Below are 111,892 nucleotides of genomic sequence, written 5' to 3'. Positions count from 1 at the left end.
GCCACAAGGTCTTTACCGCAGAGGACGGAGAAAAGGTGCTTATCGGTTACTTCGAAGATTTCGAGGCGATCGAGGAATGGGATGTCCACCCCGAGCACAAATACGCCAAAGACCGCGGCAAGAACGGTGTCTTTTTGGAGTATGATGTGGTTGTTGCCGAGGTCGTTGAGCATCACGCGATGAACTTCACCGGCGCATGAAAATGCAGCCGCCACCTCCGTCAGAACCACTTTCGCCAGCGGAACAAGACCAGCATCCCTGCGACCAGAGCCAAACAGATCACCATCAGTATGGTGAAACCATTTGCATGCCCTTCGAAGGGAACCCCCATGAGGTTCACACCGAACGCGCTGACAATAAACCCAAGCGGAAGGAACAGCGTCGCCACGACCGAGAAAACAAAGGAGCTGCGCGTCAGTTGCCTGTCTTGAATGCGGGCAACTTGATCGTTGAGGATCTCAACGCGGTCCCGCAGGTTTTGCAGGGTTTCAAGATACCGCAAAAGCTGATCAAGCCCATCATCGATCCGCGTGCGTTCTCTCTCGCTCAAAAGGGAGTGCTTGCAGCGCGACAAGTGTTCCAGCACGGGTTTTTGTGGCCCGAGGTGGCGCAAGAAGCCGCTGATACGCGATTGGGTTTGTGCCATGTTGGGGCAGGCAGCCTCGGTCTGATGAGTGCCCACAAGCCCTTCGATCCTGTTGACCGCGTCTTCCAATTCCTCGATGTGGTCATCGACCTCGTCAAGGTGTTCTTCGATAAGATCAGCCAGAAACTCACCCGGTGTGGTTGGGCCTGCGCCTGCGGACAACCTCTGATGAAGGGCCAGGATCGGGTCAACATCGGCCTCGCGTGTGGTAATGACGCGCGTCTTGTCGATCCAGATCCTGATCGACACCATATCTTCAGGGCGGGCCATGTCTTGACCGACATGCATGGCCTTCAAAAGCACCATGATCCCGTCATCAAGAACGCGCACGCGCGAACGTGTATCCTCTTCGATCATCGCATCGACAACCAGGTCGTCGAGCATGGCCACCTCCATGAGATAGGCGCTGGTCTCTCGATGCTTGATACACATATGGAGCCATTCCCCGCCCCCGTTCAGTGCGTGCAGGTGAAGAAACCCCGGCGATGTTTTGACGTCTGTCATGCCTCAGTGCGCTCCTGTATCCGGGGTCAATCCATAGGCGGCGGCAAACTCATGATGCGACGCCCGTGGCCCCGCCAAGACCATGGTCGAACCTTCAGGCAACGGCGTTCCGTCCCACGGCTTTATCTCGGCGTTGAAGGCGCTTTGCACACCGATGAGGGTCAGGTCGCCGGGCCACTTCGCATTGTTCGAAGGAGGTGCCTTCGCCAAACTATGCTGGGCAATCACCATGTCCGCATCCAACTGATACAAAACCGTGAACGGAACATGCGCCATGTATTTGACGAGCCACGCATGTGCCATGCCGCAAATGAACTTATCGACGACAGAGGAAAAGAGCACGTAGCGCACAAAGATAATTGCTGTGGTGATCGCCGCAAGCTGAAACAACAACCCGCTGGCCGTTTCCTTGATCCCGAAGGCCCCAACCACAACAGTAGCCACCACCGAGGCCAAACCGACGGAACCGGTAATCATCAAGATCACAAGGATACGTCTGCGCTCGGGTGTTTGGAGGATCAGTTCGGATTCAGACGTGGTGAACCCCGTGCCGCTAAGTGCCGACATGGCCTGAACTCTGGCAACGTCGCGTGAAATGCCGGTGTGTTCCAAAAAGACGGCCGCAACCCGCACGATCGTGGACGAGATCGCGAACAGGATAACGATGGAAAGCGCTGCGCCCAAATCTTTTTCCCCCGCTTGAGCGGGATCAGAAGCCCCGCAAAATCACCAACTTAACAACTCCAACTATCGTAAAGGAAAACCCATGATCGACAAGAACCACCTGCGCAACACGATGCTGGCCCTGACAGAGGCCGAACTTGAGCAAGCACATAAAACCTATGAGCGATTTCTCAGCGCCGCGCGGCTGGATCGCACGGAACCGATTGAAAATGACGAACAGGGCCAAGCAGAAACCGCCGCCGACCTTGCAGAAGCGTTCGACGACCGCGAGCATCAAGTGGAAGCCAAAATCTCGGCTTTGAACGCGCTTGATTTCGGACCGAAAACCGAAGTGGCGCCGGGCGCAGCAGTGCGGATCGGGGATCGCTATCTGGTCATTGGCGTCTCGACAGGAGAGTTTTCATGTCAGGGGCAGAAATTTATCGGTGTCTCACAAGCGGCGCCAATCTACGAGGCCCTGGAAGGCAAGAGAGCCGGTGAATTCTGCGAGTTTCGCGGCCGTAAGCTGAAGGTCACTGAGGTCTACTGACAATCGGGAGCTGACGATGAGTACTCTTCGCCCAGATGGACGCCCGCGCATTCCGCCCAATCAGGTGGTAACTCAGAAATTCCCGGTAATGACGGCCGGTACGCCCAAGACGGCCGACAAGGAAACATGGTCGCTAACCCTCGACGGTGACGTCGAACAGGCGATCACACTGGACTGGGAGGGCTTTCAGGCCCTCCCACAGCGCGAATTCAGCGCCGATCTGCACTGCGTGACCAGATGGTCCAAACTGGGCACACTTTGGCGCGGGGTGGCAGTTTCTGTACTGGCCGATCTCGTTCGCCCAGTAGCTGATCCGGTTTATGTTCAGGCGCGTGCGGACGGCAACTACACCGCGAACCTGCGTTTGGTCGATATGTTAGGTGACAAAGCCTTTGTGGCCACAGAGTTCGACGGTAAACCGCTGAGCGTCGAACATGGTGGCCCGGCACGACTGGTGGTGCCGGACCTATATCTGTGGAAAAGCGCCAAGTGGCTTCGTGGCCTCCATTTCAGTCCCTACGACTACAAGGGCTTTTGGGAAAAGCTGGGGTATCACAACTACGGTGATCCCTGGAAAGAACAAAGGTACAGAGGATGAGTGCTGGCGAGCCGGCGATAGCACAGGAAATACGGCCCTGCCGTATGTGCGCAGCAGATTTCGCAGCCACTGCCACAAGGCACGAACCCCGGCCAGTCGTCTGGCTGCGGCAACGCGCACGGATTCTGATTGTTGGGCAGGCGCCTGGCTTGCGCGTGCACGAATCCGGCATCCCCTTCGATGACCGCTCGGGCGACCGGTTGCGTGAGTGGTTGGGGGTTACGCGCGATGAATTCTATGATCGCGACCGGATCAGTATCCTACCCATGGCATTTTGCTTTCCCGGCTATCATGTGAATGGCAGCGACCTGCCGCCACCACCACGCTGCGCGGCAACGTGGCGAAGCCGGGCGCTGGACGCGCTCAATCAGGTAAGGCTCACTATCTTGATCGGGGGTTACGCCCATGGTTGGCACCTGGGCGCAGACGCACGCAAGGCGGGCGTAACAGCCACTGTTGCTGACTGGCGCCATTGGGCGCCGGTAGTCGTGCCGCTGCCGCACCCTTCCTGGCGCAACAACGCGTTTCTGCGCCGCAATCCCTGGTTCGGGACAGAACTCCTTCCGGCACTCCGTCTGCGTGTCCGCGAGGTCATGGATCAGACAGACTGACAAAAGGGGACGCCAAATGGTCAAGGCAATCTGGAACGGCAAAGTCATCGCAGAAAGCGACGCTACCATTGTTGTCGAAGGCAATCACTACTTTCCGATCGAAAGTGTACGGGCGGAGTATCTATCGCAAAGCACGCACGAAACGGTTTGCCCCTGGAAAGGGACCGCATCGTACTACTCACTAGAGGTGGACGGAAAGACTAACCCTGATGCCGCTTGGTATTACGCATTTCCCAAGTCGGCGGCAGCGCAAATAAGGGGCATGGTCGCCTTTTGGCGCGGCGTACAGGTGAGCTGAGCCGGACCGGCCCAAATATGCATTGGAAATCAAGAAAGGACATAACGATGGAACTGGGATTTATCGGTCTCGGACGAATGGGCGGCAACATGGTCCGGCGACTGTCGAAGGCCGGGCATCAATGTCACGTTCACAGTGCAAACCAGACGACGAGGGAAGCGTTGGCAAAAGAAGTCGGCACAGTCAGCTATGCCGACATCGGGTCTTTGGTCGCAGCTTTAGCTGCGCCCCGTGTAGTCTGGCTGATGGTTCCCGCCGGTGAAGTAACCGAGCAGGTGTTGACCGAGCTGGGCCAACTTTGCACATCAGGCGACATCATCATCGATGGAGGCAACAGCCATTTCAAAGAGAGCGTCGCGCGCGCCCAGGTGCTGGCCGCTAAAGGCATCCATATGGTTGATTGCGGATAAGATCGGGGTTTCGTGCAGCGCGTCGCATAAGGGCGACAACCACGAATTCGCCATCGTACATCTCAAAGCAGTTATCCAACTCCCTGCTGTCCTCGTGACGCAGGAAGGCTTGTTCGGCATAATTGACGCGATTGCGGAAGGCCGCCATGCGGCTTTTCATGCTGGGCATGATTGTGTCTCCTGTGACAATGCGCAGCCTATAGCTGCCCTTAAACATTAGCTTTTTTGGCTATATCAGGCAATTAAAATCGCAGCCTGCCAGCGTATTTTTGTGTTGTTCCGGCGCCTCACTAAAATATGTAATCTCGTTTTTTTAATATGTTGCGTTAACCTCATGCTTATCACACCCCTTGCAAAGGATTCGTATCTATGGACCGCGAAAAGCTAAAGGATGCGCTGACCAACTTTGCCCATTCATGTAACTGCACGCTCGGTCAGATGATCTTCATGACGACCGGCATGACCATGCTCGTAGGTTCAGTCCTTGGGAGCCCCGTTCTTTATATAACTGCACTGGTAACAGGATCTGGATTAGCATGGACATTTAAGGGAGATTTGAGGCGATAGTTGTGCCAAGCGTCAGGAGGGCAAGTATGGATTTGCGAAAGCGATTGAGGTCAGTAAATGAGCCTCGATTGATAGAGCGTCCGCTTTCGGTCGAAAGAAGCGTAATACCTTTTCGTCAGAAAAGGCTTAAAATGTCGCTTGCTGCTGCATTGTATGTGATAGTCTGCTGCTCGGTGATATTGTTGTTCGTATAGAAAAGCCCTGCCGAAGCAGGGCTTTTCTTTGCTCTCGCGTCCGGTTTTGGAGATCCGGACCAGAACTTTGGCAGGTTTATCAGGGGCCACTCTGCCAATTACGCCCGGTGCTTTCGCACCCTATGAAGCATGCATCCCATCCTTCAGCTTCAAACTTTATTCCCGATCGCTCATCCGTCAACCTTAGTGAACAGGCTTCGAGCGAAACAGTTCGTGAGTTTTTACGTGCGCGATGTGGCGCGCCTGCATGACATTGCGCCAGCTGAGTTCTTCATAGATCGCTTCCCAAGTGTCGGGGCAGGGCTCTTCGATGCCCACTTCCTTCCAGACGCTTTCATAGTGCTCCTTCAGAGCATCATTCAGATCTTCTTCGTGCAGAAACAGCTCCGTATGAGGGTTGTTCTCGTCGCAGGTGGTGATCGTTTTCAGTTGCATGGCTCTTATCCTGTGAGGGTTGAGGGGCTATCGGGATTGGAAATTCAGGGTTGGTGGGCTGGCATAACGAATGCCAGCCTGTTTCGTCTCAGAGGCCGTCTGCTGCCTCAGTAGGCGTTGCTCTGGTATGACGGGCCGTTGCCGCCATTGCCCTGCTGATAGCCTCCCTGAGGGCCACTATTGCGTTGCTGCTGGCTGCCCTGATGGTGCTGGGCTTGGCGCTGTTGCTGGCCGCCGCGGGCGTTCTGGCCGCCACCCTGCCCAAAGTCGCCGTTATAGCCTGTGTCCCCGCCGTTGCTGCCATAGGAGCCGCCAGAGGCCCCGCCGCCGGTCTGATTGCCATTCTGCGACCCTTTGCTGCCGAGCATTTCGAGGGCGCTGCGGAATGAACGGACAGTTACTTCGGTGGAATAACGATCTGCGCCGGACTGATCCTGCCACTTGCGGTTTTCGAGCTGGCCCTCGACGTAGACCAGTTCGCCCTTCCGCATGTACTGCTCAGCGATCTTCTGCAGAGCTTCGTTATAGACCGCGACGCTGTGCCATTCGGTGCGTTCGCGCGGCTCGCCGGTGTTCTTGTCGCGCCACGTTTCAGACGTGGCCACGCGCAGGTTCACGACCTTGCTGCCATCCTGGAATGTCCGCGTTTCGGGGTCTTTCCCGAGGTAGCCAATCAGCTGAACTTTGTTGAGAGAACCAGCCATAATTCTTCCTCCGCAATCAGGTGTGTTGTGATGGGGCCTTGTCCTCGGGCGGGTAGGCTCCTGTGCCGTCCGACGTTGCTCCTGTGCTGTCGGTCCCGATGCTTATGAATGTATCGCGTCTGCTTCGTGCGTCAATAAAAAAATGCAGCAAAATCAACTATTTAGCGCGTGGAATTTCCTCCATTTAGGCTAAAGAGGTGCGTGGATTTTCCTTTGGATCCTCTCTCCTAGAGGATTATCCAAACACTCCCTTTAACTCCTTTGAAACGCTGCCTTATTCAAGCCGAGATTGGAGGCCAAGATGCCTAGAGATGACGATACTTTCTCTATTACACGTTTCCAGTCTGACGTTGCCCCTAATTTTATCAATCTGATAAAGAATCCGTTGGTTAGTGATCCGCTACCCAACTATGAACCACCAACAATATGTATCCGATAACGTTGAATTCCCTTGAACTCCAGACCTGCCCGGCCGACTCCGACACCATAGCGGATCGCTCTTTCGGTCTCGAAAATGTGGTAGAGGTAGAACTGGTGAGGTATCACAAGGATCATTCCCGCCGCATACTGTTCGCGCACGCGAACTTCTTTCGGCTGGAACTGCTCAGGCAGAACGAACGGGTCTTCGGTGTGCGCGCGCAAGATGCTTGGTGTCGTCAAAAAAGCTGCTGTGGTGCAGCCGATGGCAGATCGTCTGGTAAACATATGGCCTCCGGGAACCGACTGAGAAAGGTGCTGTATCCGTCAGGACCAGCTTCGCGGCGGAGGTAATTTTGGTGAATAGGTTAGGCTGCGCTTTCGTTCCGGCACTAGAATAAAGGCTGACCCATTACTTTTCGTGCGATGAAAGCAATGCAACGGCATCATTTCGGCGATCCAGTGGCAAACGCCATGAATGCTGGTCTCTGTGCATCCAGCACCAGAACATCCGTGTTCAAAGGCGGCATAATTCTGCGATAAATCTTCCGAATAGTATTCTGACGCAGCGCCAGGAGAACTGACGCACACGGAGAATAGCCAGGCGATGAGCAAGAGCATTCGCATAGAACGATCATATGCCCCCAATGCTAAAACCCCGGTTAGTCAAAATAACGTGACCGGACGCCATTTCCTGCGTGGATAGGAAAAACCGAACAGGCTGAGCCGACCCGCTCGTCGGTCATGTCACGCTGCCGGATAGCTTGTATAAACTTCCAGGCTGCCATCCCGGCCAACCAGCAGGACGTCATAGGCGTCTCGACTGTCCTCTGATCCCATGCCGGGAGAGCCGTAGGGCATGCCGGGTACTGCAAGGCCGACTGCGTCGGGACGCTCGTCGAGCAGCTTGCGGATGTCTGCAGCAGGGACATGCCCTTCGAGCGCGTAGCCATTAACGGTGCCCGTGTGGCAGGAGAACGCCTTTGCTGGAATGCCCTGATCCATTTTGAAGCGGATCAGCAACGTTCCCATCGATACCTCATCTGTAACAGTGAACCCCTGTTCGCGCAGGTAGTCCACCCATGCATCGCAACATTCGCAGCCACGCCCTTTTACAACATGGATTGGCGGTTCTTCCTCTGCCCTTGCGGCAGGGGCTAGGGCGAAGGCTGCCGATGCAAGCATGAGTTCACGGCGACCGATAGAATACCTTTTCATCCACGTTCCTCGTCAGTGGTTGGCATGAAGCCGGTTTCGCTGCGCCAGGTGGCGAGTGCATCAAGGTCAGCAGCGGTAGCAATCTCTTGCTCCGGCAGGGCGTCCTGGTCTTTCGGGTCGACCGGTCGGCCATCGACACGAACTTCGTAGTGGAGGTTCGGGCCGCTCACGAGTCCTGTCGCGCCGACCGCGCCGATCTCGTCTCCCGCCTTGACCCGTGACCCCACGCGAACGTCTTCGGCGATCTCTGAAAGATGCGCATATCGCGTCACGACCCCACCGCCGTGATCAATGTCGATCGTGGTGCCATAGCCGCGGATCGAGCCCGCAAAGATCACCCGACCGGCGCCGGTCGCCGAGACTTCGGTGCCCACGGGTGCCGCGTAATCGATCCCGGTATGCATGCGCACCCCACCCAACACGGGATGGTTCCGGCGGCCGAAGACAGACGATAGGCGTGCACCGAGGATGGGTGCCGCGGAACGTTGAACGGCTTCGCCATCTTCAAAGACGATGACCGGGCCGGCGGCTTCGGTCGCAACGAGTTCGAGGACGCGATCTTTAAGCTCCAACCGCGCGTACCTCAGGCGCGGCTCGCCCGCGATGCTGCCATCGGGAAGCTGGTCTTCCTGCCAGACCAGCGCGAAGGTCTCTCCGCCCTTCAGGTCGCGCCTGAAATCGACCTGGCCCGCAAGAAGTGCGGTTAGGTCAACCGCAAAGCGTTCTGGCGCATTTTGGGCCGTCAAGGCGTCGTAAAGGGTTCCGTCGAGGGTCAAAGTCTCCCGCCGGTCCGTCTCACGAACCGGTGGGTCGATGCGCTGTGCGGCTACTGGCCCATAGAAGCGAAGAGCGATCTCCACACCATCTTCCACGAAGAGTGACAGGCGTGTCAGCGATGCTGGATCACCGGACGCTGCCGTCCATTCGATCCGGTGACCGGGTCGCAGGTCGGTCAGGTCATATACGCCCGAGAGTGCCAAGGCGGCTTCTGCCCGGATCGTCGCGGGGATTCCTGCGTGACCAAGGACGCTGTCCAATGTGTCACCGGGTTCGATTGTGGCTTCGAATGCTACAGGCGAATGCGCCGTCGGAGGATCGGCCGCAGCCTGGAGCGGAGCGAGAGATGCGACAGCAAGGATCATGAACGCGGCGCGGATCATCTGGCAGAATGACCTTTCAACTGAGGGTTCGGCGGATTTTGGGAACGGCGAAGCGCCGGTCTTCATGGAAGTCGATGATGCTGGCAAAGCGCCCATCGGGGTGGAACAGGAACACACCGGCGGTGTGGTCCATCGTATAGTCGCCGCCATCCTTGTCGACGCGGCGATAGGTTACCCGGAAATCTGCGGCGGCCTGCGCGACCTTGTCGGCGGGACCCGTCAACCCGATGATACGCGGGTCGAAATTGCTGACGTAATCCGCAAGGACGTCGGGCGTGTCTCGTTCCGGATCGACCGAAATCAGCGCCACGATCAAGCGGTCCGCGTCGGCTCCCAGTTCTTCGAGCCAGAGCGATATGTCGCTTAGTGTGGTCGGGCAGACGTCCGGGCACCAGGTGAAGCCGAAGAACACCATGACCGGGCGACGGGCCCAGTCTGTGGGTCGGACGGACTGACCCCGGTGGTCGGTCAATGCCCAGGACATCTCGCCGATTGGCAAGGGCAGGACCTCGCTGAGAGCTGGCCTGTTGCGCGTGCGATAGGCTCCGACGCCCAGCATGAAGGCGACGGCTCCGATGGCACCTCCAGCGCCGAGGATTATTGCCCTGCGTCGGCGCAATCCGGACCCTCCGCGCGCAACGAAAGGACATCGACATTCATCGTGACCTCTCCGGCCTTTTCAAAGATGAGGGTGACCGGAAAGCTGTCCCCTTCCTTCAGGGCTGTCGTCAGCCCCATCAGCATGCCGTGGTATCCGCCAGGCGAAAGCTGCACGCTCTGGCCGGCCGGCACAGGGATGGACATCGCATGCGGCATTGATGCGATGCCGTCCTGAACGACAGTCTCGTGCAGCATCGGCATACCGGCTGCAGGCGTTGCAATGCCGATCAGCGCATCGTCCGCAGATCCAGCGTTGGTGATCCCCACATAGAAAACGCCGGGTCGCCCCGCGCCAATCGTCGCCTTGGACCAGGCGTGCTCAACGGTCAGATCACCGATGGTCACGGTCTCGCAGGCCATGGCGGCAGGCGCGGACACGATCAGAGATGCGGCAAGGAGGAAGTGTTTCATGGGTCAAAGTCTCGATTGAAGGTCGGAGAGGATTTCGGCCGCAGGTGTGCCGTAGGTGAATTGACGCAGCCACGCGCCATCCGGGCCGATCAGATAGAGGCCGGGGCTGTGCGCCATCGTGTAGCCGTCCGGCGAAGAGGTGTCGTCCTCACGCTCGTAGAAAATCTTGAAGCTTGCGGCCGCAGACTGTGTTTCCGCCTCACTTCCAGCCAGACCGATGATCGCTGGGTGGAACGCCTTGGTGTAGTCAGACAGCCCAAGCCGTCTATCCCGTTCGGGATCGATCGAGATGAAGATCGGCTGCACCGATCCTGCCTCGGATCCAAGGTCATCCATGACCTGTGCAACTTCGGAGAGTGTCGTGGGGCAGACATCCGGGCAGCTTGTGAAGCCGAAGAACACCAACAGGAACTTTCCGCGGAATTCGTCCGTCGTACGGATACGACCTTCGCTGTCTGCAAGTGCGAAGGTGGGCGTGAAAGCAGATGCTGCAGCTGCGCTGTCCTCCGTTGCAGGCCACCACCGCGCCGCCGCAAAAGCGACGACCGCCGCAGTCGCGGCGACCCAAAGGATGATCTGAAGAGAACGAAGACGCATGAACAGTCCAGGCGATGAGAACAGCGTGCGGTCTAGAACCTCGAGCAACTAGAGGTTCAACCGACAAAAAGGTGAGGAGTGCAGCACCGGCGAGGTTTCGCCGATCAGGCAGCCCCAAGAAACCGGGCGAGGGCAATGCCAAGGAGGGTGCCAAACAGCCCGAAAGCGATGGCGAAGCCTGCGCCATATTGCAGGCGGTCCAGCGTCTTTCCGCCGCGCTGTCGGGCGACATAGTAGCCACACAGGAATCCGACGATCCCAAAAATTGGTCCGATCATGTACGTTGTCCTTTCAGGATAGTCTTTTTCCGCCAACCCCAGAAGGCGAAAACCCCCCAAGAGACAAGTATAAGAAGAAGCACGGACCAGTCGCCAAGACGGGCGTACGGGGTCGGTGGCAGGGATCTCGGTAAGCGCACGTCGATTACGCCAGAAGTCTCGATGTCCAGCATCGCTAGTGTCTCGCCGTAGGCATCGACCACCGCCGAGATTCCCGTATTTGCGGCCCGCACGAGAGGTAGCCCCTCTTCGATGGCCCGCATCCGGGCTGATGCAAGATGTTGTTTTGGACCAATGGAAGCACCGAACCAAGCGTCGTTGGTTGCATTGAATATCCAGTCCGGTCGAATGGCATCATCGACCACATGCCCGGGAAAGATGATCTCGTAGCAGATCGCGATGCCAGCGTAAGGATGAGGGCCGATTGCGATGGTGCGGGGTCCCGGACCGGGCGAAAAATCCCCGAGGGATTCGACGAGACGCTGGAATGGCAAAACACTGCGCCACGGCACGTATTCACCGAAGGGAACAAGGTGATGCTTGGCGTAGCGCGTCAGGACAGAGCCGTCAGGCGCCACGGCGAGCACAGAGTTTCGGTACACCGTTCCGGTGGGTGTAACTTCCCGCTCGGGACTGCCCGCCAACAAGACCGTGGTATCTGGCAAAAGCCAGCCAAGCATGACGCGGGCCCCGGTGTCTTCGGCAAAAAACCCCGGCCAAGCTGTTTCGGGCCAAAGCAGGATATCGTAGTCGCCCGGGCGCGCAGAAAGAGCCAGAAGCTGCAGGATGTTGGCTTTCCGGGATCCTTCATCCCACTTGGCGCTTTGCGCAATGTTCGGTTGCACGACGCGGATTTGAGCGCCGCGCTCCGACGGGGGATCGGACAAGGTCAGGCGCGCAAAACCGAAACCAACGACGGTGACTGCAATCGCGGCGGCGCTGGCCAACTTGATGACCTGCAATCTGCGGTCGTGCGCGCGGAAAGCCAGCCCTGCCAGTGCTGAACAAAGCACCAAGAGGAACCCCAGCCCATAGCTGCCGACCAGGGAGGCCATCTGCGCGAAAGGCAACCAATCGGCGAGCGTGTAGGCAGCAAGGTTCCAAGGAAACCCCGTCAGAACATGCCCCCGCAGCCATTCAAGGCCGGTCCAGCCTGTCGCAAGCGAAAGCGAGAGCGGCAATCCGGCGCGCGCCATGCGGGCGGCAAGGGCACAGGCAAAAGCCGGAAACACTGCCAGCAGAGCTGCAAGGCCGAACACGGCTGGCAAAGCCAACCATCCGAACCGATCTGCCTCGACCTGAAAACTTTCGGTGATCAAGAAAAGCCCGGGCACGAACTGGCCTAAGCCAAACAGATATCCGATTCGAAACGCGACAGGCCACGGCGTGCCATGCAACATAATTGCCAGCACAGCGAAGGCGATCAGCGCAAAGGGCAGGATCGAATACGGCGGCAAGGCCAGGACAAGTATGACGCCAGCGGCCAGGGCCTTGCCCAAACTGGGCAGACCTTGAAGCAGTTTTCTGCCGGAAAAGGGATGAGCGTCTGAAGTGATCAATCCTGCGAAAGCCCCCGTCTTGAGTGGCGAGGGCTAATTGCTCTAGCTACTTGAGATGCAAGGCATGCGTTGCCGGATCACGGCAATGTCAGAGTGTCGAGACCTGTTGGTCGACTTCCATGGGCCCATCAGAAACCTCGCAAGAAGAACGGCGCAGTGATTGTAGCGCTTTCGGCCCAAACCGTGCTCTGTTGACGGCTCTTTGATTTGTCCCGGAGGCAAGAGGACGATACTGCCCATTCCGAAACGTAGGTGAAGGAGTGATCCATGGCCGAGGAACGGATCGGGCGACGGGCTTTGATGGGCGGAGCAGTCGGGATGGCGGGTCTTGCGGCCCTACCAGCCTTGGCGCAGGACGGCACGACCGAGTTTCAGGCTCCTGTATCCGGCAGCGTGCGGAACAACGTGTCCAGCTTCCGGATGCCTCAATGGCAAGACTACTTTGAGAATACTAGGGGCGGTGCGATTCTGGCGGACACCAAGTCACGCGCACTGCATTATTGGTCAGAGGATCAGTCGGTCTACCGGCTCTATCCGTCTTCAGTCCCTCTGTCCGAGGAACTGACACGGCTTGGGCGCACCGAAATTGTCCGCAAAGCCGTGAACCCGCCGTGGCGTCCGACCGCGTCCATGCTCGAGCGCAACCCGGATTGGCCGAAGATGGTCGAAGGCGGATCCAAGGACAACCCGCTTGGTGTCCGCGGAATGTATCTTTCATGGCCTGCCTATTTGATCCACGGCACCCATGATACCCGCAAGATCGGTCGCAGATCATCGAATGGCTGCATCGGTCTCTACAATGAGCATGTCATTGAACTCTATGATTTGGCGCAGGTTGGCACTCAGGTGCTGCTGATCTGATTTCGCTGCAGGGCCACACCCTTGGACTTCAAGCAGGACGCCGTGACTGGTTTCACCTTCCGTATCCGAATGGAAGTGGCTGAGGTCAGCTCAGCAGAACGGTCGATAGCAGGTTCACGTTCAGCACGATGATGACGGCGGCGATCAGCCAGCAAAGGCCGGTCAGCCAACGGGGGGCTACCAGTTCGCCCATCTTGGCGCGGCTGGCGGTGAACATCACCAAGGGAACGATGGCAAAGGGAAGCTGGAACGACAGCACCACCTGGCTCAGGATCAAAAGCTCCCCCACGCCTCCGCTGCCGTAGAGCAGGATCACGAAGATCGCCGGGATGATGGCAAGGCCTCGGGTGATCAGCCGCCGCGCCCAAGGGGCGATGCGCAGGTTGATGAAACCTTCCATCACGATCTGTCCGGCCATGGTGGCGGTGACAGTAGAGTTCAGCCCCGCGCAGAGGAGTGCCACACCGAACAGGACCGGCGCGAGCGACGAGCCGAGCAAGGGCTCCAGCAACAGATGCGCCTTGTCAATTTCGGCTACATCGTTTTGCCCCACGGTGTAGAAGGCAGCAGCGGACAGGATCAGGATCGATGCATTGATCGTCAGCGCGAACATCAGTGCGATGGTGCTGTCCCAAGTCGCCAACCTCAGCGCCTCGCGCTTCGAGGGCAGATCAAGCCCGAAGGCGCGAGTCTGCACGATCCCCGAATGCAGGTATAGGTTATGCGGCATTACCGTCGCCCCGATAATGCCAAGAGCGAGGTAGAGCATCGTCGGGTTGTTGAAAATCTCGCGGCTTGGGGCAAAGCCTGCGATGACCTCGCCCCAGACTGGGTCGGCCTGAGCAATCAACACGACAAAACAGGCCGCGATCAGCGCCATCAGCGAGATGATCAGCGCCTCGATCCAGCGGAACCCCTTGTTCTGCAGCCACAGGATCAGGAACACGTCGGCGGCTGTGATGAAGATGCCGATCTCGAGCGGGATGCCGAAGAGCAGGTTGAGGCCGATGGCCGTGCCGATCACCTCGGCCAGGTCTGTGGCGATGATGGCCAGTTCGGCAAAGATCCAGAGCGGGACGGACATCCATTTCGGGAAAGCATCGCGGCAGGCCTGCGCCAGATCGCGGCCCGAGGCGACAGCCAGCCGCGCGCAGAGAGACTGCAGGAGGATCGCCATGATGTTCGACAGAAGCGCGACGAACAAGAGCGTGTAACCGAATGCCGCCCCACCAGCGAGCGAGGTCGCCCAGTTGCCGGGGTCCATGTAGCCCACCGCCACCAGATAGCCGGGGCCGATGAAGGCGAGGAACCGGCGGAACCGGCTGGTGCCACCGTTGCCGACCGCGATGGTGCGGAAGACTTCAGAAAGGGAGGGAGTCTCGCTTTCCTGCCGCCAGGCATTGGTCGTCATGGCTCTTGGCACTCCCGGCTTGATCACGCCCGACAAGTCGCGGCGCATAAAGTTAGACAAGGCTAACAATCTGCGCCGCTCCTTTACTTGTCAATCCATCCCGTGCGACACTGAACGGATGACAGAGTTCGATCCTGCACCCCAAGCCACCTCGGATGACCGGCCTGCGGATCTGCGCGCCGGGGCGTTTCAGTGTGTGCGCGAAGCCCGGCGTAATGAATTGGCCGAGGACTATGTCGAACTGATCGCCGAGTTGATCCACGAACAGGGCGAGGCGCGCCCGGTGGACATCGCCGCCCGGCTTGGCGTGAAAGTGCCGACTGTAAGCAAGACCCTCGACCGTTTGGCGCGGGAGGGGCTGATCACCCGCGCGAAGTATCGGTCGGTCTTTCTGACAGAGGCGGGCCGCGCGCTGGCCAAGGAATGTCGGCGGCGGCACGAGATCGTTCTGCGCTTCCTGCTGAGCCTGGGTCTTGATCTCGAGACGGCGGAACGCGATGCCGAAGGCATCGAGCACCATGTCAGCGAACGGACACTGGCCCTATTTTCTGCCTTCGCCAACAGATCCTGAGCGCAGGCTGGAGCAACGATGTCCTTCGTGATCGACAACATGACCTGCGCGCTTTGCCCCGTGACGGTCAAGAGCGCGATGGAGGGTGTCACAGGTGTCCGCTCTGTCGAGATCGATTTTGAGGCGCGCACCGCCAAGGTCGTCTTCGACACCGCAGCGACCAGTGCACACGCCATTGCAACTGCGTCGACTGATGCGGGCTACCCGGCGCGCGTTACGGGGTGATCAACGTGGCCGGTCAACCCATTCTCCATTCGACACTGACTTGCCCGGACTGCGGGCACCGCTCATTGGAACAAATGCCAGTAGACGCTTGCCAGTTCGTTCACGTCTGCGCCAACTGCAGTGCCAGACTTCGACCGAAAACGGGCGATTGCTGCGTCTTTTGTTCATATGGCGACGTGGCATGCCCGCCAGTTCAGGCGGACCATTCATGTTGCGGAGGATAGTCAGGCAAGCGTCTGCACTAGTCTTGCGGCCCGACGAAAGAGAGACGAGGCGTCAGCTATTCTCGACCGCGAACCGCACATCGGCAATCAGGCTGTCGGCGCTGAAGTTCTCCAGCCGCTTGCCGTTCAGGAAGAAAGTCGGCGTCTGGCGAATGGCCAAGGCTTCGACATCGGCTGCATCCTGGTTCAGGATGCCCGTGATCCCCGGAAAGAACTGGTCGGTTTCCGCCTTCTCCAGATCGAGACCTGCGGCTCCGGCGATTTCCCAGGCGACATCCATCTCGGGCGAGCCATGAACGGCCCAGCCGGGCTGTTGTTCCAGAAGCGCGTCCAGCACCGGCTCGAACTTGTCCTGCATCCGGGCGGCCTCGAGTATCCGCACCGCCTCGTCCGAGCCTTCGTGAAAGACGGTGTAGCGCAGCACGACGCGGACCTGTGTGGGAAACTGCCGCCGGATTTCCTGCACCACGGGGTGGTATGCACGGCAGGCCTCGCAGGAGGGATCGAAGAATTCAACCAGTGTGACGGGGGCATCGGCGGGGCCGAACCTAGGGGAGTAGTCACGGACCAAGAGGACCTGATCCTCGGTTGGCGTGGCGGCGGTCGCCGCTTCTGCCTCGGCGTCGCGGCGCTGCTTCTGCACGAAGGCGCCACCCGCGAAGGCAGCAACACCAAGTGCGGAGGCTCCAAGGATAAGGGTGCGGCGGTTCATGTGCGGTGTCCTTTCGGCAGGATGAGACAGGCAAGGATCGCCGCAAAGGCGACCGTTGAGAGATAGGGGATCGGCAGGCCAAGGATCATCTGCGCCTCACCGGTGCAGGAGGGGCCATTTTCAGTGCATGGCACGATCGGTGCGGGCAAAAACCCTGCGTAAAGCCCCGAATGCCAGGCCGCCAGCGCCAGCCCGGAGAGGGCCAACGGCAAGCCATAGGCGCGCGCCATGCCGTCGCCCTGCCAGAGCGACAGGCCAAGGATCGGCACCAAGGGGAACATGGCGATGCGCTGATACCAACAGAGCGTGCAGGGCATCTGGCCCAGCACCTCACCGATGAAGAGCGCACCAAGCGTGGCCGCCAGAGCGATCAAGAAGGCCGCAGTCAAGGTAAGGTCGTCGCGCGACATGGATTGCGGATCAGCTTTGGTCAAGAACCGGCTCCTTGCGGCGGCGAAGGTGAAGCGAGGCGAGAAGGATCAGGACCGCGCCCAAGGTGATGCAGATATCGGCAACGTTGAACGTAGGCCAGTGCCAGTCACGCCAATAGAAATCAAGGAAATCAGTCACGGCACCCTGCCGAAGCCGGTCGATGATGTTGCCAAGCGCCCCGCCCACGACCAATGCAAAGCCTGCCCTTTCTAAAGCATGTTGCGCCCGGAATGCCATGACGGCGAAGGCGATGGTCAGCGCGCCCGTCAGCCCCGCCATCAGGAGGGGCTTACCCGCCATGAACCCGCCCATCATGCCAAAGCTCGCGCCGGTATTGAACCCGAGGGAAAAGTTGAAACCCGGCAGGACCGGGACCGCAGTCCCCTGCGATAGCAGCGACAGCGCCGCCGCCTTGGTCAATTGGTCTGCCAACACTGCGGCAGCGATCAGGGAAATAAGCATCGCCTTGGTCATTGAACAGTCTTGCCCTTCATGCCGATCCAGCGGGGAACCGATGCGGTGTATTGGTCGTAGTCCGGCCCGATTGACGCGCGTAGGGCAGCCTCCTCTGACCGGACTTGCGTGCTGGCCGACCAGAGGAACATGAGCGGGGCCAGGATCGTCGGGATTGCTGGAACCGCCATGGCAACACCCGTCAGCAGCGCCGCCTGTCCCACAAAGGTTGGGTTGCGGCTGAAGCGGTAAAGCCCGCCCGAGACCAGATCGCCCGTCTCGCCGCCCACCACGCCGACGCGCCAGGATGATCCCATCGACATCTGCGCGGCAAAGGCCACCATCGCGCCGAGCCCTGCGACAAAGACCCCGATCAGACCAAGGAGGACGCCGCGCCCCTCGGTCCAAAGCGGATCGATCTTGTGCAGCATAGGCACGGCGAGCCAAAGAAGCGGCCCAAAGAACGCCAGGGCAAAGGCCACGCGGAACCCCATGGCGGCCAGCCGGTCGCGCCCGGTGGCACGCGCAAAGAGCCAGACTGGACGCCCCGCCGCTTGTGCGGCCAGCGCGCTGCCCCAGAAAAACAGCGCCAGATAGCCGAATAGAAGGGCCAGCGTGGCCCAGCCGAAGCCTGAGATCATTGCCTTACGCCTCCCGTTCCGGATTGAACCGCAGCAGGCGCAGCGCGTTCAGCGTCACCAGCACGGTTGCACCGGTATCGGCCAGAATTGCGATCCAGAGGCCGGTCAGGCCGAAGACCGAGGTCACCAGGAACACCGCCTTCAGGCCAAGCGCGATGGTAACGTTCTGGCGGATATTGGCCATTGCCGCGCGCGACAGCCGGATCGTGGCTGGAATGTCGGTGACACGGTCGCGCAGGATCGCCGCATCGGCGGTTTCCAGCGCCACATCGGTGCCCGATCCCATCGCCACGCCGACACTCGCCTGTTTCAGCGCGGGGGCGTCGTTGATACCGTCGCCGATCATCATGACGCCGCCTTTGGAGCCGATCTCGCGGATGTAGGCAAGCTTGTCCTCGGGCATCATGTCGGCTTCGAACTTCAGCCCGAGGCTTCCGGCGATGGCGGCAGCCGTTCGCGGGTTGTCCCCGGTCAGGATCACCGATGTCACCCCCATCGCCGTCAACTGGCGCACCGCGTCTTTGGCATCCGCCCGCGGCTCGTCCCGCATGGCGATCAGGCCAAGCAGGTTTTTTTCGCGGAACACGGCGACCGCGGTCTTACCATCCTCTTCGAAAATCGTCGCCTGCCGCAGACCAAGGCCATCGAGCCCGCCATGCTCCATCGCGTATCGCGGAGAGGCTACCCATGCGGGCACGCCGCCCACGGTCGCGACAACCCCTTTGCCCATCAGCGCCTTGGCATCCTGCGATGGCAGCGCGGTCACGCCTGCGTCTTTGGCCTTGTTCAGGATGGCGATGGCGAGCGGGTGGCTCGACCCCATTTCGACCCCTGCCGCAACGGCCAGAAGCTCGGCTTCCGTGGTGGCCCCGAACAGCACAAGATCCGTCACTTGCGGGCGGCCATGCGTCAGAGTCCCGGTCTTGTCGAAGGTCACGACATCGACCTTCGCCGCAGCCTCGATCACGGCGCCACCCTTCATCAAGAGCCCGCGCCGCGCCCCGGTGGACATGGCCGAAGCGATGGAGGCGGGGACTGAGATGACCAGCGCGCAAGGGCAGCCGATCAGGAGCAAGGCAAGGCCGCGATAAACCCAAGTGTCCCAAGGCTGACCGAACGCCAGCGGCGGCACCAACACCACCAAAGCCGCTACGGCGACAATGGCGGGCATATACCAGCGGCTGAACCGATCGATGAAACGTTCGGTCGGCGCGCGGGCCTCTTCGGCCTCTTCGACAAGGCGGATGATGCGGGCGATGGTGTTGTCTTCCGCGCCCTTGGTGACCTTTACCCGGAGCGCGGCCTCGGTGTTGATTGCGCCAGCAAAGACCGCATCCCCCGGCCCGCGCGTCTTGGGCACGCTTTCGCCGGTAACCGGGCTTTCGTCCACGCCCGAGGAGCCATCCACGATCTCGCCATCGGCTGGAATCCGGTCGCCGGGGCGAACAAGCACGGTCTGGCCGATGGTCAGGCTTGCGGCGGGCACCTCACGGGTGGTGTCGCCGGTGACCAGTTGTGCGGTCTTCGGGACAAGGTTCGCCAAGGCCCGGATCCCGTCGCGCGCCTTACCCGCCGCGACGCCCTCCAGCACCTCGCCCACGGCGAACAGGAAGACGACCAGCGCCGCCTCTTCCGCAGCGTCGATGAACAGCGCGCCGATGGCGGCTATGGTCATCAGGCTTTCGATGGTGAAGGGCTGCCCCATGCGCAAAGCCGCAAAGGCACGCTGCGCCACCGGGGCCACGCCGATCAGACAGGCCGCGACGAAGGCCCATTTGCCGATCTCGGGCGCCAGATACTCGATGATCCAAGCCGCACCCAACAGAAGCGCTGTGAAGATTACCAGCTTGCCCTTGGCCGTCTGATACCAGCGCTTGCCGCGGTCGGCGGGGTCGTCGTGGACATGGCCGGGGCTGCCGTGACCGCTTTCGTCGCGCTTTGCGGCGGCCGCCTTCGGGCCGTGGTCGTGCCCGGCGTGATCGTGGCCCTCATGTGCCGCATGGTCATGGTCGTGCCCGTCATGGGTGCCGGGCAGCACAAAATCCTTCTTCGCACCGGCAGCGCGCGGCGCAATCTCATAGCCAAGCGCACGGACGGTCTTTTCGATCTTGTCCCGCCCGGTCTGCGCCTCATCCAGCGTCAGCCGCAGGCGTTCTGTCATGATCCCGACCTCGACGCCGCTCACCCCCGGCAGGCGCGCCACCGCATCCTTGATCTTGGTCGCGCAGGAACCGCAGTCCATGCCCGTTACCGTCCAGTCACAGGATGTTTCGCGTACAGCTTCTGACATCGTCATTCCTCCTGCCGCTGAGCGGGCAGTTGCTTTTATCGAATCAGCAACCTAATGTCTCTAGCAACTATAGCTTCAAGGGGAATCTGATGCTGACCATCGGAAAACTGGGCGAGGCCGCTGGGGTGAAGGTTCCGACGATCCGCTACTACGAGCAGATCGGCCTCCTGCCCGAAGCTGAACGCAGTTCGGGCAACCAGAGACTCTATGGCCGCAAGGCGATGGAGCGTCTGGCGTTCATCCGGCATGCGCGCGATCTTGGCTTCACGCTAGAAGCGATCCGAGATCTTTTGAGCCTGTCGGATAAGCCGGATCAGTCCTGCGCCGCCGCAGATGCCATCGCAAGGTCGCAACTGGTCGAAGTCGAAAGCCGCCTTGCGCGCCTGACCGCGCTGAAAGCCGAACTCGAGCGCATGGTCCTGCAATGTGCAGGCGGCAAGATTGCCGATTGCCGCGTGATCGAAGTGCTGGGTGACCATTCGCTTTGCGCGACCGATCACTCTCGTCCGGAAACTACTGTACATGATCATAAATCGCTGGACGTCTGAAACGCACCACGTAAGAGTGGAAGCTTATATGGCCCGCCGCGAAGCCTATAGAGCCGATTACGCTGCACGCCTGAGCGCGGCAGCCGCTGCTGATCCTACCACGGTTGAGAACCGTAGGGCCCATGCGCAGCAGGCCTTTCTGAATACCGGCAAGTATCTGACCAACACCGGCCGAGAGCTGACACCGAGCGAAAGGAAGCAGCTCGGGCTGCCTTCCAATAAGTAAGGGCGCTTTCGCGCCCTGGTTTTCAGTTCAATTCGGCTTCTACTGCGCTTCGCAGCTTGGCGTGCTCGGCCACCCCAAAGTCCGAAACTTCCGTGCTGTAGTTGTAGTGGGCGTCCTTATCCAAATCAGCGAATGACCAGCCCATCAGATCGCAGAGGTGCCGAATGTCCGCAAGGCAGTCCATGATACCGGTCTTGGCCGTGTCGTCGTCGTATTCGGGGTAGATCGTGCGCAACGCGCGGGCGGCGCGGCGGGCGTTATCGTCAAGGCCACGGGTCTCAACCATGATTTCCTCGACCACATCATGCCACGCCTGGGGCTTCCGAGGCGCAATAGTCAGTCCGTTCGCTGCATTCAGGTGTCGGTCGATCTTCATACCATCCTCCTCTTTACCAACGTCCTCTGCCTGCTCCGGCACGTCAGGCAGGTCTTCCCACAAATCCCGCCCATCCCCGCTTTCGGGGCCTATCCAAGTGCTGACAGGCGACATGTCTTTGCCGCACAGGGGGCATTCGTCGTCGCAGCAGCATGATCATGCCTCTGACCAGCTTTCCGGCTCGTGGCCATTGTCGCACTCATAGGTATTCAGCCAAACGCAAGGGATGCCTGAGCTATCCAGACTGAGATGGGAAAACTCCGGATGGGCTGCAAGGTCACTGCGGGTGTTGAAAGGGGTTGTCATATCTGGCTCCTGTGCCGTGTCTGACGCCCTATAGGCGTGCTGCAACAACTTATCATTCCGTTGAATGAAATCAACGGAAAAAATACATAGAAATCAATAATCTAACTGGAGAATGGTCCTGATTTTAATCGAGTGTAAGCCAAAGGCTTCTGCTCATTTTACCCCGAAACGCGGACCAGGCGGCGCTCAACAGCGATGGCAATCATGTGCAGAGAGTTCGTGGCATTCATTGCGATCCGTGCGCGTTCGATGCGCTTACGAACACCTGCCCTCGACAGTCCGAGTATCTGTGCGATTTCTTCCTGCGTATAGCCATCGGCCAGCAACTGCACGACCTCAATCTCCGTACTGCCCATGCCTCTGGTGTCTCGGTATCCTGCAATGGCTTCGGCAAGAAGATCGGACAGTTCCTGAAGCTCAACATCCGTTAGTTCGCGGTCATGCCGGGCGACGGAGAGATAGCACCTTCCTTTGTAACCATAGGTGGACCGAGCCGTTGCAACGCCCCCGTAGTTCATGCCGAACTCTCTGGCCATTTCGAAGACACGGTTGGTGTAAGGGCTGTTTACAAGCTCACCAAGGTTGATCTCTGACCATCTGGTCGCGCCTTCACCCAACAGTCCCCAGTGAAAGACCGGATCACGCAGAACAAAAACGTTCAATTTGTAGTATTCTAGCCAAGTAGGATTGTAAGTTGAGTAGATCAGATCGGCGTCCGGAACTTGGATATTTATTGTAATTGTATAGCCGTGGGAACCGAGTTTTCTGACCCTGCGATCCCATAAGTCAAAGTTTGGAAAGCGTTTTTCGACCGCTCTCTCAGTCATTGTGAAATTCATCGTGCCCGCCGTGTATACTTTTCATACTTTCGTATAGATAATGGTTTGTCGTCATTTGGCTACCTTTGTTGGATTTTCTTCATTTTTTCTTGAGGCGAGTGTATCCCGAAGTCCGTCTAACACACTGATACGGAGGGACTTATGCCGCTGGATTGTAGTGACCCTGGGACCTTGGCCAGATTGGGTCTTAAATCCCTTGGGCAATTCCTTTGTGCACGGGATCTGACGTGCAAGTTTCTTGAAACGGCGGTTTTCGTGCCAGAAGCCCCTGAGTCAGAGGATCTTGCAGGAGTCTGCTACGTAGCTGTGGAAGCTGCCAGAAAAGGCACCAAGGATTTTGCTGTCACGGCCATGATGGTAGAAATGCGGTATTCCGGACCCTCCCCAGAGTCGATCGCTTCGATTATCCACCATGAGGCTGAGTGCCCGGAGCATGTGGACTGTCCTCTCGATATTCTGGGTTTGCTCTCCCCCACCGACTGCAAGCAAACGCTGAAATGGCGCAGGAACTGCCTGAAGGGTGTTTTCGCACAAGCGTTGCTCGACTACTCCCTGAATCCGCCGCATCAGCCAGCCTGATGCTTAGAACTGGAGGTGCATCGGCGTGTTTCTTCGACCACCCATGCCGTGAGGTTTCGGAACTGAGGCATCCCCTTCGCAAGTCGGAGCAGATCGTATTTCTGTTCTGCGTCTGACTTCTTCAACTTTTGGGTCAGAAACGCATCAATCTGCTGGACAGCACGGCTTTGTGGATCATTGGTGAGGTGTCTCATACCCGACAGAACCGCGCCTGCTGAGGGGGCATGTCGGGCCAGTCTGAGCGCCATGCTCAGATCGCGGCACGAGCAGACTTGGTTCACCCATGAGGACAATGCCGCTTCGTGTCGGCGCTGTTCATTGTACAGAAACATGGCGTGGTGATTGTTCATAGCTGGCTCCTGTGCCTGTCAGGTCAGCCTCTAGCTGACGCTATAATGATATGATTCTGCGATTAAAAAATCAACAAAAAACAATCATATCAACAACTTATTGAATGATCTTAAACTAATAAGCCGAGGGGTTATCCCTCGGCTTTGTCGTGATTTCAGGCCATGTTCAGGCATCTTCCTCCGGCATCCACGCGGCAATCGCTTCCTCTTGGTCTGCACTCAGATTCAGTGCCGCACGGTAAGCAGCATCAGTGAAAAGCCGTTCCATGGTTTCGGCTTTCCCGCCCTTCTTCTGGTTGGAGAAGGCTGAAAACTCCTTTGTGGCCATACCGTAGCCGGTAAGAAGCGCAAACTGCTCGTCAATGTAGCTGGCGGGCATCCTGCCCCAGAAAGCCGCTTTCGTGGGGGTCCAGATCGAGCGCGTGTCAACGTCCATTGCCTTCGTAATGCTGTCGTAGAACTCCGTGCCGATGCGACCGCCTGACAGCCCGAAATTGGTGTGGATCGTGCGGACTGCTCCGGCCACCAGCGCCTCAATGATTTCGCTTTCAGGCTTTTGGCAGAACTCTGCAAAGGTAAGTTTCAGATCGTCTGCCATGAAGGGCCGCTGCCTGTCGCCTACCAAAACAGGATTGACCGCAAGACCTTCGGCATCGCTCGGTACATTCTTTGGAGGCTCAATACGCATCCCCAACAACCCCTGACCGCCTGCTGCACCTGAGAGGCTGAAAGCTATGATCGACACTGCCAGTTTGGGGTTAGCGCACAGCGCGGACTGAAAAGCGTGGAGCTTGATCGCTTTTAGATCATCCTTCACCGCTGCCGAGAACTGCGACTTGGGTTTTGCCTTTGCCTCGGTAGCCGCGCTGAGGTGTCTGATAAAGCCTGCTTCAAGCGCCTGCTCTGCATCTTGGGGCCGGACATACGGCCCGTCTAAGCTGAGGTTGCCTTGCCAATCTACCAAAGCCACAACGCCTGCCAGCGCCCTTTCAGCGGGGCTGTAGATGCGCTGCCGCCGCAGGGCGATCAGGGCATCAAGCTCTGCTTCTTCTGCTTCTGAGCGGTCTTCCGTTTCCCGCAGTTCCTCAAGGCGGCTCCCCTGTTCGTCTGAAAGCTCAACCTGAGTGCCCATGATCTGCGTGTAGCCGTTTTCCCAGCTGCGGAAGCTGCTTTCCTCGCAGACTTCCACCCATGCCCACTCGCTCTCCTGCTCCTTCGCCGCAGCTTCGAGCTTTGCGGCAAAGAGTTCGCCCAGCAGCACGGCATCGTTGAGGTAGATTTCTTCGCCAAAGAGATCCTTTGTGATCTTTCCGCCCGCTGCCTCATAGGCATCGATGCCTACAAATCGAGCCTTACGGTTCGTATGTGTGACGCTTTCATCAGCCAACCAGCGTCGGATCGTTTCCGCGCTCGTTCGGTGATTTATGGCATGTTGCAGTGCGTCTGCGATCTTCGTTTCATCGTCGCTGATGGTGAAGGCTTCAGCTTGCGATAGGTTGATCTTTGTCTCGCGCAAAGCCTCAAGGACCAGCGGATGCAATGAGGCAAGTTTGAGGCGGCGGTAGACGTGCTGCTCGGTGACTGCGAAGGCGCTGGCAATCTCCGTGACGCTGGCACCTTTCTCGCGCATCCGGCCATAAGCCGTGATCTCCTGATGGGGTGACATGTCCTCTCGGGCCACGTTTTCAGCAACCCCCCAAAGGAGCGCGGTTTCCTCGTCCGGCGCGATCATAACCGGAACTTGGCCGAGGTCCGCCCGCTGGCGCACCGCGATCTGCAATGCAGCAAGCCTGCGGCCACCGAACACAATAGCCACTTTCCCTTCCTCGTCTTTCACGCCGCCGAGGTTCTGCATCAGGCCGCAAGATACGAGGCTTTCAGCCAGAAGCTCGATGCTCTCCGCGTCGTGGTTCTGGCGCGGGTTGAGCGGTGAGAGGTAGAGTTTGGAGAGATCGATGATCTCAGAGGTTGCGGGAAAATCGAAGGAAGGAAAAGCGACTACCGTGTTCATTTTCAGCTCCTGTGCTGTTGCGGCGGCCTATAGCTGCCATGCACTCAGATTAGCTTTTCTACGCCCCCCGATCAATAAAAAAAGACCCAACAACCGCGCTAAATCACTGTTTTTATTAAATAAAATCTCCTTTTGCTCGACCTATCAAAAGGAACCTCCATAAATTTAAAAATGGGAAAAATTCTATCGTTGAAAGAAGCGGGGGCGCGTTGTCAGAGCGTTTGAAAAAACCCTGTGGCACCAAGGACTTTGTTTTCCCGCGCGTCTAATCTGGATTTCAAGCACTAGTGTCAGGACAGCTCATGACCCGTAACATCTGCCTCTCCTATCTCACCTGCGTTGGTCTGATAGCCTCCACCTTCTCGGTTGCGGACGCAGCGGATGCGGTGCGCTATGACTGTGAGCGTCTGGGCAAAACGATAGGGTCTCCTGTTACGGAAATGACAGCGGCGGCGGACGAAGGGTGGCAACATGCCCCTGATGAAGCTCGCCTGATCTGCACATGGTTCACTCAGCCCGCCGCCAAAGTGGTTGAAGGTCAGCCTTTGGTCACTGAGGAGTGGTCTGACGTTGGAGCGCTGACTGCTCAGGTGGTCGTATCTGATGAACCTCTCACACACGACGCGGCGGCAATGATGAACCTCGCGCATGAGCTACCGCCGGAGCTTGCTGGTCAGTTCGAGGGGGCATGGATCATGTCGCTGAAAAAACCCGTATTTTCGGAACTTTTGGGCATGATGCCCCCGGAAGTCACTTACAATGATCTTGCTGTAAGCGTTGCCTATGCCAATGGCTTTGCTTCGCCTGAAAACACCGGAACTTCCCTAACTGTTGGTTGGTCTGTCGAAACGGCTTTGAAAATACTGAAAGAAGTAGCCGCCTTACGATAATCCATTTGTAATATTGCAAGGGAATGAAAGTCGCCTGCCTTTTAGGTGACAGACCAGAAGTGGAAGTCAAAATATCTGGAGATCTGTCGAATAGGATTATTCATTTGAAAGCTAAGATGGATGAAGAAGGTTTACGAGAATACTATGGGCAATTCCTATCTGGCGGCTCGTCTTTAAGCCACTCTGTTAAAGATATGGAGTATTGGGAGGCCTTGCTTTTTGAACTTTACAAGACCCATAAAAGGGAAGTTGCTATATTTGCCTAAGGCATTTTGCGGCAGGTTATCATCCTGCCGCTAATTCAGCCTCTCTCGAAGAAACCATAGTGCGGACGATTAACCCCTACAGAAATCGTGTCCGGGCCGAACCGCATATTGATCTGGTCCAGAGCGGCCGACACGATCTCAGCCTTTGTTCGTTCTGCAGGCTTCAGTGGCCTGAGCAAGTCACCTGTACGGTCCTCGATCATGCCTACCTTGCTCAGGTTGACGCTGATGCTGGCAAGCTTCCGGCCGCGCACAAATGGCCACGCGAGCCGCCAGAGAGCCTTATGGTGGGTGAGCATGTCATGCGTTGCCTGACTTGCCTCGCAGCGGATGGATCTTCCCCAAGATGAGCCATCCAAAAACCTCATGGAGAGGCTGAATTCAGAGGCTACACGGCCATCTCCCCTGAGCCGTCCTGTCGCCTTCTCCACCAGCCAACGCCCCACCAGATAGGCCTCTTTGGGTGCCCTGAAGTCTGGGGAAAGCACCTTTGAGCTGCCATAGCCGCCGCGCTCAGTTTTAGGAAGCTCCACTTGTTCGCCCTGGAGGGCGCGCACAAAGCGTTCTCCTTCGATCGAGCCCCAGACAGCGCGGGCATGGCGCGGGTCCATATGGTAGAGCTGGGAAATTGAAGTAATGCCTGACGCTGCAAGCTTGCGCATCGTGCCTGTCGATATGCCCGGAAGATCATCGGGCTTAAGATGAGCAACCGCATCAGGCATATTGCGCGCCCAGAGGTGCTTGCAGCCATCAGGCTTTTCCAATTTCCCGGCAATCTTAGCGAGGAGGTGGTTGCTCCCCAGGCCCGCGGAGAACCTAAGGCTTGCGCCGATTTGTCCATAGACGGCCTCTTTAAGGCGCTGCACAAGCGCATAGGCCTCATTCACATTCTCTGTCGGCGCCGGCAGGCGTAACTGGAACTCATCAACACTTCTCACGCGCTCCAGTTCGCAGATCTCATCCAGGACCGAGGCAATGCGGAGGTTCATCCGAACGTAAAGTTTGTGGCGCGAAGGAAGCAGGATGATGTCTGGGCAGAGGCGTTTGGCGTCGCTGACCAAAGTGCCTGTCTTGATGCCATAGGCTTTTGCTTCGTAGCTCGCTGCGACCAGCGCACCGGCAGTGGACCCCTCAACGGCCGTGATACCAACAGGCCGTCCTCTCAGTTCGGGGTTAAAGTGCTGTTCTACAGAGCTAAAGAACGAGTTCATGTCTATGTAGAGCGTGGTGAGTGGGCGGTTCATCTTGCAGAACTCTTTTAGTTTCCTTGAAACTGTTCTATCTTTGTTCTGGTGTTTGTTGAAGAGGGCTTAGATGCGCCGGGATGATGTATTCAAGAATGTGGCCTTCGGCGGTGCATGGTCCGAACGGATTGTAGGTGTCGAGCGCCGGCAGGCGGCATTAAAACGCCTGAAGAAAGCCCTCAGTGAAACAGCTGAAGTAGATTTGCGGGAGGATCAGGAGCTCGCTGAGGCTGTCGTTATCGCAACGCGAGGGACGCCAAAGGCTGCAATGCTGCAGGATGCATGGCAGAAAGCTCTTACTAAGGAAATAGCGGCCCACCGATATACGGAATTGGGCCGCATTTACAGACTCATTGAAGCTGCGGTTGGTACAGCTGCTAAATTCTGAGTTAATGCTCGCCACGCATAGTGTACATGAGCCAGCCGCCGATAATGAGGGCTGCAATGAACAGCAGGGGAAGTCTTGTCATAATTGCAGCGTTCATTATGAGGCCGCTCATAATCAGAATGAGCGCCAATGGAGATAAATTCACACGCGCCGATGCCCTGCGTATCATGTTGTGAATGTAATTCACTGCGTACCTCATTTAGATAAGAAGTTTACGACCACAGGACAATGATCCGAAGGCCAGCTCTCGTAAGGTCCTGAGAATGAGTATTCATACTCGTCCTCTACAGAATAAAGTTCCCGGTGATGCTTGTTTGTCAGAATGTAATCAATGTTTTCATCCCCCTTTAATGAGCATTTGCTTGGGCCACTATTGGACGAAATCGTAAGACCAACAGATTTACGGTAAGAGAGTGAGTGCCATGCATCATCGTGACTTTCAGCAAGTTTTCTGTTGAAGTCGCCTCCAACGATAAGCGGGGCATTCGAATCCGAGATTTCGTTTATATAGCTTGTCAGGTATGGGATCTGCTCAAATAACGTCCCGCAGGCGGCCCCGTTAGTTTCTTCACTGCAGCCGGATTTGAGGTGCACGTTTAGAATGTGAATAGTCCGGCCCCTGTGGGCAATATTAACTGCGACACCATATCTGAGTGTCCCGCGGCCGGATGTGTCAAGGAAAGGTAATTCTTCTTTCTTTCCAACAGCCATGCCTTTTTTAGTGGCGATCGCGACGCGCTGCATCACTGCATTTCGATCGTTATTAAAGCAGGGTGGCATTGAGGACCAGTCTGGCCGGCTCTCGATGTGAAAGTCCCAAGCGCTAGGATTCATTATCCTTGCAAGCGCGCCGACATTCTCCACTTCCTGAAAAAGCCAAACGTCGGCATCAACAGCATTTATGATTTTCTTTATTTCGTCATAATCTCTCTGAACTCTCTCAGTGCACCCGGTATTATTCTGTCCGGATAAATTGTTCAGGTTCCATGTCGAAATTTTCAGCTCTTGTGCACTGACGCTTGAAGGGATCGATGACAGAGCACACAAGATGGGTAAAGCGATGAATGATTTCAAAGGATAGTCCTCCCGCTTGCAAGGCGAGAGGATAGCCAAGGAAACTAGGCGTTACTAGCCTTAAAGAGTGACGGTATGTTGGCCATCTGGTACTCTCGGATCAGCTGTTCGTACACTTTCTCGAACCGCGAAGGCGGGATGTTAAGGGCGCAGTCAACCAAAGATGTTTCCTTACAATCGCTTAGAACAACCAGAATATCTCGTTGATTGTCTGCATTTTCCCGCACAATCAGCTCGTAGCGCCACTGTACCGAGGCGCACCTGTGCCGCCACTTCGCGCTGATCTCGGTAGCCGGAGGGCTAAGCACTTCCAGGATGTAAGGGGGGCACCTGTCGCAAGGCATTCCAAAGCATTCAATGTATGGATCCTCTGCTGCAAGGGCGCCGTATTTGTCGGAATATCGCAGAGGAACACATGCCGCGTGGGTTATGATTTTACGGTTCTTTTTATGGATAAAGTCTGCAGCAATATAGCAGGTCTGCGGCCATTTTGGATTATCTTCCCTAACCAAAATTGCGCGTTTGACCCCCGTTGCCGCATAGCGCTTTGACGCTACTTCCAGGAACTTGCAGACTGCAAATTTAACCGCTGCTTCAGAATGTGGCATGGAACTTATTTCCAGTGAAAAGAGTTCGCTTATTCTAAGCAGGACGCGGACTGGCGCAAAGGTTTAAGACTCTTATCTTTTTATTATCATCGAAATGTGATCAAAGATGAACGCGCTATATTACATCAACCCTGTTATTAACGCGCGCCGGTTTTATTTAATCCGGGTTGAACATGATCTATTCGGTGAGAGTATCATTGTACGGTCTTGGGGGCGCATAGGTTCTAAGGGATCGACTAGAATAGACCGCTACGGAGATATTGGTTCCGCAATGGCCTGTGCAGCAAAAATCTATAAGCGTAAAATTGCGAAGGGATATACAGAGACCCTTTGCCGATAATCGCTCCGGCTTAACCTGAGTTCGAGATGCAGATTCTTTGAGCCCTAAGGGTGCTGGTTGCATTCACGAAACTGTATTGTTGGCAACTATAAGATTAGGATACTCCTTATTTTATTATAGAAGTGTTGCCGAAAAAGCACTCTTTGGCCCAATTAGCCTTTCTGAAATCGACTTTCTCTTGGGCCGGATCGTCAGACCAGTCACAAACATAGTTATCGGATAATTACTGACGCCCGTCTGTCATTATCCGATAAGCAGTTTTGAGGGGTTTTGAGATGCAGTTTGTCGCTTACTATCGGGTCTCGACCCAGGAACAGGGCAGATCCGGCCTCGGTCTTGATGCGCAGGAGCGTGCTGTCACAATGCACGTGCGAGCTAAGCGGGGTGAAATCATCGCCTCCTTCACTGAGGTAGAGTCAGGTAAGAGGTCGGACCGGCCCCAACTGGCTCTTGCGATGGAAATGGCAGCCGAAACCGGTGCGGTTCTCCTGATCGCAAAGCTCGATCGCCTAGCGCGTTCAGTTCACTTCATTTCGACCTTGCTCCTGGACCCCAAGCTGGAAATTGAAGCTTGTGACTTGCCGGCCGCAAACAAGATGACCCTTCACCTCATGGCAGCCGTCGCTGAAGGTGAGGCGGCCGCGATCTCTGCAAGAACGAAAGCCGCACTGGAAGCGGCGCGGCGCCGAGGGGTTCTGCTTGGCGTGCGTCACCCGGCAAAGGCGGGCCGGGAAGCGGAGATTTCCCAAAGCGGCCGCAAAGTCTTGCGCGAAAGGGCAGATCGGTTGGCAACGGAGCTTGGTCCGATGATCCATCGGCTGAGGCTTGATGGTCAGAGCTATAAACAGGTTGCCGAACATTTCACGCTCATAAACCTGCCGGCTCAACGCAAGCAGGCTCGGCGTGGTCGAACTGTCTGGCATCAAGACAGGATCCGGCAGATTTACCGCCGCTACTGTGCGATCACGCCTAATGTCTGCGCTGCTGGGCGGACAAGAGCAGCTAAGAAATCAGATACTTGGGAATAAATATATGAATTTTAACACTTTTGACGAATTTTGCTCGGATGTTGCACACAATATTTCAGGGCCAACAACCATAGCTATGGCTCATGCTGACAACACGATGGGAAACTTCATAACGGCACTGGGCAACGGAAGTGGCTACCGAGCGATTGGGTTGATCAACTTCTCATATAGCACATGGAGATGTGCGGCAGTCATGGCTAAAGCCGGGAGTTTCGCGCAGACACCAAGCATGCTCCGCTTATGCCTTGAGGCAGTCTGGTACGCGCTTTTGGTTAAGGAGGATGCACGTTGGTTGGACACATGGAACCGCATGGGTGAATCCAATACCGCCAAGGACAAGATCAGAAACGGGGCACTGAGGGCGGGGAGGGCCGTTATGTGTCAACATAACCCCGTGCTCAATGAAGCAATGATTAAGCTTTACGATGAGTTGATAGCTATCGGAGGCCACCCCAATCTTGACGCTATCGAGCTCATGACCATCCTTGATTTCAAGGAAGGCGAGGAGGTGGGTAGGGTTTTCTTCACCCAGCTTGGGGACGAGGCTCAGCGTCACTTGGCAGAAATGAACGTCTTGAGGACCGCCCAGAAGATTGTGAAGTCCTTCAGTGTGATATGGCCAGATCGCTACCTGCTGCTCGGATATGAGAAAATCTGTAGCAGGATGGACCAGAGCATACTTACCTACATCCACATCAACGAAACCAGGCAGCATAGGCGCTATGAACCACCTCGCTAAGTTAAAGGCGCGGGTAGTGGTTCTACCCACGCCTTCCAGATGCTGATTGTCAGATAACTGGCGCAGCCACAACGCCAAGGCCGATGAGCTTTCCGCGCAGATCGATGCCCTGCAGACCGTTGAGGATTTCCTGACCCGGATACTTTTCAGCTATCACCTCGCGCCATGTCTGGCCTGATTTGCTTTTGGTATCGAGGTGCTTCGGGTCCAAATCCAAAGTGCTGATTTCAGAGCCCTTGGCCAGAGCCACCTTCTTACGCGCGATCCTGCTTACTTGCTGAAGGATAAGCCACACGTCGAGCTCTTCACCGCACCAGCTCTCTAGGTCAGGCTTCACCATGAAGCTGCTTTCGCCAAAGGTTACTTCCTTCTCCGGAAGTGCTGCGAAATGTGCTGAGATCTTCGCTTCTGCATCGCGGTCGATCCAATGCTGCTCATCGCAGCCTCCCTGCCCGCGGTTGCTCAAATCAGCGACGTGTTTACCGTCCATAAAGAGCTTGGCGGTATAGCAGTTAGTCTCTTCCGAAAGGCGGGCATGGTACTGGATAGATTTCAGGGTGAGTTCCATTGGTGTCTCCTGTGACAGTCTTGCCGCCTATAGCGGTCTGTTGAAGGCTCACATTTGTCGTGACGCATTTCAATAAAAAAAATCAAACAAAATCATATGCTTAAAATGAGCATTTGCCTGATTTTATCTTCATATAATATGGATTTTCCACCATTTGCATTCACTTCGGCACGCCATAGTGTAGGGCCATATCATGCGGAGAAACGGTATACTTTGTCTACGACGTATACCGTGTAAACTTCGTAGACAAAGTATACGTCGTAAACTAATTAGCCGGAGCAAGATAATGCGTTATGCTTTTTGTTTGTTGATTGCATGGACAGCACCAGCCACCGCACAGCAGGCATTTCTTGATGGTAATACCCTCCATGAGTTCTGTTCAGCCGAGCCGCGCAATGGTGCTTTTGGGTATGCATCTGGAGCTCTGGAGGCCACTCAAGCGCTTATTTTGGCAGGGCAGGATCTGCCCTATTGCCTCCCACAGGGGGTTAAACTGAGGCAGGGTGTTGAAGTGCTCTGCAAGTACATCGATGACCATCCCGGTGATCGGCACAAGAAGGCTGGTTTGCTCACGCTTGAGGCCTTTGCAGAGGCGTGGCCATGTAGCGATCGATAATGCCTTGGTAAGAATTCAAATCCGCTAGACGATCTTGCTCAGTGGTGGGTGCTGCTTAGGTTTGAGCGTATCCACTCAACCTTAGGCAAGCTGCTCGCTTCAATCTGTAGCGCACGACCCATCCCGCATGATGCGCGCATCAACACTTTGGCAGGCAAATCTCGCTCATCTGAAGCGAAGAACTCAGTGGTGAAGGTGGTTTGATGGCGATACCCGTCGGCATCCTTCACAGCGGAGAGGTCGAAGCGCATGCGCTCGCCGCCATAGGTGAAATGCAGCCCTACCCTGATGCCATCAAGAGCGCCACGGCCATTCCAGAACAAGATTAGAAAGGGCCTCTTATGGAACTCATTGTTCTCAAGGATCCACGTTTCGACGTTCATGGCTCTTAGATGTTCGCCAAGGTGCCTGAAGGCGGGAAAGATCGCTGTGTTTTGGATCTCCGGCCAGCCAAGATAGCTGTTCCCCGAGGGACGCAGATCAAAGACTTTCGCGCTGCCTTCTGTCATCAGACACATCCTTGGAACTAATGCGCCAAGATTACCCGAGTCTGCGGCCCCATAATACTTGGCTGTTATGAGGTATAGGTTTTCGTGCTCCTTTCAAGCAAGAAAAAAGCTGTCCCAGGCGATACTGTGACAGCTCCGTGCGGCTTCCTGCGATCTGTCTATTCGACTCTCAGTTCATCCATCGTCATACCACCCTCAAGCAGATCCTCGATCCATGTTGGCGTTCTGCCTCTGCCAGTCCAGGAAAGAGACCGGTTGTAGGGGTGCTGATACTTGATCTTGGGCGCCTTTTTAGCGCGAGTTGCCCGAGCCTGTTTCTTAGTCTCACTTTTTTGGAGACCACTGATAACGTCGGCCACATCGACGCCGTACTTATCAGCAACTTGCTGGGCCTCGGCCAAGGCCTTCTCGACCTGCAACTTGTAATAATCGTCCACAGCTGAGTTGATAATTTTCTGCAGTTCTTTGAGCTCTTCGAGCGGCAGATCACGCAAATCTTCTCGCGTGAGCAATGGGGCAGACATATTCTTCACTTCTTAGGCTTAAAGGGCTTCGTATGGTCTCCCAAGCCGAAGAAAACGCTATGATTAGGATCTTCCTCCAGAACCTCTTCGAGCGTTTTCGAAGCCTTCACTTCGCCTTTTGTATAGAGCTCATCCCAAATCTCAGAGGGGTCGCGCTTGAACATTTCGGCCACTTTTAAGCGAATTTCATGGTTCGCTGTGGTCCCGTAAATGTGGTTGGTGAGGATACGATAGCTGATCCCAAGTATCTCAGCCAGATCGTGAAGCTTCATGTCATTCATGCGCAGAAGCGCACGCACACGGGCTGAAGGGGCCATTTCTGCCCATTCTTTTTTCGAGATCGCATATGCTGGCTTAACCCGCGTTCCACCGCCGGCACCGCGAGGGCGTGCCTGAAGGTAGACGGGATCCCAGACTTTTTCCGGGTCCAGGTTGAGAGCATGGGCAATTTTCTTACGGATCTCGATAGAACGCGGTCCGACACCGGAAGTGCATCGCACTGCAACCGAAAGCTTATCAGTACGGGGTTCACCGATCAGCTGGGCGATAGTCTCGAAGTTGAGGCGTTTCTGTTTCATCGCTTCACGGATTATCTCGTGTGGTTGCTTAAGCTTGTCGTTCTTCTCCATAGCGATGCTTTCACTAACCTGTTGTCGAGACTGCATTTTTTTAACAAACTACGCAGCCCGATCTTTTGAGTCAATCTCCCCAGAGAATTTGCCGCATTTTAGGCAGGAAATAGTCCGGAAAACTGGTGTGGATCACTCCAACATGTAGTTCTGATGAATGGCAGTAGCAAGATTTTCTTCAAAGTTCAGAAGCTGTTGATAGAGGTCATCCAAGTATTCAACGCGCTCCATGTCACCTTCGTTGCCTGCTTCAGTCATGTCTTCCAGAACAGCTTTTCTAAGCAAGCCGAAGCTCTCCAGAGCTTCCTTCGTTACAAAATCATCCTCAAGGATCTCAAGTTCCCGGGCTTCTTCTGCGGTGATACCATTAAACTTTTTCATCACATAAAGCGGCATATTTGATCCTCGGCTTTGTCAGAGCCAATTCCTCTGCTATGTTTCATCACAATGCCGTAACCAACGAGCACAAGATGAGATGACTTCCACCGCTATAAGAAATCAAGGCTTGAATGCTCGTGGAAGCACAAAAGTTTACCTAGCGTTAACCTTGTGCGTATGCTTTTTCGTCATCGGGTGCCTGTCACGGGCTGTGTATGCGCAAACAGCAGAGGCGCCAGACGTGACGCGGCAGGAATTAAATGAAGCCTGCATAAGGCCTTACCCACCAGAGCCCTCGCATTATGAGTCCGCAGCGGCCTTTAATGCGGCCAAGGAGCTCTACTATCGTGAGGCAAGTGTCTACGTATCCGACTGCATCGACAAATGGATCTCTGAGAGCCGAAGGATGTACGAAGAGATGTTCCGCGCTGAAGCGGAGAGCTACCAGCGGGATCGGCAGGACGTTCTGGATGAAATGCGTGACTCAGCGCACAGTCGTTTCTAAGGGAAGTAGATTATGACCCCAAAGCCCACCGTTACCACCTCAGCCTCCGCCCCATCCGGCCAGTCGATGCTCAAAGTAACCTACCGCAGTGACTGGCGGCTGAAGATCGTGATTTTCCTTTTGCTCATGGTCCTCGCTTACTTCGTGTTCACATTCGCAAGCATGGTCCCACAGGCCCGATCTCATTTTATTGACCTTCTGCTTAATCCTAGGCTCGACTTCTTCATGGTCCGCTGAGGCAGTTGGGGCGGGTAATTACCCGCCCCTTCCTTACTTTGTCTGATACCAAATGTACGCCACGCCGAATGGGGCGATGAACACTGCGAAGCTGAAAAGCACAACATTTATCAGCAGTTTAGCCGGATATAGCAGGATCATGGGCAAGATGAGGAATGTGTCGCCCAAGATCAAAGCTTTCAGCTCATCCCAGACCAGCTTTGCAAATGGGAAGACCAGCAGGCAGAGGCTGAAGTATGCGATCGCTCCCGCGCTCCCGGCTGCAGCCTTGTTCCCCTGCATGACAGTGTAGATTATCAGCGCCATGAAGAGGGCGCCAATCAAGTAAGCCCTGACCATGTAGCGTGCGTTCACGCCGCCCAGAATCCTTTTAAAGCTTTGCATACCGTTCCTTCTCACATGTCCAGGCGGCTTAAAAACATGACGCCAGGAAAAGGTACAGCTCGGCCGCCTCAGACCGTAGAAATCAGCAACTTTAGGAACATCCTCAGTCTCTTACGGGCTTTGTGGCGCAGCTGCACCAAATCGAGCCTGTTCCTGCTGATAGTGGACCCAAAAATAGGATTTTCGTTGAAATAGCGGCGAACAGGCCCAATGTCTTTGTCAGGCCATTATCTCAAAGGAGGTCCATATGTTCGCCAAAGCGCTGCGCGGCCTCCGCCGCCTTGCCATCCGGTTCGATGCCTGGATGACGGAAAAGCCAAAGCCCATTACTGCGCAAGAAGAAGACGCGCTTCGCAAGCAGGGTCTTAAGTTCATGGCTTACCAGACCCATGACGCCTGCGGTGGTCTGCGTCCTGCCGGAAAGACCAGGATTCACCTCTTCGATTGACATAAAGTAAGGCCCCCAGATTGCTCTGAGGGCCTTTCGTTTATCCTTGCGCTGAGGGTGCAGCGGCTGCCTTTTCCAGAACAGCCCGCACCCTGTCTGGCGAAACTCCGGCTCGGTTTCCCTGCACCTTGTCGTAATAACTGGCCTCGGGGTTTGGACCTGTCATCTTGGGTAAGATTGCCCATTCCTGAGAGAGACTGTGGGCGTACCCGTCCACGTTCCCGTTCTCTGATAGGTTGCTCAGCCCACGTGCATTCAACAGATACACCCCCAGTCTGTCCTGAGCCTCTGGCGTAAAGCGGTCGCTTTCACTCAGGCCCGCGCCCCGAACCGCTTTGACAAATGTTCCCTCAGGATCACTGCCGCCTGTCATCTGGTATCGGCCGGCAGCCCGCGTCTCCACGCCTCTGATCCTGCCGTCCTGCCACTGCATGACTTCACCGATCGTCATCTCCGTCAGCGGCTGAGCTGGTGGGTTTCTAGCGGATGCCCTTTCAAAATCATCGTAGCCTCTCGGGGCCTCAAGGCTTCCGACGAAAGATAAGATCAGGTCTTCTTTGGTCCCTGCTGGCAGTGTGGTCCCGCCGCCTTCTAAGGTGCCGCGGCCAACTGGGTTGGGGTTCTTGCTCCATTGGACGCCAGCACCCGATGCATTCAGTCCCTCTTGACCGGTCTCATGCGTCAGTTGCTGTGTGAGAGCACCAAGCTGGTACTCCGCAACGCCGCGCATGTAATCTCGGTTCGTGAACCCAGATGCTCCCAAAGCCTGAAGCTTTGAGGAGGTTTCAGGACTTGCCAAGACAGGATCAGCCTCTTCCATTTTGCTCAGCATTGTTGAGAAGCGGGCCGCCAGAACCTCGTCTCCAACGTTGTCCGCACCTGCCCTCAAACCACTGAGAGCCATGTATGTGGCCACGTCCGTAGCGCCGCCTATCGTCCCCTTCTCCACCTGCTGTGACAGGTAGTTATTGAGCATCGTATCGGCTTTCTGCTCGACAACATCCGCGCTCCCTTCAGTCACATCCGGGTATCTGGCGCCTGCCGAGTAGGCCAAATCTTCATAGTTGCTCTCAAACGCTTTTCTATCCACGGCTGACATGGATCCCAAAAGCGTACTGAAGAAAGTTGAAGCAAAGCCCTTTTCTTTAAGGGATTCCGCGAATGTCAGCTTGTTAGCATCGATAGGCCCGTGCTGTTCTTCAATGCGATTGGAAACCGCTGACAAGACACCGTTCAGCTGCCCAGGTGTCATGTCTTCGAACGGGGCTCCGATCCTTCTCTGCATCTCATCCAGAACTTCTGCAGGTTTCCCCATCGTCGGATCAAGATCTTTGAGGGCATTCTGCACGAGTTCCCCGTCGAGGCGGAAACCTCTGCCGGCTCCCATGTAAGCGTCGCGCAACTGTTCTGGATCCACGCGGTCAAAGCTCTGCAGGTTGCTCAGCTCCGGTCCTGCTTCGCGCCCCTGTGCCGTACCGAGACCGGCGAAGCGCATAATGTCATCCGAGACAGCGTTGATTGCATCACGACGTTCCTGGCCTGTCTGAGTGTCATCTGCGTACAGCATGCCATTCAGTCCCTGCATCACATAGTGTGCTGCAAATGCATAGCGTGCCTCTTCCGCATTTCTGCCCGAGAAGAGTTGGTTCAGCTGGCGCTCATTACTGTCCATAAACTGATCAACTTCTTGGTTCAGACGTGCGTCATAGACAGCCTGCTTCGTCATTGACATAGCGTTGGCGTTGTTTGCCATCAGCGAGGAAATCTCAGACAGCTTGAATTCCTGGCTGGCGCGCTGGAATGTCATGTCCTGTCGAGAGTTTGTCTCAGACTCGCTGTTGCTCCAGCTGGCCTGCTGCGTCTCGGTGGCAGTTTCCGTCCTTTGATTGCTTTCGTTAACTCCCGCAGTGTTGATGGTGCTCTTCGTATCGCTCTCGCTGACCGAGCGACTGCCATCGACACGCCCCGCTGTGTTCGAAGTTATCGCGGATCCGAGGTTGTAGCCTAGTTTATTGCTGTCGCTTTCCTTGTACCCATCACTGAACCGTACTTCAGCGCCTGCACCAAGGACTGCTGATGCAGATCCAGCCACGCCTTTTCCAAAGCCAAGGCCGCCTGATACGCCTCCCGAAACACTCCCTGTGATCCGCTTGTCAACGCCAGTACCTGACGTAACGGCAACGCTCCGGTCACCGGCTACACTCGTACCGGCGTCAGTCGAGGTTCCAAAGCTATACTGAAGTCCGTTGCTGACTGTGGTTGCGTCTGACGCCACCTGTGAGCTTGTCGCGCTATTCAGGCGAGAAGTGCCTTTTGCCTGATTGAAGCCTGTGCTTGTTCCAATAGACCCTGTACCTGCGAACGCGGCTACCTCAGCGGCCGAGAAGCCGGAGGATACTCCGTGGCCCAGAGAAACGGTCACGTCGCCCAGTTTATTGGCGTCCGTCGCAATGGCAGTGCCCTGAGACATAGGCGTGTACTGGTAGGCCGAGCTGAACACGTTAACCGGATCGCGTTTGAGCGTATCCGGGGCGTTTTTCTTGGGATCGTAGTGCTCCCCGCCGGACATATCGCGCTGCATGGACGTAGCGAGAGCCGACGATGTGCCGAATACAAGGAACATCGAGAGCGCCGTGGCCAGCGACAGATAGAGATAGCCCACGTCCTGCAGCCGGGTCACTTCCGTGAGGAATGAATTGACCGAGCTAATGCTTATGAATGCCGTAATGCCGATGGCATCCAGCGAGGCGTCAAGGAAGCCCATCACGATCAGAAGTGTCGGATACCAGAACTGTACCCACACCAGCATCCAGAAGTATTTGGCTGCAGTTTTGCCTCCCAATGGCCCGATCATCATCAAAAGCAGGACAAGGGGCATGACGCTCAGGGACCAGATCTCAATGAATGAGATCGTTGTCGCCATGGTTTCGAAGATGATTGCAGCTGTGCCGTAGTTCTTCTCGCGTCTCTGGTTCAGAGCGTCATCGAGGGCAGCCTGATGCGAGCCGCCGCCCGCTGCGCCAACAAAATGAGCCGGCGCCCTTTGCACGGCGTTGGCCCATGCCACCCCCGCATAGAAGCGAGGCAGATCACTGACAACGCTTTCGAGGGCAGCCTGATAGCGCAGACCTGTCGTTGTATCGTTCTGATATTTGCTGAAAAATTCATTAACGGCCGCATTCAGTGCTGCTTGATATTCGGCAGACTCGAAGCCTTCCATGAGCAGGTCGTAGTGCTCTTCGCATTCATAGGCCCGCCCGTTAGAGGCTGCGACCGTCATGAAGTAGCCCGTCACGCGGTAGGTCGAGAAATCCCGCCAGTTGATCCGAGAGTATTTCGTTTCCACGTCTGGGAGCTTGTCCTGAGACTTCAGGCACCGATCCACGTAAATCATCGTGTCTTTGACCGGTGACAGCCCGTTCGCGAAGGTCGCTGCCGGGCCGTGGAACTGCTCTTCCGTGATAATTTGGCGATAGACCAGAGGTGCACGCAGGGCCAGCAAGTGGCCATTGTCCATGGTAATGGCTGTGTCCTCAAGGCCAAGGTTTTCCGTCAGCATGTCGCTGAGCCCAGCACCGATCGTGGTAATGATCGAGATAGGGGCGGCGAACCCGATCGGCAGATCATCGACCCTTGAGAGCCCGCCGTTCTTATCCTCGATCACGAGATCCACACGGGGCAGGATCATCAAGACCGCAACCATGATCGGCCAGAAGAAGGTGGCCATCGTGAATTGGCCCCCTCTGAAGATCGACACAAAAAGTGCCACGATCAAGCCAATGACCGCCGCCAGCTTGGCAGCCACATCGAAGGCTCCGCCGTCGAAAATCATGGCGATCTGGCTCAGGATCCTTGTCACAAGGATCACGTCACTGAAGGTGTAAGCCACCATTTCCATTTGTCACGTCCCCCTCAGCGCAGCGGTGAATGGTTGCGCACGAGGTATTCGTGCGTGTTCATAAAGGTGGTCATCATTTCGGCCGGGATTGCCGTGCGCTCGCCTATGACTGCCAGCTCGGCATTGATGCGCTCGATGGAGCGGGCAAAGTCGTTGCGGCGCCAATCGTCTGCGTATGCCGTCTCATACTTCTGCGACGACACGGCCTGATCGACGGCAACAATCACATCAGAGACGAAAATGACGGCCAGTTCATAGGCAAGGCGACCTTTCACTTCATTGAAGAAATCATAGGCTGCAGTCGTGCCCGGAGGGCTGGCTTCAGCGATTGACAGCAGCATGGTGCCATAATTTCCAAGCCGGCCGATGAGGGTCACAGAGTCCGCGTCTGTGCCGCCGCCGTTAATGATGCGGAACAGCACCGAGTTGGGGTCCGTGGGCCCCGAACCGACCAGAGCTGTCTCAAGCATGCGCTCAAGCCCGGTCAGCTGAACGTTGGTTGATGAGGGCGAAAGGCAGCGGGTCGTGGTGTCGCAGCGCAAAACACGGGCACTGCTGTTGCCATATACCAGATCGCGCACCGTCAGCTTGCCGCCAGCAACTGCTGGCGTGACATTCCGACTTGGATTGCCCGCTGAGTCATCAACCGGCCCTGAAAGGATCACGGTGCCGGTCAGGGTCATAAGGGCTTCCATCAGAGAGCGGTCGCCGGAGTTGAACCAGCCCTGCACCCCACTGGTCTGCATTGCCTCCCAGACCACGTTGGTCTCGAATTTGTCGTAATCCCTGCTGCCGCTTGCGTTGGTGGCGCTAAGGGATCCGACAGTAGAGGTCAGCGAGCCCCAGAAAGCATCGAAGGCGTCGTTGAACCCGGAAGCGATTGAGGTCGTTTGCATCCCCTTCACGTCCGAGAGCTCAAGCGCGGCGATCCCGCCGTTCACGATACCCTTGGCCAACTGGCAGGAGTTGCCCGTGAACTGGTTCATTTCCTGAATGACCCTTTGGAGCTGGCTCATGATCGTAGAGCACTGTTCGCAGATGTTTTTCAGGGCGAGGTGGAAGGCATAACCCGCTGCGTTCTGAGCAACGCTGCGCAAAAGTGCGATGAACTGCTCTTTGTTGATCATGCTAAAAGAGCCACCAAAAAGGTCGATGCCACCGCAACCTGCTTGGAAGCTCGGCGGGGTGAAGTTGATGACGTTCACGTTCATCACCCGCCCGCGGACGTAGATCGAGCCTCCATAGAAGCCGCCGCGCCGGGCCGTCTGTACCGATCCGGGGCTGTTAACCTGCACGTTTGCTCCGAGCATGTTTGACAGAGAGCTTTCCAGATCGGCACTGGCAGGGCCTGCCGATTGGAGGGCGATTGTTGCGGCCATCGCCGCTGCAAGGAACTTCCTGCGGATCTTCATTGTGTTGCCTCCGTCGCGTCGAGGTGCAGGCCGAACGGCCGCAGGTGTTGATCGGCTTGTCTGAGAATTTCGGGGAGTTCGCCTGTGCCTGTGGGGCCAACCTCACTCACGCGGGGGTTAATGGCCTGGGTCTTTCGGAACTGTTCATCACTGATGAGGCCGGAGCGCCGCGCCACCAGAAGGATGCGATCTGCGATTTCAGCCCCGCCCGTGGGGTTCCATGTGACAGGGATGAATGTGTTGCCTTGTGGGGCCGCGATGAACACTGCCCCACCATTTGCGACCCCCAACTGCTCCGAGATACCGGCATCAAAGCTCTGGCTCGGGGAGATCTCCGGGGGCAGCAACGTGCCATCCAGCGAGACGCTTTGCCAAACGAGGCCGTGGGTCTGCTGCATTCTGAAGAAATTCTCGCCCATCAGCGCACAGCTGCTGCAGTTTCTGTCCATGAACATCACGAGGGCATGGGTTTTGAAAAAGTCTGTCAGGACTTCGCGCTTGCGTTCCTCGGCTGTTTCTTCCAGCGCTTTGGCGAAGGAATCCTGTCTCGGCCGGCGCCTGCCTTCATCCAGCTCCGGGTGGCCGGTTGTGACCATTTTGGAAACTTCGGCAAAGACTTCGGACTTATCGATGGCCTGCTTTTGCAGGAGGAAATACCTTTCGATGTTCTCTGGCGTCGGATCGTCCATTGCAACATCGAGAGCAACAGGCATAGCTTCACGCAGGAAGGCCACGCTTCCAGGCTGTAGCGGCGGTGCAGGTGGGGGTAGCGGCTCTGGGGGAAGCTCGACGGTTTCCTCCGGCATTGGTGGCGGCGGCGGCAGCGGCTCAGGTTCCTCAACGGGTTCAGGATCAGGGGGCGGGTCTTTGTACCAGAACCATCCCTCCGAGCTTCTGTTGAAGTAGCTGCCTTCCTGACCTGCTGCTGGGAAAGCGAGCGCGGCGAAGGCTACTGATAGTGCAAGCTGTCTTACCGCCATATCAAGTTTCCATAAAATAGCCGAGGAATAGGAATATGAATAGCAGAACGCGAAGGCCTTGGAAGCCATAGAATGTTGTGGGTAGGGGCAAGCGGCTACATTTTGGAGATGCTGCTGTTAGAAAGGCTAATGCAGGAGCCGGCGTGCGGGGCAGTGCTGCAGCGTCACCCGTTAAAATCGGGCAGCATCTTCTGCTCTCGCGATAAAAGACAAAAAAAAAGAGCCCACACGGGGCTCTTTGGGTCAGTAAACCTCAGTTTGTTCGCTGAGGCCTGAGTAGGCTTCAGCAATTTCTTCGAAGCCACATTCAAGTAGCACGTCATTCCAGTCCTCTTTATCCGTATCGAGGAAATCGGGGACCAAAATGCGGCATTTGAGGCCCATATCCTGAAGACGTTCCTTCAGTTCAAGGGCGTGGCGTATTCCGGCTTCATTGGCATCCCTGTCGGCCCAGACAGTGACATATCTGGTGCCTTCAGGTGGCATCCACTTGCTCATCTGGGTCGTGTACCCAGCTGCAAAAATGGAGTGGCCAGTGCTGTAAGCGATAGCAACAGCGGTCTCTATGCCTTCACAGACATTCGCATGTTCGGTGAAGGGAGCACGGCCATTGATGCGTACAGCGCCATTCAGACGGGCTTCTAATCTCCCGAGGATTTTCTTGTTTTTTTCCACGGAAGCTTTTTGCGGCTTTTTCGGATCAAGGTAGATCCGGTGAAGCCCTGCCATTTCGCCGTCAACCGTCTGCATCACTGATACAAGGCCGGGGAAGTAAACAGGAGTATTCTCCTCATCCTCCACCTTTTCGTAAAACAGACGCTCGTTGAACCTCATGTTTTCTTGAGCAGCCAAGAGGTCAAGATCATCAGCTCCCCTTGTCTCAGTGAGATACCGGATGGCGTGATGATCTTCAGGCAGTTCAGACAGAGGTACGCTGTCATCCCAGATCTTGTTGAGCAGCCATAGCCGCTTTTTGATCGCTTCGGGATCACTGCGTTCGTCGTAAACGGGCTCTTTAGGGCGCGGCTGTGGAGCCGTGCGTTGGACTTTTTCGCCCCTTCCCAGTCCGAAATACTCTTCGAGGATCCGCAGAGCATGCTTCGGATTGTTTTCCTGACCTTCAAGGAAGCAGATCAGGTCAATTCCAGTCGGGAAAGTGCCGCAGGTATTGCAGACGCCACCGCCAGTCTTGATGAAGTCGTCGAAAACACGAAATCCGTCTGCTCTCGCCCCCTTGGTCGAGTGGTGCACAGGGCAGGCGCATCGTGCCAGTCCGGGTCTGGAAATCGCTTTTGCGATTGAAGGGTAAAGGCTTCCGATAATGGAATCCCATTGCCCCTCAGCGAGCTCCTTCACGCGGTCGAAACCAGATTGAGTCATAGCATGAGCCATAATCAAATCCTTTCCGGGCCATTTCCGCATGGGGACAAGGCCCCATAGCGGGTTGTGAAGTTCACTCGGTTGCACGAGCGAGTGAGAGATTGGGTTCTGGCGTTTCAACAGCGTTTTGCTGAGCAAAATGCTCCTGCATTATCGTGTTAAACTGCCTGAACGTCACGGGACGGCCGTCGATCCGGGTGAAGTATTCATCAGCATGAGGATCTGGCAGCATTGGGCTGCTCAGGTCTTTCAGACATTGATTACGCTGTGCCGATGCAGCTGCATTGAGGCGACGTGAGACCGAACGGACGAGATGGGTGAGTTTCATAGCGCGGCTCCAAAAAAAAGGGGGAGCCGCCCCTGTGGGGAAACTCCCCAAAGGGTGTGCTGACAGGTCAGCGGGTGGATTGATCAGACTGGACCGATCAGAGGATCAGGCCGCCATGGTCATTGATGATTTCAACGAGAATGGCTGTCGGGACATAGTTGTAAGTGCCCTCTTCAGGCGGGATGCCTTCTTCATGCAGAAGATAAGGCATCAGGCGCGGCTCAGGCCTTGAGAGCAAACCGCATTCGACAGAGATGTAAGGCCCCTCAAGCGAGCGAGGCTCGCACCGATGGAAGTCGCTGGCTTGCGCCGAGAGACTGAAGCCGTCTGCACAGTATAGACGCGGGACCGTTTTCAGGCGGTCCCTTCTGTGCATCTCACTGCCTTTCAACAGCGCTTGGATGCTGTCTGTGGTTTGCAGTTCTGCGCCAAAGAGGCTCATAGCAGGGTCAAAGCGTCCCATATGAACCTCCCGTCAAAGGGTAAAGATGGTGAAAGCGATCGCAGCTGCGGAGCTGACCACGAGTGTCAGCAGGAACAGCTTCACGAGCTTTCCAGCCTGATAGGGGGCTGAACCTTTGACTGCTTCAACCAGATCCTTGGCGTGACTGAGTTCTTTTTTCAGATCCGCAATTTCTTGCTCGGCTGTTTCCAGTTCCTCAATCTTCTTCGCAAGGGCACGCTCAAGATCGGATTTCTCGATCTTGAAGCGCAGTTCGTCCTGCGCCCGATCCCGCGCAATGCGGTGCAGGCTGTCATTGAGTGCGTCGTAACGCGCAGACAGCATTGCGACCTCAGCAGGATCAGCAAGATTCACGGTTGCCGAAGTGCCCAGGCTCAGCTGTTCCGTGTCATCAGCTTGCGCTTCAACACGGATCGTCCGGCGAGAACGTTTCGGAGTAGCTTTAGGTTGTTCCATCTTTTCGATTACGCTTGTTTCGTCAGGGTTACTGCCATCGAACGCAGCGAAACGAGCGATGCCGGGCTTTTTCATGGTCATGGTGGATGCTCCAAAAAAAAGGGGTCCACCCCCAAACGGGATAGGAACCCCGTGTGGGATAGCGCGCAAGACGCGCTGGATTGAAAAATTCAGGCATAGTTAGACAGCCCGCATGGATTTGGTCCATGCCTCACGCGCTGGCGGCCGATGCGGCCGGACGGGCGTGGCTGAGGGGCCATATCCCTCAGACTGTGGTGCGGTTCGGGATCTCTCGCTCTCCCTCAAGGTCATTACAACCACCGCATAGGCTTCATAAGCCAGCCACCTGAATGATCCTAAGATCAGACGAGATGCACCCTTTCGGGCCGTTGCGCCGCAGGTATCTGCCTGCGATCAGTTTTGTCTTTGGCCTCTGCCCCAGACGACGATCTGGACTCTGCGAAGCAGAAAGTGGGGCAATTTTAGCCACACCAAAATTCTTCTGACAAGGGCCATTCTGATAGCGAGCTACTATCGCCTTCGATAATTGAGTAGATTTGGAAATCTTCCTTGGCTAGTATTTGATACATGTAACGGTTTTTTCCTTATCAAGCAGGGTAAACATGACGGAGCTTAGTACGGAAGTGTCAGCACCCGAGGCCACATCTGCTGAGGCCGTCGCACCTGACAAGCCATTGAAAAAACGTGTACGGCGCCGCCGTGCGAAGGCCGGGAGGCCTTCAGTTGATACTGCTCAGTCGAAAAGGCCGACAGCAAAGGAGAAGGAAAATCCTTCTGATAGCGCCCGAGCCAAGAGTGTTGAGCGGCGCGTTTCGATTTCCGATCTTCCGCCCGACAGGCAGGCCGAGATCGCGGGGCGACGCTTGGCCGGCGCGGCACAGCGGAAACACATCTATCGCCCTCAGATCCCAGAGATCATGCAGGATATTGAACTGCACACCCACGAAATCGGGCTTCTGTTCACGCGGGATTTTGCGGCTTGCAACGAGTACGCGGTGGCGATCGATTACGTGGCTCGCGAACGCCTCACAGACCGAGCGGAATTCAATGCATACCTTCAGGAGTTCCAGGATGCGCTGGATGAGCTTTCGGAGACTCTGACCAAGCTGCACGGTCATTACGAGCAGATTTCCAATGGTGGGATGGCTAAATCCCGCAAGCCGCATGTCGTTGAGGTTGGCATTCAATCAAACCGGTCGATGCAGCTTTTGGAACTGTTTAAGTCCGCCGACGACATCCTGAGGATGGTCCAGTTTTTGACGATCTATGGCGATCTTAAGCTTGAAGAAGCCAATAAATCGGCTCAGACCGCCCAGAATGCACTTGCTCGCTGCGTCAAGGCGTTGCGCAATGTGAAGCTCCGCTGCTTCCGCCGTATTGTCGAGACTGAAAAGCTTCGACTGCCTGTGAAGAGCGACACCACCATCGAAGAATTGACAAATGCGCGGCGGGTTGCTGCGGTTAAGACGGGCGCTGAGGTGAAGGCCACTTCTCGCAAACGTCGGGCCCAGAAGCCTGCACCGATCATCGATCCGGCCGCACCCGCGACCGAGCCATTGCTGCCACCTACACAAGCCATTGCTGCAGCAGAATAAGTTCTACAGCTATCGTGCCCTCAGTGCATGAGTGCCCAGATTTACAGGATGATATGGTCTAAATTACTGTTTTGAAACATGAATATCTTGGAAACTACGTTGTCACCCTAGCAGCGTTCAAGGCCGTGCCGCTTGAAGATGATGCTATGGGCGCCTCCAACGGTTTCGTCTTCAAACTGGAATGACAGCTAGCTGGGATAACAGCTGGCAGCAGGCTCGGATCTGGAACGTCACGAGCCATAGCAGGTTTTCACTCCCGCAATATCCAGCCTGAACGCGTCCGCCAATCTGTCGGAAAGCCCATCGCTGCCGTGTCTACCTGCGGGCAACTATCGACTAGCGTCACAATCCGTCTGCGCCAACCACTGTCAGGAGCAACTACACCTAGCAGGTAATCCAGCATCATAAGGGTGTTGTGCAGCATCCGCTCATGAGCTCCTCGCATTGCTACCGGCAATTGAGCTGGAAACTTCGGCACCGCCATTGTTACTGTGAACCGCTTGTTCCATAACCGCCCATGGTGGGCACAAATATTACGCACATAGCTCATATGGTGCGCGAACGAGACCAGCGCCTTTTCATCCAGCCCAAAGGGTTTGGCTATAGCTTGGCGGTCTGAACGTAGCTTGAGGTTGCCCAGCCACTTCGACAACTGCCCGAATGATATCACCTCGGCCGCCATCCAGACAGGGGGGAGAACAGGATCTGTATATTTGGTGCGGTAGTGCTCGGCGAACGTATCCTTGGACCACTTGAAATCATCAGACAAGGTCGTTACCGCACGCGCGTGTCTGTCGCGGCTGTCGTAAATCCCTTGGTCAAGATAGCCATGCGAGCCGTATGTCATTGCCATATGATGAGCCCATCCTGCGCGCAGGGCGACCTCCACCCGTTCGATAGCATCCATAACTAGTAGGCGTAGCTGCCGGTCGAAAACGTAGAGGGCAAGAACATCCTCGAACCGTGTGCCCGGCCGGAAAGCATGGTCATCCGCGGCTGCAGGTGTCTCATATGTCAGCCAGTAGGCACGTAGACGGTAATATGAAATGTGCTGTAAGTAGTGCCGCGCAGCGGATTCATCATCGATAACCATGCCGCGACGCCGCAGCAATACTATTTGATCGCTGATGGATGTAGCGGGTTTTGTGAACTTCATTGGGCCACCATGCCGGGGATTACTGCACAAATGCAGGCCCAGAAACAAGTAACCCGCCAGGGTGCGCAGTGCAAAGCCGAAGCTCTGTCCGAGGCGTGGCGGGTCTTGTTGGTTTTATAGTTAGTCGTAGGTTGTAATCAAATCAATACTGAACCGTACACAGACATTAAAAACTTCACACTGTCACCTCGGGCGGCAGAGCGTTGATTTTGGCCTAGCAGGGCGGCTGAACGTAGCGCAAAAAGTGTTTGTAGTGAGGTATATACAACCCAAGAGCTCCACTTGCGATAGTAGTCATCGGAGTAGGCCGTGTCCGCACAGGCGAAATGCACGAACGGGGAGAATGCCGTTTAGGGCGGAGAGCAGCCTAGCAGCACTGCGGCAAAGCAGTCGAGAAGAAACCGAGAAAGCGGTCATTCGTGCCGCGCGCAATGAGGTAACCGTATCCTGGCCAGTCGCTTGCTTTATCACAGCGCTTCGCGGCGAGCCAATGATCAGTAATACCCATGAGGTGGCCCTCGATTCTTCGACGCTTTGCACTAGCGTTGCCAGGAGTCCGCGCCACGGACAGGCGTTCAGTCGGCGAGCCATTGCCCATAGGCGTCGACGTCGATCATCGGCACCGTCCCACTGAACTGCAGGGTGGAGATGAGCTTAAAAAGGAAGGCTGTGGCGGCCTTAGTCTCACTTTCGAAGACGTAATCGGATGATGGCTTATCGTAGAAAAAATGACCATGGGACGCCACGCATCCGATGTCTAGGCGGCCATCGGAAGAATCAGCGGCCAAGGCATTCCGGAAGGAATCACCGAATGCGGGTGTCCACTCGCTCTCGAAGGTCAGCAATCCTCCCAGAATCTCAAGCGGCGGCTTGGCAGGGTAGGTGCCACCGGCGTGCGGGATGGGCAGGCTGGTGTGATGCAGGCGGCGTACGCTGGCCACCTTTTCTTGGGCATACTGGACCATGGCTTTGTCTGCCGACTGCTTAGCCTCGAACACCGCATAGACGCTCTCGGCTGGTACGATCATCTCTCCCTCGTACTTGAAGATGAACGGAGAGTACTGTCGGTCGAACACAACTACATCCATCTGCTGGCTAAATTGTCCGCGGCTGTCGACGACGAACGCTTTGTTGGCTCGGTACCGTTCGGGCAAATAGGTCTGCAGCAGGCTGATCCAAACGCCTTCACTTGCATCGCCTTTGGAACCGGGGTGTTGAATGGTCTCGCGGACGATTTTGAGGCGGGTCTGAATGTCGTTGTGAAGGCTGGAAAGCAGCTGAGGCAAAGACCAGTCGGCCATGGAATTTCCTTATGAAAGGGGGAATTTGGGGCCGAACAATTCACGCCAAGCGCGCAGCGCCTCGCCATTCCGGCCCTGGCGGGAGTGATTAATGGCAAGGGTGGCTTCGCGCGCTGCGGCACGTAGCAGAGTCTGTGCGCGTTGCTTGCGGGCCAGGTCCATACTATCGCTGATCGCTGGGCCAAGGCCTGCTGGGTCAGGCCATTTGTCGAATATGCGATCGGCAAGTGTAGAGAAGAAACCTTGCATCTCCCGGTCGAACTGACCGCCCCAAGGACCGTGCAGGCATTCCATAGCCATCACCTCAATCAGGAAGGACGGCTTCACTGGCTTCTCGCCATGCTTGGGATTGTTGTTCCAATACTTGACCATACGGACCAAACCCTTCCACTCGTTTGAATAGGCCTGATGCGCCTGAACTGCCTTGTCAGCGTGGATCTTCGGATTGGTGCCGATCCATTTGCCAAGACCATTGTCGGGGATCTGAAAATCGGATCCCTTCTCGAACGCAGGGACGACATCGACGCTGATCACACGATAGTCGGTATTGTCGTCGGCATCCGCCTTAACCCCGAAATCTACGTTTATGGACCGGTTTTGCTTGCGCGCCTTATCGCCGTATTTCTCAACAAGGGCATCGTGGAAGTCAGTCAGGATGGCTGAAGGAGCCTTCGATAGGTAATCATCCTCTGACGCTTTCATAACGAAGAAGATATCGACGTCCTTGAGGGGCTTTGTCTTGGTCCAACGTGCATAGGAACCGGTAAGGAAACTGCGGTCGATCTTGAACTTGGTGTCGAGATAGTTCCTAACTTCTTGCTGGCGGTTCGACGCGTTAGTCGTCTCCTTCTCGTTAAGCTCTAGACGGCTCTTAAACTTGCGGAAGGCCTCTTCAATGCTCAGCATTATGATCTCCGATAATAGGACGTGGATGCGCCGAGGCCATTGTGCTCGACCGTTGTGCCGAGGCTTTGGCGAACCATACCGTCAGTGCTGCGCAGGGTGGCTGGTGCCCAACCTGCCACCTCGCCAAAACCTGCCGCGCGGGTGACGATGAAGCGATAGCGCAAACGACTCTGGTGGATGCCCGACTTTTTGATCGCGTAGCGTAGTTGGTCAGTATCGGTCCAAAAGCTGCCGTCTCCGTTCGCGCTCCAGCCGTAGGCCACCTCGATGTCCCAACGTACGATCAGTGCGTCGGTGACCGGATCGAACACCTCCAGGACTACCTTCTCGAGATGACCGGACTGTAACCAGGTCCGCATTCCAGTCTTGTAAAACTCCCAATCGCCAACGAAGGTTGTGGGGTCGAGACCGCTCAACACTATAATGTCCTTGACGCTCTTTAGCATGTTGTCAGCCAGATAGGTTGCCGAGTGTGTATAGGTGTTGACGCTGACGGTGCTCATGATCCCAGAAATCCTTTCGGATCGAAGACTAGGGCTGCATTGCTGTTCTTAGAGGTTTCTACCACCTTCTCGCTGATGCTGCGGGCCGTAATACGATCGCCATGCGTTTTGAGAGCGGCTTGGACCCAAAGCAGATCCGAGTCCTGGCATGGCAGAGACACCGACCAGTCGCCCTTGAGAGGATCGTATCCGAGCGAGGTCTCATTCTCGTCGGTGCCATCAATGGCATCGTCGTCGTAAGTGCAGTAGACCCGCGTGCGCGGGCCATCGCAGGCTGCCACGATAGGTACACCCTTGGGTGCTTGGTCGGCGATGATACTGGCGGCGATGCCTTTGACTGCAAGTAGGAGGTCCTTGGCCTCCGTTCGCTCGCCTCGAGTGAGGAGGTCGACAATTGCGAGCCATGTATCCATAGAGTCTCGATGCGGCGTGCTGCGGAAGGTGCGGCTTGCTACTGTATTCATGCGCGCCCTCCAGCCGTTAAGCGGTTCTGCTTTGCAGCCTTGGCGGCGCTGATCAGATCGGTGAATGTCAACTGTTCCGGATTCATCGCGGTCGTCAAGCTACTGGCCAACGCGTTGGCAACCATCTTCCGGATGGCGCGACCATCGAGACCGATACATTCAGAGGCAACGTGGTCGAGTCCGTCTGAAGCGGCCAATCGCGCGATTGGACCGAACGTCTTACCGAGACCCGCAAGGCAGTCGCGAAGGATGAGGCTGCAGGCGTTTTTGTCCGGCAAGGGTATTGTCATGATCAGATCGCAGCGAGATGTGAACGCCGCATCCACCGCCTCAGGGAAATTGCTGGTGGCGATGAAGAGGAGATTGGGATGCGCCTCGGCCATGGCATCAAGCTGGACCAGAACCGCATCGGTGGCACGGTGGATATCAATTGGATTGGCTTCGAGGCTCATGCGTGAACGATCGGCCGCCAATGTCTCGACCTCGTCGAGCAGGACTATGGTCGGGCCATTCATTGCCGCCTCTGCGATCGTCTGAGAAAATAGCTCGGAAACGGCCTTCTGTGTTTTTCCCATGGCCGAACTGGTCAATGAATGCGGGTCTATTTCCAGAAGCCGAAACCCATCGCCTTTGAAGGACTGAGCGGTTCGGTTCGCGAGGCCACGAGCGAGTGATGTCTTGCCAGTGCCCGGGGGGCCTACGAGGAGGATGACTCCATGCAGCGGAATGACCGAGCGATCGATGACTGGACGGAGCGTAAAATTTAGCATCGCTTGAGACACGAGGCGATCCTTGACGGATGCGTCGATCAAGATGGAGTCCCACAAAGCCGCCAGCTTCTGATCGGGCAGCCTTCTGGCTCGCTGTATCCCCTTGGACGGTCCGAACTCGTCTTGCACTGCTTTTCCTATGCTCTCTGGTGATGCTTGGGTGCTGCGCCCGATGAGAACTGCAGTACCGGTGAGGTTGTCGAGCATCAGATTACGTTAACCCCTGTGCGTCAACATAAAGCGCATCAAATACAATATGTTTGCATTATAGGCACATTTATATGTGTTTAGACTTCGCTGTCGAAACAGAGCTGTTCCGAGACGATCACCGAAATGTTCGGTTCGATTTACACGTTGCCCGCAGCCGCTCAGCGAGAGCTGCATTGTCAATCTTCACGCTACATACGTGGCGCGTCAAACATGAGCGGCAGCTTTCGGGAATGCCGCGCCGCGGCGCCGGAAAATTTCGGCGGGCAGCTATGGGCCGAATGCGGTCATCATCATGTTTCTGGCGGCATAGCGCCAGATGGCAGATTTTCGCTCATTGCAACAATGGAGGCACTCTGTCGAAGGCGAGTGCCGAACGTGAGCGATATCGTGCAGTGAATTTTCAATGGTATGCGTCTGTGACGCTAAACTCTTGCCAAGCTACCCCTGTATTGCTTTAATTGACCCACTTTCTGCTTCGCAGAGTCCAGATCGTCGTCTGGGGCAGAGGCCAAAGACAAAACTGATCGCAGGCAGTTACTTGCGGCGCAATGGCCCGAAAGGGTGCATCTCGTCTGATCTGAAGATCATTCAGGTGGCTGGCTTATGAAGCCTATGCGGTGGTTGTAATGACCTTGAGGGAGAGCGAGAGATCCCGAACCGCACCACAGTCTGAGGGATATGGCCCTCAGCCACGCCCGTCCGGCCGCATCGGCCGCCAGCGCGTGATGCATGGACCAAATCCATGCGGGCTGTCTAACTGTGTCTGAAATCCTGAATCCGCAACCCATGGGGGCACGCCCTTGTGGGGCTTGGCCTCCACCTAACTGAAGGAGAGCCAGCATGGACGCTGGGATTATTGTCTATTCCAAGCCTGGATGCGTGCAATGCACTGCGACCACGCGGGCTTTGGAAGCGCGGAAGCTTTCGTATGACGTAGTGGATCTTACTCAAGATCCCGCTGCTATGGATCGCGTAACCCGGCTTGGTTATCGCCAGGCGCCTGTGGTTATCGCAGGTGAGAAGCATTGGGCTGGTTTCCGGCCCGATCTGATTGCCAACCTTCCCTGACAACTGACCGACAGCAGGTCTGATCCTGCTCAATCCCAAACGGGAGTCACAGCACTCCCAAGGGGTGCCGGACTCTCATTTTTTTTAGGAGAATGATATGTCTGAACTTCGCATCCCCTACCCGACCGAGCGCGCTGGCAAACGTGGCCTGGACCTTCAGAAATGGGGCGTCCTCATCAACACCACATTCCCAGCTGCCCAGACTGAAGACGCCATCATCAACGCTTGGGATCTTGCTCAAGTCCGCGGGCTGGATGTTTTCAGCGGGCACATCGCAATCGTGTCGCAGCGCCGGAAAGTCGATAATCACTGGATCAATCAGGAGAGCTGCTGGCTCACCCTGAAGGCCCAGATCTACACCGCGCACAAAACGGGTGCATTCGCCGGCATCGACCCCATCACTTTCGGGCCGATGGTTGAACGCACCTACTCTGGCTTCAAACGTCAGGATAATGGCCCAAATACTGAGCAAACCGTGTCTTTCACGGTCCCCGAGTATGTTACGGCCACCGTCTACCGCTTCGTAAATGGGCAACGTTGCGCGTTCTCGGACACCCTTTTCTTTGATGAGGCTGTCCCGATCGTCAATAAATTCCCCACCGGTCTGTGGGCTAAGGCCCCTACCCTCATGCTCTCAAAATGTGCAAAGGCAGCTGCCCTCCGCCTCGGCTTCGCGGAATGTGACTACTCCGCAGACGAAATGGACGGGCAGATTATGAACCCTGAAACTGTGTCCGACCTTACAGCGGAGCCTCAAAGGCTTTCTGCAGGGCCGTCTACTCAGGCTAATCCTACCGCGATCCCGGCTTCCGAGTTCAACGAGGTGCCGCAAGGGACTGATGACGTGGTGTCCAGTTTCAACAAGGTGCATAGCCGCGCACTGCGCTGGCTGGATCGATCCGTCGATGCGGCTGTCACGCTGGGAGCGTTTGATGAAGCGATAGATAACATTCGCTCAACCCTCGAACCTGAACTTCACGACATTTCGGTGTCGCTGGTGAATGGTCTCAAGGGCATTTTTGCGGATCCCAGAGGGCCTTCCCTTTGGGCATACCTTTGCGAGGCCCGCCGCCGCGGACCCGAAGCCTGTGATATGGCCTCTAAAGAGGTCAATAATCAGGCCGCCTCAGGCAAGCTTTCCAAAGCTGCTGCCGATGGCGCCAACACCGTGCTGAACTTTAACCGGGCTCTTCAACGCCTGAGCGCAAGTGCAGCTGCATGACTTCAACCCCTGAGGGGCTACCCCCTCATGGCGGTGGCCCCTTATTTTTTGGAGCCTCCACATGAAGTTCATCCGACTGACCCAATCGACGCCGGAATGGCTCGAATGGCGCAGAGGCGGGATTACGGCATCCGACGTATCCGCCCTCTTCGGTAAAAACCCCTATAAGACTGAATGGAAGCTCTGGGCTGAAAAGACCGGACTTCAGGCAGAAGACGACGTTATGGGTAATCCGTATGTTCGTCGCGGTAAGGACTTTGAGCACCTGCTGCGCGAGCACGTTGTCGAAGAGCGCCAGATCGGCATCTGCCCTGCCTGTGTCGAGCACGACACCCTTTCGTTCTTGCGCGCTTCCCTTGACGGCATCGACCGCCACAGGAAGCCATGGGAGTTCAAAATCCCGTCTCCCGGCAATTTTGAAGAGGTCCGTAAGCACAGGCTCAACTCTGAGCCCGCTCAACGGTATTTCTATCAAGTGCAGCAGCAGCTGCTTGTCACGGGATCACACGAAGGCTTTCTCGTTTTCGGCCGGTTGGAAGAAAGCGATGTAGGCATGCGTGTCGTTGAGACAATCCTTCTCATCGTCACCGCAGACGCCGCCGTCCAACAGGAAATCGTAGCCCGCTCGCAAGAGTTCCTACGGAAAGTCCGGGACGTGATAGAGCCTGCCAAAGATCCAGATCGCGATGTTTTCGCCCCGCAGACGCAAGAAGATGCGCACCGCTGGGCCACTGCATCGCAGGCGATCTTGCCCCTGCTCAGCCGCAAGGCCGAGCTGAAGGCAATGCTCGATGAGGTTGAAGCTGCCATCAAATCAGCAGCCGATCCCGTTATCGACGTTCTGGGTCAGAACAAATTTGGTGAATTCGCCGGGCTTCGCGCCACGCGGGTTGACCGCAAAGGCAGTGTCGATTGGGCCGAGCTTGTCAAAGCACATGGCCTAGACCCCACTGACGAAACAACCGTTGGTCCCTACCGCAAGGCAGGCACCAAAAGTCACCAGTTCACCGCGCTCTGACCAGACGCGCAAACAAACCCTGATGGGGAGAAAGCTTCCCATATCAGGGGCTTTCTCCCTTTTTTTATGGAGAAAGCTATGTCCCTGCACGCCAACAACCTGTCGTCGGCAATCAACTGGAACTTTCAAACCACTGACATCGGGCAGCTGTTCAAGCTCCCTTCGGCCATCGGTAAATCGGTCCCGGTCTTTGAAAACGACCTTCTCGTTCAGAAGATCACTCCGAACTACCACTTTGACGTAGACATGGTGAGGAGCATCCTCGCTTTCCTGTTTGCGGAGAACCATGGCGACGGCCTGATGTTCTATGGTCCGCATGGCTGCGGAAAAACCTCGCTCATCCGCGAAGTCCTCGGCCGTCTGCATTGGCCTACCCTCATGCTCTCGTGGAACGAGACTTCTGACACTGCTGATCTGATCGGCCGCGTCGGCATCTCCTTCGGCAACACTGAGTTTGAGTACGGTCCTTTGGCTTTGGCCGCCAAAAATGGCTATGCCCTTGTTATCAACGAAATCGACCGCGGCCGCGCAGGAAATCTGGTCGCGCTCAATGACATTCTCGATGGTGGCAAGCTACTCATCAAAGAAACGGGTGAGGTCATCACCCCTCATAAAAACTTCAGGCTTATCTGCACCGCAAACTCTGCGGGCAGCGGGGATCTGACCGGCGCCTATACCGGCTCCGTTCGGAAGCTCGATCCTGCCTTCCTCGATCGCTTTGCGATGTTGGAAGTGAGCTACATGGATCATCAGACCGAAACGGATCTGATGCTTCTCCAATTCCCTGATTTTCAGGCAGCATCTGCCGAGTTCGTCTCGCGCATGTGTGCCTTTGCTGCTGAAACGAGAGCCAAATGCCACGACGTGGCTGAAGCCCTCAATTCGCCCCTCTCAACGCGCGCTCTGACGCGGTTCTTCCGCTACGGCCTTTCTTTCGGCCTGCACCGGAAAATCGATCACGGGACGCCTTGCGAGGAAACGGTGATGAACGCCCTTAATCTGGCGTATCTCAGCCGGCTTTCGCCTGAAGAGCGCGAAGTCGCTACCAACATTCTCAAGCTGAACATCGGCTTCTAAGCCAGTTTCAACCCTGATGGGGAGACACGTACTCCCATCGGGGGCGGTCTCCCTTTTTTTGGAGAAAAAAGATGACTGTCCAAACGACTGTGCTCAAAGATGTAGCCATGGTTATGCTCGATTTTTCGGTGTGGTCCGGGTCCAAAAAGCTCGAACCAAGCGATTTCATCAATGTTGACGTGCAAGACCTGCCACCCTCTCGCGTTGCGAGCTATGGCATCAAGCACCTCATCGAGAAGGAACGTCTTCAACCGTTCAAAACGATCCGCAACCAGGCTGAGCGTGTCTGCAATCGCTATGGCACGCGCCTGCTTGGAGGCTATGCGATCCCATTGGATTGTGTGGAAGTGATCGGCGTTGAGCTCCAGGCCATCTGCGCCAAGTTCAACGATGAGGTTGATAACTTCATTCAAGCTTATGACGATGCAATTGCTGATTGGATCGTCAAAAACCCGGAATTTGCCGAACCTCTGCGCCGCGCCATGCTGCCCAGATCGAAGGTCAAATCCCGATTCAGTGCAAGCTTCTCGATCTTTGAAGTTTCGGCTTCTCCACGAGATAAAACGAACTCACTGGCATCTGTCGGAAGTGAACTTCTCGACAGTGTACTGTTGAGCATTGTGAACGGTGTGAAACCGCAACTCGCAAGCAAAACAGGCAATTCGGCCTCTGACTGGTTCAGGGTCGAAGTGCGCCAATCCATCGTAGAAGCTGCTCAGAAGCTGCGGCGTTTTTCCTTCTGTGATCGTTCGGGTGGCATGAAAGTGCTGGCTGACGACCTCGAAGCAAGCGTTGCGGGGTCTGGCAAGATCCATGGCGCAGAGTTTGAAAAGCTCTGGGCTATCATCAGCCGCTTCACTTCGCTCGATGCGATGAAGCAGTTTGTTGAGGAATGTGCGAACCGCGCACCGGCCACTTTGGCTATCGCTGGTTCAGCGCCATCGCCAGACACCATCAAAGACGATCTTGGTTTCCCCATGTCAGGGTTTGTTGCTGGAGAGGCACCTGCCTCGCCTGATGCACCCGTTTTTGCGGAAGATAAGGAAGAGGCCTTTGCTCATGAAGCTGAAGCAGTTGCTGCTTCGGATGAGGAAGCTCCGGCCAACGTCGTGTCTTTCCCAATGCCTGACCATGATCAGCCGGTGAAATTTGCCGATACCTTTGACTTCTGACACCTGAGACAGCCCCCTAACCGGGGCTGTTTCCCTTCCATCAACCCTGCGGGTTTCTCTTCCCGCTGGGGGGAGAAATCCTTTTTTTTGGAGTGCTCCCATGATGAACAAGGCTCAAATCGACTATGCAATGGTGTCTACCAAGCTCTCGGCGGTCCTCGGCCGCAAATGGGGAGTGAACGTCGTTTTTGGCGGCCATCCCTGCACTAACGGCACCACGATCACCCTGCCCCACTGGGACTTGACTGACCCACGGCTTCGGACTGCCCTCTATGGTCTGATCGCACATGAGGCCGGCGGTCATGTCCGTCAAACAGACTTCCAAGCCCTCGGCGCTAAGATCACAGCAATGCGCCGCTCACCCCTGATGGTCGAATGGAAGTCGATCGCGAATATTCTCGAAGACATTCGCATCGAAGCCAACTTGTTGCGCTCTTACCCCGGTGCGGCAGCTTATCTGAACGCAGCCGTGGAAGTGATGCTTGCAGATCCCGACGACAACCGGCCCTTGCCGGATGAAATCACCAACTATTGGGATCTCGTGCTGAACTGGTGCCTTTACATCTTCCGTGCTGAATGCCTCGGACAGGTGGCAATCTCTGGCGACGCAGATCTTTATGAAGCAGCCGTGCTCAACGTGCTGCCCCCAGAAGTTCTGGCAGATGCTCGTAAAATTGGTGTTGCAGTGTCCAAGCCTGGGCCCAGCAAGACTGATTACAGTACGGTGCAAATGTACGCCGACAAGCTTCTCGCGCTCTTTAACGACAATATGCCGTCAAAGCAGTCGCAGAAGTCTCCTGACCCGCAAGGTTCTCAAGGCCAGCAGGGCGGCTCCCAAGGCTCTCAGGGCCAGCAGGACGGCTCCCAAGGCTCTCAAGGCCAGCAGGGCGGCTCCCAAGGCTCTCAGGGCCAGCAGGACGGCTCCCAAGGCTCTCAAGGCCAGCAGGACGGCTCCCAAGGCTCTCAAGGCCAGCAGGGCGGCTCCCAAGGCTCTCAGGGCCAGCAGGACGGCTCCCAAGGCTCTCAAGGCCAGCAGGACGGCTCCCAAGGCTCTCAAGGCCAGCAGGGCGGCTCCCAAGGCTCTCAGGGCCAGCAGGACGGCTCCCAAGGCTCTCAAGGCCAGCAGGACGGCTCCCAAGGCTCTCAAGGCCAGCAGGGCGGCTCCCAAGGCTCTCAGGGCCAGCAGGACGGCTCCCAAGGCTCTCAAGGCCAGCAGGACGGCTCCCAAGGCTCTCAAGGCCAGCAGGGCGGCTCCCAAGGCTCTCAGGGCCAGCAGGACGGCTCCCAAGGCTCTCAAGGCCAGCAGGACGGCTCCCAAGGCTCTAAAGGCCAGCAGGACGGCTCCCAAGGCTCTCAAGGCCAGCAAGGTAGCGGCCAAACCGGTGGCAGTTCACAGCCTCTGGAAGAAACCGGTGCCACGCAGGAGATAGGGGACATTTTCAGGGCACTAGCTGATAAGGGTGCGAGCAAAGACAGCGCTGTCATAGCTCTGCCTCATATTGGCGCGACTGATAAGGCTCCTGCCAATCCAATGCTGCGGGATGCTGTGCTTCTCCATGCACGCAGAGCTAAAGCGATGACACAAAGCCTGGTCGCAGCACTGTCACCGATGCTCTGTGGCGACATGGAGTATTCTGCCAATTCAAAGTCAGGAAATCGGATCAACCAAAGCCGCATAACTCGGGCTATCACTGATCGAGATCCGGCTTTGTTCAGGAAAATCCACATCGAAGAAGATCAGTCTGTTGCTGTGCAGATCCTGATCGACACTTCGGGATCAACATCCGGGGCTGTTCTGGATGCTGAGATTGTATCCGCTTTGGGTATCGCCTCGGCTCTCGAACATTTTCAGGATGTTGAGACGGCCATAAGCCATTTTCCTGGGAGTGCCTGGGCAGGAAGAATGGTCCACGCTCCCTTCATTAAGGCTTTTGGGCAGCCGGTTACTTCCTGCTATGCAAAGTGGCCGACTGCTACGGGCGGTACACCCCTTGCAGATGCGTATGTATCTGCATGGTTCAACTTCCTACACTCAGAAAAACAAAGGAAAATCCTTATCGTTCTGACTGACGGAATGCCTGATAACGCCCAGGCTGCCGCTAAAGAAAAAGCCAAACTCACAAGGCTTGGCGTCGAAGTCTACGGTGTCATCATTTCAAAACAGCCCTATCCGGCTGGAATGTTTGATGACTCTGAACAGATTTCGTCACCTAATGCCCTGCCCCGCAGCCTCTCGGCATTGGTGCGCAGAAACCTCTGAACTCAAAGAGCCCCAAGTGGGCTCTTTTTTTTTTGTCGTTTTTACGGCTTCACAGTTAAATTTTCCTCGGCTATTTCTCTATTGTTCCCCTCTCAATAACAGTGATGCCTCATGAAAGCTCTCTCCCTTACCGCGATCATCTTGGCATCTTCAGCCGGCTTCGCGTCAGCTGAAGGATTCTGGAAGGTTCCGGGGGGATTAGACGCCTCTGTCCAGGCAGCGGCGGCCCTTTACGCTGCAGAGCCGAACTTTAACCCGCATAAACCCGTCTCGCTGAGTGGCCGCGCTCCAGAGCTTGCCGCTCTTTATGATGGCATGGACGAAAGGCTTGCGCCTATGCGGATTTACACGTTTTCCGAAAAGCCTGAAGAAGCTCACGATATAACCAAGATCCCCACCACTTTTCTTCCGGGTTCACCAGAAGACATGATCGTCAGCCTTATCCGCCGATTTGAGGCAGGACGCGCCGGATATGACTCTGTTTGGAACGGGAATAAGCACCCGCTGCCCAAAAAGCCTACTGAGATGACGGTGTGTGAAGTCCGCGACTGGCAGCTGGCTGCCCGCCGTATCCAGAAATCAACTGCTATCGGTATGTATCAGATCGTCGGGGGCACATACCGACGGGTAACGGAGCAGATGAACCTTCCATGTGACACTCTCTTTGATGCCAAAACACAGGACAGGATCGGCCTTGCCCTTCTCTACGGCCGCGGATGGGCCGAGTTTAAGGCTGGCACGATGAAGCTCGAAGACTTTGCGTATGAGCTGGCAGGCGAATGGGCCGCCTTCCCTGCCCCGTATGGGGAGCATAAAGGCTTCAGCCGGCACAGAGGTATCGCGGGAAACCGACACCTTATCGAACTGCCAGAGTATTTGGCCTACCTTTCCGAAATCAGAGACCTGATTAAGTCCGGTGATGCGGTATCGTCGGAAGAGCAGCTGGATCTGGTTGACCCGGAGGCGGATAACCTTGAACAGATCCCGCTTGCCTCCATGAGCGGTGATATGCCCCCTGCCCCATCTGAGGCTGGATCAATGCCAGCAGCTTATGAGGTGGTCGATCTCAGCCAAGGCACAACTAGTCAGATTGTAGGCCCTGACGAAATGAAAACGGCCGCCCTAAAGGACGGCCGAGAGCGTCAGATCCTGCATTTCAGCCAGTAGAACCGGGCTCCTGTTCACTTCTGCTTATCGATCCACTGCTTCACGATAGCCCGCAGTAGCCTGCTGGAGGTCGTATTGCTGCTGTCGGCAGTATCTTGGATGACTTTCCACTCATCTTCACTCAAACGCAGCGAGCAAACGCGAAGGCGCTCTTGCTGGTTATGGGCTCCTGCACGCTTTGAAGCGGGTTTCTTCTTATCGAGCGCAGGCTCATCCCGCGTGGGTGCTTCTTCCCTCACCTGACCTTTTGGGGAGAGCACTGTAGCAACAAGAGCATCGCTCTGGTGCTCCTCGACGCGCTTGGCGAGTTCCGAAAGGTCTGTGGTAGCCTTTTGTGCAGTACCCAGGGAAGCACGGAAATCAACCATACCGGTCGGCTTCAACATTTTGCTCATGACTTATCCTGCTCCTGATTACCGTTATGCAGTCGCTTCTTCCGCGTTTTGGCTTTCCTCAGTCCCGAGGCTGTTCAGGTAGAAAGTCAGTGGCTTGGAAGGATCGTAATTCACAGTGTCAAAGGCCATAACCGCCTTAAGTGTCTGGGCCGCCTCTAACATAGCTTTCACTACGCCTTTGCCCCCGTCTTCCTCCATCTCGAACAGGTATGCACCATAGTCGAGCTGCTGCTGGTAGACGCCATAGCGCGTCAGTTTGGCATTGTAGACGCTATGTCCTGACTCCAACATTTGTTGAAACAGAACCTTCGAGAAGCGCGCAGTCATGTTCATGACCGGCTCTGTCCGGTTAATGAACAATCCCTGCATGCCGGGGATGTTCAGTTCGTTCCTCAGGGTGGTCAGTCTGTTCAGTGAGTCATTAGCCTCTGCGAACTCAACGACTGACAGGTTTGTCGGAACCATCACTACGTTCGACAGGCACACTGTCCGCAAGGTTTTCGCGTCAAAGAAACCCGGAATGTCGATCAGGATAATGTCGAAGGTCTTTGCCCTCTCAACCAACATTCCGCTATCGAAATCAGTAACTTTGTAGCTCTCAAACACGATCCCATAGTCAGGGCGCCCCATCGTATTTCTAAGCAACGAAAACTTCGTAAGAGATGCCTGCACGCCATCTAGGTCCAGGGCTAAAACCTTCAGGGGGCTTTCAGGATTTGCCGCGTTGTACTGAGCCAGGGCGCTAAGAAGAGTGACAACAGAGGTCGTCTTAGCTGCGCCGCCTTTGGTAGTGTAAGCTGAAATGATCATACCTTGACCTGCCCTATGATCTATTTGTGGATCCCCTGATGCTCGGCTTTGTTAGGAGAGAGCGCCTGTATCTCAGGGTTTGATTTTTCATACAGCGATAAAGGCAGCATGTAAACGATGTTTACGACGTAAACGCAGTTTACAAAGTTTACACGGTATACAAAGTCTACAACGTATACAAAGTCAACATAGTTTACATCGAGAGCAACACCGGAAACGTAAACGATGTATACGATGTAAACAAGGTTTACACCGTATACACGGTCAACAAAGTTTACGATGTTTACATTATTAGCACTGTTTACTTTGTTTACACTGTTTACTTTGTTTACACTGTTTACTTCGCTTACACTGTTTACTTTGTTTACAGGGTTTACGTTGTTTACAGGGTTTACGTTGTTTACAGGGTTTACGTTGTTTACACCCCGCACATAATGATCGCTCATCGCAGAGCCAGATACTCCGGGAACCGCCAGCATACAGGACAGAAAGCAATTCTGGATCTGCTGCTGACGGCCGACAAGCATCAGCCCGATAGTTCACGACAAGACGAGCGACAGGATACGCCTGCCCCTAAGCGGGCCCAGAAGGCCCTCAGGAGCCGACCTTCACCTTTCAGCTACCCTGTTACCAAAAAACCTTAATAAGCCCCTCAGCGGGCCTCTCCGTCACTTCTAGAGCTATCTGGGATGACGTCCAGCATCCAATCGATCCGAAGCTGCGTACCAGCCGGTAGCTTGCCACCCGCAAAAGCCGTGTGGAATGTGCTTCAAAACGGATCTCCCAGATCCACTCCACCAAGCAAGAATTCCCGCGCTTTTTCACACACTTGCTACGCCAATTATCGGGTTTTCGACACGTCCATTACGCCATCTTCATCTAGGGACATTCTTGCTGTGCATTACGCCATTACGCGCGCGACCCTTTTCCGTCGCAGGAAATGTCTTCTGCCTATCCCTCTTTCTTCCATCTGTGCCGACTTCTCAGATGTAGACGAAAGACACCTGTGTGTGTATCTCTGTGATAGCCGTGGAATTTGGGAAGAAAAATTGGGCGTAAAGCGGGAAAAACTGCACTACCCTCGCTAGGGAAACTGCTTCTCACCCGCGAATGAGGAAGAAGGGGTAACTCCTTATTATGATTATGAAAACGCAAAGGTTGATTGCCCAAAGTATCATCGAAAACAGGGAGACTTTGGAGCATGAGCTTTTGACTGAAGCTAAGATGCTCAGGGATCGCGCCAACGCGCTTATCGCTGTTGAGGATGCGGTAAACCGCAGGAAACCTCCTTGTGCTTTGGCGGTCAAAACTGACGGAAAGGCGATGGGGCCCAGGATCGTGTGGATCCGTTACACCTCGAAAAAATACAACGTGAAGAACATCGGGCCGGTCCGTTTCACGCAGGAAATCCCCGGTCGCGTCAGGGGAAAATATCGCAAATCCATCTTCAGCAAGTTTGATCCAGACCTTCAAGACAAGCTCTGGGAGATCGAGGGAGAGGCCGCAGAACTCCGTAAACGCATCAGCTTCTGGCGGGCCGTGCTGAAGGAAATGGAACAAGTTTTGGAAGAAACTGACCCCCAACAGCAATTGGAGAGCGAGTATGTTGCGTAACTTTCTGAGGCTGTTCCGGCAGGCTCCCACCCCTCAGGCCGCCACCCAGATGGGCAAAATTATGGTCGTTGGCGCGCTTTCGTCTGGACCAGCAGCAGAAGGATCCACCTCTGGATCGGCCCGAAACTCGACCTTTGGACCTGAGCTGGACCTTGATGACTTACTCTCCGGCAGCAAAGATTTGTATGTGCCTCCTGATGTGGTCCACCATAACCGCGAGGGTTTAGCTCCACTTAGCGCCGCGCAGCTCATCCAAGCCAACCGAGCTTTGATCGATCAGGCTCTGCAATCTTTCAGCCACAAGCATCTGGTGCCTGACTTCGACAAACAGTTGATGCACCTGATCCGCCGTGTCGCACATTGGATGGGGCCTTTTCCCGCATCGCGTGGTCATCACCACCCGAACCGCGGCGGTCTGTTCACCCACTCGATCGGTGTGGCAGTCACCTCGCTTCATATGAGCGTGGCTAAGAACGTCACGGTTCATAGCACCCCCAGGGACCGTGACGCGGATAATCTGGCGTGGCAGCTGATCTGCTTCGTCGGCGGGCTGCTGCATGACATTGGCAAGCTGAACACGACCGGGAAGATCTTTCCGCACAGTGTCTCGAACAAGACCGGAGCGGATGGACAATTCATGTCTTCTGCCGCGCCTGTTTACGCTCAGCCATGGGAGCCGATGGTTGAAGGCTTTGAGGCATGGGTCGAAGCCAATGACATTCTCTCCTACTACATCGACTTCGACGTGCAGGAGATGATGCCCCACCGGGATTTCACCGCCCGCTACATCATGGCTTTGGTGCCTCGCCCCTTATTGGCGTTCATCTACAACTCGAATGATCTGGTGCGTACACAGTTCGAGGACTTCATTCGCAACCCCGAAAGTGCTGCCCAGACACCGATTTTCACAGTGGTCCGTGACGCCGACCATATGAATGTTGCTCTTTCTATCGACCCCCGACGCCGCCCCGGATCGGCGGAAATGAGCGCGCTGGTCATCCGCCGCTTCCACGAGTTTGCCTCGGAGGCTGGCTGGAACCTCCCCAACTCCCCCTTCATCTATGCCCATGTTGAACACGATACGGAGCAGGGCATCCGCTACTATGGGGTGCCGTTCTTCGTGGCGAGTGAAAGCTCCATCCAAGACTTCATTGCTTACCTGACCAGCAAACCCCTCATGGGCGTGAGCTTTGGGCCCCACATCCGTGAAATCGTCTTCAACACCTTGGAAGCCTCCTATGTCATGAACCGGACGCTGGAGATGCTGCTTCCCGAACAGATTAAGGTCGATGAGCTTCAGGACTATGTGCCTGCGTCCAAGGGGACCGTGCGTTTCCGTGCGCGGGATGTTGAGTCTATCCTCAAGCCGATCAACGGGCAGATTAAGGACGCACTGATTGAGCTGGCGGTAATCCCTATCGGCATCAAGCCTGCCGCCTCAGTCACCCTTCGAGCACCCACGCTGTCGTTCAGCGGCTCGCCGGCCTCTGCGTCTGCTGTCGCTATCCCGGTTGCGATCGACAACGGCAGGATCCTGCCAGCTGACCACGCTCTGCTGCACGACAACGCTTATATGCAGGACTTCAAGCCTCAAGACGTGCAGGAGGTTATGAAGAAGCATCAGGTGGCCGAAGAAGAGGCGCGACAGCTTCTCGCTATCCGCCCCAAGCTGGCATCAAAGGTCGAAGACGCCCCAGTCCTGTTAAATGACAAGCTTTCTAATGCGCTGGCTTTCACAGCCGGTCTCGCCACTGAGCTGAGCGAAGCGGTAAAAGAAACAGAGGATGAGGTTAAGGCCGAAGAAGCGCCTGCAAAACCTGCCCGCAAGAAACCGGCTGCCCAGGCCGAGTCTGCCGCTGCCGTGAAAAAGGGGGCAGGGACCACCACTAAGGCAAAAGCCCCGGCTAAGTCCGCCGCCAAACCAAAGGTGAAGGCAGATCCTCAGGATAAGCCCGAGACGGCTACCAAGCCGAAGGCAACGGCAAAGCCCAAGGCGGATCCTCCGGCTAAGCCCCCAGCAAAATCTGCCAGCAAAGCAAAGCCCAAGGCAAATCCTTCCGCTAAAGACATCCAGGAGGCGGGGCAGGGGGCCAGCGCCGAGGTGAAGCCTGAAGCAGGCAAGGAAGTGGTGGATACAGCTCAGGCTTCGCCTAAACCGGGCAAGCCGGGGATTGCTGATGCGCCTGCGACCTTCCCTGAGCCTGAACTGTCCATGCCAGAGCTCGATGATGACGCGCCGTCGTGGCAGTTTGCTTATGTCGCGCTAACCACCCTCACACCTGAGGAGAGAAAGCGGATTTTCTGGGCCTTCTTCTGGCTGTACCTCAGGGACAATCCCACACAGACGGTTGCTGCCATTTCCAATGGTAAAGGGGGGTTCTCTCTGCGCGGCACCAGCATCCCCAAGGCATACCGGGACGGAGCTGTCGGCGCTCTCAAACAGGCAGGCCTCCATATAGGCCACCTCAGCAAGCACTGGCCGTCCAACGCGCTGCGCCTCGATCATGAAACGTTCAAGTCGAGCTTCACGGTCAGCAAACCAAACGAAGACGGGCTGACCACTGTTGATATGGGTGCGGATTGCTCGGCTGTGATCGAACAGCAGATCGCCGCTGAACCTCCCGGCGGGGGAACCTCTGCATGAAACAGACCTATGAAACCGACTATCGGCCCAATTATGAGCTGTACCTTGCGCTTTCGTGGGGCGGCTGTGGGATCTTGTGCGCGATCCTCATGCACTTGGTATCGGGCTTCAGCCTTAAAACCACGCTGATCATGACCTCAGTATTCTTTGTGGTCGCGCTCTATCAGGCCACATTCGCACGCATCCGGTTCAAAAGGCTCGTGAAGCTTGAGCGGCAGGAGCAAAACTTCCTGTCTCTGGACGAAATGCAGGAGAAACTGAGTGACGACAGCCTGTTCCTGGGCCACGGCTTTGAGTGGACCGCGACCCACGCGCAGCAGGTAAGCGACCTTTACCGAGATCCAGAACGGCTTGGGGAGATCAAGCAGCGCCGGAAAGGCGCTACCTTCCTCCATGGAGTGGGGGCGGCGAATGAGAAGCCTGTCTATCTGCTCGATAACGAGAGCAAAGGGCATGTCCACATCATCGGGACAACGGGTGCTGGTAAGACGCGCCTTTTTGATCTGATCGCAACGCAATCAATCATGCGGGGCGAGCCTTTGATCATTCTTGATCCCAAGGGCGACCGCGAGCTGAAGAATAATGCTCAAGCTACATATCGGCGTCTCGGCCGGGATCGAGACTTCACGTTCTTCCATCCAGCTTTTGTTGACGAAAGCGCTGCGATCAACCCTCTGGCATCCCGGCAACGGGGGTCCGAGCTTGCATCACGTCTGGCCGCGATCATCCCTTCAAGCGCGTCAGGCGACGTGTTTAAGCAGTTTTCCCAAAACGCCCTGATGGGGATCTTCTACGCTGTTGAGATCTCCGGCACCAATCCGACCATCATGGACGTACAACGCGCTCTGTCCGAGGGCTTTGCGCCCCTTTGCATCCGCGCACTTCAGGGCTGGGCCTATTCAAACGGCCCTGCGATGGAAAAGGGGATGCGCGATGCCATGAACGTGCGGGGTAAGGGCGGGAAACTGCCCCCTGACAGCATGCGGGCTGAGCTGGGCGCACGGTATTATCAGGAGCAGTCTGCTCTGGATACCTCGCTTTCCAGTGCAGAGATGAACAATCTTATCTCCCTGCTTCTGCACGACCCCGGCCACTTTAAGAAGATGGTTGCCTCTCTGGTTCCGGTCGTCGGCAAGCTTTGCGCGGGCCCCTTGGCCACTCTGTTCTCTCCCGACCCCTCTGCCGGCCGTCTGCCTAAGTCGGGGAAAGTGGCCTCTCTTGAACAGGTCATTCAGACCGGCGGTGGCCTCTACATCGGTCTCGACACGCTCTCCGACCCAGACGTTGGCCGCGCTATGGGGCAAATGGTGCTTGCTGACCTCGCCTCACTGGCCGGTAAATTCTACAACTTCGGCCGATCCAATGCCCGTTTCGTCAACATTCTGGTGGATGAGGCCTCTGAGATCACCAATGAACAGCTTATCCAGCTGCTCAACAAAGGCCGCGGCGCCGGCATGAGGCTGTTTGTAGCCACCCAGACGCTCGCTGACTATGAGGCCCGCACCGGTTCTGCAGCAATGGCCTCTCAGCTGCTCGGGAACATGAACTCCACGATCATGTTGCGGACCATCGACGTAGATACGCAGGAGCGGCTGGCAAAGCGCCTCCCCGAGGTGCCAATTAGCTATGTGATGAAGACCACCGCAACCAGCCTGGGTGACACGACGATCACGGGCGCCTTCAGCCTCAATCACGGAGAGCGCCTGATGCAGGAGGATAAGCCAATCGTGGCCCCTCAGAGCTTTGGCGATCTCAGCGATCTTGAGTATTTTGCGGTTTTTGCCAAAGGCAACCTCATCAAAGGCCGCCTTCCGATCCTGGCCCCGCCCGATGAGGGGTATCATGCCCCCAGAGCCGAGCAATACGCACTGCACACCCTAAATCAGCACTATGACTATGAGGACGATGCCTCCGGTAGCGCTGCTGTGCGCGCTGATGCCGAGGAAAAACCGGAACCTCCTCCTGTTCTCGACCTCAAGGATGAAGTGCCAATTCCCCCTGTCCCCCCAGGGCGACGCCGTATGATCCCTTTTGCCCGCTGGGTGGAAATCCTTCCGGGCTTCCGCCCGAGCGACAAGATCTATGAGCCCGACGCTCCGAAAGGCCGGAGCTATGCGGGATTTTGGGTGATACGGCCTGATCAAGCGGCGCGATTTTCGGCGACGCTGGTGGCTACGCCGTCGGTGAATGTGACGCCTTCGATGAGCAAAGGCAACTGGTTCGCGCCCTTCAGGCGGCGCCATGTCTTGGCGGCAGCCTGAACGAGCTTGAAGACCATGAGCTTCGCCGTCTTCTGCGACAGCGCACCCTTGGTTCGGACAGTCCTGTGCCGGACGGTGGCGAAGACACTCTCGATCGGGTTTCCCGTGCGCAGGTGATCCCAGTGATCGGCCGGGAAGTCGTAGAAGGCGAGCAACGCCACGCTGTCCTTGGTCAGGCAGGTCACTGCCTTTTCGTATTTGGCGCCGTATTTCTCGGCGAAGACATTCATCGCGGTTTGCGCCACGGCGCGGGTTTCAGCCTGCCAGATCTCGCGCAGGTCGGCCTTCACCGCCGGCTGCATGGATTTCGGGAATTTGTTGAGCACGTTGGCGATTTTGTGGACCCAACATCTTTGATGGCGTGTGCCAGGGAAGACCTCGTCGAGCGCCTTCCAGAACCCCATTGCTCCGTCACCCACGGCAATCTCAGGCGGAACCGCGAGGCCGCGCGCCTTGATGTCGATCAGCAGTTCACGCCAGCTCTGCGCGCTCTCGCGCAAGCCGACCTGGAAGCCGACGAGTTCCTTCTTCCCCTCGGGCGTGGCCCCAAGAATGACCAGCATGCACTCGGCCTGCGGCTCCATCCGAGCCTGCAGGTAGACACCGTCCGCCCAGATGTAGACATACCGCCGGGCCGAGAGATCGCGGCGCTGCCAACGGTCGTATTCCTGCTGCCACTCCCCGGTCAGGCGCGAGACCACATCCGGCGACAGGTTGGGCGCGTCCTTCCCCAGGATGGCGGCCAGCGCCTCCTGGAAATTTCCCATCGAGATGCCACGCAGGTAGAGGACCGGCAGGAGAGCATCGAGGCTTCTTGAGCGCCGCGCCCATTTCGGCAGGATCGCAGAGCTGAAGCGGATCTTCTTCTCGGCCGGCACATCGGGGGCACGGTCGCGCACCTTCGGGCGCTGCACGTCGAGCGCCCCGATCCCGGTCAGGATGCTACGCTCCGGACCGTAGCCGTGTCGGACAACCCGCTGGCGACCATCCGGCAGGGTCTCTTCGGCATACTGCGCGACGAAGGCGTCGGCCTCGGCCCGCAGCGCGGCAGCCAGCATTCGGCGCGCCCCGTCGCGCGCGATCTCGGTCAGAGGATCATCCACAGATTCCGGCTGACGAAAGGCGATGATGTCTGTAGTCTTCTTCATGGCGTATCGTTCCTTTGGGAAGTTCTGGCAGGCTTCGACACCCGCCACGATACGCCGCCCTTTCAGACCCCGTCACCCATTTCCCGGCATAGCTCCGAAGGCCGTGCCGGAACTGGAGCCATTGCCCTCCCTCTGGGACGATGAACGGGAAAGGCAACAGGGGGCCGCGTAGGCCCCCTGTTTTGTGAGCCAAGAAACCGCCTTCCGTTATACGTCTAAAGCGAAACGTCCATGAGTTGAGCGGGAAGATGACCTCAATAAAAAAGCAAACGATCACCCGCTGGCTGGCGATTACAGCAGGTGCTTGCCTGATCTCTTACGCCGCTCAAACCCTGGCCCTCATGGCCACGCTCAGTGCTTTGCAAGCACTTGAAGTCTACGACGCCAACACAATGCCATTCATCATCGGGTTTGCGCTGCTTGTGGCCATGGGTTCAGGTTTCTGGCTGGCCAGGCAGTCCCGAACGGCGACGATCATTGAATATTCCACGCTCACAGCCGCTATCCTGTTCATCACGAGCGCAATCGTGATGGCTCTCGTGACCCTATGGGAGATTGAACTGGCCAAAACGCAACTGATCCTGCCGGGCCCGCACTTGGAGCCCCCATAGCTGCTGTCTTTGTCGCCGGAAACCTTGCTCAAGGAGCCATTTGTCTTACCATCGGCCTGGTACTGCGCCTGAAGCGCCGCTTAGCGGTGTAGTGTCAGTGCTACCGGATCGCGTTACGCCAGAAAGACATGATCCTGCTTTCATGCTCTGACCAATCCGTGACGTGCCGTGCAAAAACTGACCCAAGAACTGGATGGTGGCGAATGTCTGCGTAAAAGCGCGCGACCACCACGCCGATTTCTTCGGCGGTAATGTGAAACCTACGCGCATTCATACTGGCCCCCTTTCACCGGCCTCTGTGTTACGAGTGTTTCCTCTGCGCATGGCTTCTAACGTGGCCCGGCCATCATAAGAATTATGAACTCACATCAGAGAGTGCCAGATCCATTCATCGGATCTTGGCGGCCCGATGTGTAGCGGAATTTTCGCTGAGCTATGGTCGAAAGTTGGTGACGCTTGATCAGGCGGCGGTTTGAAGTTGACGGAGGCCGTCGCGGAACTCAACCCCCTGTATGATTTCTGGGAGGCGGTGGTGGCCGTCGAGTTTTCGCCATTTCTTCTGGGCCGACATCATCAGCTTGAAGGCCATGGCCGTTTGATCTGGTTCAGGTGAACGTCGAACTCCTGCGCCAGCTCGATCATGGTCTTCTCGCCCTTGATCGCGGCTACCGCCACTTTCGCCTTGAAAGCCGGGCTGTGGTTCCGGCGCGGTCGTCTTGCCATGGTCTTCTCCTCGCTCGCAGCATCATGCTGCCGTTACGCGGAAAATCCACTTATCCCGGCTGTTCAGATTCCCGCAGCCGCCTCTTCCATGACCAGACTAGACGAAACAGACCGACGTATTCTGCGCGCATTGCAGAAAGATGGTCGGATGCAGAATATCGAACTGGCAGCCCAGGTCGGGCTTTCGCCCTCGCCCTGTCTGCGGCGCGTCAAGGCGCTAGAAGAAGCTGGTGTCATTCAGCGCTACGCCGCGGTACTTAACCCGGCGGAAATCGGGATGGGCATGACGGTCTTCGCCCGTGTCTGGCTGACCGGGCAGGATGTCGAAACCGTCAACCACTTCACCAATACCGTCAGCGCCCTGCCGCAAATTGTCGAGTGCCACCTGATGGCGGGCAATTGCGACTTTCTGCTGCGCGTTGTGGCCCGCGATCTCGATGACTATCGGCAGTTCCAGATCGATCATCTGACCCGGATCAAGGGTGTTCAGAATGTAAAATCCGACATCCCTATGCAAAAGATCTAGCTCACCTCTGAACTGCCGCTCTGACGCGGTCACAGACTCCTCGCTTTATAGTGTGCGGCAGGGCGGCAATGTCGCATGGACAAGGTGGCAGTGGAAAACTACCATGATGGTATGCTTCGTCTGCTGATGATTATTGCCGCCTTGCTCACTCTTGTGCTGTCACCCGTTGCGGCGGCGGCGCATGAGTTCCGCATGTCCGGTGGCAACGACCAGCACGCGGCACTGCATGACGACGGTCATTCTGCAGTAATTTGTGAGGACCAAAGCGACTGCGCTGTCGATGTGGCCGTATGCAAGGCAGTATGCCTCGGCCTCTCGGTCCTCCTCCCTGTTCTGGCCGATGTATCGCAGTACTCCCCGAGGACAGATGTTTACGTCTCGGGGCCAGGCACCGACTTCCGGGAAGCGCTTCCCGATGAGGATAGTCGCCCTCCCATTTCCCCTCTCCTGTGAGTGACCGGCAGGGATTCCTGCCGCTTTCCCTTCCTTCCAAAGCGGGATCGCATCCCGAGGAGAGATCATGCCTTTCGTATCGAGACGCGGCTTTCTTGCCGCAGGTGCTGCCATGGCCGCATCATTCCAATTCAATTCCCGCGCACTTGCACAGGAGCCGCCAGCCCTCAGGCTTTCCGCGACCACGCGTACGCTGGACATCAACGGGCGCGCGGCGACGGTCTTTGGCCTTGCCGGACCGCAGGGCTCAGGCCTTGTCCTAAACCCGGGCGAACGCTTCAGGGTCGATCTGAGCAACGATCTGCCGGTGCCGACGATTATCCACTGGCATGGACAGATCCCTCCGAACGGACAGGATGGGGTGCCAGATGCGCCGATGGCGGCGCTCGCGCCCGGCGAGACGCGTGGGTACGACTTTGCGCCGCAGCCAGGAACCCATTGGATGCACAGCCATATCCCGATACAAGAAATGCAGTTGCTTGCCGCGCCGTTGATCGTGCGACGCCCCGAAGATGTCCGTGCCGACAGGCAGGAGGTTGTGGTCCTGCTGCATGATTTCTCGTTCAAGTCCCCCGAAGAGGTCATGGCGGAAATCACCGGCGGACATGGGGCCAGTCACGGCGCGGGTCACGGGACGCCGGCGCCGGTGCAGGGGATGGACCACGGCGCCATGGGCAACGGCGCCATCGGGGGCATGCAGCATGGCAGCATGTCCGGCATGGAGATGGATCTCAACGACCATGACTGGGACGCCTATCTGGCCAATGACCGCACGCTTGCCGATCCCGAAATCATCCAGGTCGAGCGCGGTGGCAGAGTGCGGCTACGGATCATCAATGGCGCTGCGGCAACCGTCTTCTGGATTGATACCGGCACGGTCGCAGGGCGGCTTGTGGCGGTCGATGGCCATGACATCCGGCCGCTCGCGGGAACCCGCTTTGGCGTGGCCATGGGCCAACGTCTGGATATCGAACTTGATCTGCCCGGTGAAAGCGCGGCCTGGCCGATCCTCGCGCTCAGGGAGGGTGCACGCGAGCGCACCGGCATCGTGCTCGCCGCCCCGGGGGCCAGCATCAGCCGGATCGCCGGAATGGGCGAGACAGAAGCCGCAGCCTTCGACGTCGATCTGGCGCAGGAAGGTCAACTGCTTGCCCTTGACGCCCTGCCGTCCCGGTCGGTCGATCGCAGCCATATGGTGATGCTGGGCGGGACCATGCAGCCCTATGTCTGGACCATCGACGGCGCGGTGTGGGGCGGTCACCGCCCGATTGGCGCCAGAAGCGGTGAGCGTGTCGAGTTGATGTTCCACAATATGTCGATGATGGGTCACCCGATGCACTTGCACGGCCACAGTTTCCAGGTCGTGGAAATCAATGGGCGACGCATGGCAGGTGCGCGGCGCGACACGGTCTATGTTCCGCCGATGTCGATGGTGACTGTTGCCGTCGATGCCGGTGAAGCCGCGAACTGGATGCTGCATTGCCACCACATGCCGCATCTGGCGACAGGCATGATGACGGAATTTGCGGTCGAAGCGTGAGGCGTGATCTTCTGATCGGCGGGGCTGCGCCGCTGAGCATTCTGGCCGGGGTCGGGGTCTTTCTTGCCCCCGACCCACGGCCAGACCCTACTGTATCCCGCGGGCGGGAAGTCTACGCTGCAAACTGCGCGGTCTGCCATGGCCAGCAGCTTGAAGGCCAACCTGACTGGCAAAGCCCTGCCGCCAACGGCCGCCTGCCTGCTCCACCGCATGATAAGACCGGGCATAGCTGGCATCATTCCGATGCCTTGCTGCTCTCCATCATCGCGCTCGGCACCGCCGCTGTCGTCGGAGACGGCTACGAAAGCGACATGCCAGGCTTCGCGGGTGCCCTGACGCCCGAGGACATGGAAGCGGTGCTGGCATTCATCAAAAGCACATGGCCAGAGCGTGAGGCCAAGTATCAGCGCCGGGTATCAGGCGTTGAATAACTAGACGGTCGTCGGACGCAAACAGATCGCATCAGTCTCGGCGAGGGCCCGGCTGTGTCGGGCAAATCCGGCGCAATGAACCTTAAACGGAAACTGGATAAGAAGTCACAAAAAATGCCGTGGGTCCTCTCTGGCCTCATACTTGCCGTAGTCGGAGCCACATTCTGGGTAGGCCGCGAACCGGATGCCACCACCGCACCGACCGCAGCCACAGCGACAGGCGTCCGGGTGCCGGCCCAATTCTCGGAGGCTGCTGCACGGGGGGGCACCGCCTTCGACAGCACCTGTGCCGCCTGTCATGGCGTCAACGGGGCCGGGACGGATGCTGGTCCGCCCCTGATCCATCGCATCTATGAACCGTCTCATCACGGCGATTATGCGTTCCAACTCGCGGTGTCCAATGGTGTGCGTGCTCACCATTGGCGGTTCGGGAACATGCCGCCACAACCGGGGCTCTCTGAAGCCGAGGTTTCAGATATTATCGCCTATGTGCGCGAGGTGCAGAGAGAAAACGGGATCGAATGAAGTGTCGGGAGCTTTTCCACTGCCTTCAATCCGGCAAAATTATTTGACCGAAGCAAATGTACGGACGTTTTCCGCGCCTTGAGAGAGACAGCGGACCGGTTCACCCCGGTCCGCGCTGGTTTTACTGCGATCAGAACCGCTTTGAACGCAGCCGCAGCGAGTTACCGATCACGCTGACCGAAGAGAGCGCCATCGCCGCCGCCGCGACAATCGGCGACAGCAGAAGGCCGAACAGCGGATAGAGCACCCCCGCCGCCAGCGGCACGCCCGCAGCGTTGTAGATGAAGGCGAAGACAAGGTTTTGCCGGATATTGCGCATCACCGCCTGCGACAGACGGCGCGCCTTCACGATCCCCATCAGGTCCCCCTTGAGGAGGGTCACGCCCGAACTCTCGATGGCGACATCCGTGCCCTGTCCCATAGCAATGCCGACATCGGCTGCGGCGAGGGCGGGCGCGTCGTTCACACCATCCCCGGCCATTGCGACGACATGCCCTTCGGCCCGCAGGCGATTGACCACCGCACTCTTTTGATCGGGCAGGACATCGGCCTCCACCTCGTCGATCCCGAGCTGCCGGGCAACCGCTTCGGCCGTGGTCCGGTTGTCACCGGTCAGCATGACGATGCGGATCCCCTCCTCATGCAGCGCGTTCAGCGCGGCTCGTGTGGTCTCCTTGACAGGATCGGCAATGGCAAAGATCCCGGCGGCACGGCTGTCGACCCCGATATAGATCGCTGTCGCCCCATCCTTGCGCAGCGCATCGGCTTCGGAGCTTAGCGGCGATGCATCCACCCCGTTCTCGGCCAGAAATGCGGCATTGCCGAGGAAGACGCGCTGCCCGTCCACTGTTCCCGAAGCACCCTTGCCGGTCGGTGAGTCGAAATCCGCAACTTTAGGGATACTGACCCCGGCGGCCTCGGCGCGCGCGACGATGGCAAGGGCGAGTGGATGCTCGGACACGGCCTCGACACTTGCCGCCAGCCGCAGGATATCCGCCTCGGCGAAGCCCGGAGCGGCGACGATCCCGGTCACCGCCGGCTTGCCTTCGGTCAGGGTGCCGGTTTTGTCTACGACCAGCGTATCGACCTTCTCCATCCGCTCCAGCGCTTCCGCATCGCGGATCAGAACTCCCGCACCCGCTCCTTTACCAACGCCGACCATGATGGACATCGGCGTTGCAAGGCCGAGGGCGCAGGGGCAGGCGATGATGAGCACGGCCACCGCAGCGATCAGTGCATGGGCGAACCGCGGCTCGGGGCCAATGGCTGCCCAGGCGGCAAAGGCCAGCAGGGCGATGGCGATGACCACAGGCACGAAGTAGCCGGAAACCTGATCGGCCATGCGCTGGATCGGCGCACGTGATCTTTGGGCATCCGCCACCATATGCACGATGCGTGACAGCATGGTGTCCTGGCCGACCCGCTCGGCGCGGATCACCAGCGCCCCGGTCTGGTTCATCGTGCCGCCGGTGACATGGTCGCCGACCGTACGGGTCACCGGCATGGATTCGCCAGTGATCATCGACTCATCGAGTGAGGAGCGTCCTTCTTGGACCGTGCCATCGACCGGCACCGCCTCGCCGGGACGCACCCGCAGGAGATCACCGACAACCACCTGATCAAGCGCCACGTCCTCTTCTTTGCTGCTGGCAGAGATACGCCGGGCTGTCTTGGGCGCGAGGTCCATCAGCGCCCGGATTGCTCCCGAGGTCTGTTCGCGAGCTCGTAGCTCCAGAACCTGTCCCAGAAGAACGAGAACCGTGATGACAGCTGCCGCTTCGAAATAGACATCGACGGAGCCGTCTGCTGCCCTAAACGTTGAAGGGAAGATGCTCGGAACCAGGGCGGCAACCATGCTGTAAATCCAGGCCGCACCTGTGCCGATTGCGATCAAGGTAAACATGTTCAGGCTGCGATTGATGATCGACGCCCAGCCACGCGCAAAGAACGGCCAGCCGCACCACAGGACCACCGGTGTTGCGAGAACCAACTGGATCCAGATCGAATAGGACTGGGGTACCAGATGATGCAGCCCGGGAATGAGATGGCTGCCCATCTCGAGGAAGAACACCGGAATCGTGAGAACAAGGCCGATCCAGAACCGACGCGTCATGTCAACGAGCTCGGCGGAGGGGCCGGTCTCGCCGCTGGCAATCAACGGCTCCAGCGCCATCCCGCATTTTGGGCAGCTGCCGGGCCCGTCACGACGGATCTCAGGGTGCATCGGGCAGGTCCAGACCGTACCAGCGGGCTGCGGACCGTGGTTTTTGACTGCGTGCCCGACATGATGGTGGTGGTGACCTGCCGGCGGGTGGGCATGCGCATGGGGCTCATGGTGGTTCTGATCAGATGGGGGCATGGGCAAATTCCGGGCGAAAGTGAAAGAGAAGGACGAAGACGCCACCATGTAACAAAACAAAGGGCGACCACCCTGCTGTTACAGAACGGCACCCTTGTACGGCGTTATTGTCGTTTTTCACAAATAAGTTCAGCAGCCTGTCACAGACGGTTCAGTGAACGGCCGCAGCGTCGAAGCAGCCGTTCGCGCAGATCGCAGCGAACGGCTTGAGGGCGCCCTTTTTGACGAATGCTGCCGAGCGACTGGACGGCCGCTTCGGCGGACCCGCAGCTTAGCGAGGTGTTCTCCGTTCGGGTCTAGACATACTCCGTAATGCGTTTCAACAAGGCGACACCGGCACCTGATAGAACGCCGCAAGAAGACGTAAGCTCTTGACGACGCCCGGTGTCGAGCGGGTGGGGTCCTGTTATGTGACCGTAAACTGCCCCATCATGCCCGCATCCTCGTGTTCGAGGATGTGGCAGTGATACATGAATGGTGTCTCTTCCGAAGCCAGCTTGTCGAACCTCAGCAGGATTCCGGTCGGACCCTGCACACGGACAACATCTTTCCAACCGATCTGCGCCGAGTCGACCGGCCGTCCGTTCTGACTCACGCCTCACGATAATTGTCACACGCCTCAACGCCCTCTGCGACCACGTCGAGAAGTGCGTCCACATCGCTCAGAAGAACCGTGATGCGCGGGCTGCTGATACGGTAGCGGATGAAACGCCCATCGCGATCGCTGGCGACAAGCCCGCACTCCAGCAGGCACCTCAGATGGTTGGAGACGTTGGGTTGCGATAGTTCCGTCCGCTCGACGAGCTCGTGAACGGCCAATGGCTCGTTGCAAAGTGCACCGAGGATGGCCAGGCGGCTCGGGTCCGCGAAGCCGCGGAACAGCTTCGCCCGTCGCTCGATGGTTGCGCTCTTGCGGTCATCGACCAATTGCGCCATATCACTCCTCGCTGATATGTTGTTCTTCGATTCATCCTAGCAGGAATAGCGCGACCATGGCCAACACCGAAAATGCCGGATCGACGGCAGATGTCCCGCCCGTCCGTTACCGGGTTTCCGGTATGGATTGCGCCAAGGATGCCGCGCAGATCGAGCGGGCGGCACAGGCAGCCGGGGTCGCGCCCGGCGATGTGAAAGTGTCGGCCGCGACGCACATCATGACACTGACTGCACCCGAAGTGCGCCTGCCGGACATCGAAAAGGCAGTCGCGGTGACAGGCTATGGCTTCGACCGGATCGAGGGCGATGAAGACATTCCGCCGAATCCTGCCCATCAGGACCCGGCCTACCGCCGTGCCCTCTGGATCGTCGTGATCCTGAACGTGGGATACGGGGTCCTCGAAATGATCGGCGGTTTCATTTCCGGATCGCAGGCCGTGAAGGCCGATGCGCTCGATTTCATCGGCGATGGCGCGATCACCTTCCTCGGCCTGCTGGCCATCGGCTGGAGCCTCGCTTGGCGGGCACGGTCGGCTCTGATCCAGGGCATCTTCCTCGGGCTCCTCGGTCTTGGCGTCCTCGGCACGACCATCGTCCGGGTCTTCGAACAGACGACGCCGGATGCAGGTCTCATGGGCCTGCTCGGTATGATCGCCCTTGTCGTGAACGTCGTCTCCGTTCTGCCGCTGCTGCGATTCCGCAAGGGCGACGCGAACATGCGGGCTGTCTGGCTGTTCTCGCGCAACGACGCTATCGGCAATGCGGCGGTCGTCATCGCCGCCGGTCTCGTGGCGTGGCTGGGCAGCGCGTGGCCCGACCTTATCGTCGCCTTCGGTATCGCCGGACTGTTCCTGCACTCCGCTTGGGCCATCATCCGCGACGCGCGGGGCGATCTGAAGGCGACGGCATGAACGGTCGCGTTCTCGGTGGGCTCTGCGCAATCGCAGCGCTCGGTCTCGATCAGGGCACCAAGGCGCTCGCCCTGACCACACCGGCGCTCGAGAGCGGGGTCGAGGTTTTACCCTTTCTTAACCTCGTGCGGGTTCTGAACGATGGGGTCAGCTTCGGTATGCTCGGCGGGTTCGTACCGTGGTGGGGTCTCATCGCGCTTGCTGGCGTGATCGTGGCATGGCTATTGATCTGGTTATGGCGCGCGCCGGACAGGCTGACAGCTGCCGCTCTCGGTCTGATCATCGGCGGCGCACTCGGCAATATTCTTGACCGCGTACGCTATCAGGCCGTTCCTGACTTTCTCGACTTCCATTACGGATCATACCACTGGCCGTCCTTCAATCTCGCGGACGTAACGATTTTCTGCGGCGCAGCCCTGCTGTTCTGGGACAGCTTCCGCTCTGCGAAGGACAAGCCTGGTCAGAGTGAACGCAAGGAAAACACAACGGGGGTGTAACCCCATGTTCGGCATACCATCTGCGAAAGGCTTTGACAGCACACTCGCCCTGCTGCGCAACCCATATGGGTTCATCTCGGAGACCTGCCGCGCACTCGACACAGACCTGTTCGAAACCCGCATCCTCCTTCAAGAGACGATCTGCATGACCGGCGCGGCGGCAGCGGAAGTTTTCTATTCCGAGGATAAACTGATCCGCGCGGGCTCGATGCCGGGCCGCATACAGAAGACCCTGCTGGGCGAAGGCGGCGTTCAGGGATTGGACGGCGCTGCCCACCAGCACCGCAAGAAGATGTTCATGTCACTCATGGGGACCGAGCGGATCGCCGCGCTTCAGGGCACGTCGCTTCACATGTTGGACAAATATGCGCCGGACTGGGAGGCGAGGAACGAGGTCGTCCTCTATGACGAAGTGCGCGAAATGCTCACAAGAGCTGTCTGCGCCTGGGCCAGGGTGCCGCTTGATGAAGCTGAGGTGGCGACCCGAAGGGCGCAGCTTACAGCGCTTTTTCAGGACGCCGGGGCCCTTGGCCCCAAACACTGGCGCGCGCGTCTGGCGCGCCACCGCCTGGAAAAATGGGCAGCACGGCTAATCCAACAGGTCCGCGATGGTGAGCTTCAGCCGACGCAGGAAAGTGCCCTTCATATCATCGCGACATGGCGCGATCTCGATGGGTTTTCTTATCGTCAGCGACGTGGGCGAGGCACAGGCCGACGCTCGCGGCGGAAGGGGGATCAAGGCTAAGATGGAAGCCCGCGATCATCCGGCTCATCACGTCAATCGCAACCGTCAGATATGGCCGCCCGATTGGCAGACGCTCGAACGGATCGACCAAAATGACATCGACCGGCGTGTGATCGATTTGCACGACGTCGAGCGGGTATTTCGGGATCGGGGTCGCGCCGAGGATCGGCTTTGTGTCCGGATCATCTTCGCGAAGCCGTGACGCGACACCCTTGTCGATCAGGTTAACCCGTCGCCTGATCGTGGCTTCGCTAGGAGACGAAATCCCCGCCTTGCGGCACTCGACCTGAACCGCCCTCACGATTTCCGAGGGGCGCGCCTTCTGCCGTTTGAGATAGTGGCCTTCGATGACATGACCGATGATCGCTTCCCGATCCCCCGCGATCCGCGTCTTGCGCGGAGCACCGCGGCCATCGCGCGGCAAGAGCGCGGTGACCGCGCCGTTTTCTTCACGGAGCCGGCGGATCAGCCTGTAGGCCCAACGTTCGGAAATTTTCAGATCAATCGCTGCAGCGCGGACAAGATGCGCTGGTGCTTCATGGAGCGCGGCAAGTGGTCGAAGCAAGGCCGCCCGTTCCTCGGCCTTCTGCCACACGCCTTTCGGAACGGATTCCAGGTCCATGACCGATCCTGCCTCCTGCAACGCGCTGAACCGGTGTCTGACGGTTTTGCAACGCACCGAACTGTTTGGCGATCAGTATTGAAGTCTTTTGTGACAAGCGCGTGTCAATGAAAACAATGGCCAGTGCTGAACCTATTTATGAAAAACGACAGTTATTCTCCCCCGCATCTGCGGAAAAGTGTGATCGCAAAAGAGATGCCCGGCAACTGCGTCGCCCGGCATCTCGATTTCAAGGGTGTCGCGTCAGGCCGAGGCCACTGCGGTATAGCCGGCCGCCGAGAGCGCCGCCACGAAAGCACTGGCCGGTTGAGACGATGCAAAGTCGATGTTCCGCTTTTGCAGATCAACTTTCACCTGCGCTTGCGGATCCACTGATTCAACGGCCTTGGTGACGCCACGTGCACAGCCGCCGCAGGTCATGTTCTGGATGTGGAGCTGCATGAGAACCTCCTTTGTGCCACTCATGCCAAGCGATATGGGGCTTTCCACCGTTGGAAGGTCAAGAGAGCCCATGCGAAAAAAATGAGGAAATAGGTTGACCTTGACACCGTTGGAACCGCCACAAATGCGAGGCGCACGATTCGCGGCATGAAGGAGATACCACATGAACGTTCAGATGAAGGCGGAGACATCAACCGCCCAGACGGTGGTATTGCCGATTTACGGGATGACCTGCGCATCTTGCGTGGGGCGGGTAGAGCGGGCGCTTCAGGCGGTCCCGGGCGTATCACAGGCACATGTGAACCTTGCCACAGAGAAGGCAGAAGTCCGTTTTTCCAATCCTGTGACATATGATCTTCTGGTCAGGACCGTTGAGAATACCGGTTATGGCGTGCCATTGGCCAACACCGAACTGTCGATTGAGGGCATGACCTGTGCTTCATGCGTTGGTCGGGTTGAGCGTGCGCTCGCGGGTGTCAAAGGTGTCCGTTCTGCGCATGTCAACCTCGCAACCGAGCGGGCGACGGTCGAAGGGACAGCATCCCCGGAAGACCTTGTGAAAGCGGTGGAAAATGCGGGCTATGATGCAGCCCTGATCGGGGACACCGGAGCCGCCGAAGCCGAAGCAAGCGCACGCAAGGACGCAGAGCGGGCAGGCCTGAAGCGCGACCTTTTGGTCGCGGGCATTCTGACACTGCCGGTTTTCCTGCTGGAAATGGGCTCACACCTCATCCCAGCTGTCAACCATCTGGTCATGCAGACTGTCGGAACACAGACAAGCTGGTACTTTCAGTTCGCGCTCACGACTCTGGTGTTGTTCTTTCCTGGCCTTCGATTCTACCAGAAAGGGTTTCCGGCTCTGTTCCGCCTCGCGCCCGATATGAATTCGATGGTCGCAGTCGGTACGATGGCGGCCTACGCCTATTCGGTCGTCGCAACTTTCCTTCCGTCCCTGCTGCCCGCCGGAACGGTGAATGTCTATTACGAAGCTGCATCTGTCATCGTCACCCTGATCCTTCTCGGCCGGTATCTTGAGGCGAAAGCAAAGGGCAAGACGTCAGAAGCCATCAAGCGGCTTGTGCAACTGCAGGCCCGTACTGCCCGTGTCCGGCGCAGCGGGCAGACTGTCGAGATCGCAATCTCCGATGTCGCGCACGACGATATTGTGGAACTGCGCCCTGGCGAACGGATACCGGTCGACGGGGAGGTCATTGAGGGCGAAAGCTACGTTGACGAATCCATGATCACCGGCGAGCCAATCCCGGTACGCAAGACGACCGGAAGCACTGTTGTCGGCGGGACGGTAAATCAGAAGGGAGCGCTTGCGCTGCGTGCCACCGCAGTGGGCGGCGCGACAGTGCTTTCGCAGATCATCCGGATGGTCGAATCTGCGCAAGGCTCTAAGCTGCCGATTCAGGCAATGGTCGATCGAGTGACGATGTGGTTCGTTCCTGTGGTCATGGCGGCTGCGGCCCTGACCTTTCTTGTGTGGCTGGTGCTTGGTCCGGAACCAGCCCTGACCTTTGCCCTTGTGAATGGGGTCGCGGTCCTGATCATTGCTTGCCCATGTGCAATGGGTCTAGCCACCCCGACTTCTATCATGGTGGGGACGGGCCGCGGCGCTGAAATGGGGGTACTTTTCCGCAAAGGCGAAGCCTTGCAACTGCTCCGCGATGCCAAAGTGGTCGCCGTGGACAAGACCGGAACCCTGACCGAGGGGCATCCGGCCCTGACGGATATCGCGGTGGCCAAAGGTTTTGATCGTGACGATGTTCTCGCGAGAATGGCAGCAGTGGAAGCGAAGTCCGAGCATCCCGTCGCGCGCGCGATCGTCGATGCCGCCCGGAAGGAGGGGCTTGCCATCCCTAGCGTATCCGACTTTGCATCCGATACAGGTTATGGTGTCCGCGCCACCGTCAACGGGGACCGGATCGAAGTCGGCGCTGACCGCTATATGATCAAGCTCGGGCTGGATGTAGATGAGTTTTCCGACACAGCCGCGCGGCTTGGGAATGAGGGCAAAACGCCGCTCTATGTGGCGATTGACGGGCGGCTCGCTGCTATCTTGGCCGTCGCAGACCCGATAAAGCCCTCAACCCCGGCGGCCATTGCGGCGCTCCATGATCTTGGCATCAAGGTGGCAATGATTACCGGTGACAATCGGCGGACTGCCGAGGCGATCGCGGCAAAGCTCGGGATTGACGAAGTGGTTGCCGAAGTCCTGCCGGAAGGCAAAGTTGAAACGGTGCGTCGTCTGAAGGCCGAATATGGCAGCCTCGCTTATGTGGGGGACGGGATAAACGATGCACCGGCGCTGGCAGAGGCAGATGTGGGTCTTGCCATCGGTACCGGTACCGATATCGCGATTGAAACCGCGGACGTGGTCCTTATGTCTGGCAGTCTTCAGGGGGTTCCCAACGCCATCGCGCTCTCCAAGGCGACGATCGGGAATATCCGCCAAAATCTGTTCTGGGCTTTCGCATACAATGCAGCTTTGATTCCTGTTGCAGCGGGAGTCCTCTATCCCGCATGGGGGATCTTGCTCTCGCCCGTGCTCGCCGCCGGTGCAATGGCGCTTTCGAGTGTCTTCGTCTTGGGAAATGCACTTCGCCTGCGTCGCTATGCACCTCCAACTGGCCAGCGCGTGACAGGGAAAATATAATGGCCTTCGTAACCTGGCATCTATCGGCCGAAAGGAGTGCGTGATGAACATTGGTCAGGCTGCCGAAGCTTCGGGCGTGAGCGCCAAGATGATCCGCTATTATGAGCAGACGGGTCTGATCAGGGCTGCGGATCGGAAAAGCTCAGGTTACCGCGACTATTCGGAACAGGATGTTCATGTTCTGCAATTCATCCGAAAATCTCGAGATCTTGGGTTTTCGGTCACGGAAATAGCAGAACTTCTGCAACTTTGGCAGGATCGGAGCCGCCATAGCGCGGATGTAAAAAGGATCGCGCTGATCCAGATTGAACGCCTCAACTCGAAAGTTCAGGAGCTGAAGCAAATGGCAGCTACCCTTGAGAAGCTCGCGTCCTGCTGCTCGGGTGATAACCGGCCTGACTGCCCCATTCTCGAAGGCCTTGAAAAAGCGAGCTCACCGCTTTCGCAAGAGACTCCATCTCTTAAGCGTCGCGGTGCCGTTGAGGCACTAAATCAACCAAAAGCATCTTTTCAGGGCAATAGTTGATGAATATCTGTTGCGATCGCTCAGCCAGAATATTTTATTTATCAGATCACTGAAGTACCAGTTAATGCACTATGCGCGAATGTCGGCCATCAATGATACTACACCTACACACGCGCAATCTCACGGATCAGATCATTTGTCTCTGGTCTCGTCGTTTGGTGCCGATAACGAAGAGCAGAAACAGTTCGCGAAATTTCAAGGCCGTCGATGAGTATCGAAACGAGGCCACTGTCTGCTGGAATTTCCGTGGTTGGCAAAATCACCGCGCCTAATCCCTGCCGCGCGAGTTCGACTAGGGCCCGTGGACATTCATCGTGAAGCGATGATGGCCGCTGCGAGATGCCAGTTGGCAGCATAGCTTGACGCTGTCTTTTCGTATCGGGTTGCTATGGCTCTGAATTCCTTGATCTTTGCGAAGAAGTTTTCGATCAAGTGCCGCCACCTGTAGGCATGTTTATCATAACCGCGCAGGAACTTGCGGTTCGCTTTTGGTGGCATGATGGCGGTGGCACCGCGCGCATCGAGTTCTGTGAGAAGCCAATCGGCATCAAAGGCCTTGTCGGCCAAGAGAGCATTAAAGGCCACGCCATCGATGAGCGGTTCGACGCCCTTCATGTCGTGAGCCTGACCAGGTAGAAGAACGAAGTTGGCCAGGTTTCCGAGCGCGTCGACCAAAGCAACGATCTTGGTGGTCAATCCGCCACGCGACCGCCCGATGGCTTGATTTTGAGTCCCCCTTTTGCGCCGCTCGCCTTCTGATGGGCCTGAACGATCGTGCCATCGATCATTGCATATTCGAAATCAGGTACACCACTGATCTCGTTGAAAACTCGCTCGAAGACGCCGTTCTCGGCCCATCTGCGAAACTGTCGGAACACGCTGTTCCAGTTGCCGAAATCGGGAGGCAAGTCACGCCACGGTAACCCTGTTCGCACACGCCAGAGAACGGCTTCGAGAAACAGACGAAAGACGCCGCCACGAAACTCGGCGTCGAGATCGATGTCGAAAAAGTCACCGATCCCAAGTCCATTGCCATGGCTGGGGTGATGTCCACGCCGGGCATCTCGGTGGACGGCAAGCTGGTGCATGCCGGGGGGTTGCCGGACCCGGAAAGGCTTGAGAGGTGGCTGGCTTCTTGAGCCCTGCCAGAACGAGACCTCTTCTGAAGGCGGCTGTTGGCCGCCTTTTTTCATTGTCCTGTCACAGAAGATTCACTTGGCAGATGTGTTTTATTTTACTATTCCGTGAAATATGGAAAAAGAGATTCCCGACCAACTGTCCACCCTCGGCCATCCGCAGCGACTGGCAATTTTCCGGCTGCTGATGCGCCGATACCCTGACCGTGTTCCGGCCGGGGAGATCGCCTCTACGCTTGGCGTCAAGGCAAGCACCATGTCCACCTACCTGTCCGCACTGACGCGGGACCAGTTGGTGGACCAACAGCGGGCGGGCACGTCGCTTCTCTACTCGATCAACATGACCACGGTGCAACGGCTGTTCGGATTCCTGTTCAGTGATTGCTGCCGAGGCCGTCCCGACATCTGCATGCCTTTCAGCACAGGAACCGTCCCCATGATGCCCGACCGCAAATACAACGTTCTTTTTATCTGCGTGGGCAATTCCGCGCGGTCCATCTTCGCCGAGTCGATCTTGCGCAAGGCGGCGGGCGATCGGTTCAACGCTTTTTCAGCAGGGACACGGCCCGGATCGCAGCTCAATCCCTTTGCCGTGCAGGTCCTGCAGGACAAGGGGCACGATATTTCGGTTCTGCGCTCAAAAGATGTTTCCGAATTTTCAGGGGCGAACGCGCCGCATTTCGATTTCGTCTTCACGGTCTGTGATCAGGCGGCGAACGAGGAGTGCCCGGCCTGGGAAGGCCAACCTGTTACCGGGCATTGGGGCATGCCCGATCCGGTCAGGGCCACGGGTAACGACGCCCAGAAGGCGCTGGCCTTCCAGGAAGCCTATGGCGCACTCAAGCATCGCATCGACCTCTTTACCGCGCTCAACCTCGAAACCCTGAGCCGTATCGTGATCCAGCAATCTGTCGATGACATCGGCCGTACCAGCCCCGAGGCACTCGCATGACCACCTACGCACTGAACGGCCTCGGCCGCATGGGCAAGCTCGCCCTCAAGCCTCTCCTCGAAAGCGGCGCCAAGATCGCCTGGATCAACGACGCTGTGGGCGACCCAGAGATGCACGCGCATCTGCTGGAGTTCGATACGGTCCACGGGCGTTGGAATGCCGCGTTCTCGCACGACGCCGAAAGCGTTACGATCAACGGCACGCGCCTGGCGTTCATCGGCACTCAGGCGATTGCCGATCTGCCGCTCGACGGCGTCGATGTGGTGATCGACTGCACCGGCGTCTTCAAGACCGAGGCCAAGCTCGCCCCCTATTTTGAGGCGGGCGTGAAGAAGGTCGTGGTCTCCGCCCCGGTGAAGGACGGCAATGCCGCGAACATCGTCTACGGCGTCAACAACGAGATCTATGATCCAGCCGAGCACCGCATCGTCACTGCGGCTTCCTGCACGACCAACTGCCTCGCGCCGGTGGTGAAGGTGGTTCACGAGACCTTCGGCATCAAGCATGGGTCGATCACCACGATCCATGATGTCACCAACACCCAAACCATCGTCGACCGTCCGGCAAAGGACCTGCGTCGGGCGCGGTCAGCGCTCAATTCGCTAATCCCGACGACGACCGGCTCGGCTACTGCGATCACCTTGATCTATCCGGAGCTGAAGGGCCGTCTGAACGGTCATGCCGTGCGCGTGCCGCTGCTCAATGCCTCGCTGACCGACTGCGTCTTCGAACTGGAGCGTGCTGTCACGGCGGAAGAGGTCAACGCCGCCTTCGAGGCTGCGGCCAATGGCCCGCTGAAAGGCATCCTCGGCTACGAGACGCGTCCGCTTGTCTCGACCGATTACACCAACGATCCGCGCTCCTCGATTATAGACGCGCCATCGACGATGGTGATCAATGGCACGCAGCTGAAGATCTACGCCTGGTATGACAACGAATGGGGCTATGCCAACCGGCTGGTCGACGTGGCGCTGATGGTTGGGGACTCGCTGTGAGCCATCCCGCCCCGGCCCGTCCCGAAGGGCTGTCTGCCTATATCGCCGTCACGGCGGCCTATTGGGCCTTTATGCTGACCGATGGCGCGCTCAGGATGCTGGTGCTGCTGCATTTCCACACGCTGGGTTTCAGCGCAGTTCAGCTTGCCTACCTGTTCATTCTTTACGAAGTCGCAGGGATGATCACCAACCTCGCGGCAGGCTGGATCGCTCTGCGGTTCGGGCTGACCTCGACTCTCTATGCGGGACTCGGGTTGCAGGTGGTCGCGCTGCTTGCGCTTGCGCAGCTCGATCCGGGCTGGAGCATCGCGGCTTCGGTCGCCTTCGTCATGTGCGTCCAGGGTCTTTCAGGCGTGGCGAAGGACCTCGCCAAGATGTCCTCGAAATCGGCGGTGAAACTGCTGGCCCCTTCGGCCGATGGCGGACTGTTTCGCTGGGTCGCGGTTCTGACGGGCTCGAAGAACGCCGTGAAGGGTTTGGGCTTCCTGCTCGGCGCCGCACTGCTGGCGGTCCTCGGCTTCGACTGGGCCGTGTTGGGCATGGCCATCGTCCTCGGGGTGATCCTCGCCGCGGTCGTGCTGTTCATGCCTTCGGGCCTGCCCAAGGGCAAGAAGGGCACCAAGTTTTCCGAGGTCTTCTCGAAATCGGCCAACGTCAACTGGCTGTCGGCGGCGCGCGTGTTCCTGTTCGGGGCGCGTGACGTATGGTTCGTCGTGGGCATCCCGATCTACTTCTATGCGGTGCTCTCGGACGGCACCGAGGATGGCAACCGCGCGGCCTTCTTCATGATCGGCACCTTCATGGCGGTCTGGGTCATCCTCTACGGCATGGTGCAGGCCAGCGCGCCGAAAATCCTGCGCGCTGCAAGCCGCCCGGAGGGCGAACTGATCCGTGCAGCCCGGGGCTGGGCGCTTGCGCTGTTTGTCGTGCCAGCCGCGCTGACGGTGGCCGTGGCACTCTCGCCTGCGCCGCAGACCTGGCTGACGGTGACGCTCGTGGTGGGCCTGCTGACCTTCGGCGCGCTGTTTGCCGTGAACTCTTCGCTCCATTCCTACCTGATCCTCGCCTTCTCGAAATCCGAGCGGGTCACGATGGATGTGGGCTTTTACTACATGGCCAATGCGGGCGGTCGTCTGATCGGCACCCTCCTGTCCGGCCTGACCTACCAAATCGGCGGGTTGACCCTCGTCATGGGCACGGCGTCGGTCATGGTCGTCCTGGCGGCCCTGACCTCGGGTCGCCTGACCGATCAGACGAACGAGGTGACTGCATGAGTATTTTCGAACGCTACCTGACCGTCTGGGTCGGTCTCGCGATGATTGCCGGTGTCCTGATCGGCCAGGGCGCGCCGTGGCTTGTGCAGGCCATTGCCGCGATCGAGGTCGCGAGCGTGAACCTTGTCGTGGCGGTGCTGATCTGGGCCATGGTTTACCCGATGATGGTGGGCGTGGATTTCGGCGCGGTCGCCGGTGTCGCGCGCCAGCCCAAGGGGCTTCTGGTGACGCTGGCCGTCAACTGGCTGATAAAGCCCTTCACCATGGCGTTTCTGGCCGTGTTGTTCTTTGACCATGTCTTCGCGCCGCTAATCTCCCCCGAAGATGCCGCTCAGTACACGGCGGGGCTGATCCTGCTCGGCGCCGCACCCTGCACGGCCATGGTCTTTGTCTGGTCGCAGCTGACCAAGGGCGATGCCACCTACACGCTTGTGCAGGTCTCGGTGAATGATCTGGTCATGGTGGTGGCTTTCGCACCGATCGTGGCTCTCCTTCTGGGCGTGACAGAGTTGTCGGTGCCGTGGGAAACGCTGGTGCTGGCCACGGTGCTCTATGTCGTCCTGCCCTTGGCAGCTGGTCTGATCACCCGCCGCAAGCTGGGATCGAAGGCGGCGATTGGTGCGTTTTCGGCGCATGTGAAGCCGTGGTCCGTGGTCGGGCTTATCGCAACCGTCGCCATCCTCTTCGGTCTTCAGGGAGAAACGATCCTCGCCAAGCCGACGGTGATCCTGCTGATCGCGGTGCCGATAGTCATCCAGAGCTACGGCATCTTCGCCCTGGCCTATGGCGCAGCCTTCGCCCTCAAGGTGCCGCACCGGATCGCCGCGCCCTGCGCCCTGATTGGAACATCGAACTTCTTCGAACTGGCGGTCGCGGTCGCTATCTCGCTCTTTGGCCTGAACTCCGGCGCAGCGCTGGCCACGGTGGTCGGGGTGCTGGTCGAGGTGCCGGTGATGCTGTCGCTCGTGGCCTTTGCCAATCGCACCCGCGCACGCTTTCCCGAGCCAGCGACATAAGCATCGTCATCCACCACAACCCGGATTGCGGGACCTCCCGCAATGTCTTGGCGATCCTTCGAGCGACCGGCGAGGAGCCGGTCGTCATCGAGTATCTGAAGGAAGGCTGGACGCGTCCTCAGCTCCTGGCACTCTTCGCTGCGGCAGGACTGACCCCGCGTAGCGCCCTGCGGGAAGCGAAATCTCCCGCAGAGGCGCTCGGGCTTCTGGAACCGGGTGCCTCTGATGACACGCTCCTGAATGCGATGATCGAACACCCGATCCTGGTGAACCGGCCCATTGTTTGCACGCCCAAGGGGGTGCGCCTGTGCCGCCCCTCTGAAACCGTTCTCGACCTTCTGGACCGGCTGCCACCCGGACCGCTGTTTAAGGAGGACGGAGAAATGATCCTGAACGAAGAAGGAGAACGGCTTGCCTGAAACGCCGAACCTGGACGACACGCTGCTATACCAGCCAGACGCGGACACGCTTTTCCCTGCTACCCGCTGCACCCACCCACCGCGCATCCTGATGCTCTATGGATCGCTGCGCGAGCGCAGCTTCTCGCGTCTTGCAGCCGAAGAAGCGGCGCACATTCTCGAACGCCTCGGGGCCGAGGTGCGGTTCTTTGATCCCCGTGATCTGCCACTGCCTGACAGCGTCGGGGCCGATCACCCCAAGGTAGTCGAGTTGCGTGATCTGGTTCAGTGGTGCGAAGGCATGGTCTGGTCCTCGCCCGAACGCCACGGGGCCATGACCGGCATCATGAAAGCGCAGATCGACTGGATACCGCTCTCGCTCGGTTCCGTGCGCCCGACGCAGGGCAAGACGCTGGCGGTGATGCAGGTCTCTGGTGGATCGCAGAGCTTCAACACGGTCAACCAGTTGCGCATTCTCGGGCGCTGGATGCGTCTGCTCACCATCCCGAACCAGTCCTCGGTTGCCAAGGCGTGGAATGAATTCGAGGAAGACGGGCGGATGAAACCCTCGCCCTATTACGACCGCATCGTCGACGTGATGGAGGAGCTGGTGAAGTTCACCCTGCTGACGCGCGACATCCGCGATCATCTGGTCGACCGCTATTCCGAACGGAAGGAAAGCCATGCCGAACTTTCGGCGCGGGTGAACCTCAAGACGTTCTAGGTCAACAGCACAGCTATCTGGAGGTCCGAGTGCTGAGTTTTGCTTTGCCCGTAGCCTTTGGTCTTGCCATTACCCCTGATCACAGCCTCTTCCACTACTGCTCAGACAGCTGAAAAGTCGTCGCCTCCCAGAGCCTTATCCAAAAAGGAGGCGAGGTCTGGCTGCTCAAGCCCCCCTTAATCACGCATGGTCATGACTGGGTATCGGGGACGTTTGGACACATACGAAACGGCGAGCGTCTGGCAGATAAGCATCTGCGTCTCCGTGTTCTCCCTGAAGACCTGATCGTGCTGTTTCCTGATGCGGACACCCTTTCAGCTTCGTCCTGGGCACAGCTGAGTAGGTTTTAAAGCCTGAGATCACAAACCACAGGATAATGAGGATATTCCTCTAGGTAGGTAAAAAGGCAAATCTACAGTTAACGCTCTTGAAATTAGCCAAGGGATTTTCATAAGATATGCCAGCGACAATTACGCAGCCAAGCCGACTGTTCTCTGGACATGGAAGATCCACATGCTCGCCATCGCTTCTCTCAAGTCTCTGTTCGGGCCCTCTGCCTATCGTATCTATGCGGAAGCAATCGGTCGCTGCCCCACCACCTTTCTGCGCAATGTCTCTGACGCCTCCACAGTCACCAACAGGCTCGTGCTCACTACCGGAGCCTTGCTGGAACAACTGAAAGCAAGCGGCACTGACCCGCTGGCCATCCTGACCCAGTGCAAGACCCTCTACATTCCGCAGATGTTCAACAAATCATGGCTGCATGCGACGTTTGAAGATGTTCTGGGGGCAGATGCGATCCCGGAACTAAGCAGAACGCAAGGCATGTCTGCTGAGGCAGTCCTTCGCGCTGTCCAAAAGCCCGGTGCGCGGTATGAGCCCCACTTCCGCCTCATGGCTCTGACTATGCTGGCGCTCCGTGCCCATGGCCATCCACTTCAACTCATGCAGCATCCTCAGGATCGTGCTGCGCTTCTGACAGCGGCCTGACAATGGCGGATGGCACGTCCTCATCCTCCTATGACCAGCTGACACTGGTTAAATGGTTCTTTTTCCTCGCGCTCGTGATGATGTGCAACATCGGCATTGTCACCGCGCTCTATACGCTCAGCTGGGAGACCCCTTTCCACCGCGTCCTGAGCAAGGAAAAGGCCGCCTTCGGCATCACACTGAACGAAACCCTGCATCAGAGCATGCGCTACAATGGGGACCGCATTTACGACACCCTGTTCGTGAGATCAGGTGCTGAGGGGCTGGCCTACAAAGCCCTGAGTGAGCCGGACGAGAAGGACATTGCCGGCGCTGCAGTCAAAGATATGAAGATCTTCAGTCGGACCTTGGACAATATCTTTGACTACCTGCTCCTGCTCTCCCACAGGGCGGGCTATTTTGCAGTCTCACTGGCCTATGTGTTCTGTTTGATCCTCGCGGTGGGCATCCATGGGGCAATCATCAGGCACCGAAAGCGCTATGGGTTTGGTGACACCCCCCTGCTTATGAACGTCTGGGCACGCACGACGCTGGCTTATGCCATCCCCATCACGATCATCATTTGGTCACTGCCCTTCGCGATAAATCCATACGTTTTGACGCTGAGCCTGTCTGCCTGCGTCCTGGGGATCACTGTTTTCGCATTCTCCCTGCCAAAGATCGCCTGACGGTCGGCATCACCTCCAGCAACTCAAACAGTCGGGGAAATTATCCTCGGCTGTTTTTTCTTTTTTTTAGCCAAGTAAGCTATTGCAATATAGCTGGGGAATGGTAATCGTTTCCTCACAGGGCAGTTGAAAAATTCCTTGGCTCGCTTTAGCCCAGCACTATGGAGCTCACAAAGCTGAGGAATGCAGGATGCTGACCACCACCACGAGACAGATTTTCGACAGGAGCACCGAGGGAGGAACTTTCGTCGCGCACGTATTCCGCCTTCCGACGGAAACTGATGGCGTGTTCAGCTACCTCATGGGTCTGAGCTACACCAACGGCGTACCGATCGGGATTGTTAAAGCCCACACAGGTTCTGTGCTTCGCCACTGGAAGCGCGTTACAGCCATCGAAGAATATCTGATGGTCCTGGGTGATCGCCTTTGCGGAATCATGGTTTATCCGGTCGCTATGCCGGAGAAAGCGGTCAGAGACAGAATGATCCACCAGTATGAGCTGGATCAGGAATGCTCCGATCCAACCATGGAAAACGAGCGGATGAAACTCCTTGGCGCTCTGCATCCTAAACGGAGCAGCAGCGATGGAAGAGCACCAGATCCCACAGACGCTTGATGCGCCTCCCCTTGCGCTGGTTTTCAACGCAAGTCAGCTCTTCACGTTCATTGGGTTTGCGATCGTTGGGATCGTCGTAAACCACCCCTTTATCGCAGGTGGCATCGGGCTCGTAGCGGGCTCCTTCCTCAACAAATACGTCGATAAACGACCCGACGGCTACCTGCGGCATCTGGCATATTTTCGGGGCATCCCCGTGATGGCCGGCAAGTCGATCCCCAATGGCATCGACCGGGAGTTCCGCCCGTGAAAAAGGAACGCGCCGAAAAAACCTTCCGCCAAATCCGCACGGACAACGTGATCCTGAAGATGGGTTTGGGCTCGATGCTGTTCGTCACATCGCTCTTCATCTTCAACGCCGCGACCCGTGACGATACCGTCATTCTTGTCCCGCCGTTCCAGCATGAAACCATTGAGTTCATCAACGGCAGGGCCAATCAGGAATTCTACAGCCAGTGGGCATGGTCCGTTTCCATGCTGGCGGGCAACATCACTCCGGGTAACGCCTCCTTCGTGCGGGGCGAGCTTCAGCGGATCGCCACTCCTGCGCTCTATCGCCGTCTCATGGAAACGGTCGATATCGAGCTTCAGAACATCGTCCGTGACAACGCCGTTGTTACCTTCAGCCCCCGCGAAGTCATCTTTGACCCTGAGCTGAACCGCTTCTTTGTCACCGGACGCCAGACCATCGGCGGCCCCGGTGTCAGATCGCCCATCGAGAAGCAGATCACCTATGAGCTTGGTTTCACCACCGAGCGCCTGCGGGTCTATCTTGCAAGCTACGCAGTCTATGAAGGCAAGCCCATGACCGCAGCAGTGCGCGACGTGGAAATGTCGCGCCGTGCGGACCGTGAGCGTCAACAGGCAGAGAAGGATGGCATTAAATGACCTTCCGCGCCTTTTGCCTCTCGCTTCCCGCGACCCTCATGCTGACAACGGCCGTGTTTGCTCAAGAGCGTATGCGTTCTGCCGATTATGACGGGGAAGACGCCATTGAGGTCTGCTACGATTGGCAGACAGGCTTCGAGTACACCCGCTGCGAGCGCATGCCGCTGCCCGGACAGGCAGGCGTCATGGGGCAGGTCTATACTCTTGAAGACGGAAGCCGCCGCACTCTGACGGTTGATCCCCGTTCAGCACCGGTCGATCCCGTGGCAGCTGCCGCAGAGACCTCGGAAACTTTGGCTGCCACCCTTGGTACGGCCACGCCCCCTCAGGAAGACATTGGCGCCGCGATCGATGCGGCGGCCCGCAGCAGAAATGGCGGGACAGGGCAGTCACAGCCTGACAGTGCTGCCGTCATTGAAGACGGAGACGCCCCTCAGGCTGATGAACCGGCGAAGTCCTCCCTCGTTGAAGAAAACTTCGTCCTTCCTCCTGTTGTGGCCTTCATTCCGGGCCGCGCTGAGATCCTGCCCATGGCAACCGGGCACCTCAACAGGATCGAGACGCCGTTCTCGCAGCCTGAAGTGCGCACCTCCGCTGAGCCCTCGGCCATCAACGTGCAGTTCGATCAGAACTTCGTCTATGTCTCAGTGACGCAGCCCGTGACCCTCTTCATCCATGAAAAGGGCCATCCCGACCCGGCAATCGTCGTGAGCCTCGTGCCTCAGCTGATCGCGCCGCGTCAGGTCAAGTTCACCTTGCCGCCTTCCACCATGGAAACGGTACGCAAAAATGCCGCGTCTTTGGCCGCAACAACTGCGCGGGCCTCCGGCGCGGCTCCGACCGGACCCGCTGCGAACAGCCGTGGTGTGCGCCGTGCATCCCCGCAGGCTGCCGCCACCAATACCCTCGCGCATCTGATCCAAACCTTCGCACAGGGCCGCATACCCCGCGGGTTCCGTCAGGTTTCGCTGCAAGGCTATGACCCTGCCGCCTTCTGTGGCGGAGCAAGTGGCGTCTCCTTCAGTTTCCGTCAGGGCGCGGCCATTGCCTCGAATGAGTACATCATCGTGCGTGGAATGGCGTCGTCCGGCACCCGCACCACTCTTGATGAACGCAAATGTGCCCGTCATCCCGACACGCTGGCCGTTGCATTCAACCCGCGCACCATCATCGGGCCCGATCAGCCGACCGATTTCTTCGTACTGATCCGCCGCCCGAACGCTTCCATCCAGACTGCAAGGGGGAACTGATATGGCTGAGAAGAAGCCTCTTTCGCCCAAGGCTAAGAAGGCGCTGATTTACGGCGGCATTGGCGCAGTCGCGATCGCTGCGATCTACGTCTCGACCCTGACCACCGAGAAAGCCCCGCCGATAGCAGAACCGACCTCGCTCTCCCTGACAGGCAACGCCGACACCCGCGCTGTTTCGTTGGAGGGCCTGAACCGTCGTCTGGCGGAACTGGAAACCGGCGGGAAACGCCAGAGCGATGACATGCGCAGCGAATTGGACCGTTTGGTGTCGGTCGTGGGCAACCTCACGCGCTCGATCGACATTATGCAGCGCGACATGAACGCCAATATTGATCGTCGCGTGAATGAGGCTGTCTCGCGGGCTGCTTCGCAAATGGCGCCTGCGCCTGTGCCTGGCCCCGTCGCTGTCCCGCCCTCGGTTTCAAGCCGTGGCTCCACCCGCGCCGCTCCCGCAGTGCCAGCCGAGAGCCCGGAAGAGATCGCCCGCCGTCGTGCGCGTGAACGTGCCCAAACCGAGCGCAACGAAAGCATCTATAAGCCAGCTGAGCCGCCGCCACTTGCGACGCCTCAGCAAGGTGCGCAGGCTCGTGTTGCCCCCCGCATCGCAGTCTATTCCTCGCCTGATCCCGAGCCTGTGGATCAGCGGCAGGAAATGCTGTCGAACATCCCAGACGTTCAGATCCCCGCAGGATCTATTCTCTCAGCCTACCTCCTGACTGGCTTGGATGCGCCTACGGGGACACGCGCCCAGCAATCGCCCGTGCCGGTCCTGATGCGGATCAAGAAAGAGGCCATTCTCCCCAATCACGCCTGGGCTGACGTGATGGACTGCCACCTGCTTGGCTCCGCCTATGGGGATCTCGGCTCCGAGCGCGTCAATATCCGGGGCGAGACGGTCAGCTGTATCCTGCGCGACAACACCGCTGTTGAAGGCTCCGTGCGCTTCTTCATTGCTGGCGAAGATGGCAAGAACGGCATCAAGGGCACGCTGGTCAGCCGCTCGGGCCGCATTCTTGCGGCAGCTGCCGGCTCCGCACTTGCACAGGGCCTTTTGTCCTCCCTCGACAGTGGCAGTGAGGGCAACGTCTTCCTCGGCGGCGCAGGCGGCGGCGGCGGCGCCATGGAAGGGGCCAGCAAAGGCTTCGACCTTCTTACCGAATACTACCTCGATCTGGCTGAACAGACTTTCCCGGTCCTCGAAGTACGTAACGACCGCTGGATTGATGTTGTCCTGACCGAAATGCTCACCATCAAGTTCAAGGGTTGATCATGCGTAAGATGCTCATCCTATCCGCCCTTCTTCTCTCCGCCTGCGGCAGTGCGAACGTGCTCGGCCAGAGCGAGGGCGAATGCGACAAGAACCCGGAGGCATGCGCCTCCGTGCGTCAGGCGCACAAGAATTCAAATGGACCTGTCTCCCCGATCCCTTCGGAAGCCGCTCTCCAGCGCGGCGATACCATGAGGGTCTGGGTGGCACCGATGCGCACCAGCAGAGGCGTCCTCACCAATTCGGGCCACATTTACCTCGAATGACGTGGCGGCGGCCCGATGTACCGCCCGTCAGAAAACCATCGTCTCAAATAAAGGAAGAGACTCCATGTTCGCTAAACTGTTCAAGAAAGTCGCTCCGCTCGCAGCAGTTGCAGCAGGCACCGCCGTTCTGGCAACCGCTGCTCAGGCGGGCACCTCGGGCACCGAGTTCCAGGAAGCTTACGAAATGCTCGTCGGCTGGATCGAGGGCTTCTTCGGCCGCGCAATGGCAGTCGCCTTCCTGCTCGTCGGCCTGTTCATGGGCATTGCCCGTCAGAACCTGATGGCATGCGGTATCTCGATTGCCGTCGCATTCGGCCTCGTGATCACCCCGACCATCCTCGACTCCATCCTGACCGCCACCGTTTCGGCTGAAACCGTCGCTGTGGAAGCAGAAGTCGCTCAGATCGCAGCTGAGTAAGTGTGAGCCGTAAACGGCCCACACTACACGCCTCGCTGGCAGCACATTTCGCGATCTGATGCCAGCTAATCGGGGGGCTGCGGGAGACGAGCCCGCGGCCCCTTTTCCTTCTATATGGGTCACATAAGATGGCGAAAGCAAAAAAGCTAATGGCTGCCGCAGTGTTCACGGGTTTTTGCCTCTCCGTGACTGGTGCCGCTGCTCAGGAACCTTCTGCTCAAATTCCCTATATCTCTGACTTCACCAATCCCGGCGTGGCCGTTCAGGTGGAGAAGGACCAGATCAAGGAATACGAGCAACTGGTCAGCCCCTTCACTCATGCGATCTCGCTGCATGGGCGTGACGGCATCGCGTATGTCAGCCAAAACGGCCGTTTTATCCTGCGCGGCGTCATCTTCGACACTTGGAACGGCGAGACGATCCAGACCATGGATCAGCTGCGCAACACCAAGAAGACCCTCAACCTTTCAGAGCTGGGCCTGAAGGACGAGGATATTGATCCGATGTTCTATGGCACCGGCCCCAAGAAGGTCACTGTCTTCGTGGATCCTCTGTGCCCCTTCTGCGGCCAGCTGTTTGACGAAATGCTCGGCAATCCAAGCTACGCACAGGAATACACCTTCAAGATCCTGACCGTCCCCTTCCTCGGTGACGACAGCACAAAGGCCGTGACCGCAATCAGCTGCGCGACCAACCGTGAGGAAGCTCTGCGCGCTCTCATGACCAAGGACCGCCGCTGGATGCAGACACAGGCTGCACCTGAAAGCTGCAACCCCGAGCCGATCATGCAGCGCACCATCCTGAGCCAGATGCTCGGGGTAACGGGGGTGCCTTACATCATCGGTGCCGAAGGCGGCATCGCCCGCGGCATGCCCGCCGATCTGCGAACCTTCCTCGCAAGCAACTGATTGGGGCCACCATGTTCGATTTCCTCCAGTACCAGAAGCTGCCCGATTACCTGCCGTGGCTCGCCTATGACGACGACAGCAAGCTGTTCCTGCTTGACGGGAACTACATCGGCTTCACCTTCTCGGCTCAGCCGCTGGCGGGATTTGAGCCCACCATGGAGCGCCGCTTTGCCTCGCTGCTCAACGCAGAGTTTCCCAAGGGCTCGATGCTGCAGTTCAACCTGATGGTCTTTGACGATGTGTCCGACCACGTGGCTGACTTCCGCAAGGCCCGCATGGGCAGCGATGATCCCCTGATCACCGCAGCCGTCAAGAAAACCGCTCAGTTCGTGCTCGATGGTGCAAAAGGCATCGGCACGAATATTCCCTTCCGCAATGCCACCCTGCTGATCTCGGTGAAGATCCCGATCAAGGCAATCACACCGGATGAAGAAGAGTGCTCGTCCTCGATGCGGCTGCGCTCTGACGTGTCTGCGCTTCTCCACACCATCGGTTTTCAGGAACTGCGCGTCCTGAACGACACCGAATTGCTCTATTACCTGTCCCAGATCTTCAATCGCGGCCACCTTGCTGCGTGGCGCAGCGGCCGCCAGCCGGTCGATGAAAGCCGCTGGCTGCGTGAACAGGTCGTGGACTTCGATAACACCGTCACAGTGGGCGAAAAGCAGGTGCGCGTGGGCGATACCTACGTCTCCTCGCTCTCGGTCAAGAAACTGCCCCGCAGCGCCTATTTCGGGCTGGCAGAGCGGCTGTCGGTGGACTCGCATTCAGGCGATCAGGGGATCCCCTGCACCCACATGATCAACTGCACGATCAAGATCGAAGATGTTTCAGAGATGAAGCCCAAGATCGAGGCGCGGCGGAATTACTATGGCAACTACGCCACCGGCCCATTTGCCCGCATCCTTCCGCAGTACCCGATCCGGCACGCTGACTGGTCGCTGCTGTCTCAGTCCATTCAGAACGGTGACACCGTGCACCGCTTCGCATTGAACATCCTTTTGTTCAGCAATTCGTCCGAGGAAGCCCGCCGCAACGCCTCCGTAACGCGGACCTATCTCAACGGTATCGGCTTCAGCTTTATGGAAGATGCCGGCGTCGTCTTCCCGCTCCTGCGCGCCAACCTGCCGCTCGGTCCGGAAAAAGAAGACCAGCGCAACCTCTCGCGTTACCGCCTGATGAACGGCACCGGGATCTCGGTATTCGTGCCCTGCTTCTTTGAGTGGCGCGGCACACCGACGCCTTTGGTTTCGCTCGTGGGGCGTGGCGGTCAGGTTATGGGGTTCTCGCCCTTTGACAGTGGCACCAACTACAACATGACGATCAGTGCTGAATCCGGCGCGGGTAAATCGTTCCTCTCAAACGAAATGATCTCATCGATCCTCGCCACGGGCGGCAAGGTCTGGGTCATCGACGTTGGCCGCTCCTACATGAAGCTCTGTGACAGCTTGGGTGGCCAGTTCCTGAGTTTCGAACAGGGGTCAAACATCTGCCTCAACCCCTTCTCGTGGGTAAAGGATGATGAAACCTTCGAGGAAGTTCAGGACATTCTGATCAGCCTGCTGGCCACAATGGCGGCCCCTCAGGCCGGTCTTGATGACTTCCAGACGAGTGCCCTGCGCACGATCCTGCTGGAACAGTTCAAGCTGCATGGGGACCAGCTGTCGATCGACCATATTGCGGACGCATGCCTTGCCCTGTCGAAAGAGCTGGGCGAGGGGCTGCAGCAGGAGTTCCGCGAAAAACGTCTCAGCGACATTTCGTTTGGCCTGCGTCCCTTCTGCAAAGACGGCCACTACGGCAAGTATTTCAACGGCCCTGCCAACATCGACTTCACCAAGAACTTCGTTCTGTTGGAGCTGGAAGAGCTGAAGAGCCAAAAGCACCTCCAAACGGTCGTGCTGCTCATGCTGATCTACCAGATCCAGAACGGCATGTACCAAGGCAGCGTGAGCATTAAGAAAATGCTCCTGATCGATGAAGCGTGGGATCTGCTTAGTGATCCGAAAATCGCCAACTTCATCGAGGCCGGCTATCGCCGCTTCCGCAAATACAATGGCTGCGCCTGCATCATCACTCAGGCCCTGACCGACCTTCACGACACGCCCACTGGCCGCGCTGTTCTGGCTAACTCGGCAGCCACCATCATGCTGCAGCAGAAGTCCACTACGCTCGACAAACTTGCCTCCGGCGAACACCCCGAGTTCAGCCGTGCGCTGTGTGAGCGCCTGAAAACCGTGCGGACTGTCAAAGGCCACTTCTCAGAGGTTTTCGTGCGGACTGCGACCGGGGCAGGCATCGGCCGGTTCGTCGTGGATCCCTTCCGCTCCCTTCTTTACTCAACGCACCCCGACGATGTGCGCGACATTAACCGCTTCAAATCGCAAGGCATGTCCACCGTTGACGCCATCACTGCGGTCATTGAAGCCCGCCAGCGTGTGAGGCTGTGATGGCCGATCACTCGATGGAAGTCACCATCTCCACCAGCCTGTCCATAGCCGCCTTTGGCGCGGCTGTGGCGGCACTTCTTTTCGTCTGGCGCACCCCGGAGCCGACGCAGCTGCTGATCTACGACAATGAGACGATCAGCGAGCAGGTGGCTCCCTATGCCGCAGCCGGTCAGAACCCGATTGCGGTTGTGGATGCGGCTGTCGCTGAGGCGATAGCGCGTGGCTATGTCGTCGTAGACTCCCGCATTGAGATCAAAGGCCCGCCCCAGAGCATTCTTCGCCTTGCTGATTTCGTTGCCATTGGTGGCGCGATTGGCCGCGATGAAGTGGTTAAACCCCTGACTGTCCTGCCGGGCACAACGCCTGTGCCGCCCCAGCCTGCCGCCCCTGTGGCGGCAGCCCCGCCCCCCGAGACCCCCAAACCCATCGGAGCCGATGTGGAAGACTTTGCCCGCCAGCTGATGGGCGGCGCAGTCAGCGCATCATCCCGCCAAAACTGAGAGGCCCGTCATGGCAGAGCGTAAGAAAAAGACGATCCACGATTTCCGCTGGCGCTTTGGCGTGAAACTCGTGGCAATGATCGCGGCTCTTGGCGGGACGGCTGCCTATGCCTCAGCCCGCTATACCATCGGCCTCGACACCCAGGAGCATCGCTGTCTGGATGAGTGGATCTATGTGATCGACACATGGAAAAAACCCACAGCAGACGACGTGCAGCGGTTTGATTATGTCGCGGTTGCCCTGACCGCAGAACAGACGCCCGCCAATGCCAAATGGCGCCCCGGTCATGTGATGGTCAAACGCGCCGTGGCCACCGATCCGGGCGATCAGGTGGAGATCACACGCGAAGGCATCAACTTCAGCCATGGCGAAGAGATCTGGGCTCATGGGACGGCCTTGGAAGCCGCTGAAATGATCGGATCCACCCCCGAGGCCTTCGAGCGGGAATTTCAGCTGGCCGAGGGTGAACTTTTCCTGATGGGCGACAATGTAAACAGCTATGACGGCCGCTATTACGGCCCCGTCCGCGAAGAGCAGATTGTGGGGACCGTCCTGTGGGCGTGGTGAGCCTCAGAACGGCGCTGGCCGCACTGGCGCTCTCCTGCGCGCCTCTCGCCTTACAGGCTCAGGAATATCGACTGAGCCCGCAGGATCTGCTGCCGCAGTCCAACTACGAATTTGATCTGCCCACTGGTGCCGAGCTTGCCAATCCCAAAGGGATGGAAGCCTTCAATAAGATGGCTGAAGAAATCCGCCAAAGCTCCACCGCAATCGTGATGAAAGACCTGCAGGAGCGTGGCATTGCACTCGGCATTCTGCCTGACGGCCAGACCCCAGCTGAAGCATTGGCGGCCGCGGCCGGCGAGGCCCGCCTTCCTGAGGGCTACCGCGTCACAATTTTCGTCAGCCGCGCTATGGGCGAAGGCGCTCTGCGCGACCTCATGAGCCTGCACCGCAACCGAAAGGATGTGCGTTTTGTTTTCCGTGGCGTGCCCGATGGCATGTCGGTCCCGGAATTTGGCTGGTGGCTGAAGGAGCTTCTGTCCCCTGACGGAGACCTGATCCAGGATCTCAACATCAACCTCGATCCCGAGCTCTTCGATCTGGCCGGCGCCGAAATGGCCCCGACAATGATCCTCGAAGACCTGAACCAGACTGACACCGCGGCCACCAACGGCAAGGACGTGGGCAAGATCATCGCCCGCGCCGTCGGCTTCAATGATCCTGACTGGCTTTATGAGCGGATGCAGAAGGGCCAGACCGATGAACGCTCCAATAATGCCGTGCCGATCGAGGAAGAAGATCTGCGCGTGCGGGCAGAGCGCGAAGCGGCCGCTGTGGCGTCGCGGTTCACCCGCGATCCTGAAGTTCTCAAAAGCCGGTATTGGGAGAGGCAGGCTGCCAGCCTGAAAACCATGCGCGTCATGCCTGCCGGCACTGACAGGCGGCGTGTGCTCCACTTCATGTACCGCGCTGGTGAAGAGATCAAAGATAACGATGGGAAAGTCCTCGCTTTCGCAGGCGAAGTCTTCCAGCCCCATGACGTGCTGCCCTTCGACCGGCGCATCTTCGTCTTCAATCCCAACATCGAGCGTGAAGTTCGTTTCATAGAGGAACAGCTTCAGACGAACCGTATGGGCGTGTCCCGGATCATGCTCATTGTGACTGAGGTTCCACAGACCCAGCCCGGTCAGGAACCTTGGGATGGGTTGCAGGCACTGATCGACCGCTTCGGCGTCCAGGTCTTCCTGCTCAACAATCACTTCCGCACCAGCTTCAGCATCGAGGCTACCCCGACCGAGATCTTCCCGGAGCAGGGAAATGGTCGCGTCGAGGTCATCAGCGAAGAGTGGGGGCTGCTGTGAGCGCCAAAAACACAATCTGCGGCCATTTCACGAACCGCATCTATGGGGAGAGGGCAGAGGCTATGACCGAGCAATATCTACCGGATCAGTCCAATATCAGAAGCATCTGCCAGAAGTGCATCCGCGCACGTGGCATTGCGCTGCCCGCAGGATATGCCGACCTCGGGGGACTTGCGCGTTGTTCCTGCTGCGCTGAAATCGCGGATTGCCGCGACCCTGATGTGCTGCGCCGCTATGCAGAGGCGGGCATCCCGCCCTCCGTCGCCTTCTACAGCTTCCCTCTCCTTCGCCACCCACTCAGCGGCGACAAGCTTCATATGAGCTCGATTGAAGCCTTCATCCTCGCCGCGACCGGCGGTGACGTGGACGACTGAGGTTGGCGATGATGAGAACCGGGCGCGACATTGACAGACTGAGAAAGCAGGCGACGGGGTTGGGCTTCTTCAATGCAGCCCTCGAAGACTTTGCCGCCAGCTATCAAAAGCTTTCGGCTCATGTGAGCCTGAATATCTGCTCTCACTGCCTCGGCAGGCAGCACCTCGAATTGAAGGCCTCAAGCATAGATCTGATGGCCTTTGGCCTTTGCGGGCAGTGCGGAAAGATCAAACGGGTCTGCGATCTGGATCTTCTGAAGCTCTACCGCGCCGCAGGCATGAGCAATTCCACCATCCTCGGGAATCTCCCTTTGCTCAGGCAGGATTTTCCCACTCGCCCGCTCCTGACCGAAGGGATGATCCTCGCTCTTTTGGAGAAGATAGACATTCCTCACGATCAGCCCGGGCCTCCCCAAGACAGCCCCGGAGGTGATGACTGATGTTTTCCAAGCTGAAAAGGACCGTCAAAACCGCCGCTTTCGCGCTGGCAGTCTCAAGCGCGGCGGCCAGCGCGGGCCAATGCCCTGCGTCGAACATTCTGACCACCGGTATCGTCTCGAACGTCTGTTGGTCGTGCATCTTCCCGCTGCGGCTTGCTGGCATCACCCTTTTCGGCAACTCGCAGTCTGAGGGCGGGACCGACAGCAACGGCTTTTCGCTCTCATCAAAGCCCCGCGTCCCGAATGGGGCCGCAAACCGTGCTGTTTGCGTCTGCTCTGACGGCCCTCTGCCCTCTGTGGGCATTCCGATTGGCATGTGGCTGCCAGATCAGATCTATGAAACCACGATGACACCGGGCTGCTCATCGGTGCTGGGAGGCGTCCAGATCGGTCTTGCCGACAAGCTTTACCTCGGCACGTCAGGCGCGCCGACGGGTGATCTTGAACAGCAAAGCTTCAATCACATCCACACCTACAGCTACCCCGTTGTTCTGATGATGGAGCTGTTCACCAAGTGCGCCGCTCAATACAGCGATATCGACATTCTCTACATGTCTGAGATCGACCCTATGTGGAACGATCCCATTGTGGCCATGTACGGCAATCCCATGTCGGTCTTCGGCTCCTCGATCATTGCTCAGGCAGCCTGCGCAGCGGATTCCATCTCATCGAGCCTCGGCCAGCCTATCGACAACCTCTTTTGGTGTGGAGGATCGTGGTCGTCCACCATGGCCCCCTATACCGGCTATGAGCACGCTCAGGGCACCATGCAGTTCAGCTCTGCAACCGCCCAAAAACTACTCGCAATGAACGCGGCGCGGGGCATCACCCGCAGGACAGTAGGCAACGATGCCCTCTGTCAGGCGCAGTACACGCCCATGGTCAAACGCTCTCATTACCGCTGGCAGACGGCCTGGCCTCGCCCTGAAGGCACGCGCAACCATGCCTCTGGTGAATCTGTGCTTCGCTGGGGAGCCGCCCGCGTCGTCCCCGGCGTCGCGGAAATGCCCATCTACCTCCGCTGGAGCTGGACTGACTGCTGTGCATCCATAATCGGGAACTGAGGCCATGAATCCATTCATTCAAAAACTCGGTGCGACCCTCAGCCTGATCGGCATGATCCATGCTTCAGTGGCTGACATTGCATGGGCCCAGACCATGGACACCGGGACAGCAGCGGGGCTTGCGAACACCGATCTGTTCAAACCCAATCCCGGAGCCCTGTACGGCAATAACAATGGGAATGTCGAAATCATCGGCGTCTCTCCCGGCGGTTCCAACCTAAGTTTAGGAACGTCCGATCTCTATTTTGGCGCACCGCCTCAGTCCGAGCAGGGCGGCGCTCTGCCTCAGGTCAACACCTATGAAGACCTGTACGCCCACCGGGACCAGCAGATCGGCAACCTCCAATCCGGTACGGGCAACTTCAGCTCAACCGGCAGCCTGAACGCCGAAGCGGCAGCGCTCGAAGTCCTGCGGGGCAGCAACAATATTCCCTCGGTCAGCGGAGACAGTTTCCTCGTCCCATCACGCGATCTGATGGATGATCCAAATGTTTCTGCCGAGTTTGGGCAATGCATCGTTCACCAGATCCAGGAGGAAATTACCCACGAATACACCGATAGTGTCACCGAAACCTGTGACACTCTGGGTATTGATACCTCCCCGATGATCGCTCAGCGCCAATACCGTGGGCCTGCCGAGCTGTTCACCTATGTCTGGGACAATGGTCACTACTGCCAGCACGGCGGTCGCAGAATTGGGGTCGATGTGCCCGAGACCTGCGGCAAGCTCTCGATCCTGCAAGCTATCCCTGAAGCGACCAATGGCGGCGTGGTCCGCGCTCAGTCATGTGGTGGCAACAGGGGCTGTGTTGAGCTCGTGCTGGACATGAATAACCAGCCTCACGCTGTGGGCATTAACTTCACAGTCCGCAGCAATATCAACCTGACCCGTGCGAACCTGCGCTTTAACCAGCCGCAGGGAACCCCCCACACCCTCACGTATCAGGGCGGCAATATCTGGCTGCCAAACGAGGGCCGTGACCTCCCTGAAATCGTCCAGACCAGAGGCCAGATCCAAAGGCTCGCATATCGAAGCCAAAACAACTATGTCCGCGAGCCGGCGTCAGGCAGCATCTACGTCCCCACCCGTTACGGGCAGCCTGTCGGACATGTATGGAACATCAACAACGACGGCCGTGTCCGGAGCATTCATTGGGATGGCGTCCTCATTGCCGAACCTTGGCAAAATATCAGCTCCATCACAGTAGGCGAATGGACGTACCGCCCGGACTACAGCCAACGCTATCAATATGTGTTGGGCTGGGGCCATCCGATCTACCGTGAGCGACAGGGGGGCGGATCTTCAGGCACGTTGACCACGCGCCTCGAATTTACGGAAGAGCTTTTCACCCCATGGGTCTTCAACGCGAACCGGTGGGCTGAAATTCAGCTGCTGGCGCAGGAACAGTCCTGCAACATCGCCTACACGGTCAACGCCACAGCCCGAAACGCCAACGGATGCGTCAATGCCCTGATCGGATCTTCAGGCCAGTCTGGTCAGATTTGTGGTGGCGACATCCCTGTTTCGCCATTCGATGGCCTCACAGACCGCGCAGCAACCCAGATCAGCGTCACCCCGATCTGCAACTTTGGTGGCGTAGATGAGGACGGGGATGAGTCATTCACCGAGGCCAACACCTGCACGCGCCTCGAAGAGGATGAAACCTGCACCTACATGGGCCGTGAGTGCGTCGAAGAGCTGAGCAATGGCCAGTGTCTCGTTTATGAAAGCCGATACTCATGCGGTCGGACGCTGAGCTACACGTCGCCAGTCGTCAAAGAGATCAACATCTGCAACAGCGATATGTCGTGCTTCGGCGGCGATTGCCTCCCCAACACCGGCACAGACGGCACCATGGATCTGGCCGATGCGGCCTCCAAGCTGGCCGCGGTCGATATGATCCTGACCGACATGCAGTGCACGATCGACCCGAATGCGGCCAATGTTGAGAACGAAATGATGGCCTGCCAGCTGTTCGCCGGTACGGGATCTAACTGCTCTCGCGTGACGCTGGGCCTCTCTAACTGCTGCCAGAACGCCAAAGGGGTGAACCTCGCTGATTATCTGCAGCTTGCTTTCGCGACCTCGCGCATTTCGCGGATCGTAGAAGGCACCGCGCTGGCCAACCCCATCACGTCGTCCTGGGTCTCTATGGAGAACTTCGCCCGCGACAGCTTCTCATCGCTCACTCGGCCTATCACAGAGACATGGGAAGGCATCATCGGCAACAGCGGTGTCACCGGGCAGGGCGCAGGCGCGCTGAGCATGGAAGCCGTTAAGCAGGGGATGATGAAGAACGTCGCGCAATGGACCAGTAATATCTTCGGTGAACAGGCGGCCAATGCAATCTTCCAAGTGGGCGGCGGGCCTGCCGTTGCCAACGGCGCTCTGCAACAGGGCACCATTTCCCTGACCTCTGGCGCCGCCTCGGTCATGAGCGCGGTGATGACAGCCTACACCGTCTATGCGCTTATCTCAGTGCTTGTTGAGATCCTGTTTGCCTGCTCAGAAAGTGAACAGGAGCTTCAGGTACGAAAGGCCCTCCGATCAACGCATGAGATCGGCACATGGTGTTCCACCAAGATCTTAGGGAAATGCGTCAAGCGAAAGACTGGCTATTGCATGTTCAACTCGCCCTTGGCGCGCATCATGAACGAGCAAGCCCGTCTACAGCTGAACATCCCGTGGGGGCCGCCAGAGAACCCGGATTGCCGTGGCATCACGCTTGCCGAGTTCCAGAACCTCGATATGGAGCGGGTGGACCTGTCTGAATGGACCGGAATGCTCGCCGCCAGCGGCATGCTCGACATGAGCTCTACCAACATTGAGTCTATGACTGGTGTTGGCTCAACACTCGGCCGTGCCCAAGAGGATCTTTATCCGAGGGAAAATGCCATTGATCGCAACCTGAACCGCCTCGATGGGATCGATCTTGATGGCCTTCGCAACGATGCGGTGAACGATTTTGGCATGGGAGTAGTCCAATGATGGGCCTCGACAGCACCACAACTCTCATGCTTGGGAGCTTCGCCGTAATCGTTGTTCTGGCGGCCGCATGGCATTTGCAGACACGGTTCGGGGCCAAGGCGCGTCAGGTTTACACCTCCAAGCGCCTCCTGAACGCCTCTGAGGGAAAGCTTTACGTGTCACTTGAACGGTGGCGCCGGGAAAACGCACGAGATCTGAACCTGTCCACTCAGGTCTCTTACGGGGCGTTCATCGGAGCTAAAGAGCACGATGACTGGCGGAAAGTCGCAGCGAAGCACGCTGACTTCGTGTTCTGGGGCCGGGATGGCTACGTGCGGGCTATCGTAGAATTTGACGGGTCCGGACATTACGGGGATAGTCGTGATGCTGCGCAAAAGGTCCAAGCGAGAGACGAAATCAAAAATGCTGCCGCGATCTCAGCGAACATCCCTCTGATACGCATCCCACAGGGGACAAGTCAGAAGGATCTGGAAGACACTCTTGCAGCGGTTCTGCTGCCTGCAAAGGGGCCAAAGATCGTGACGAATGCCGCAGATAATGTGGCGCATTTGAAGGTTTGAGGGACAAGTAGATGATCAAAGTATCACCCATATTCGCGGCCCTTCTTCTCGCTGGTTGTGTGAGCACAACGCAGCCGGCCCAAACAACAGCCCCGGCTGGCACCGCCTCAAACATCGCTGAACGAGCGGGCTACGCCAGTGCCCAAGGGCAGCGAAATGCCTCCAGAGCGAATTATGACAGTGCCGTGGACGCAGGCATCGCAGCGGGCATGACCCGTGATATGGGTGGCGCAGGGCTTGCACTAGGGGTTCTGGGCTGGCTGGCAAGCTCGCCTGATAATATGTGGGCAGACCCCTCGCTCCTCATCACTGCACGGCCAGGCACTGACAGAAATGCTCTCGCTACCCGATATGGCGAGATGGTCTACCGCGCCACGGGGCATCAGCTCGAACGCAGCGGTTATACCCGCGTCACCAACCCCAGTAACCCGACGACTGTCACCTTCATTCAGCCAGGCTGCAAAATGACCTCACGGGGACATTACGAGCAAAATTGCTCACGCACCTATTGGGTATCAGTCATACCTACCAAAGACGCGAACACTCTCAAACTGATGCCCGGATCGAACACCAATCTTGGCGATCTTGAAACCTTCAACCGCCGTGTGATGGCCCAAGCGCCCAATGAGCTTTCTCTGTTCATTCCGGCCAAGAAAGTGAGCGGTAGGGTCCAACCCGCTCGCGTGATCCACAAGGGTAAGGAAACCGCCGTTTAAGCTTCTGTAGGGCGATCTGGGGCACTACAGGCACCGGGATCCGAACTTTATTGCATCAGGGGGGGCAAAAGGCATAGTAAAGTCCTGACGCCCCCCAACCAAAGGAGACAGAACACCAGGCGCTTAAAAAGCAAAACCCCCGCTGTGGAGAACCACGAACGAGGGTGATGCGAGAAAATCTCTGACAAGTTTTTCTACCGCATCTCCCCTCAAGCACGCAAGATGAAAAAGCGCATTTGTGCGAACGGTACAGATTTGCCTTTTTATCGCGAAAAAAACGCTTTTTGGGGGCGAAAAGCCTCAAAAAATGATCGTATAACGCCCGTTTTCCATGGCTGAACCTAAATGTCGTTCTTGCAACACCGACATGTGAAAGGGTAATCAGGAAAGGGAACATCCAGATCTTAGAGGCACCAACGGAGACTCAGTAGGCCCCAAAAAGCAAAACCCCCGCTGTGGCGAACCAAGCGAGGGAAGAGCTGTAGAAGAATAAATTGAGCCCTTATTTTCTACAGCCTTCCTGCCATCATGACAAGAGCCAAACGCATTTGTGCGAACGGTTCGACTTTGCCTTGATTTGACCACTGCGGTTCATAGGACAGAGCAGTGAAAAATGAGAAAAATCAATAACTTACAGCTACAAGCTCAACGCTTGGCTGAGGAGTTCAGGGGGTTGCCCCCTGGCTTCTCGAAATATGATCTTTGCGATGCAATCACCGCAGCGCAGGGTTGGTTAGGCGTAAATCAGGACTGCATTTCGCTTCTGATTTTCCTGATCAAGCGGACCCGTGATGAGGACTGGATGCCCGGTCGTCACCCACTGGTGGCATGGAATCGCTTCCTCATCTGCCATCATTTTGACTGGTCCGATGACAAACTCGGCCGTGTGGAAAAGGATCTTTCTGAAGCTCAGCTGATAAGCTTCGTAGACTCGTCAAACTGCAAGCGCTTCATGAACCGCAACAACGACGGCTCGATCTCAGACGACAGTGCCGGCATTTCTCTCGCCCCGTGCGGCGTCCGCGCCTTGGAAATTCAGGCGCTCGCGCATTCCGTGAATGAAGAAGGCAGAGCACTGTTTGACACCTATGGCGAGATCTTCGCTATTCGTGGTGAGCTTCAGCGCCTGACCGCGCTCCGAGAGCTACCACATGAGCTTGTCCAGCTGGCAAAGGCGAAGATCAAAGAACTGCCTCAGCGCCGGACTCGAAAGCACGCACTTTCCTATCTGCGCTCGATGCTGGCCGTCTCTAACGAGATGGTGAAGAATCTTAACCGCTTCCTGGGGCTGGAGAACGATACGCAGCAACAGCCGGCGTCTGCAGAAGCTGCTCTTCCAGAAAGCGCGCCAGCCAGCTCTTCAAAGTCAGTCAGCCATGCAGCAGCCCGCTGCGGCCGGGATGCGTCTCCTGCAAAACCGCGGCCCCAGTACCGCAAATTTGCGGAGCATAAATCTCCTGACTCAAATTTCCCTAAAGATGATTCAAAAATCATTAGGATTTTGGAGGCTTCGCCTGATGTATTCAAAGCGTACCTCGAACAGGAGCACGATCGATTAGGGCAAAGAAACTGGCAAAGCAGCCTGCAAAAGGCGCTTGAGCGCTATGCCGGTGATCTGAGCCTTCATGCATCACTTATCCAGCGTATGAGTGCTCTACATGGCTATGAGAATGCGCTTCAGGCAGTGTTAGCAGTTGGCCATATGTCCGAAAAGGGCGCTCACATCAGTCATCCTGCAGCCTATGCCATGTCAGTAGCTAAGCAGCGCAATCGCGTGCTTCAGTAGAGTTCAGTATCTACCGTTTTATGGCAACACTTTGAAAAGAAATTGTAATCCTAAACTGATGGTTTTGGCTTTTGCTAGCATGATAGTAAGCGGGGAGCCGAGACCGTTCAGGCGCGGTAATTCCACGGCATCGGAGGGTCGATGTCGGAACTGGGCGATTGGTTTGCGATGCAATGACTTGGGGAGCCATGCGGCGGGCCCGGCTATTTCAGCACACTACTCTCATGATCGCCGTCAACAAATTTGTCATGCCAATCCGGTCGG

At 57.4% G+C, this 111,892-nt stretch carries 120 protein-coding genes and 4 pseudogenes (1 of these 124 cut by a window edge); 69 read left to right on the top strand and 55 right to left on the bottom strand.

The features are described from left to right. Positions 1-200: the 3' portion of an antibiotic biosynthesis monooxygenase family protein gene (locus tag EG244_RS10615; protein ID WP_051578302.1), read on the top strand. 115 nt of this gene lie to the left of the window's left edge; 200 of the gene's 315 nt are visible here — the last part of the coding sequence; its start codon lies beyond the left edge, outside the window; its stop codon occupies positions 198-200. Between the two features lie 20 nt (positions 201-220). On the opposite strand, the gene EG244_RS10610 is transcribed toward EG244_RS10615, so the two are convergent. Together EG244_RS10610 and EG244_RS10605 are read right to left on the bottom strand one after the other, a co-directional pair. After that, complete coding sequence (locus EG244_RS10610; protein ID WP_124964978.1) at positions 221-1,150, bottom strand: CorA family divalent cation transporter; 930 nt, start codon at positions 1,148-1,150, stop codon at positions 221-223. Between the two features lie 3 nt (positions 1,151-1,153). Next, entirely contained in the window at positions 1,154-1,834 is a 681-nt protein-coding gene (locus tag EG244_RS10605) for a hypothetical protein (RefSeq protein WP_124964977.1), read from the bottom strand. Positions 1,835-1,916: 82 nt separating this feature from the next. Here EG244_RS10605 and EG244_RS10600 point away from each other — a divergent pair, with 82 nt between their 5' ends. From EG244_RS10600 to EG244_RS10580, 5 genes are read left to right on the top strand one after another with little or no spacing between them, the layout of a single operon-like run. After that, entirely contained in the window at positions 1,917-2,363 is a 447-nt protein-coding gene (locus EG244_RS10600) for a hypothetical protein (RefSeq protein WP_124964976.1), read from the top strand. Between the two features lie 16 nt (positions 2,364-2,379). Continuing rightward, positions 2,380-2,961, top strand: a complete 582-nt coding sequence (locus EG244_RS10595) for a molybdopterin-dependent oxidoreductase (RefSeq protein WP_124964975.1) — start codon at positions 2,380-2,382, stop codon at positions 2,959-2,961. Next, positions 2,958-3,572, top strand: a complete 615-nt coding sequence (locus EG244_RS10590; protein ID WP_081791466.1) for a uracil-DNA glycosylase family protein — start codon at positions 2,958-2,960, stop codon at positions 3,570-3,572. Before EG244_RS10595 ends, EG244_RS10590 begins: the two co-directional genes overlap by 4 nt. A 16-nt stretch (positions 3,573-3,588) precedes the next feature. Next, positions 3,589-3,870 carry a DUF427 domain-containing protein gene (locus EG244_RS10585; protein ID WP_124964974.1) on the top strand — a complete coding sequence of 94 codons (282 nt, stop codon included), beginning with the start codon at positions 3,589-3,591 and terminating at the stop codon, positions 3,868-3,870. Positions 3,871-3,917: 47 nt separating this feature from the next. Continuing rightward, the gene (locus EG244_RS10580; RefSeq protein WP_158617289.1) at positions 3,918-4,280 is read left to right on the top strand and encodes an NAD(P)-binding domain-containing protein; all 363 of its coding nucleotides are present in this window, start codon (positions 3,918-3,920) and stop codon (positions 4,278-4,280) included. A 944-nt stretch (positions 4,281-5,224) separates the two neighbouring features. Here the strand turns inward: EG244_RS10580 and EG244_RS10575 are convergent. From EG244_RS10575 to lnt, 10 genes are all read right to left on the bottom strand, one after another. Beyond that, positions 5,225-5,476 (bottom strand): hypothetical protein, encoded by a 252-nt coding sequence (locus tag EG244_RS10575; RefSeq protein ID WP_124964972.1) that lies wholly within the window; start codon positions 5,474-5,476, stop codon positions 5,225-5,227. Between the two features lie 107 nt (positions 5,477-5,583). Further along, the gene (gene ssb, locus EG244_RS10570) at positions 5,584-6,180 is read right to left on the bottom strand and encodes a single-stranded DNA-binding protein (RefSeq protein WP_124964971.1); all 597 of its coding nucleotides are present in this window, start codon (positions 6,178-6,180) and stop codon (positions 5,584-5,586) included. 408 nt (positions 6,181-6,588) lie between these two features. Next, the gene (locus EG244_RS10565) at positions 6,589-6,885 is read right to left on the bottom strand and encodes a hypothetical protein (RefSeq protein WP_124964970.1); all 297 of its coding nucleotides are present in this window, start codon (positions 6,883-6,885) and stop codon (positions 6,589-6,591) included. A 459-nt stretch (positions 6,886-7,344) separates the two neighbouring features. Then, positions 7,345-7,815, bottom strand: coding sequence for a DUF411 domain-containing protein (locus EG244_RS10560; protein ID WP_124964969.1), 471 nt, complete (start codon positions 7,813-7,815; stop codon positions 7,345-7,347). Then, a complete protein-coding gene (locus tag EG244_RS10555) occupies positions 7,812-8,975 on the bottom strand; it encodes a M23 family metallopeptidase (protein WP_199737928.1) in 1,164 nt (387 codons plus the stop codon). Before EG244_RS10555 ends, EG244_RS10560 begins: the two co-directional genes overlap by 4 nt. Positions 8,976-8,991: 16 nt before the next feature. After that, complete coding sequence (locus EG244_RS10550; protein ID WP_199737927.1) at positions 8,992-9,534, bottom strand: SCO family protein; 543 nt, start codon at positions 9,532-9,534, stop codon at positions 8,992-8,994. Between the two features lie 38 nt (positions 9,535-9,572). Further along, positions 9,573-10,046: a copper chaperone PCu(A)C gene (locus EG244_RS10545; protein ID WP_108437553.1), complete on the bottom strand. Its 474-nt coding sequence runs from the start codon at positions 10,044-10,046 to the stop codon at positions 9,573-9,575. Positions 10,047-10,049: 3 nt separating this feature from the next. Beyond that, on the bottom strand, positions 10,050-10,643 hold the full coding sequence (locus tag EG244_RS10540; protein WP_124964966.1) for an SCO family protein: 594 nt from the start codon (positions 10,641-10,643) through the stop codon (positions 10,050-10,052). 104 nt (positions 10,644-10,747) lie between these two features. Beyond that, positions 10,748-10,921 carry a hypothetical protein gene (locus EG244_RS20670; protein WP_199737925.1) on the bottom strand — a complete coding sequence of 58 codons (174 nt, stop codon included), beginning with the start codon at positions 10,919-10,921 and terminating at the stop codon, positions 10,748-10,750. Continuing rightward, complete coding sequence (gene lnt, locus EG244_RS10535; protein WP_124964965.1) at positions 10,918-12,480, bottom strand: apolipoprotein N-acyltransferase; 1,563 nt, start codon at positions 12,478-12,480, stop codon at positions 10,918-10,920. The genes EG244_RS20670 and lnt overlap by 4 nt, the downstream gene beginning before the upstream one ends. A gap of 267 nt (positions 12,481-12,747) precedes the next feature. Here lnt and EG244_RS10530 point away from each other — a divergent pair, with 267 nt between their 5' ends. Then, a complete protein-coding gene (locus tag EG244_RS10530; RefSeq protein WP_124964964.1) occupies positions 12,748-13,341 on the top strand; it encodes a L,D-transpeptidase in 594 nt (197 codons plus the stop codon). A gap of 85 nt (positions 13,342-13,426) precedes the next feature. Here the strand turns inward: EG244_RS10530 and EG244_RS10525 are convergent, their stop codons facing one another. Next, complete coding sequence (locus EG244_RS10525; RefSeq protein ID WP_124964963.1) at positions 13,427-14,752, bottom strand: Nramp family divalent metal transporter; 1,326 nt, start codon at positions 14,750-14,752, stop codon at positions 13,427-13,429. Positions 14,753-14,870: 118 nt separating this feature from the next. Here EG244_RS10525 and mntR point away from each other — a divergent pair, with 118 nt between their 5' ends. Genes mntR through EG244_RS20945 form a run of 3 tightly spaced genes read left to right on the top strand, consistent with a single transcriptional unit; the run spans position 14,871 to position 15,772 of the window. Then, positions 14,871-15,323 (top strand): manganese-binding transcriptional regulator MntR, encoded by a 453-nt coding sequence (gene mntR / locus EG244_RS10520; protein ID WP_124964990.1) that lies wholly within the window; start codon positions 14,871-14,873, stop codon positions 15,321-15,323. A gap of 18 nt (positions 15,324-15,341) precedes the next feature. Next, positions 15,342-15,548, top strand: coding sequence for a heavy-metal-associated domain-containing protein (locus tag EG244_RS10515; RefSeq protein ID WP_124964962.1), 207 nt, complete (start codon positions 15,342-15,344; stop codon positions 15,546-15,548). A 20-nt stretch (positions 15,549-15,568) separates the two neighbouring features. Next, a complete protein-coding gene (locus tag EG244_RS20945) occupies positions 15,569-15,772 on the top strand; it encodes a GDCCVxC domain-containing (seleno)protein (protein WP_456071334.1) in 204 nt (67 codons plus the stop codon). A 52-nt stretch (positions 15,773-15,824) separates the two neighbouring features. Here EG244_RS20945 and EG244_RS10505 read toward each other — a convergent pair whose 3' ends face one another. The 5 genes from EG244_RS10505 to EG244_RS10485 are packed head-to-tail and all read right to left on the bottom strand — an operon-like array spanning position 15,825 to position 20,306. Next, complete coding sequence (locus EG244_RS10505) at positions 15,825-16,484, bottom strand: DsbA family protein (RefSeq protein WP_124964960.1); 660 nt, start codon at positions 16,482-16,484, stop codon at positions 15,825-15,827. Further along, positions 16,481-16,894, bottom strand: a complete 414-nt coding sequence (locus EG244_RS10500) for a disulfide bond formation protein B (protein WP_124964989.1) — start codon at positions 16,892-16,894, stop codon at positions 16,481-16,483. The genes EG244_RS10505 and EG244_RS10500 overlap by 4 nt, the downstream gene beginning before the upstream one ends. 10 nt (positions 16,895-16,904) lie before the next feature. Beyond that, positions 16,905-17,390 (bottom strand): signal peptidase II, encoded by a 486-nt coding sequence (gene lspA, locus EG244_RS10495; protein WP_124964959.1) that lies wholly within the window; start codon positions 17,388-17,390, stop codon positions 16,905-16,907. Then, a complete protein-coding gene (locus tag EG244_RS10490; protein ID WP_124964958.1) occupies positions 17,387-18,010 on the bottom strand; it encodes a methyltransferase family protein in 624 nt (207 codons plus the stop codon). The genes lspA (EG244_RS10495) and EG244_RS10490 overlap by 4 nt, the downstream gene beginning before the upstream one ends. Positions 18,011-18,014: 4 nt before the next feature. Further along, complete coding sequence (locus EG244_RS10485) at positions 18,015-20,306, bottom strand: heavy metal translocating P-type ATPase (protein WP_124964957.1); 2,292 nt, start codon at positions 20,304-20,306, stop codon at positions 18,015-18,017. Between the two features lie 83 nt (positions 20,307-20,389). Between EG244_RS10485 and EG244_RS10480 the strand changes: the two genes are divergently transcribed. Together EG244_RS10480 and EG244_RS10475 are read left to right on the top strand one after the other, a co-directional pair. After that, positions 20,390-20,848 carry a MerR family transcriptional regulator gene (locus EG244_RS10480; RefSeq protein ID WP_124964956.1) on the top strand — a complete coding sequence of 153 codons (459 nt, stop codon included), beginning with the start codon at positions 20,390-20,392 and terminating at the stop codon, positions 20,846-20,848. A 28-nt stretch (positions 20,849-20,876) separates the two neighbouring features. Beyond that, positions 20,877-21,074, top strand: a complete 198-nt coding sequence (locus tag EG244_RS10475; protein ID WP_124964955.1) for a hypothetical protein — start codon at positions 20,877-20,879, stop codon at positions 21,072-21,074. A gap of 22 nt (positions 21,075-21,096) precedes the next feature. Here the strand turns inward: EG244_RS10475 and EG244_RS10470 are convergent, their stop codons facing one another. Together EG244_RS10470 and EG244_RS10465 are read right to left on the bottom strand one after the other, a co-directional pair. Next, complete coding sequence (locus EG244_RS10470; protein ID WP_124964954.1) at positions 21,097-21,450, bottom strand: hypothetical protein; 354 nt, start codon at positions 21,448-21,450, stop codon at positions 21,097-21,099. A gap of 464 nt (positions 21,451-21,914) precedes the next feature. Continuing rightward, entirely contained in the window at positions 21,915-22,595 is a 681-nt protein-coding gene (locus tag EG244_RS10465; RefSeq protein WP_124964953.1) for a helix-turn-helix transcriptional regulator, read from the bottom strand. Between the two features lie 141 nt (positions 22,596-22,736). Here EG244_RS10465 and EG244_RS10460 point away from each other — a divergent pair, with 141 nt between their 5' ends. Next, positions 22,737-23,174, top strand: coding sequence for a hypothetical protein (locus tag EG244_RS10460; RefSeq protein ID WP_124964952.1), 438 nt, complete (start codon positions 22,737-22,739; stop codon positions 23,172-23,174). On the opposite strand, the gene EG244_RS10455 is transcribed toward EG244_RS10460, so the two are convergent. Together EG244_RS10455 and EG244_RS10450 are read right to left on the bottom strand one after the other, a co-directional pair. Then, positions 23,162-23,524 carry a hypothetical protein gene (locus EG244_RS10455; RefSeq protein ID WP_124964951.1) on the bottom strand — a complete coding sequence of 121 codons (363 nt, stop codon included), beginning with the start codon at positions 23,522-23,524 and terminating at the stop codon, positions 23,162-23,164. The genes EG244_RS10460 and EG244_RS10455 overlap by 13 nt on opposite strands. A gap of 166 nt (positions 23,525-23,690) precedes the next feature. Continuing rightward, positions 23,691-25,535: a ParB/RepB/Spo0J family partition protein gene (locus EG244_RS10450; protein WP_124964950.1), complete on the bottom strand. Its 1,845-nt coding sequence runs from the start codon at positions 25,533-25,535 to the stop codon at positions 23,691-23,693. Positions 25,536-25,837: 302 nt separating this feature from the next. Between EG244_RS10450 and EG244_RS10445 the strand changes: the two genes are divergently transcribed. Beyond that, positions 25,838-26,425: a hypothetical protein gene (locus EG244_RS10445; RefSeq protein ID WP_124964949.1), complete on the top strand. Its 588-nt coding sequence runs from the start codon at positions 25,838-25,840 to the stop codon at positions 26,423-26,425. A 301-nt stretch (positions 26,426-26,726) separates the two neighbouring features. Here EG244_RS10445 and EG244_RS10440 read toward each other — a convergent pair whose 3' ends face one another. Then, positions 26,727-27,935 carry a Y-family DNA polymerase gene (locus tag EG244_RS10440; RefSeq protein ID WP_124964948.1) on the bottom strand — a complete coding sequence of 403 codons (1,209 nt, stop codon included), beginning with the start codon at positions 27,933-27,935 and terminating at the stop codon, positions 26,727-26,729. A 70-nt stretch (positions 27,936-28,005) separates the two neighbouring features. On the opposite strand from EG244_RS10440, the gene EG244_RS10435 reads away from it, so the two are divergent. Continuing rightward, a complete protein-coding gene (locus tag EG244_RS10435; RefSeq protein WP_124964947.1) occupies positions 28,006-28,323 on the top strand; it encodes a hypothetical protein in 318 nt (105 codons plus the stop codon). 195 nt (positions 28,324-28,518) lie between these two features. Here EG244_RS10435 and EG244_RS10430 read toward each other — a convergent pair whose 3' ends face one another. Next, complete coding sequence (locus tag EG244_RS10430; protein WP_158617286.1) at positions 28,519-29,397, bottom strand: endonuclease/exonuclease/phosphatase family protein; 879 nt, start codon at positions 29,395-29,397, stop codon at positions 28,519-28,521. A 714-nt stretch (positions 29,398-30,111) separates the two neighbouring features. On the opposite strand from EG244_RS10430, the gene EG244_RS21485 reads away from it, so the two are divergent. The 3 genes from EG244_RS21485 to EG244_RS10415 all read left to right on the top strand — a co-directional run bounded on the left by EG244_RS21485 (position 30,112) and on the right by EG244_RS10415 (position 32,112). Further along, positions 30,112-30,345 carry a WGR domain-containing protein gene (locus tag EG244_RS21485; protein ID WP_124964945.1) on the top strand — a complete coding sequence of 78 codons (234 nt, stop codon included), beginning with the start codon at positions 30,112-30,114 and terminating at the stop codon, positions 30,343-30,345. 275 nt (positions 30,346-30,620) lie between these two features. Next, positions 30,621-31,373, top strand: coding sequence for a recombinase family protein (locus EG244_RS10420; protein ID WP_124964944.1), 753 nt, complete (start codon positions 30,621-30,623; stop codon positions 31,371-31,373). Positions 31,374-31,377: 4 nt separating this feature from the next. Next, complete coding sequence (locus EG244_RS10415; RefSeq protein WP_124964943.1) at positions 31,378-32,112, top strand: hypothetical protein; 735 nt, start codon at positions 31,378-31,380, stop codon at positions 32,110-32,112. A gap of 49 nt (positions 32,113-32,161) precedes the next feature. On the opposite strand, the gene EG244_RS10410 is transcribed toward EG244_RS10415, so the two are convergent. Continuing rightward, the gene (locus EG244_RS10410) at positions 32,162-32,680 is read right to left on the bottom strand and encodes a hypothetical protein (protein WP_124964942.1); all 519 of its coding nucleotides are present in this window, start codon (positions 32,678-32,680) and stop codon (positions 32,162-32,164) included. A gap of 286 nt (positions 32,681-32,966) precedes the next feature. Here EG244_RS10410 and EG244_RS10405 point away from each other — a divergent pair, with 286 nt between their 5' ends. After that, positions 32,967-33,296: a Rap1a/Tai family immunity protein gene (locus tag EG244_RS10405; RefSeq protein ID WP_124964941.1), complete on the top strand. Its 330-nt coding sequence runs from the start codon at positions 32,967-32,969 to the stop codon at positions 33,294-33,296. A gap of 38 nt (positions 33,297-33,334) precedes the next feature. Here EG244_RS10405 and EG244_RS10400 read toward each other — a convergent pair whose 3' ends face one another. The 5 genes from EG244_RS10400 to EG244_RS10380 form a co-directional block, all read right to left on the bottom strand. Then, entirely contained in the window at positions 33,335-33,805 is a 471-nt protein-coding gene (locus tag EG244_RS10400) for a hypothetical protein (RefSeq protein ID WP_124964940.1), read from the bottom strand. Positions 33,806-33,963: 158 nt separating this feature from the next. Beyond that, positions 33,964-34,329 carry an H-NS histone family protein gene (locus tag EG244_RS10395; RefSeq protein WP_124964939.1) on the bottom strand — a complete coding sequence of 122 codons (366 nt, stop codon included), beginning with the start codon at positions 34,327-34,329 and terminating at the stop codon, positions 33,964-33,966. 5 nt (positions 34,330-34,334) lie between these two features. Beyond that, the gene (locus EG244_RS10390; RefSeq protein ID WP_124964938.1) at positions 34,335-34,958 is read right to left on the bottom strand and encodes a hypothetical protein; all 624 of its coding nucleotides are present in this window, start codon (positions 34,956-34,958) and stop codon (positions 34,335-34,337) included. A gap of 132 nt (positions 34,959-35,090) precedes the next feature. Then, entirely contained in the window at positions 35,091-35,354 is a 264-nt protein-coding gene (locus tag EG244_RS10385; RefSeq protein ID WP_124964937.1) for a hypothetical protein, read from the bottom strand. A gap of 757 nt (positions 35,355-36,111) precedes the next feature. After that, positions 36,112-36,462: a hypothetical protein gene (locus EG244_RS10380; RefSeq protein WP_124964936.1), complete on the bottom strand. Its 351-nt coding sequence runs from the start codon at positions 36,460-36,462 to the stop codon at positions 36,112-36,114. A gap of 247 nt (positions 36,463-36,709) precedes the next feature. Between EG244_RS10380 and EG244_RS10375 the strand changes: the two genes are divergently transcribed. Then, on the top strand, positions 36,710-36,910 hold the full coding sequence (locus EG244_RS10375; RefSeq protein ID WP_124964935.1) for a hypothetical protein: 201 nt from the start codon (positions 36,710-36,712) through the stop codon (positions 36,908-36,910). A gap of 40 nt (positions 36,911-36,950) precedes the next feature. On the opposite strand, the gene EG244_RS10370 is transcribed toward EG244_RS10375, so the two are convergent. The 7 genes from EG244_RS10370 to EG244_RS10340 all read right to left on the bottom strand — a co-directional run bounded on the left by EG244_RS10370 (position 36,951) and on the right by EG244_RS10340 (position 45,908). Next, the gene (locus EG244_RS10370; protein WP_124964934.1) at positions 36,951-40,808 is read right to left on the bottom strand and encodes a conjugal transfer protein TraG N-terminal domain-containing protein; all 3,858 of its coding nucleotides are present in this window, start codon (positions 40,806-40,808) and stop codon (positions 36,951-36,953) included. Positions 40,809-40,822: 14 nt separating this feature from the next. Further along, entirely contained in the window at positions 40,823-42,220 is a 1,398-nt protein-coding gene (locus tag EG244_RS10365; RefSeq protein WP_124964933.1) for a conjugal transfer protein TraH, read from the bottom strand. Continuing rightward, positions 42,217-43,269, bottom strand: a complete 1,053-nt coding sequence (traF, locus tag EG244_RS10360; RefSeq protein ID WP_124964932.1) for a conjugal transfer protein TraF — start codon at positions 43,267-43,269, stop codon at positions 42,217-42,219. The genes EG244_RS10365 and traF overlap by 4 nt, the downstream gene beginning before the upstream one ends. A gap of 174 nt (positions 43,270-43,443) precedes the next feature. After that, positions 43,444-44,592, bottom strand: coding sequence for a DUF7146 domain-containing protein (locus EG244_RS10355; protein WP_158617285.1), 1,149 nt, complete (start codon positions 44,590-44,592; stop codon positions 43,444-43,446). Between the two features lie 61 nt (positions 44,593-44,653). Next, positions 44,654-44,908: a hypothetical protein gene (locus EG244_RS10350; RefSeq protein ID WP_124964930.1), complete on the bottom strand. Its 255-nt coding sequence runs from the start codon at positions 44,906-44,908 to the stop codon at positions 44,654-44,656. A 97-nt stretch (positions 44,909-45,005) separates the two neighbouring features. Beyond that, positions 45,006-45,371, bottom strand: coding sequence for a hypothetical protein (locus EG244_RS10345; protein WP_124964929.1), 366 nt, complete (start codon positions 45,369-45,371; stop codon positions 45,006-45,008). A 12-nt stretch (positions 45,372-45,383) separates the two neighbouring features. Then, positions 45,384-45,908 (bottom strand): hypothetical protein, encoded by a 525-nt coding sequence (locus EG244_RS10340; RefSeq protein ID WP_124964928.1) that lies wholly within the window; start codon positions 45,906-45,908, stop codon positions 45,384-45,386. A 542-nt stretch (positions 45,909-46,450) separates the two neighbouring features. On the opposite strand from EG244_RS10340, the gene EG244_RS10335 reads away from it, so the two are divergent. Then, positions 46,451-47,443: a hypothetical protein gene (locus EG244_RS10335; protein WP_124964927.1), complete on the top strand. Its 993-nt coding sequence runs from the start codon at positions 46,451-46,453 to the stop codon at positions 47,441-47,443. Between the two features lie 250 nt (positions 47,444-47,693). Here EG244_RS10335 and EG244_RS10330 read toward each other — a convergent pair whose 3' ends face one another. From EG244_RS10330 to EG244_RS10305, 6 genes are all read right to left on the bottom strand, one after another. Continuing rightward, positions 47,694-48,599 (bottom strand): Abi family protein, encoded by a 906-nt coding sequence (locus EG244_RS10330; RefSeq protein WP_124964926.1) that lies wholly within the window; start codon positions 48,597-48,599, stop codon positions 47,694-47,696. A 575-nt stretch (positions 48,600-49,174) separates the two neighbouring features. Beyond that, positions 49,175-49,900 (bottom strand): DUF6602 domain-containing protein, encoded by a 726-nt coding sequence (locus tag EG244_RS10325; RefSeq protein WP_124964925.1) that lies wholly within the window; start codon positions 49,898-49,900, stop codon positions 49,175-49,177. A gap of 9 nt (positions 49,901-49,909) precedes the next feature. Continuing rightward, entirely contained in the window at positions 49,910-50,806 is an 897-nt protein-coding gene (locus EG244_RS10320) for a CBASS oligonucleotide cyclase (RefSeq protein ID WP_124964924.1), read from the bottom strand. After that, complete coding sequence (locus EG244_RS10315; protein WP_124964923.1) at positions 50,806-51,309, bottom strand: HORMA domain containing protein; 504 nt, start codon at positions 51,307-51,309, stop codon at positions 50,806-50,808. Before EG244_RS10315 ends, EG244_RS10320 begins: the two co-directional genes overlap by 1 nt. Beyond that, positions 51,306-51,773 carry a hypothetical protein gene (locus tag EG244_RS10310; protein ID WP_124964922.1) on the bottom strand — a complete coding sequence of 156 codons (468 nt, stop codon included), beginning with the start codon at positions 51,771-51,773 and terminating at the stop codon, positions 51,306-51,308. The genes EG244_RS10315 and EG244_RS10310 overlap by 4 nt, the downstream gene beginning before the upstream one ends. Next, the gene (locus EG244_RS10305) at positions 51,770-52,750 is read right to left on the bottom strand and encodes an AAA family ATPase (protein WP_124964921.1); all 981 of its coding nucleotides are present in this window, start codon (positions 52,748-52,750) and stop codon (positions 51,770-51,772) included. Before EG244_RS10305 ends, EG244_RS10310 begins: the two co-directional genes overlap by 4 nt. Before the next feature lie 843 nt (positions 52,751-53,593). Between EG244_RS10305 and nrdH the strand changes: the two genes are divergently transcribed. The 7 genes from nrdH (at position 53,594) to EG244_RS10270 (ending at position 61,737) form a co-directional block, all read left to right on the top strand. Continuing rightward, on the top strand, positions 53,594-53,821 hold the full coding sequence (gene nrdH, locus EG244_RS10300) for a glutaredoxin-like protein NrdH (RefSeq protein ID WP_124964920.1): 228 nt from the start codon (positions 53,594-53,596) through the stop codon (positions 53,819-53,821). A gap of 97 nt (positions 53,822-53,918) precedes the next feature. Beyond that, entirely contained in the window at positions 53,919-55,043 is a 1,125-nt protein-coding gene (locus tag EG244_RS10295) for a recombinase RecT (RefSeq protein ID WP_124964919.1), read from the top strand. Positions 55,044-55,104: 61 nt separating this feature from the next. Continuing rightward, the gene (locus EG244_RS10290) at positions 55,105-56,061 is read left to right on the top strand and encodes a lambda-exonuclease family protein (RefSeq protein WP_124964918.1); all 957 of its coding nucleotides are present in this window, start codon (positions 55,105-55,107) and stop codon (positions 56,059-56,061) included. 78 nt (positions 56,062-56,139) lie between these two features. Continuing rightward, positions 56,140-57,138: an AAA family ATPase gene (locus EG244_RS10285; RefSeq protein WP_128490912.1), complete on the top strand. Its 999-nt coding sequence runs from the start codon at positions 56,140-56,142 to the stop codon at positions 57,136-57,138. Positions 57,139-57,209: 71 nt separating this feature from the next. Then, positions 57,210-58,310 carry a DUF3150 domain-containing protein gene (locus EG244_RS10280; RefSeq protein WP_124964916.1) on the top strand — a complete coding sequence of 367 codons (1,101 nt, stop codon included), beginning with the start codon at positions 57,210-57,212 and terminating at the stop codon, positions 58,308-58,310. Between the two features lie 100 nt (positions 58,311-58,410). Then, positions 58,411-60,570: a vWA domain-containing protein gene (locus tag EG244_RS10275; RefSeq protein WP_124964915.1), complete on the top strand. Its 2,160-nt coding sequence runs from the start codon at positions 58,411-58,413 to the stop codon at positions 60,568-60,570. A gap of 111 nt (positions 60,571-60,681) precedes the next feature. Further along, positions 60,682-61,737 carry a lysozyme family protein gene (locus EG244_RS10270; protein ID WP_124964914.1) on the top strand — a complete coding sequence of 352 codons (1,056 nt, stop codon included), beginning with the start codon at positions 60,682-60,684 and terminating at the stop codon, positions 61,735-61,737. A 14-nt stretch (positions 61,738-61,751) separates the two neighbouring features. Here EG244_RS10270 and EG244_RS10265 read toward each other — a convergent pair whose 3' ends face one another. The 3 genes from EG244_RS10265 to EG244_RS20410 are packed head-to-tail and all read right to left on the bottom strand — an operon-like array spanning position 61,752 to position 63,388. Next, positions 61,752-62,132, bottom strand: coding sequence for a hypothetical protein (locus tag EG244_RS10265; RefSeq protein ID WP_124964913.1), 381 nt, complete (start codon positions 62,130-62,132; stop codon positions 61,752-61,754). A 24-nt stretch (positions 62,133-62,156) separates the two neighbouring features. Further along, the gene (locus EG244_RS10260) at positions 62,157-62,942 is read right to left on the bottom strand and encodes a ParA family protein (protein WP_124964912.1); all 786 of its coding nucleotides are present in this window, start codon (positions 62,940-62,942) and stop codon (positions 62,157-62,159) included. A gap of 20 nt (positions 62,943-62,962) precedes the next feature. Further along, a complete protein-coding gene (locus tag EG244_RS20410) occupies positions 62,963-63,388 on the bottom strand; it encodes a hypothetical protein (protein WP_158617284.1) in 426 nt (141 codons plus the stop codon). 691 nt (positions 63,389-64,079) lie between these two features. On the opposite strand from EG244_RS20410, the gene mobI reads away from it, so the two are divergent. From mobI to traD, 3 genes and pseudogenes are all read left to right on the top strand, one after another. Further along, complete coding sequence (gene mobI / locus EG244_RS10255) at positions 64,080-64,556, top strand: conjugative transfer protein MobI(A/C) (RefSeq protein ID WP_124964911.1); 477 nt, start codon at positions 64,080-64,082, stop codon at positions 64,554-64,556. After that, the gene (locus EG244_RS10250) at positions 64,546-67,200 is read left to right on the top strand and encodes a TraI domain-containing protein (RefSeq protein ID WP_124964910.1); all 2,655 of its coding nucleotides are present in this window, start codon (positions 64,546-64,548) and stop codon (positions 67,198-67,200) included. Before mobI ends, EG244_RS10250 begins: the two co-directional genes overlap by 11 nt. After that, a pseudogene (traD, locus tag EG244_RS20940) lies at positions 67,197-69,008 on the top strand (conjugative transfer system coupling protein TraD); the annotation flags it as partial. The gene EG244_RS10250 and the pseudogene traD, both read left to right, overlap by 4 nt. A 332-nt stretch (positions 69,009-69,340) precedes the next feature. Here traD and EG244_RS10240 read toward each other — a convergent pair. Further along, entirely contained in the window at positions 69,341-70,609 is a 1,269-nt protein-coding gene (locus tag EG244_RS10240; RefSeq protein ID WP_124964908.1) for an IS256 family transposase, read from the bottom strand. Between the two features lie 248 nt (positions 70,610-70,857). Here EG244_RS10240 and EG244_RS10235 point away from each other — a divergent pair, with 248 nt between their 5' ends. Continuing rightward, positions 70,858-71,220, top strand: coding sequence for a hypothetical protein (locus EG244_RS10235; RefSeq protein WP_124964907.1), 363 nt, complete (start codon positions 70,858-70,860; stop codon positions 71,218-71,220). A gap of 460 nt (positions 71,221-71,680) precedes the next feature. Here the strand turns inward: EG244_RS10235 and EG244_RS10230 are convergent. After that, positions 71,681-71,812, bottom strand: a pseudogene (locus tag EG244_RS10230) (IS256 family transposase); the annotation flags it as partial. A gap of 5 nt (positions 71,813-71,817) precedes the next feature. Next, positions 71,818-71,943, bottom strand: a pseudogene (locus EG244_RS10225) (IS3 family transposase); the annotation flags it as partial. Between the two features lie 88 nt (positions 71,944-72,031). Between EG244_RS10225 and EG244_RS10220 the strand changes: the two are divergent. From EG244_RS10220 to EG244_RS10200, 5 genes are all read left to right on the top strand, one after another. Next, the gene (locus tag EG244_RS10220) at positions 72,032-72,469 is read left to right on the top strand and encodes an Lrp/AsnC family transcriptional regulator (protein WP_124964906.1); all 438 of its coding nucleotides are present in this window, start codon (positions 72,032-72,034) and stop codon (positions 72,467-72,469) included. Between the two features lie 75 nt (positions 72,470-72,544). After that, positions 72,545-72,922 carry a hypothetical protein gene (locus EG244_RS10215; protein WP_124964905.1) on the top strand — a complete coding sequence of 126 codons (378 nt, stop codon included), beginning with the start codon at positions 72,545-72,547 and terminating at the stop codon, positions 72,920-72,922. Positions 72,923-72,989: 67 nt separating this feature from the next. Beyond that, entirely contained in the window at positions 72,990-74,462 is a 1,473-nt protein-coding gene (locus EG244_RS10210; protein WP_124964904.1) for a multicopper oxidase family protein, read from the top strand. Next, on the top strand, positions 74,459-74,893 hold the full coding sequence (locus tag EG244_RS10205; RefSeq protein WP_124964903.1) for a c-type cytochrome: 435 nt from the start codon (positions 74,459-74,461) through the stop codon (positions 74,891-74,893). The genes EG244_RS10210 and EG244_RS10205 overlap by 4 nt, the downstream gene beginning before the upstream one ends. A 54-nt stretch (positions 74,894-74,947) precedes the next feature. Continuing rightward, complete coding sequence (locus EG244_RS10200; RefSeq protein ID WP_233588977.1) at positions 74,948-75,418, top strand: c-type cytochrome; 471 nt, start codon at positions 74,948-74,950, stop codon at positions 75,416-75,418. 130 nt (positions 75,419-75,548) lie between these two features. Here the strand turns inward: EG244_RS10200 and EG244_RS10195 are convergent, their stop codons facing one another. The 3 genes from EG244_RS10195 to EG244_RS10185 form a co-directional block, all read right to left on the bottom strand. Beyond that, positions 75,549-77,777, bottom strand: coding sequence for a copper-transporting P-type ATPase (locus EG244_RS10195; RefSeq protein WP_233588976.1), 2,229 nt, complete (start codon positions 77,775-77,777; stop codon positions 75,549-75,551). A gap of 406 nt (positions 77,778-78,183) precedes the next feature. Continuing rightward, positions 78,184-78,372 carry a multicopper oxidase domain-containing protein gene (locus EG244_RS10190; protein WP_035746442.1) on the bottom strand — a complete coding sequence of 63 codons (189 nt, stop codon included), beginning with the start codon at positions 78,370-78,372 and terminating at the stop codon, positions 78,184-78,186. Continuing rightward, positions 78,369-78,713, bottom strand: a complete 345-nt coding sequence (locus tag EG244_RS10185; RefSeq protein ID WP_035714448.1) for an ArsR/SmtB family transcription factor — start codon at positions 78,711-78,713, stop codon at positions 78,369-78,371. The genes EG244_RS10190 and EG244_RS10185 overlap by 4 nt, the downstream gene beginning before the upstream one ends. A gap of 56 nt (positions 78,714-78,769) precedes the next feature. Here EG244_RS10185 and EG244_RS10180 point away from each other — a divergent pair, with 56 nt between their 5' ends. Genes EG244_RS10180 through EG244_RS10170 form a run of 3 tightly spaced genes read left to right on the top strand, consistent with a single transcriptional unit; the run spans position 78,770 to position 80,866 of the window. Next, positions 78,770-79,624, top strand: coding sequence for a cation transporter (locus EG244_RS10180; protein WP_035714447.1), 855 nt, complete (start codon positions 78,770-78,772; stop codon positions 79,622-79,624). After that, complete coding sequence (lspA, locus tag EG244_RS10175) at positions 79,621-80,121, top strand: signal peptidase II (RefSeq protein WP_035714444.1); 501 nt, start codon at positions 79,621-79,623, stop codon at positions 80,119-80,121. The genes EG244_RS10180 and lspA (EG244_RS10175) overlap by 4 nt, the downstream gene beginning before the upstream one ends. 4 nt (positions 80,122-80,125) lie before the next feature. After that, the gene (locus EG244_RS10170; RefSeq protein ID WP_233588975.1) at positions 80,126-80,866 is read left to right on the top strand and encodes a cytochrome P450 family protein; all 741 of its coding nucleotides are present in this window, start codon (positions 80,126-80,128) and stop codon (positions 80,864-80,866) included. Here the strand turns inward: EG244_RS10170 and EG244_RS10165 are convergent. Both EG244_RS10165 and EG244_RS10160 read right to left on the bottom strand, forming a co-directional pair. Next, positions 80,769-81,488: a hypothetical protein gene (locus EG244_RS10165; protein ID WP_199737921.1), complete on the bottom strand. Its 720-nt coding sequence runs from the start codon at positions 81,486-81,488 to the stop codon at positions 80,769-80,771. The genes EG244_RS10170 and EG244_RS10165 overlap by 98 nt on opposite strands. A 243-nt stretch (positions 81,489-81,731) precedes the next feature. Further along, positions 81,732-81,929 (bottom strand): heavy-metal-associated domain-containing protein, encoded by a 198-nt coding sequence (locus EG244_RS10160; RefSeq protein ID WP_124964901.1) that lies wholly within the window; start codon positions 81,927-81,929, stop codon positions 81,732-81,734. A gap of 163 nt (positions 81,930-82,092) precedes the next feature. Here EG244_RS10160 and EG244_RS10155 point away from each other — a divergent pair, with 163 nt between their 5' ends. Both EG244_RS10155 and cueR read left to right on the top strand, forming a co-directional pair. Beyond that, positions 82,093-84,591 (top strand): heavy metal translocating P-type ATPase, encoded by a 2,499-nt coding sequence (locus EG244_RS10155; protein WP_148097624.1) that lies wholly within the window; start codon positions 82,093-82,095, stop codon positions 84,589-84,591. A 43-nt stretch (positions 84,592-84,634) separates the two neighbouring features. Continuing rightward, positions 84,635-85,117, top strand: a complete 483-nt coding sequence (gene cueR, locus EG244_RS10150) for a Cu(I)-responsive transcriptional regulator (protein ID WP_124964900.1) — start codon at positions 84,635-84,637, stop codon at positions 85,115-85,117. A 309-nt stretch (positions 85,118-85,426) separates the two neighbouring features. On the opposite strand, the pseudogene EG244_RS10140 reads toward cueR, so the two are convergent. Then, positions 85,427-86,082: pseudogene (locus EG244_RS10140) on the bottom strand (IS5 family transposase); the annotation flags it as partial. 286 nt (positions 86,083-86,368) lie between these two features. Between EG244_RS10140 and EG244_RS10130 the strand changes: the two are divergent. The 27 genes from EG244_RS10130 (at position 86,369) to EG244_RS10000 (ending at position 111,628) form a co-directional block, all read left to right on the top strand. After that, a complete protein-coding gene (locus EG244_RS10130; protein WP_124964899.1) occupies positions 86,369-87,205 on the top strand; it encodes an arsenate reductase/protein-tyrosine-phosphatase family protein in 837 nt (278 codons plus the stop codon). Next, positions 87,202-88,200: an ArsJ-associated glyceraldehyde-3-phosphate dehydrogenase gene (locus EG244_RS10125; protein ID WP_124964898.1), complete on the top strand. Its 999-nt coding sequence runs from the start codon at positions 87,202-87,204 to the stop codon at positions 88,198-88,200. The genes EG244_RS10130 and EG244_RS10125 overlap by 4 nt, the downstream gene beginning before the upstream one ends. 71 nt (positions 88,201-88,271) lie before the next feature. Next, a complete protein-coding gene (gene arsJ / locus EG244_RS10120; RefSeq protein ID WP_233588982.1) occupies positions 88,272-89,474 on the top strand; it encodes an organoarsenical effux MFS transporter ArsJ in 1,203 nt (400 codons plus the stop codon). After that, on the top strand, positions 89,471-90,490 hold the full coding sequence (arsB, locus tag EG244_RS10115) for an ACR3 family arsenite efflux transporter (RefSeq protein WP_124964896.1): 1,020 nt from the start codon (positions 89,471-89,473) through the stop codon (positions 90,488-90,490). The genes arsJ and arsB overlap by 4 nt, the downstream gene beginning before the upstream one ends. Next, positions 90,487-90,909: an arsenate reductase (glutaredoxin) gene (gene arsC, locus EG244_RS10110; RefSeq protein ID WP_124964986.1), complete on the top strand. Its 423-nt coding sequence runs from the start codon at positions 90,487-90,489 to the stop codon at positions 90,907-90,909. Before arsB ends, arsC begins: the two co-directional genes overlap by 4 nt. Continuing rightward, complete coding sequence (arsH, locus tag EG244_RS10105) at positions 90,902-91,612, top strand: arsenical resistance protein ArsH (RefSeq protein ID WP_124964895.1); 711 nt, start codon at positions 90,902-90,904, stop codon at positions 91,610-91,612. The genes arsC and arsH overlap by 8 nt, the downstream gene beginning before the upstream one ends. 513 nt (positions 91,613-92,125) lie before the next feature. Further along, the gene (locus EG244_RS10100; RefSeq protein ID WP_124964894.1) at positions 92,126-92,602 is read left to right on the top strand and encodes a hypothetical protein; all 477 of its coding nucleotides are present in this window, start codon (positions 92,126-92,128) and stop codon (positions 92,600-92,602) included. Positions 92,603-92,604: 2 nt separating this feature from the next. Further along, positions 92,605-93,270, top strand: a complete 666-nt coding sequence (locus EG244_RS10095) for a DUF4400 domain-containing protein (protein WP_124964893.1) — start codon at positions 92,605-92,607, stop codon at positions 93,268-93,270. A gap of 190 nt (positions 93,271-93,460) precedes the next feature. Continuing rightward, positions 93,461-93,886, top strand: a complete 426-nt coding sequence (locus EG244_RS10090; RefSeq protein ID WP_124964892.1) for a hypothetical protein — start codon at positions 93,461-93,463, stop codon at positions 93,884-93,886. Beyond that, complete coding sequence (locus EG244_RS10085) at positions 93,855-94,136, top strand: type IV conjugative transfer system protein TraL (protein ID WP_124964891.1); 282 nt, start codon at positions 93,855-93,857, stop codon at positions 94,134-94,136. The genes EG244_RS10090 and EG244_RS10085 overlap by 32 nt, the downstream gene beginning before the upstream one ends. After that, positions 94,133-94,774: a TraE/TraK family type IV conjugative transfer system protein gene (locus EG244_RS10080; RefSeq protein ID WP_124964890.1), complete on the top strand. Its 642-nt coding sequence runs from the start codon at positions 94,133-94,135 to the stop codon at positions 94,772-94,774. Before EG244_RS10085 ends, EG244_RS10080 begins: the two co-directional genes overlap by 4 nt. Then, positions 94,771-96,024: a TraK domain-containing protein gene (locus EG244_RS10075; RefSeq protein ID WP_124964889.1), complete on the top strand. Its 1,254-nt coding sequence runs from the start codon at positions 94,771-94,773 to the stop codon at positions 96,022-96,024. The genes EG244_RS10080 and EG244_RS10075 overlap by 4 nt, the downstream gene beginning before the upstream one ends. A gap of 1 nt (position 96,025) precedes the next feature. Then, the gene (locus EG244_RS10070; RefSeq protein ID WP_124964888.1) at positions 96,026-97,291 is read left to right on the top strand and encodes a TrbI/VirB10 family protein; all 1,266 of its coding nucleotides are present in this window, start codon (positions 96,026-96,028) and stop codon (positions 97,289-97,291) included. 2 nt (positions 97,292-97,293) lie between these two features. After that, positions 97,294-97,557, top strand: coding sequence for a hypothetical protein (locus EG244_RS10065; protein ID WP_124964887.1), 264 nt, complete (start codon positions 97,294-97,296; stop codon positions 97,555-97,557). A 64-nt stretch (positions 97,558-97,621) separates the two neighbouring features. Further along, positions 97,622-97,975, top strand: coding sequence for a TraA family conjugative transfer protein (gene traA / locus EG244_RS10060; RefSeq protein WP_124964886.1), 354 nt, complete (start codon positions 97,622-97,624; stop codon positions 97,973-97,975). A gap of 128 nt (positions 97,976-98,103) precedes the next feature. Next, positions 98,104-98,883, top strand: coding sequence for a DsbC family protein (locus EG244_RS10055; protein WP_124964885.1), 780 nt, complete (start codon positions 98,104-98,106; stop codon positions 98,881-98,883). An 11-nt stretch (positions 98,884-98,894) separates the two neighbouring features. Then, entirely contained in the window at positions 98,895-101,333 is a 2,439-nt protein-coding gene (traC, locus tag EG244_RS10050) for a type IV secretion system protein TraC (RefSeq protein ID WP_124964884.1), read from the top strand. Further along, positions 101,333-101,833: a hypothetical protein gene (locus EG244_RS10045; RefSeq protein ID WP_124964883.1), complete on the top strand. Its 501-nt coding sequence runs from the start codon at positions 101,333-101,335 to the stop codon at positions 101,831-101,833. Before traC ends, EG244_RS10045 begins: the two co-directional genes overlap by 1 nt. 10 nt (positions 101,834-101,843) lie before the next feature. Continuing rightward, a complete protein-coding gene (locus EG244_RS10040; RefSeq protein WP_124964882.1) occupies positions 101,844-102,401 on the top strand; it encodes a S26 family signal peptidase in 558 nt (185 codons plus the stop codon). Beyond that, entirely contained in the window at positions 102,389-103,699 is a 1,311-nt protein-coding gene (locus EG244_RS10035; RefSeq protein ID WP_124964881.1) for a TrbC family F-type conjugative pilus assembly protein, read from the top strand. Before EG244_RS10040 ends, EG244_RS10035 begins: the two co-directional genes overlap by 13 nt. Further along, the gene (locus tag EG244_RS10030; protein WP_124964880.1) at positions 103,696-104,073 is read left to right on the top strand and encodes a hypothetical protein; all 378 of its coding nucleotides are present in this window, start codon (positions 103,696-103,698) and stop codon (positions 104,071-104,073) included. Before EG244_RS10035 ends, EG244_RS10030 begins: the two co-directional genes overlap by 4 nt. 8 nt (positions 104,074-104,081) lie before the next feature. Further along, complete coding sequence (locus EG244_RS10025) at positions 104,082-104,513, top strand: hypothetical protein (protein ID WP_124964879.1); 432 nt, start codon at positions 104,082-104,084, stop codon at positions 104,511-104,513. Then, the gene (locus EG244_RS10020) at positions 104,513-105,577 is read left to right on the top strand and encodes a TraU family protein (RefSeq protein WP_124964878.1); all 1,065 of its coding nucleotides are present in this window, start codon (positions 104,513-104,515) and stop codon (positions 105,575-105,577) included. Before EG244_RS10025 ends, EG244_RS10020 begins: the two co-directional genes overlap by 1 nt. A 4-nt stretch (positions 105,578-105,581) precedes the next feature. Then, positions 105,582-108,566 (top strand): conjugal transfer protein TraN, encoded by a 2,985-nt coding sequence (gene traN, locus EG244_RS10015; protein WP_124964877.1) that lies wholly within the window; start codon positions 105,582-105,584, stop codon positions 108,564-108,566. Continuing rightward, positions 108,563-109,126, top strand: coding sequence for a DUF2726 domain-containing protein (locus tag EG244_RS10010; RefSeq protein ID WP_124964876.1), 564 nt, complete (start codon positions 108,563-108,565; stop codon positions 109,124-109,126). The genes traN and EG244_RS10010 overlap by 4 nt, the downstream gene beginning before the upstream one ends. 11 nt (positions 109,127-109,137) lie before the next feature. Next, on the top strand, positions 109,138-109,842 hold the full coding sequence (locus EG244_RS10005) for a hypothetical protein (protein WP_124964875.1): 705 nt from the start codon (positions 109,138-109,140) through the stop codon (positions 109,840-109,842). A gap of 613 nt (positions 109,843-110,455) precedes the next feature. After that, complete coding sequence (locus tag EG244_RS10000; protein ID WP_124964874.1) at positions 110,456-111,628, top strand: helix-turn-helix domain-containing protein; 1,173 nt, start codon at positions 110,456-110,458, stop codon at positions 111,626-111,628. Positions 111,629-111,892 lie beyond the last annotated feature (264 nt).

The sequence above is a fragment of the Falsigemmobacter faecalis genome, from assembly GCF_003863335.1.
Classification (GTDB): Bacteria; Pseudomonadota; Alphaproteobacteria; order Rhodobacterales; family Rhodobacteraceae; genus Wagnerdoeblera; species Wagnerdoeblera faecalis.
This window is presented reverse-complemented; position numbering and strand designations above follow the sequence as displayed.

Coding starts and splice junctions, on each gene's coding strand:
- EG244_RS10355 (WP_158617285.1), bottom strand. CDS start 44,592: ATGGCTCATGCTATGACTCAATCTGGTTTCGACCGCGTGAAGGAGCTC.
- EG244_RS10480 (WP_124964956.1), top strand. CDS start 20,390: ATGCTGACCATCGGAAAACTGGGCGAGGCCGCTGGGGTGAAGGTTCCG.
- EG244_RS10065 (WP_124964887.1), top strand. CDS start 97,294: ATGCGTAAGATGCTCATCCTATCCGCCCTTCTTCTCTCCGCCTGCGGC.
- EG244_RS10310 (WP_124964922.1), bottom strand. CDS start 51,773: ATGAATACAGTAGCAAGCCGCACCTTCCGCAGCACGCCGCATCGAGAC.
- EG244_RS10250 (WP_124964910.1), top strand. CDS start 64,546: ATGTTGCGTAACTTTCTGAGGCTGTTCCGGCAGGCTCCCACCCCTCAG.
- EG244_RS10515 (WP_124964962.1), top strand. CDS start 15,342: ATGTCCTTCGTGATCGACAACATGACCTGCGCGCTTTGCCCCGTGACG.
- EG244_RS10180 (WP_035714447.1), top strand. CDS start 78,770: ATGGCCAACACCGAAAATGCCGGATCGACGGCAGATGTCCCGCCCGTC.
- EG244_RS10575 (WP_124964972.1), bottom strand. CDS start 5,476: ATGCAACTGAAAACGATCACCACCTGCGACGAGAACAACCCTCATACG.
- EG244_RS10420 (WP_124964944.1), top strand. CDS start 30,621: ATGCAGTTTGTCGCTTACTATCGGGTCTCGACCCAGGAACAGGGCAGA.
- EG244_RS10270 (WP_124964914.1), top strand. CDS start 60,682: ATGAAAGCTCTCTCCCTTACCGCGATCATCTTGGCATCTTCAGCCGGC.
- lspA (WP_124964959.1), bottom strand. CDS start 17,390: ATGACCAAGGCGATGCTTATTTCCCTGATCGCTGCCGCAGTGTTGGCA.
- EG244_RS10260 (WP_124964912.1), bottom strand. CDS start 62,942: ATGATCATTTCAGCTTACACTACCAAAGGCGGCGCAGCTAAGACGACC.
- EG244_RS10435 (WP_124964947.1), top strand. CDS start 28,006: ATGCGCCGGGATGATGTATTCAAGAATGTGGCCTTCGGCGGTGCATGG.
- arsJ (WP_233588982.1), top strand. CDS start 88,272: ATGCTGACCGATGGCGCGCTCAGGATGCTGGTGCTGCTGCATTTCCAC.
- EG244_RS10540 (WP_124964966.1), bottom strand. CDS start 10,643: ATGCGTCTTCGTTCTCTTCAGATCATCCTTTGGGTCGCCGCGACTGCG.
- EG244_RS10350 (WP_124964930.1), bottom strand. CDS start 44,908: ATGAAACTCACCCATCTCGTCCGTTCGGTCTCACGTCGCCTCAATGCA.
- EG244_RS10490 (WP_124964958.1), bottom strand. CDS start 18,010: ATGATCTCAGGCTTCGGCTGGGCCACGCTGGCCCTTCTATTCGGCTAT.
- EG244_RS10450 (WP_124964950.1), bottom strand. CDS start 25,535: ATGAACACGGTAGTCGCTTTTCCTTCCTTCGATTTTCCCGCAACCTCT.
- nrdH (WP_124964920.1), top strand. CDS start 53,594: ATGGACGCTGGGATTATTGTCTATTCCAAGCCTGGATGCGTGCAATGC.
- EG244_RS10400 (WP_124964940.1), bottom strand. CDS start 33,805: ATGACAGAAGGCAGCGCGAAAGTCTTTGATCTGCGTCCCTCGGGGAAC.
- EG244_RS10040 (WP_124964882.1), top strand. CDS start 101,844: ATGGCAGAGCGTAAGAAAAAGACGATCCACGATTTCCGCTGGCGCTTT.
- EG244_RS10460 (WP_124964952.1), top strand. CDS start 22,737: ATGCCGCTGGATTGTAGTGACCCTGGGACCTTGGCCAGATTGGGTCTT.
- EG244_RS10295 (WP_124964919.1), top strand. CDS start 53,919: ATGTCTGAACTTCGCATCCCCTACCCGACCGAGCGCGCTGGCAAACGT.
- EG244_RS10370 (WP_124964934.1), bottom strand. CDS start 40,808: ATGGAAATGGTGGCTTACACCTTCAGTGACGTGATCCTTGTGACAAGG.
- EG244_RS10070 (WP_124964888.1), top strand. CDS start 96,026: ATGGCTGAGAAGAAGCCTCTTTCGCCCAAGGCTAAGAAGGCGCTGATT.
- EG244_RS10385 (WP_124964937.1), bottom strand. CDS start 35,354: ATGCCGCTTTATGTGATGAAAAAGTTTAATGGTATCACCGCAGAAGAA.
- EG244_RS10025 (WP_124964879.1), top strand. CDS start 104,082: ATGATGAGAACCGGGCGCGACATTGACAGACTGAGAAAGCAGGCGACG.
- EG244_RS10405 (WP_124964941.1), top strand. CDS start 32,967: ATGCGTTATGCTTTTTGTTTGTTGATTGCATGGACAGCACCAGCCACC.
- EG244_RS10220 (WP_124964906.1), top strand. CDS start 72,032: ATGACCAGACTAGACGAAACAGACCGACGTATTCTGCGCGCATTGCAG.
- traA (WP_124964886.1), top strand. CDS start 97,622: ATGTTCGCTAAACTGTTCAAGAAAGTCGCTCCGCTCGCAGCAGTTGCA.
- EG244_RS10330 (WP_124964926.1), bottom strand. CDS start 48,599: ATGAAGTTCACAAAACCCGCTACATCCATCAGCGATCAAATAGTATTG.
- EG244_RS10290 (WP_124964918.1), top strand. CDS start 55,105: ATGAAGTTCATCCGACTGACCCAATCGACGCCGGAATGGCTCGAATGG.
- EG244_RS10365 (WP_124964933.1), bottom strand. CDS start 42,220: ATGAAGATCCGCAGGAAGTTCCTTGCAGCGGCGATGGCCGCAACAATC.
- mobI (WP_124964911.1), top strand. CDS start 64,080: ATGATTATGAAAACGCAAAGGTTGATTGCCCAAAGTATCATCGAAAAC.
- EG244_RS10415 (WP_124964943.1), top strand. CDS start 31,378: ATGAATTTTAACACTTTTGACGAATTTTGCTCGGATGTTGCACACAAT.
- EG244_RS10530 (WP_124964964.1), top strand. CDS start 12,748: ATGGCCGAGGAACGGATCGGGCGACGGGCTTTGATGGGCGGAGCAGTC.
- EG244_RS10465 (WP_124964953.1), bottom strand. CDS start 22,595: ATGAATTTCACAATGACTGAGAGAGCGGTCGAAAAACGCTTTCCAAAC.
- EG244_RS10590 (WP_081791466.1), top strand. CDS start 2,958: ATGAGTGCTGGCGAGCCGGCGATAGCACAGGAAATACGGCCCTGCCGT.
- EG244_RS10390 (WP_124964938.1), bottom strand. CDS start 34,958: ATGGAGAAGAACGACAAGCTTAAGCAACCACACGAGATAATCCGTGAA.
- EG244_RS10545 (WP_108437553.1), bottom strand. CDS start 10,046: ATGAAACACTTCCTCCTTGCCGCATCTCTGATCGTGTCCGCGCCTGCC.
- EG244_RS10195 (WP_233588976.1), bottom strand. CDS start 77,777: ATGCCCCCATCTGATCAGAACCACCATGAGCCCCATGCGCATGCCCAC.
- EG244_RS10215 (WP_124964905.1), top strand. CDS start 72,545: ATGGACAAGGTGGCAGTGGAAAACTACCATGATGGTATGCTTCGTCTG.
- EG244_RS10320 (WP_124964924.1), bottom strand. CDS start 50,806: ATGCTGAGCATTGAAGAGGCCTTCCGCAAGTTTAAGAGCCGTCTAGAG.
- EG244_RS10085 (WP_124964891.1), top strand. CDS start 93,855: ATGGAAGAGCACCAGATCCCACAGACGCTTGATGCGCCTCCCCTTGCG.
- traN (WP_124964877.1), top strand. CDS start 105,582: ATGAATCCATTCATTCAAAAACTCGGTGCGACCCTCAGCCTGATCGGC.
- EG244_RS10005 (WP_124964875.1), top strand. CDS start 109,138: ATGATCAAAGTATCACCCATATTCGCGGCCCTTCTTCTCGCTGGTTGT.
- lspA (WP_035714444.1), top strand. CDS start 79,621: ATGAACGGTCGCGTTCTCGGTGGGCTCTGCGCAATCGCAGCGCTCGGT.
- EG244_RS10505 (WP_124964960.1), bottom strand. CDS start 16,484: ATGAACCGCCGCACCCTTATCCTTGGAGCCTCCGCACTTGGTGTTGCT.
- EG244_RS10580 (WP_158617289.1), top strand. CDS start 3,918: ATGGAACTGGGATTTATCGGTCTCGGACGAATGGGCGGCAACATGGTC.
- EG244_RS10305 (WP_124964921.1), bottom strand. CDS start 52,750: ATGCTCGACAACCTCACCGGTACTGCAGTTCTCATCGGGCGCAGCACC.
- EG244_RS10455 (WP_124964951.1), bottom strand. CDS start 23,524: ATGAACAATCACCACGCCATGTTTCTGTACAATGAACAGCGCCGACAC.
- EG244_RS10380 (WP_124964936.1), bottom strand. CDS start 36,462: ATGCAAAGCTTTAAAAGGATTCTGGGCGGCGTGAACGCACGCTACATG.
- EG244_RS10565 (WP_124964970.1), bottom strand. CDS start 6,885: ATGTTTACCAGACGATCTGCCATCGGCTGCACCACAGCAGCTTTTTTG.
- EG244_RS10185 (WP_035714448.1), bottom strand. CDS start 78,713: ATGGCGCAATTGGTCGATGACCGCAAGAGCGCAACCATCGAGCGACGG.
- EG244_RS21485 (WP_124964945.1), top strand. CDS start 30,112: ATGAACGCGCTATATTACATCAACCCTGTTATTAACGCGCGCCGGTTT.
- EG244_RS10445 (WP_124964949.1), top strand. CDS start 25,838: ATGACCCGTAACATCTGCCTCTCCTATCTCACCTGCGTTGGTCTGATA.
- EG244_RS10500 (WP_124964989.1), bottom strand. CDS start 16,894: ATGTCGCGCGACGACCTTACCTTGACTGCGGCCTTCTTGATCGCTCTG.
- EG244_RS10020 (WP_124964878.1), top strand. CDS start 104,513: ATGTTTTCCAAGCTGAAAAGGACCGTCAAAACCGCCGCTTTCGCGCTG.
- EG244_RS10160 (WP_124964901.1), bottom strand. CDS start 81,929: ATGCAGCTCCACATCCAGAACATGACCTGCGGCGGCTGTGCACGTGGC.
- EG244_RS10335 (WP_124964927.1), top strand. CDS start 46,451: ATGACGGAGCTTAGTACGGAAGTGTCAGCACCCGAGGCCACATCTGCT.
- EG244_RS10285 (WP_128490912.1), top strand. CDS start 56,140: ATGTCCCTGCACGCCAACAACCTGTCGTCGGCAATCAACTGGAACTTT.
- EG244_RS10485 (WP_124964957.1), bottom strand. CDS start 20,306: ATGACGATGTCAGAAGCTGTACGCGAAACATCCTGTGACTGGACGGTA.
- EG244_RS10600 (WP_124964976.1), top strand. CDS start 1,917: ATGATCGACAAGAACCACCTGCGCAACACGATGCTGGCCCTGACAGAG.
- EG244_RS10410 (WP_124964942.1), bottom strand. CDS start 32,680: ATGGAACTCACCCTGAAATCTATCCAGTACCATGCCCGCCTTTCGGAA.
- EG244_RS10555 (WP_199737928.1), bottom strand. CDS start 8,975: ATGATCCGCGCCGCGTTCATGATCCTTGCTGTCGCATCTCTCGCTCCG.
- EG244_RS10240 (WP_124964908.1), bottom strand. CDS start 70,609: ATGAAGAAGACTACAGACATCATCGCCTTTCGTCAGCCGGAATCTGTG.
- EG244_RS10340 (WP_124964928.1), bottom strand. CDS start 45,908: ATGACCATGAAAAAGCCCGGCATCGCTCGTTTCGCTGCGTTCGATGGC.
- EG244_RS20670 (WP_199737925.1), bottom strand. CDS start 10,921: ATGATCGGACCAATTTTTGGGATCGTCGGATTCCTGTGTGGCTACTAT.
- EG244_RS10055 (WP_124964885.1), top strand. CDS start 98,104: ATGGCGAAAGCAAAAAAGCTAATGGCTGCCGCAGTGTTCACGGGTTTT.
- EG244_RS10525 (WP_124964963.1), bottom strand. CDS start 14,752: ATGACGACCAATGCCTGGCGGCAGGAAAGCGAGACTCCCTCCCTTTCT.
- traF (WP_124964932.1), bottom strand. CDS start 43,269: ATGGCTTCCAAGGCCTTCGCGTTCTGCTATTCATATTCCTATTCCTCG.
- EG244_RS10165 (WP_199737921.1), bottom strand. CDS start 81,488: ATGGACCTGGAATCCGTTCCGAAAGGCGTGTGGCAGAAGGCCGAGGAA.
- EG244_RS10595 (WP_124964975.1), top strand. CDS start 2,380: ATGAGTACTCTTCGCCCAGATGGACGCCCGCGCATTCCGCCCAATCAG.
- EG244_RS10090 (WP_124964892.1), top strand. CDS start 93,461: ATGCTGACCACCACCACGAGACAGATTTTCGACAGGAGCACCGAGGGA.
- EG244_RS10155 (WP_148097624.1), top strand. CDS start 82,093: ATGAACGTTCAGATGAAGGCGGAGACATCAACCGCCCAGACGGTGGTA.
- EG244_RS10095 (WP_124964893.1), top strand. CDS start 92,605: ATGGCGGATGGCACGTCCTCATCCTCCTATGACCAGCTGACACTGGTT.
- EG244_RS20410 (WP_158617284.1), bottom strand. CDS start 63,388: ATGAGCGATCATTATGTGCGGGGTGTAAACAACGTAAACCCTGTAAAC.
- ssb (WP_124964971.1), bottom strand. CDS start 6,180: ATGGCTGGTTCTCTCAACAAAGTTCAGCTGATTGGCTACCTCGGGAAA.
- traC (WP_124964884.1), top strand. CDS start 98,895: ATGTTCGATTTCCTCCAGTACCAGAAGCTGCCCGATTACCTGCCGTGG.
- EG244_RS10125 (WP_124964898.1), top strand. CDS start 87,202: ATGACCACCTACGCACTGAACGGCCTCGGCCGCATGGGCAAGCTCGCC.
- arsB (WP_124964896.1), top strand. CDS start 89,471: ATGAGTATTTTCGAACGCTACCTGACCGTCTGGGTCGGTCTCGCGATG.
- EG244_RS10170 (WP_233588975.1), top strand. CDS start 80,126: ATGTTCGGCATACCATCTGCGAAAGGCTTTGACAGCACACTCGCCCTG.
- EG244_RS10395 (WP_124964939.1), bottom strand. CDS start 34,329: ATGTCTGCCCCATTGCTCACGCGAGAAGATTTGCGTGATCTGCCGCTC.
- EG244_RS10550 (WP_199737927.1), bottom strand. CDS start 9,534: ATGCTGGGCGTCGGAGCCTATCGCACGCGCAACAGGCCAGCTCTCAGC.
- EG244_RS10610 (WP_124964978.1), bottom strand. CDS start 1,150: ATGACAGACGTCAAAACATCGCCGGGGTTTCTTCACCTGCACGCACTG.
- EG244_RS10265 (WP_124964913.1), bottom strand. CDS start 62,132: ATGAGCAAAATGTTGAAGCCGACCGGTATGGTTGATTTCCGTGCTTCC.
- EG244_RS10345 (WP_124964929.1), bottom strand. CDS start 45,371: ATGGGACGCTTTGACCCTGCTATGAGCCTCTTTGGCGCAGAACTGCAA.
- EG244_RS10475 (WP_124964955.1), top strand. CDS start 20,877: ATGGCCCGCCGCGAAGCCTATAGAGCCGATTACGCTGCACGCCTGAGC.
- EG244_RS10470 (WP_124964954.1), bottom strand. CDS start 21,450: ATGAAGATCGACCGACACCTGAATGCAGCGAACGGACTGACTATTGCG.
- EG244_RS10280 (WP_124964916.1), top strand. CDS start 57,210: ATGACTGTCCAAACGACTGTGCTCAAAGATGTAGCCATGGTTATGCTC.
- EG244_RS10045 (WP_124964883.1), top strand. CDS start 101,333: ATGGCCGATCACTCGATGGAAGTCACCATCTCCACCAGCCTGTCCATA.
- EG244_RS10100 (WP_124964894.1), top strand. CDS start 92,126: ATGCTCGCCATCGCTTCTCTCAAGTCTCTGTTCGGGCCCTCTGCCTAT.
- EG244_RS10440 (WP_124964948.1), bottom strand. CDS start 27,935: ATGAACCGCCCACTCACCACGCTCTACATAGACATGAACTCGTTCTTT.
- EG244_RS10560 (WP_124964969.1), bottom strand. CDS start 7,815: ATGAAAAGGTATTCTATCGGTCGCCGTGAACTCATGCTTGCATCGGCA.
- EG244_RS10075 (WP_124964889.1), top strand. CDS start 94,771: ATGACCTTCCGCGCCTTTTGCCTCTCGCTTCCCGCGACCCTCATGCTG.
- EG244_RS10275 (WP_124964915.1), top strand. CDS start 58,411: ATGATGAACAAGGCTCAAATCGACTATGCAATGGTGTCTACCAAGCTC.
- EG244_RS10210 (WP_124964904.1), top strand. CDS start 72,990: ATGCCTTTCGTATCGAGACGCGGCTTTCTTGCCGCAGGTGCTGCCATG.
- EG244_RS10000 (WP_124964874.1), top strand. CDS start 110,456: ATGAGAAAAATCAATAACTTACAGCTACAAGCTCAACGCTTGGCTGAG.
- EG244_RS10375 (WP_124964935.1), top strand. CDS start 36,710: ATGTTCGCCAAAGCGCTGCGCGGCCTCCGCCGCCTTGCCATCCGGTTC.
- EG244_RS10585 (WP_124964974.1), top strand. CDS start 3,589: ATGGTCAAGGCAATCTGGAACGGCAAAGTCATCGCAGAAAGCGACGCT.
- cueR (WP_124964900.1), top strand. CDS start 84,635: ATGAACATTGGTCAGGCTGCCGAAGCTTCGGGCGTGAGCGCCAAGATG.
- EG244_RS10130 (WP_124964899.1), top strand. CDS start 86,369: ATGGAAAAAGAGATTCCCGACCAACTGTCCACCCTCGGCCATCCGCAG.
- EG244_RS10325 (WP_124964925.1), bottom strand. CDS start 49,900: ATGGCCGACTGGTCTTTGCCTCAGCTGCTTTCCAGCCTTCACAACGAC.
- mntR (WP_124964990.1), top strand. CDS start 14,871: ATGACAGAGTTCGATCCTGCACCCCAAGCCACCTCGGATGACCGGCCT.
- EG244_RS10235 (WP_124964907.1), top strand. CDS start 70,858: ATGACCTCAATAAAAAAGCAAACGATCACCCGCTGGCTGGCGATTACA.
- EG244_RS10010 (WP_124964876.1), top strand. CDS start 108,563: ATGATGGGCCTCGACAGCACCACAACTCTCATGCTTGGGAGCTTCGCC.
- EG244_RS10315 (WP_124964923.1), bottom strand. CDS start 51,309: ATGAGCACCGTCAGCGTCAACACCTATACACACTCGGCAACCTATCTG.